81 protein-coding genes, 1 other RNA gene and 3 pseudogenes are annotated in these 99,634 nt (G+C 37.3%); 42 read left to right on the forward strand and 43 right to left on the reverse strand.

The window, feature by feature from the left end:
- Both ABID39_RS03730 and ABID39_RS03735 read right to left on the reverse strand, forming a co-directional pair.
- Positions 1–94, reverse strand: a pseudogene (locus ABID39_RS03730) (helix-turn-helix transcriptional regulator); the annotation flags it as partial.
- 209 nt (positions 95–303) lie between these two features.
- Positions 304–1,470, reverse strand: a complete 1,167-nt coding sequence (locus ABID39_RS03735; RefSeq protein ID WP_354186175.1) for a tyrosine-type recombinase/integrase — start codon at positions 1,468–1,470, stop codon at positions 304–306.
- Positions 1,471–1,929: 459 nt separating this feature from the next.
- On the opposite strand from ABID39_RS03735, the gene ffs reads away from it, so the two are divergent.
- From ffs to truB, 21 genes are all read left to right on the forward strand, one after another.
- An RNA gene (gene ffs, locus ABID39_RS03740) (signal recognition particle sRNA small type) lies at positions 1,930–2,028 on the forward strand.
- A gap of 231 nt (positions 2,029–2,259) precedes the next feature.
- Entirely contained in the window at positions 2,260–4,191 is a 1,932-nt protein-coding gene (locus tag ABID39_RS03745; protein WP_354186177.1) for a DNA polymerase III subunit gamma/tau, read from the forward strand.
- Positions 4,192–4,205: 14 nt separating this feature from the next.
- The gene (locus tag ABID39_RS03750) at positions 4,206–4,529 is read left to right on the forward strand and encodes a YbaB/EbfC family nucleoid-associated protein (RefSeq protein WP_354186179.1); all 324 of its coding nucleotides are present in this window, start codon (positions 4,206–4,208) and stop codon (positions 4,527–4,529) included.
- Positions 4,530–4,565: 36 nt separating this feature from the next.
- Positions 4,566–5,171, forward strand: coding sequence for a recombination mediator RecR (gene recR / locus ABID39_RS03755; protein ID WP_354186181.1), 606 nt, complete (start codon positions 4,566–4,568; stop codon positions 5,169–5,171).
- A gap of 87 nt (positions 5,172–5,258) precedes the next feature.
- Positions 5,259–6,287: a YeiH family protein gene (locus ABID39_RS03760; protein ID WP_354186183.1), complete on the forward strand. Its 1,029-nt coding sequence runs from the start codon at positions 5,259–5,261 to the stop codon at positions 6,285–6,287.
- 475 nt (positions 6,288–6,762) lie between these two features.
- Positions 6,763–7,446 carry a tRNA (adenosine(37)-N6)-threonylcarbamoyltransferase complex dimerization subunit type 1 TsaB gene (gene tsaB / locus ABID39_RS03765; RefSeq protein WP_354186185.1) on the forward strand — a complete coding sequence of 228 codons (684 nt, stop codon included), beginning with the start codon at positions 6,763–6,765 and terminating at the stop codon, positions 7,444–7,446.
- A complete protein-coding gene (gene rimI / locus ABID39_RS03770) occupies positions 7,446–7,937 on the forward strand; it encodes a ribosomal protein S18-alanine N-acetyltransferase (protein ID WP_354186187.1) in 492 nt (163 codons plus the stop codon). Before tsaB ends, rimI begins: the two co-directional genes overlap by 1 nt.
- 31 nt (positions 7,938–7,968) lie before the next feature.
- A complete protein-coding gene (gene miaB / locus ABID39_RS03775) occupies positions 7,969–9,345 on the forward strand; it encodes a tRNA (N6-isopentenyl adenosine(37)-C2)-methylthiotransferase MiaB (protein WP_354186189.1) in 1,377 nt (458 codons plus the stop codon).
- Between the two features lie 164 nt (positions 9,346–9,509).
- Positions 9,510–10,622 carry a PhoH family protein gene (locus ABID39_RS03780; protein WP_354186191.1) on the forward strand — a complete coding sequence of 371 codons (1,113 nt, stop codon included), beginning with the start codon at positions 9,510–9,512 and terminating at the stop codon, positions 10,620–10,622.
- A 12-nt stretch (positions 10,623–10,634) separates the two neighbouring features.
- Entirely contained in the window at positions 10,635–11,111 is a 477-nt protein-coding gene (gene ybeY / locus ABID39_RS03785) for an rRNA maturation RNase YbeY (RefSeq protein WP_354186193.1), read from the forward strand.
- 99 nt (positions 11,112–11,210) lie between these two features.
- Positions 11,211–12,230, forward strand: a complete 1,020-nt coding sequence (locus ABID39_RS03790) for a hemolysin family protein (RefSeq protein ID WP_354186195.1) — start codon at positions 11,211–11,213, stop codon at positions 12,228–12,230.
- Positions 12,193–13,827 (forward strand): apolipoprotein N-acyltransferase, encoded by a 1,635-nt coding sequence (gene lnt / locus ABID39_RS03795; protein WP_354186197.1) that lies wholly within the window; start codon positions 12,193–12,195, stop codon positions 13,825–13,827. Before ABID39_RS03790 ends, lnt begins: the two co-directional genes overlap by 38 nt.
- Positions 13,828–13,973: 146 nt before the next feature.
- Positions 13,974–14,387 carry a helix-turn-helix domain-containing protein gene (locus ABID39_RS03800; RefSeq protein ID WP_354186199.1) on the forward strand — a complete coding sequence of 138 codons (414 nt, stop codon included), beginning with the start codon at positions 13,974–13,976 and terminating at the stop codon, positions 14,385–14,387.
- 120 nt (positions 14,388–14,507) lie between these two features.
- Positions 14,508–15,776, forward strand: a complete 1,269-nt coding sequence (gene metK, locus ABID39_RS03805) for a methionine adenosyltransferase (protein ID WP_354186201.1) — start codon at positions 14,508–14,510, stop codon at positions 15,774–15,776.
- Positions 15,773–16,474, forward strand: a complete 702-nt coding sequence (locus tag ABID39_RS03810; protein ID WP_354186203.1) for a tRNA (guanine(46)-N(7))-methyltransferase TrmB — start codon at positions 15,773–15,775, stop codon at positions 16,472–16,474. Before metK ends, ABID39_RS03810 begins: the two co-directional genes overlap by 4 nt.
- Positions 16,475–16,601: 127 nt before the next feature.
- On the forward strand, positions 16,602–17,252 hold the full coding sequence (gene rimP / locus ABID39_RS03815; protein ID WP_354186204.1) for a ribosome maturation factor RimP: 651 nt from the start codon (positions 16,602–16,604) through the stop codon (positions 17,250–17,252).
- A 47-nt stretch (positions 17,253–17,299) separates the two neighbouring features.
- Positions 17,300–18,913 carry a transcription termination factor NusA gene (gene nusA / locus ABID39_RS03820; RefSeq protein ID WP_354186205.1) on the forward strand — a complete coding sequence of 538 codons (1,614 nt, stop codon included), beginning with the start codon at positions 17,300–17,302 and terminating at the stop codon, positions 18,911–18,913.
- The gene (locus tag ABID39_RS03825) at positions 18,914–19,549 is read left to right on the forward strand and encodes an RNA-binding protein (protein ID WP_354186206.1); all 636 of its coding nucleotides are present in this window, start codon (positions 18,914–18,916) and stop codon (positions 19,547–19,549) included. It abuts the gene before it with no gap.
- Complete coding sequence (infB, locus tag ABID39_RS03830; protein ID WP_354186207.1) at positions 19,546–22,068, forward strand: translation initiation factor IF-2; 2,523 nt, start codon at positions 19,546–19,548, stop codon at positions 22,066–22,068. The genes ABID39_RS03825 and infB overlap by 4 nt, the downstream gene beginning before the upstream one ends.
- 122 nt (positions 22,069–22,190) lie before the next feature.
- On the forward strand, positions 22,191–22,598 hold the full coding sequence (rbfA, locus tag ABID39_RS03835) for a 30S ribosome-binding factor RbfA (protein WP_354186208.1): 408 nt from the start codon (positions 22,191–22,193) through the stop codon (positions 22,596–22,598).
- 4 nt (positions 22,599–22,602) lie between these two features.
- Positions 22,603–23,562, forward strand: a complete 960-nt coding sequence (gene truB / locus ABID39_RS03840; RefSeq protein ID WP_354186209.1) for a tRNA pseudouridine(55) synthase TruB — start codon at positions 22,603–22,605, stop codon at positions 23,560–23,562.
- Positions 23,563–24,080: 518 nt separating this feature from the next.
- Here the strand turns inward: truB and ABID39_RS03845 are convergent.
- From ABID39_RS03845 to ABID39_RS03865, 5 genes and pseudogenes are all read right to left on the reverse strand, one after another.
- The gene (locus ABID39_RS03845; RefSeq protein ID WP_354186210.1) at positions 24,081–24,209 is read right to left on the reverse strand and encodes a hypothetical protein; all 129 of its coding nucleotides are present in this window, start codon (positions 24,207–24,209) and stop codon (positions 24,081–24,083) included.
- Positions 24,210–25,160: 951 nt separating this feature from the next.
- A pseudogene (locus ABID39_RS03850) lies at positions 25,161–26,020 on the reverse strand (C40 family peptidase).
- Positions 26,021–26,400: 380 nt separating this feature from the next.
- Positions 26,401–27,774: a leucyl aminopeptidase family protein gene (locus ABID39_RS03855; protein WP_354186211.1), complete on the reverse strand. Its 1,374-nt coding sequence runs from the start codon at positions 27,772–27,774 to the stop codon at positions 26,401–26,403.
- Positions 27,775–27,787: 13 nt separating this feature from the next.
- Positions 27,788–28,786, reverse strand: a complete 999-nt coding sequence (coaA, locus tag ABID39_RS03860) for a type I pantothenate kinase (RefSeq protein ID WP_354186213.1) — start codon at positions 28,784–28,786, stop codon at positions 27,788–27,790.
- A gap of 125 nt (positions 28,787–28,911) precedes the next feature.
- Positions 28,912–29,901: an asparaginase gene (locus ABID39_RS03865; protein ID WP_354186215.1), complete on the reverse strand. Its 990-nt coding sequence runs from the start codon at positions 29,899–29,901 to the stop codon at positions 28,912–28,914.
- Between the two features lie 222 nt (positions 29,902–30,123).
- Here ABID39_RS03865 and hslV point away from each other — a divergent pair, with 222 nt between their 5' ends.
- Together hslV and hslU are read left to right on the forward strand one after the other, a co-directional pair.
- On the forward strand, positions 30,124–30,705 hold the full coding sequence (hslV, locus tag ABID39_RS03870; RefSeq protein WP_354186217.1) for an ATP-dependent protease subunit HslV: 582 nt from the start codon (positions 30,124–30,126) through the stop codon (positions 30,703–30,705).
- Complete coding sequence (gene hslU / locus ABID39_RS03875) at positions 30,706–32,016, forward strand: ATP-dependent protease ATPase subunit HslU (protein WP_354186220.1); 1,311 nt, start codon at positions 30,706–30,708, stop codon at positions 32,014–32,016. It abuts the gene before it with no gap.
- Between the two features lie 18 nt (positions 32,017–32,034).
- On the opposite strand, the gene ABID39_RS03880 is transcribed toward hslU, so the two are convergent.
- From ABID39_RS03880 to rpsO, 3 genes are all read right to left on the reverse strand, one after another.
- On the reverse strand, positions 32,035–33,033 hold the full coding sequence (locus ABID39_RS03880; protein ID WP_354186222.1) for a class I SAM-dependent methyltransferase: 999 nt from the start codon (positions 33,031–33,033) through the stop codon (positions 32,035–32,037).
- A gap of 71 nt (positions 33,034–33,104) precedes the next feature.
- Positions 33,105–35,300 carry a polyribonucleotide nucleotidyltransferase gene (pnp, locus tag ABID39_RS03885; protein WP_354186224.1) on the reverse strand — a complete coding sequence of 732 codons (2,196 nt, stop codon included), beginning with the start codon at positions 35,298–35,300 and terminating at the stop codon, positions 33,105–33,107.
- Between the two features lie 263 nt (positions 35,301–35,563).
- Entirely contained in the window at positions 35,564–35,833 is a 270-nt protein-coding gene (gene rpsO / locus ABID39_RS03890) for a 30S ribosomal protein S15 (RefSeq protein ID WP_354186226.1), read from the reverse strand.
- Between the two features lie 319 nt (positions 35,834–36,152).
- Here rpsO and ABID39_RS03895 point away from each other — a divergent pair, with 319 nt between their 5' ends.
- On the forward strand, positions 36,153–37,781 hold the full coding sequence (locus tag ABID39_RS03895; protein ID WP_354186228.1) for an MFS transporter: 1,629 nt from the start codon (positions 36,153–36,155) through the stop codon (positions 37,779–37,781).
- A gap of 56 nt (positions 37,782–37,837) precedes the next feature.
- On the opposite strand, the gene ABID39_RS03900 is transcribed toward ABID39_RS03895, so the two are convergent.
- From ABID39_RS03900 to ABID39_RS03915, 4 genes are all read right to left on the reverse strand, one after another.
- Positions 37,838–38,380, reverse strand: coding sequence for a DNA polymerase (locus ABID39_RS03900; RefSeq protein WP_354186230.1), 543 nt, complete (start codon positions 38,378–38,380; stop codon positions 37,838–37,840).
- A gap of 322 nt (positions 38,381–38,702) precedes the next feature.
- On the reverse strand, positions 38,703–39,116 hold the full coding sequence (gene mutT, locus ABID39_RS03905; RefSeq protein ID WP_354186232.1) for an 8-oxo-dGTP diphosphatase MutT: 414 nt from the start codon (positions 39,114–39,116) through the stop codon (positions 38,703–38,705).
- Between the two features lie 139 nt (positions 39,117–39,255).
- A complete protein-coding gene (gene argJ / locus ABID39_RS03910; protein WP_354186234.1) occupies positions 39,256–40,494 on the reverse strand; it encodes a bifunctional glutamate N-acetyltransferase/amino-acid acetyltransferase ArgJ in 1,239 nt (412 codons plus the stop codon).
- A gap of 133 nt (positions 40,495–40,627) precedes the next feature.
- Entirely contained in the window at positions 40,628–41,581 is a 954-nt protein-coding gene (locus ABID39_RS03915) for a peptidylprolyl isomerase (RefSeq protein WP_354186236.1), read from the reverse strand.
- A 432-nt stretch (positions 41,582–42,013) separates the two neighbouring features.
- Here ABID39_RS03915 and secA point away from each other — a divergent pair, with 432 nt between their 5' ends.
- The 4 genes and pseudogenes from secA to prmC all read left to right on the forward strand — a co-directional run bounded on the left by secA (position 42,014) and on the right by prmC (position 47,305).
- Positions 42,014–44,731 carry a preprotein translocase subunit SecA gene (gene secA, locus ABID39_RS03920; protein ID WP_354186238.1) on the forward strand — a complete coding sequence of 906 codons (2,718 nt, stop codon included), beginning with the start codon at positions 42,014–42,016 and terminating at the stop codon, positions 44,729–44,731.
- Positions 44,670–45,168: pseudogene (locus tag ABID39_RS03925) on the forward strand (Fur family transcriptional regulator). The gene secA and the pseudogene ABID39_RS03925 overlap by 62 nt, the downstream one beginning before the upstream one ends.
- Positions 45,169–45,362: 194 nt before the next feature.
- Positions 45,363–46,442, forward strand: a complete 1,080-nt coding sequence (gene prfA / locus ABID39_RS03930) for a peptide chain release factor 1 (RefSeq protein ID WP_354186240.1) — start codon at positions 45,363–45,365, stop codon at positions 46,440–46,442.
- The gene (prmC, locus tag ABID39_RS03935; RefSeq protein ID WP_354186242.1) at positions 46,439–47,305 is read left to right on the forward strand and encodes a peptide chain release factor N(5)-glutamine methyltransferase; all 867 of its coding nucleotides are present in this window, start codon (positions 46,439–46,441) and stop codon (positions 47,303–47,305) included. Before prfA ends, prmC begins: the two co-directional genes overlap by 4 nt.
- On the opposite strand, the gene nrdF is transcribed toward prmC, so the two are convergent.
- The 4 genes from nrdF to nrdH are packed head-to-tail and all read right to left on the reverse strand — an operon-like array spanning position 47,302 to position 51,042.
- Positions 47,302–48,276, reverse strand: coding sequence for a class 1b ribonucleoside-diphosphate reductase subunit beta (gene nrdF / locus ABID39_RS03940; RefSeq protein WP_354186244.1), 975 nt, complete (start codon positions 48,274–48,276; stop codon positions 47,302–47,304). The two genes, prmC and nrdF, sit on opposite strands and share 4 nt — an antisense overlap.
- A gap of 11 nt (positions 48,277–48,287) precedes the next feature.
- The gene (nrdE, locus tag ABID39_RS03945) at positions 48,288–50,438 is read right to left on the reverse strand and encodes a class 1b ribonucleoside-diphosphate reductase subunit alpha (protein WP_354186246.1); all 2,151 of its coding nucleotides are present in this window, start codon (positions 50,436–50,438) and stop codon (positions 48,288–48,290) included.
- Positions 50,420–50,818, reverse strand: coding sequence for a class Ib ribonucleoside-diphosphate reductase assembly flavoprotein NrdI (nrdI, locus tag ABID39_RS03950; RefSeq protein ID WP_354186248.1), 399 nt, complete (start codon positions 50,816–50,818; stop codon positions 50,420–50,422). Before nrdI ends, nrdE begins: the two co-directional genes overlap by 19 nt.
- Positions 50,818–51,042 carry a glutaredoxin-like protein NrdH gene (gene nrdH / locus ABID39_RS03955; protein WP_354186326.1) on the reverse strand — a complete coding sequence of 75 codons (225 nt, stop codon included), beginning with the start codon at positions 51,040–51,042 and terminating at the stop codon, positions 50,818–50,820. Before nrdH ends, nrdI begins: the two co-directional genes overlap by 1 nt.
- 699 nt (positions 51,043–51,741) lie before the next feature.
- Between nrdH and ABID39_RS03960 the strand changes: the two genes are divergently transcribed.
- The 7 genes from ABID39_RS03960 (at position 51,742) to ABID39_RS03990 (ending at position 59,728) form a co-directional block, all read left to right on the forward strand.
- Positions 51,742–52,494: an ABC transporter ATP-binding protein gene (locus ABID39_RS03960; RefSeq protein WP_354186250.1), complete on the forward strand. Its 753-nt coding sequence runs from the start codon at positions 51,742–51,744 to the stop codon at positions 52,492–52,494.
- A gap of 3 nt (positions 52,495–52,497) precedes the next feature.
- A complete protein-coding gene (locus ABID39_RS03965; RefSeq protein WP_354186252.1) occupies positions 52,498–53,379 on the forward strand; it encodes a metal ABC transporter permease in 882 nt (293 codons plus the stop codon).
- 1 nt (position 53,380) lies between these two features.
- Positions 53,381–54,307, forward strand: coding sequence for a metal ABC transporter solute-binding protein, Zn/Mn family (locus ABID39_RS03970; protein WP_354186254.1), 927 nt, complete (start codon positions 53,381–53,383; stop codon positions 54,305–54,307).
- A 1,195-nt stretch (positions 54,308–55,502) separates the two neighbouring features.
- Positions 55,503–56,828: a sn-glycerol-3-phosphate ABC transporter substrate-binding protein UgpB gene (gene ugpB, locus ABID39_RS03975; protein ID WP_354186256.1), complete on the forward strand. Its 1,326-nt coding sequence runs from the start codon at positions 55,503–55,505 to the stop codon at positions 56,826–56,828.
- A gap of 104 nt (positions 56,829–56,932) precedes the next feature.
- Positions 56,933–57,817: a sn-glycerol-3-phosphate ABC transporter permease UgpA gene (ugpA, locus tag ABID39_RS03980; RefSeq protein ID WP_354186258.1), complete on the forward strand. Its 885-nt coding sequence runs from the start codon at positions 56,933–56,935 to the stop codon at positions 57,815–57,817.
- A gap of 10 nt (positions 57,818–57,827) precedes the next feature.
- Complete coding sequence (gene ugpE, locus ABID39_RS03985; RefSeq protein WP_354186260.1) at positions 57,828–58,679, forward strand: sn-glycerol-3-phosphate ABC transporter permease UgpE; 852 nt, start codon at positions 57,828–57,830, stop codon at positions 58,677–58,679.
- A 2-nt stretch (positions 58,680–58,681) separates the two neighbouring features.
- Positions 58,682–59,728: a sn-glycerol-3-phosphate import ATP-binding protein UgpC gene (locus tag ABID39_RS03990; RefSeq protein ID WP_354186262.1), complete on the forward strand. Its 1,047-nt coding sequence runs from the start codon at positions 58,682–58,684 to the stop codon at positions 59,726–59,728.
- A 1,140-nt stretch (positions 59,729–60,868) separates the two neighbouring features.
- Here ABID39_RS03990 and ABID39_RS03995 read toward each other — a convergent pair.
- From ABID39_RS03995 to ABID39_RS04005, 3 genes are all read right to left on the reverse strand, one after another.
- Positions 60,869–61,591 (reverse strand): glycerophosphodiester phosphodiesterase, encoded by a 723-nt coding sequence (locus tag ABID39_RS03995; RefSeq protein ID WP_354186264.1) that lies wholly within the window; start codon positions 61,589–61,591, stop codon positions 60,869–60,871.
- Positions 61,592–61,773: 182 nt separating this feature from the next.
- On the reverse strand, positions 61,774–63,330 hold the full coding sequence (guaA, locus tag ABID39_RS04000; RefSeq protein WP_354186266.1) for a glutamine-hydrolyzing GMP synthase: 1,557 nt from the start codon (positions 63,328–63,330) through the stop codon (positions 61,774–61,776).
- Positions 63,331–63,463: 133 nt separating this feature from the next.
- Positions 63,464–64,750, reverse strand: coding sequence for an RsmB/NOP family class I SAM-dependent RNA methyltransferase (locus ABID39_RS04005; protein WP_354186268.1), 1,287 nt, complete (start codon positions 64,748–64,750; stop codon positions 63,464–63,466).
- A gap of 431 nt (positions 64,751–65,181) precedes the next feature.
- Between ABID39_RS04005 and ABID39_RS04010 the strand changes: the two genes are divergently transcribed.
- The gene (locus ABID39_RS04010; protein ID WP_354186270.1) at positions 65,182–65,331 is read left to right on the forward strand and encodes a hypothetical protein; all 150 of its coding nucleotides are present in this window, start codon (positions 65,182–65,184) and stop codon (positions 65,329–65,331) included.
- 159 nt (positions 65,332–65,490) lie between these two features.
- On the opposite strand, the gene guaB is transcribed toward ABID39_RS04010, so the two are convergent.
- From guaB to ABID39_RS04025, 3 genes are all read right to left on the reverse strand, one after another.
- Complete coding sequence (gene guaB / locus ABID39_RS04015) at positions 65,491–66,990, reverse strand: IMP dehydrogenase (protein WP_354186272.1); 1,500 nt, start codon at positions 66,988–66,990, stop codon at positions 65,491–65,493.
- Between the two features lie 149 nt (positions 66,991–67,139).
- Positions 67,140–68,711, reverse strand: a complete 1,572-nt coding sequence (locus ABID39_RS04020) for a phospholipase D family protein (RefSeq protein ID WP_354186274.1) — start codon at positions 68,709–68,711, stop codon at positions 67,140–67,142.
- A gap of 428 nt (positions 68,712–69,139) precedes the next feature.
- On the reverse strand, positions 69,140–70,525 hold the full coding sequence (locus ABID39_RS04025; protein ID WP_354186276.1) for a sigma-54-dependent transcriptional regulator: 1,386 nt from the start codon (positions 70,523–70,525) through the stop codon (positions 69,140–69,142).
- A 253-nt stretch (positions 70,526–70,778) separates the two neighbouring features.
- On the opposite strand from ABID39_RS04025, the gene omp10 reads away from it, so the two are divergent.
- Positions 70,779–71,138, forward strand: a complete 360-nt coding sequence (gene omp10 / locus ABID39_RS04030) for an outer membrane lipoprotein Omp10 (protein WP_354186278.1) — start codon at positions 70,779–70,781, stop codon at positions 71,136–71,138.
- A gap of 548 nt (positions 71,139–71,686) precedes the next feature.
- Here the strand turns inward: omp10 and ABID39_RS04035 are convergent.
- Positions 71,687–72,679 carry a KpsF/GutQ family sugar-phosphate isomerase gene (locus ABID39_RS04035; RefSeq protein WP_354186280.1) on the reverse strand — a complete coding sequence of 331 codons (993 nt, stop codon included), beginning with the start codon at positions 72,677–72,679 and terminating at the stop codon, positions 71,687–71,689.
- A 38-nt stretch (positions 72,680–72,717) separates the two neighbouring features.
- A complete protein-coding gene (gene galU / locus ABID39_RS04040; RefSeq protein WP_354186282.1) occupies positions 72,718–73,608 on the reverse strand; it encodes a UTP--glucose-1-phosphate uridylyltransferase GalU in 891 nt (296 codons plus the stop codon).
- Positions 73,609–73,871: 263 nt separating this feature from the next.
- On the opposite strand from galU, the gene ABID39_RS04045 reads away from it, so the two are divergent.
- Positions 73,872–75,128, forward strand: coding sequence for a lytic murein transglycosylase (locus ABID39_RS04045; protein WP_354186284.1), 1,257 nt, complete (start codon positions 73,872–73,874; stop codon positions 75,126–75,128).
- 16 nt (positions 75,129–75,144) lie between these two features.
- On the forward strand, positions 75,145–76,203 hold the full coding sequence (locus ABID39_RS04050; RefSeq protein WP_354186328.1) for an SGNH/GDSL hydrolase family protein: 1,059 nt from the start codon (positions 75,145–75,147) through the stop codon (positions 76,201–76,203).
- A gap of 158 nt (positions 76,204–76,361) precedes the next feature.
- On the opposite strand, the gene ABID39_RS04055 is transcribed toward ABID39_RS04050, so the two are convergent.
- The gene (locus ABID39_RS04055) at positions 76,362–78,386 is read right to left on the reverse strand and encodes a M3 family metallopeptidase (protein ID WP_354186286.1); all 2,025 of its coding nucleotides are present in this window, start codon (positions 78,384–78,386) and stop codon (positions 76,362–76,364) included.
- Positions 78,387–78,736: 350 nt separating this feature from the next.
- Between ABID39_RS04055 and mgtE the strand changes: the two genes are divergently transcribed.
- The 3 genes from mgtE (at position 78,737) to ppa (ending at position 83,590) form a co-directional block, all read left to right on the forward strand.
- A complete protein-coding gene (gene mgtE, locus ABID39_RS04060; protein ID WP_354186288.1) occupies positions 78,737–80,113 on the forward strand; it encodes a magnesium transporter in 1,377 nt (458 codons plus the stop codon).
- Positions 80,114–81,163: 1,050 nt separating this feature from the next.
- Positions 81,164–82,990 carry a translational GTPase TypA gene (gene typA / locus ABID39_RS04065; protein WP_354186290.1) on the forward strand — a complete coding sequence of 609 codons (1,827 nt, stop codon included), beginning with the start codon at positions 81,164–81,166 and terminating at the stop codon, positions 82,988–82,990.
- 69 nt (positions 82,991–83,059) lie between these two features.
- A complete protein-coding gene (ppa, locus tag ABID39_RS04070) occupies positions 83,060–83,590 on the forward strand; it encodes an inorganic diphosphatase (RefSeq protein WP_354186292.1) in 531 nt (176 codons plus the stop codon).
- A gap of 277 nt (positions 83,591–83,867) precedes the next feature.
- On the opposite strand, the gene ABID39_RS04075 is transcribed toward ppa, so the two are convergent.
- The 16 genes from ABID39_RS04075 to ABID39_RS04155 form a co-directional block, all read right to left on the reverse strand.
- Positions 83,868–84,185 carry a DUF167 domain-containing protein gene (locus tag ABID39_RS04075; protein ID WP_354186294.1) on the reverse strand — a complete coding sequence of 106 codons (318 nt, stop codon included), beginning with the start codon at positions 84,183–84,185 and terminating at the stop codon, positions 83,868–83,870.
- Positions 84,186–84,208: 23 nt separating this feature from the next.
- Entirely contained in the window at positions 84,209–84,502 is a 294-nt protein-coding gene (locus tag ABID39_RS04080; protein WP_354186296.1) for a YggT family protein, read from the reverse strand.
- Between the two features lie 353 nt (positions 84,503–84,855).
- Entirely contained in the window at positions 84,856–85,416 is a 561-nt protein-coding gene (locus ABID39_RS04085; protein ID WP_354186298.1) for an invasion associated locus B family protein, read from the reverse strand.
- 113 nt (positions 85,417–85,529) lie between these two features.
- Positions 85,530–86,054, reverse strand: coding sequence for an RNA pyrophosphohydrolase (locus tag ABID39_RS04090; protein ID WP_354186300.1), 525 nt, complete (start codon positions 86,052–86,054; stop codon positions 85,530–85,532).
- 41 nt (positions 86,055–86,095) lie between these two features.
- Entirely contained in the window at positions 86,096–87,409 is a 1,314-nt protein-coding gene (locus ABID39_RS04095; protein WP_354186302.1) for a S41 family peptidase, read from the reverse strand.
- Positions 87,399–88,682 carry a murein hydrolase activator EnvC family protein gene (locus ABID39_RS04100; protein WP_354186304.1) on the reverse strand — a complete coding sequence of 428 codons (1,284 nt, stop codon included), beginning with the start codon at positions 88,680–88,682 and terminating at the stop codon, positions 87,399–87,401. The genes ABID39_RS04095 and ABID39_RS04100 overlap by 11 nt, the downstream gene beginning before the upstream one ends.
- A gap of 97 nt (positions 88,683–88,779) precedes the next feature.
- On the reverse strand, positions 88,780–89,262 hold the full coding sequence (gene rlmH / locus ABID39_RS04105; RefSeq protein ID WP_354186306.1) for a 23S rRNA (pseudouridine(1915)-N(3))-methyltransferase RlmH: 483 nt from the start codon (positions 89,260–89,262) through the stop codon (positions 88,780–88,782).
- A gap of 1 nt (position 89,263) precedes the next feature.
- Entirely contained in the window at positions 89,264–89,707 is a 444-nt protein-coding gene (gene rsfS / locus ABID39_RS04110) for a ribosome silencing factor (protein ID WP_354186308.1), read from the reverse strand.
- A 43-nt stretch (positions 89,708–89,750) separates the two neighbouring features.
- Positions 89,751–90,344 carry a nicotinate-nucleotide adenylyltransferase gene (locus tag ABID39_RS04115; RefSeq protein WP_354186310.1) on the reverse strand — a complete coding sequence of 198 codons (594 nt, stop codon included), beginning with the start codon at positions 90,342–90,344 and terminating at the stop codon, positions 89,751–89,753.
- A 29-nt stretch (positions 90,345–90,373) separates the two neighbouring features.
- On the reverse strand, positions 90,374–91,630 hold the full coding sequence (locus ABID39_RS04120; RefSeq protein WP_354186312.1) for a glutamate-5-semialdehyde dehydrogenase: 1,257 nt from the start codon (positions 91,628–91,630) through the stop codon (positions 90,374–90,376).
- A 42-nt stretch (positions 91,631–91,672) separates the two neighbouring features.
- Positions 91,673–92,812, reverse strand: coding sequence for a glutamate 5-kinase (gene proB, locus ABID39_RS04125; protein WP_354186314.1), 1,140 nt, complete (start codon positions 92,810–92,812; stop codon positions 91,673–91,675).
- Between the two features lie 5 nt (positions 92,813–92,817).
- Positions 92,818–93,840, reverse strand: coding sequence for a GTPase ObgE (obgE, locus tag ABID39_RS04130; RefSeq protein ID WP_354186316.1), 1,023 nt, complete (start codon positions 93,838–93,840; stop codon positions 92,818–92,820).
- Between the two features lie 172 nt (positions 93,841–94,012).
- Positions 94,013–94,738, reverse strand: coding sequence for an RlmE family RNA methyltransferase (locus tag ABID39_RS04135; RefSeq protein WP_354186318.1), 726 nt, complete (start codon positions 94,736–94,738; stop codon positions 94,013–94,015).
- Between the two features lie 22 nt (positions 94,739–94,760).
- Complete coding sequence (locus tag ABID39_RS04140) at positions 94,761–96,077, reverse strand: Ppx/GppA phosphatase family protein (RefSeq protein WP_354186320.1); 1,317 nt, start codon at positions 96,075–96,077, stop codon at positions 94,761–94,763.
- An 837-nt stretch (positions 96,078–96,914) separates the two neighbouring features.
- The gene (locus ABID39_RS04145; protein ID WP_354186322.1) at positions 96,915–97,523 is read right to left on the reverse strand and encodes an invasion associated locus B family protein; all 609 of its coding nucleotides are present in this window, start codon (positions 97,521–97,523) and stop codon (positions 96,915–96,917) included.
- A gap of 1,159 nt (positions 97,524–98,682) precedes the next feature.
- Positions 98,683–99,634: YadA-like family protein (locus ABID39_RS04155; RefSeq protein ID WP_354186324.1), on the reverse strand; the 952-nt coding region annotated here is incomplete at its 5' end.

Genomic DNA, 99,634 nt, shown 5'->3' on the forward strand with positions numbered 1-99,634 from the left:
AGCCATTGGTTACATGACGGCGGAATGTTGAGACACTCATATGAAGCAATTTTGCACTTTCACGGTCTGTTAAAAGAATATCATTTTCTGTCATTCTAAAATCCTTTCATTCTCAAAAAATAGAAACAAATCATGCCCATTTATTAAGCACATTTTGGTTTATTTTTGAAGGTATTTTATTTATAGAAAACAGTATTTTATTATATAATTTGTGATGTGATAAATTATGAATCTTATTGAGAGAGAATGAGAGAGAAGAGAGCTAAAGTTATCCACAGATGATGGGGTTATTCACCCCATATCTTAAGATTGACCAGTGACATAAGCGGCCCATTTATCCATATAGATCCGGCGCTGCTCTAAATAGTCAGTACGACGATAGGCACGCTCTACTTGTCCTCCTACTGTATGACTTAGAATAGTTTCAGCAACCTCATAGGGGGCATCGGTTGTTTCGGCGAGCCAATCGCGTAAACTAGAGCGAAATCCATGGGGGCAGGATTCAAGTCCAATTTTTCTCATATATTTTGACATAACCATAGGTGAAATAGGAGCCCGACTAGAAAAAGAAAAGATGAAATTACTTTTAGAGATACAACGGGCTTGTTCTATCACTTTCATTGCCTCTGATGATAAGGGGACGCGAAATTCTGTTGTCGCATCGCGCTTTCCTTTCATATTTTCAGCAGGTATGATCCATATATCTCCATCAATCTGATCTTCACGAATATGACGCAAGGGATTGGTACGAACCCCTGTAAGGATAAGCAAACGCAAAGCCAGTTGTGTGGGGTTTGTTGTTTGGCAAAGCGTTTTATAAAAAGCGGGAACATCTTTCCAATCCATTGCAGGTAAGTTTTTGATTTTATGGCGTTGTTTTCCTAAGAGAGCTTGTGCTTTTGTTACTGCTTGTAAATCAACATCCAAACCCAAAGCAGCCGCATGTTTGAGACAAAGATTAAGACGAATGAGAGCTCTACGCGCTGTAACAGCTTTTGTATGCCAGATAGGGGCAATAGTGTTGCGTATCTCAGTTTGTGTAATCTCAGAAACCGGCAGACAACCTAATTTAGGGAGAATATGAAGGCGTAAAGGTAAAAACCAATCTCCATCTTTACCATCATTCTTGAGTTCAGCTTTACGACTTTCAAAAGCATCTAGTGCAATGTCTTTTAGGTAATGGAGATTACTTATTGCCTCACGCTTTTGTTTCTCACGTTCTTTAATGGGATCACGCCCCTCATGCAAAACAGAACGCCATTGATTTGCACATTCACGAGCTTGTTTTAAAGAGACATCTCGCAACGCTCCCAAGCCCATTTCACGGCGCCGACCATGAATGGTATAACGATAAATCCATTGAGCACCACCATCTTTACGCTTATGAAGAAGCAAGCCGGCACCATCATTATATTTGCCAGCCCCCAATGTTGCAACAGCCCTTGCATTAAGACGGTTCATAAGAGCCATTTTTACTCCTTTCTTTCCTCATTTTTACCCACACACCAGCCCCGCTTTTGACGTGCAAGCAAGTGATTTTAATTGATTCAATATGAGAGGGTTTGTGATGAGAAAATCTTACTATATTCGGAGGTCTAATTCAATATGAATAACGACAAATTATCTATATAAATCAATGTGTTGAATTCCTCATCAAAGATCCCGATGGACATATTATTCGTGTTTGTCCACTGGATTAAAAAGCTTTAGACTTGATCCTTAATTTTACCTTGCGCTTTCTCAACGTTGCAATACTTGGCTCTAATCTAAATTAAATCTTCTTCAATTTGCAACATGAATTAAGCCAAGTTAGATACGCACTTAGCTGCGTCATTTGTAGTACGAGAATAAATGAAAATTCTCCATAGATCTTGCTATATTTTTGTTTCTTAGCTTGATTTTTTATTTGAAATCGGCAATATAAATTTGGGAGGTTTGGTAGTGGACGAACTACTCGCCAACTGGGTCAGGTCTGGAAAGAAGCAGCCCTAACGAGCTCTGGTACGGGTCATTGTACAAGCCTCCTAATTTTCTAGATAAGATCATATCTTTGCCATTTTATACTGGATACATTTTCATTTTCCAAAACGGAATTATGTATATACTGAGGGAATTTGGCTGTTTTTAAGAGAATTATCCTCATCCTTTCAGAAAATAAATTGATTGAGGAGAGGTCCTTTTATATTAAACTATAGTATTGATCTGTGCTTTCATGTTATCGCAATCTATGCATAAAAAATTTCAAAGTTGGAATCATTAATGGAAAATACGCAGGTAGAAACGACTTATCGTGTTCTTGCTCGTAAATATCGACCTCAAAATTTCTCTGACCTTATTGGTCAAGAAGCAATGGTACGCACCCTTACGAATGCCTTTGAAACTGGTCGCATCGCACAAGCGTGGATGCTAACAGGAATTCGCGGAGTGGGGAAAACTACGACAGCGCGTATTTTAGCACGTGCACTCAATTATAAAACAAAAGATATTGACCAACCTACAACCGTATTAAATACACTTGGAGAACATTGTACGCAAATCATCGAAGGACGCCATATCGATGTTATAGAAATGGATGCAGCTTCGCATACGGGTATTGATGATATTCGTGAAATTATCGAACAAATACGTTACCGTCCTGTTTCTGCACGCTATAAGGTTTATATTATTGATGAAGTGCATATGCTTTCAACACAAGCATTTAATGGTTTATTAAAAACACTTGAAGAACCCCCCTCACATGTAAAATTTATTTTTGCAACAACAGAAATTCGTAAAGTTCCTATAACGATCCTTTCACGCTGTCAGCGTTTTGATTTACGGCGAATTGAATCGGCAGTTTTGAGTACGCATTTGCGTCAAATTGCAAAACATGAAAACATAGAAGTAGAAGAACAAGCACTCTCTATGATTGCACGTGCTGCAGAGGGCTCTGCACGTGATGCATTATCTATTTTTGATCAAGCGATCGCCCACAGCAATGGCAATGTCACTGCTGTTGCTGTGCGTACAATGTTAGGATTAGCAGATCAAGCACGTATTATTGATCTCTTTGAGTTTATCATGAAAGGCAATGTTATAGATGCACTGCATGAACTACGAAGTCAATATGATGCAGGTGCTGATCCTCTTACAATACTAACAGAGTTGGCTGATTTCAACCACCTAGTTACACGTCTACATTTTACTCCCAAAATAGCTGAAGATCTCTCACTTACTGAAGATGAACGCTCAAGAAGCCTCAATTTTTCACAAAAACTTTCCATCCCTGTTTTGTCACGAACTTGGCAAATGTTGCTCAAAGGCTTACAGGAAATTAGTCAAACAGCTCTTCCTCTTCAAGCAGCTGAAATGTTGCTGATTCGCCTTGCTTATACTTCTGATCTACCAACTCTTGATGAAGCCTTGAAAAAGCTTACGCAAGAAAAAGCACCATTTACAATTGTCCCGAGCTCTTCTCACCAAGAGCCTACAAATAATACAGCGAAAGTAACAGATGCAGATGTCAATTCTTCCTTAGACGTTGCCAACACACCAAAAAACCAATCAGATTTTGTCTCTCTGAACAATCAATTAAAGCACTCCTCACAACCGAAAAATTTAGTGAACATACAGAAGCTCGAAAAAACAAACTCATCTGCCATAATAAAAACTCTTGAAGCTTCTCAATCTGTTAAACATCCTGACAATATTGTACACTTACCTCTTCCCTCTACACAAACAACAAAGGAAAACATTAGACAGGAAGACATCGTTATAAATTCTTTGCATGATATTATTAAGCTTGCTGAACAGCATAATGATGTTACTTTCAAACTTTTGGTTAAAGAATTTGTTCATCCTGTTTCTTTTGAACCCGGACATATCACGTTGAGAGTGGCTGAAAGTGCTCCACATTCTTTGGCCCGTGATATAGAAAAAATGCTTTTTCAATGGACTGAAAAACGCTGGGCTATAACCTTCGTTAATGAAGGAGGAGGTCCAACTTTACAAGAAGAAAGCGTGGCTGTTCAAAAGACTCTTTTTTCTAATGCACAGGCAGATCCTGATATTATGAAAATCCTCGATTATTTTCCAGAAGCAAAAATTGTCGATATTCGTCTCAATAAACAGGAAAACGACCTTGATTTACTCCCTAATAACTTTAAAAATGCTGATAGTTTTGAAAATGAGAATGATAATTATGATGAATAAGGATACCAATTTATATGCGTGATATGATGAGCATGATGAAAAAAGCCAAAGAAATGCAAGAGAAAATGCAGAAAATTCAAGGGGAAATTGCTAGTTTGCAGGTCACTGGTGTTGCAGGTGGCGGTCTGGTTAGCATCACCCTAAATGGAAAAAATGCCATAACAGCGATTCAAATTGATCCCTCATTACTCAAGCCTGAGGAAGCTGAAATTCTTGAAGATCTGATTATGGCAGCCTATAATGAAGCGAGAACAAAAATTGAAATAGCTATCGAAGAAAAAACCAAAAGTGTAACAGCAGGGCTATCACTCCCATCAGGTTTCAAGCTTCCATTTTAATAAACTGGATTTTATTTAATCCTGTGGGACGAAAATATGTCTAAATACATTGCAGGACCTGAAATTGAGCGTCTTATTCAGCTTTTGGCACGTATACCGGGTCTAGGGCCACGTTCAGCTCGTCGTGCTGCACTTCATCTGATCAAAAAAAAGGAAACATTGCTGGAACCTTTAGGAACAGCAATACAAGCCGCTGTAGACAAAGTCTGCGTTTGTTCTGTTTGTGGAAATGTAGATACAATGGATCCTTGTTCGATTTGTACAGATCCACGCCGCGATGATACAACAATCATTGTTGTGGAGGATATCGCTGATCTCTGGGCCCTTGAACGTGCTAAAACTTTAGCAGCTCGTTATCATGTTCTGGGTGGACGTCTCTCTCCATTAGATGGAATAGGTCCTGATGAACTCAACATTGCTTCCCTAATACAGCGCGTTGTAAAGAATTCAATTGTAGAGATTATTCTAGCCGTTAATGCAACCGTTGAAGGACAAACAACCGCTCACTACATCACCGATCAACTCTCCAATTTTCCAGTTAAAGTTACCCGACTTGCACATGGAGTTCCTGTAGGAGGTGAACTTGATTATCTTGATGACGGAACTTTAGCAGCAGCCTTACAGGCAAGAACGAATCTTTAAAAACTTTTTCCTTATCTGTAATTTCTTTATTATTTACTCTTATTTCTTTTATGGAGAACATATTTCTTTTATGGAGAACATCGTAAAATGTTCAAAAAAAATTTCTCTTTTCTAAACGACTTCGGCCCAGGCATTTTTATATGTCTTCTTATCTCCACTTTAGCTTACGGTTTAGAAACTATAGAAAAACAGTTTTTTACAGAAGCTTGGTTTGAAAGTCTTGTTTTAGCAATTCTCTTAGGATCTATCACCCGTAGTTGTTTTACTTTGCCACAATATTTTCAAAAAGGTATAACTTTTTGTGCAAAAATACTTCTCGAAATTGCTATTGTTCTTCTTGGTGCAAGCATCAGTATTCACGCAGTTCTTTCAGCTGGTTGGGGTTTGCTTGCTGGCATCGTCTTTATTGTCCTTATAACTATTCTTATCGGTTTTGCTATCGGACGGCTTTTGGGGCTCTCTAAAAATTTAGCAATGCTAGTTGCTTGCGGAAATGCCATTTGTGGCAATTCAGCTATTATTGCAACGGCATCTGCTATCAATGCAAAACATGAAGATATCGCCACTTCAATTGCTTTTACTGCTTTTTTAGGAGTTCTTATTATCTTACTTCTTCGCTTTTCACATCCATTACTCAATCTATCATTTAGCCAATACGGTGTGCTCTCCGGCATGGTTGTTTACGCTGTACCGCAAGTTTTGGCAGCAACAGCATCTATCTCTTTTGTAAGTGTTCAAATTGCAACAATTGTCAAATTGATACGAGTTTTACTGCTGGGGCCTATGATTTTTATACTCTCAATCATCTACCAGCGATCTATAAAAACACGCTTGCATTTACACACTCTCATTCCATGGTTTATCATTGGTTTTATTATCATGATGCTTATCCGCTCAAGTGAACTTGTTCCTGCAACAGCTATTGATCTCATCAAATTTATTGCCCAATTACTCACTGTCATTTCAATGGCAGCATTAGGATTAGGTGTTGATATTCGCTCTCTTAAAAAAACAGGGTGGCGCATCATTTCAGCTTCAATCTGCTCTATATTTATTCTCGGTGTTTGCAGTTTTATCATGATAAAATGGATCAATCTGAACCAAATAATCTTTTAAAAAACATTTTAAAAGATTTTCATTTTCTAACCTATTTGAAAGAACCCGCCAGCTTACTGCTTTTTTTACAAAATCAAAACTTCTAAAATTTCCCTATCACTCTAAAAAATAAGGTATTTTTATAGCCGTTTTTGACTCAATTTGTTCTAACCAAAATCAAGTTTTAAAAGCTCATAAAATATGCCACTCTCAAAAAAACAGATGTCATCTCACCCTATCGCTCTTTTAAAGAGCTGTTACACACCCTGTGTGATCACAAAACACGGATGAGTATTAAATCGACACCTATCTCGCACTCGATAGAAAAGAAAGCTACATTTTTGCAAAAAATCCAGTTTTAGTTTTACAATAAAATATTTCAGAAAAAATGATGTTTCTGCTTTTCAATTTTTTTAGAATGTTGCAAATACACTCATAAAAAAATAAAAACACAACAGACTTTTTGTTTATCCTATTATTTAACTGAAATATTTTTATGCTTATCCTTGCCATAGACACTGCTTCAATTTATTGCGCCGTTGCGCTCATTCATCACAAAACTATTATTGCACGTATCAGCGAGCGCATAAATAAAGGACATGCTGAAAGACTTATTGGACATATTGCACAAATAACAGATCAAGCCAATATTACTCTTCATCAAGTTGATCGCATTGCTGTCAATATTGGACCAGGATCATTTACTGGAATACGTGTAGGTATTTCAACAGCACGCGCTTTAGCATTAGCACTCGAAATACCAGCTATCGGCGTCAGTGCGCTTGAAGCGTTAGCAGTACAAACAACAAATAAGAATACAACACCAACTATTAGCGTTGTCATTGAAGCCGGTAGGAACATGTTTTACCATCAAAACTTTAACCAAAACCTCACACCTTCAGGAGCTCCTAGCTTAAAAACAGTTGAAAATATCATTGATGATTTACCACAACAAACAAGACTAACTGGTCCAGCCGCAGATATTATTGCCCTGCACATTAAAAACAATAAGATTAACAAAAAAATTGTAAAAGACCAGACTCTCTGTGAGGCAGCTGATATTGTAAGCTATGCCTATCTTGCTGCGAATAAAAAACCACAAGATCCGCCCCGTCCACTCTATTTACGCAATGCCGACGCAAAACAACAGATCGGTTTTGCTTTACCTCGAAAAAAATAATGTCTAAACTTTCAGCGATAAAAAAGCATTTTGACATTTCTCCATTACAAGTTGATGACAGCGCTTCTCTTTGTCAAATTCATCAGCATTGTTTTATCCCTGCTTGGGGAAAACAAGCTTTTGATGATTTTTTAACAGACCACTCGATCTTCGGATACAAAGCCTCTCTCATTGAACAAGCTGATAAAATTTTAGGCTTTTGTCTCTGTCGTCTCATTATTGATGAAGCAGAAATTATCACAATTGCTGTCCATCCGTATTTTCGTCAACAAGGAATTGGTTCTTTACTTATCGATAGTACACTTCACCATCTTCATCACAAACGCGCTATAAAGCTCTTTCTAGAAGTAGAAGAAACAAATTTTTCTGCTTTGAAGCTTTATCAAAGTTTTGAATTTCAAAAAATTTCTAAACGCCGTGCCTATTACCAAGGAGAAAATAGCCACACAGATGCAATTATCATGCAAAAAACTTTTAAGCAAACAGATTGAGATTTGTGTAAAAAACATTTAGACATGCGCTATGACTAAAATAAGTTCTAAAAATACACCTCCTATGACTCATAAAAAGGTTTTTATTAAAACCTATGGGTGCCAAATGAATGTTTATGACAGCCAACGAATGACTGATAGCCTCAGTGCACAGGGCTATGTCACGACACAAACACCAAATGATGCCGACCTCATTCTTGTTAATACTTGTCATATTCGTGAAAAAGCAGCAGAAAAACTCTACTCTGATCTTGGTCGCTTAAGGGTCATGCGTCAGGAACGTGCACCTGACAAACCCTTTATGGTCGGTGTAACCGGTTGCGTCGCTCAGGCTGAGGGAAATGAAATCTTACGTCGCGCTCCAACAGTGGATCTCGTCATTGGTCCGCAAATGTATCACCGCTTACCAGATTTGTTAGAAAAAGCTAAGCAAGGGAAAAAAATTGTCGAAACAGATTATGCTGTTGAGGATAAATTTGCTCATTTACCACCTCATAATAAACGTGCTGTAAGAAACCGAGGCGTCAGTGCGTTTTTAACAGTACAAGAAGGATGTGATAAATTTTGCACTTTTTGTGTTGTTCCTTACACACGCGGCGCTGAAATCTCCAGATCTGTCGAACAAATTACCGAAGAAGCGCGTCAACTCATTGAAGCTGGTGTCAAAGAAATTACGCTGCTTGGACAAAACGTCAATGGTTGGCATGGACAAAGTGCTAATGGCAAAACTTGGCGCCTTGGCGATCTTCTTTATCATCTTGCTAAATTGGATGGTTTAAAACGTCTCCGTTACACAACCAGTCACCCTCGAGATATGGATGATAGCCTTATTGCTGCACATCGAGATCTTGACATCTTGATGCCTTACTTGCATCTGCCTGTGCAATCAGGTTCGGATCGCATATTAAAAGCAATGAACCGCCAACATAAAAGTATTCATTATCTTCAGCTTATCGAAAAAATTCGCACTGCGCGACCTGATATTGCTTTTTCAGGTGACTTTATTGTAGGATTTCCGGGAGAAACAGATGAAGACTTTGAAGAAACTCTTAAACTTGTTCAGCAAGTGCAATACAGTTCAGCCTATTCTTTCAAGTATTCTCCTCGACCTGGAACTGTTGGTGCAACAATGAAGAATCATGTTGATGAAACTGTAAAAGATGCCCGTCTCCAACACTTACAAGTTCTTCTTCTTGAGCAGCAAAATGCATTTTTGCGCTCTAAAATTGGGAAAACAACCGATGTTCTCATCGAAAAAGCCGGTCGTCACTCTGGGCAAATGGTAGGTCGCTCACCTTGGCTTTTACCCGTTGTAGTGGATACACCTGCTTCTGCAGGGACCATCGTAGCAATTCATATTAAAAATGCACGCTCGAATAGTTTTGTCGGTGAAATAGCAAATGCGTAAGTATACCTCTTACACGTTGTTCATAAAAGAGATTTACTCAAAGCTCTTTATATTTTTGAAGAGAATAATTACATCTAAAGCGTACGCTTTATGAAAGATAGATTGTTTTTTATACAATTTACTGAAGAATATGTGCAACATTTATGTAATTATGGGAGAATGGGTTGAAAGCTTCAACCGAAAAAGTAAAAAACATTAAAGAAAAAACAAGCAGTTGTTCTGAAAATCCTGATATCTCAAAAAAAGCAAGCATATCAGATAAGCATCACGCTGTTTTCATTTTTGAAAACAATAGATATGCGAAAGCAGTATTTGGCAAATTCGATGAAAATCTTGCTTATATCGAACAAGAACTCGGACTTAGCATTCGTCCACGTGGTAATGAAGTTTTAATTCAAGGAAATATTGTTTCTATAAAATGTGCACAACATGTATTACAACAGCTTTATGAGCATGCTAAAACACATCAAGAGCTTACCTTAGCCAATATAGAAGGGGCAATTGCCATGGCAAGTGTGCCACAACAACAGCAAGAAATATCAAAAACAAATCAATCACCTGCAAAAAAACATATACCAACACGATTAAATACCCATAAAAAAGTAATCTATGCTCGAACCCCAATACAAAATGATTACATACATGCGATGGAACATAATGAACTCGTTTTTGGTATAGGACCAGCAGGAACAGGAAAAACATATCTTGCTGTTGCTCACGCTGTCATGCTTCTAGAACGTGGTATTATCGAACGAATTATCCTCTCACGTCCCGCCGTTGAAGCAGGAGAACATCTCGGCTTCCTTCCCGGTGACCTTAAAGAAAAAGTTGATCCATATTTACGCCCACTTTATGATGCCCTCTATGATATGATGCCAGTTGAAAAAGTAGAGCGTATTTTAGCTTCTGGTGTCATAGAAATTGCTCCTCTTGCTTTCATGCGCGGACGGACCCTTACTCATGCAGCTATCATTCTTGATGAAGCACAAAATACCACCCCTATGCAAATGAAAATGTTTCTCACACGTCTTGGAGAAGGAGCACGAATGATCATTACCGGTGATGTAAGCCAAATTGATTTACCTATAGGACAAAAATCAGGTTTAACCGAAGCAATCCGTATTCTTTCAAATATAGAAAATATTGCAATTGTCCATTTTGACGAAAAAGATGTTGTACGTCACCCTCTCGTTGCTGCTATGGTCGCTGCTTATGATCATGACTCTAAAACAGCAAACAAAGAAAACCCACTTTCATACCGTACACCCAAAAAATGAATTTGATTTCTCATGATTACTATTGATATAATTGTTGAAAGCGTTGGGTGGAATGATGAGGAAATGCTTTATAAGATCACCGAAAAAGCATTAACAACGACAATGCATCGACTTTCATTGGAAAATGCTGCAAGCGAAATTAGTCTGCTTTTTACGGATGATGAACATATGACACAGATAAATGCACAATGGCGTGGTAAAAATAAACCCACTAATGTGTTATCCTTTCCTGCTTTTCCGCTTAAAGCTGGTGACCCTCCAGGTCCCATGCTTGGTGATATCATTATTGCGCGAGAAACTGTTATTCTTGAAGCAAGAAAAGAAGGAAAACCATTTCAAGATCACTTAACACATATCATTGTCCACGGTCTCCTTCACCTGCTTGGCTATAACCATGAAACACACGATGAAGCGCTACAAATGGAAGGGCTCGAAAGAGAAATTCTTCAACAGCTCTTCATAAAAGATCCCTATGCCGAATTATCTTAAAATGATAGAGATTAATTTTAAAAATCAATATTACTATCAACTTATTTAAAATATTTTATACCTCTATTACAAAAAGGAAGTTTAGAAGATTTCAAAACCATGGACAACAAATTAAACGCACAGAATATTAAACAAACATCTTCTAATATTAAAGAAAACCCCTCTCAACAGATGAATCATACAGAAAAATACTCTCTGATGAATCATGTGCTTTCATTCTTACGTGGACGCAACCCTACTTCACTGCGCGATGATCTTACCGTTGCACTCACAACTGATAATGAAAATGACACAGCCACCTTTTCGCCTGAAGAACGTACTATGCTGCATAATATTTTATGCTTGCGTGAAGCGCGCGTTGATGATGTTATGATCCCACGTTCTGAAATCGCAGCATTGGAAATAAATACTCCTCTTGGTGAAGCACTTGAATATTTTGCAAAAATTGGACATTCTCGCATACCCGTTTATGCTGAAACCTTAGATGATCCGCGAGGAATGATCCATATCCTTGATATCCTGAATTATATAACGCGTTTTATTATCAACATAACAAAAACCGATCAAACATCCGGTTTACTTCAATTAAGCCATAAGGATTTGCATACCCCAATTGGTGAATTGGATCTCATTCGAACAGTTCTCTTTGTTCCTAGCTCCATGATGGCAAGCAAATTACTTACACGTATGCAAACCACACGAACACAAATGGCCTTAGTTATTGATGAACATGGTGGTACAGATGGCTTAGTTTCGATGGAAGATATTGTCGAATTGGTCGTTGGTGATATCGAAGATGAACACGATAACGTCGACAATGCTATCGTGCGCGAACACAATAATAAATGGCTTGTTGATGCAAGAACAGAATTAGAAGATGTCGAAAAAGCCCTTGGTCCTGATTTTATAATAGGGGAATATGCTGATGAAGTCGACACTATTGGTGGATTGATTGTCTCGATTCTTGATCGCATTCCTGCAAAAGGTGAAGTCATTGAAGCCGTACCCGGTTATCGATTTCGTATTTTAGAAGCCGATAAACGACGGATTAAGCGATTACACATTTTTCGCATTCCCAAAAATGGAAATTCTGAGAACAATGTCACCTCTCAAAAATAATCAGACATTTTCAAACAAATTTATACTTTTCTTATTTTCTGTTACCAGCTGGAAGCGGCAGGCATGCATATTTTTATGCGGTGCATTTACCTCACTTGCACTTCCACCTTTTTATTTAACACCTCTTTGCTTTATTACTTTCCCCATCTTTATTGTTTTACTTGACTCAATACATGCCATCAAAAACAATAAAAAGCGCTTTTTTACCTACGCTTTAAGCTGTGGAACCTTTGGTTTTAGTTATTTTATTTGCAGCCTTTGGTGGCTATGCAATGCTTTGTTGGTCGATCCTCATGCTTTTGGTTGGGCGGTACCATTTGCCATTCTTGGACCTCCCATCTACCTTTCTCTTTATTGGTTTTTTGCCGGTTTCATTGTCGGTTTATTATGGACAAGAGGAATCGCACGCTTCTTTGTCTTAGCCTTTGCATTGGGGTTAGCAGAGTGGTTGCGCGCATTCTTATTAACAGGCTTTCCATGGAATGCTCTTGGTTATACGGCTATGCCCATCCCGATACTTATGCAATCTAATGCAATCGTGGGAATTTATGGAATGAATATTCTTGCTGTTTTAGCTTACAGCTTGCCCACTGTTTTATTCACAAATGAAAAAAAGAAAACTGCACTTTCTCTTTGCTTATTCCTGATATTAGCCCACAGTGGTTTTGGATTTTATCGTCTAAATACCATACCTCATACAGAGGATGATCCCAAAAGTGGTTATTGGGTGCGCATTGTTCAACCTTCTATCCAGCAAAACATAAAATTGAATCATACAACACGAGAAACTATATTTGCAGCTCATATGCGCTTGAGTGCAACACCAACAGAAAATAATAATCCAGAACCTGACTTTATCATATGGCCAGAAGCATCTGTGCCTTACCTTCTCTATGACAATTCCGCCACCACAATGCGAATTGCCTCTCTTCTAAAACCTAAACAATGGGCTATTGTTGGTGCTATACGTGCCAGTGATGATCTCCTCGGAGCGCAAACACAATATTTTAATACAATTGCAGTTATCAACAATAAAGGTCATATTTTAAACATTTCTGATAAACTTCACTTGGTTCCTTTCGGTGAATATCTTCCCTATAAAAATTTATTGGAAAAAATTGGACTGCATATCCTTGCTGATAATATTGGTGGATATAGTGCTGCAAGTGAGCGTAAAACCATTATGATACCAAACGGATTTTCTTATCTTCCACTGATTTGTTATGAAATAATATTTCCCAATGAGATGGGTTTTAAAGGTCCCTCTCCTCAAGCAATCATTAATATTACGAATGATGCATGGTTCGGCATAACACCAGGACCACATCAACATCTTCAACAAGCGCAGCTTCGTGCAGTTGAACTGGGAATTCCCCTCATACGAGCTGCTAATAATGGAATATCAGCCGTTATTGATTCTTATGGACGAATCATTGTAGCTCTCCAGCAAAATGCCATCGGCATTATTGATTCACAAATTCCACCATCCATCCCCCTCATATGGAGCAATAAATACAGAATATTCTCTACTTTCATCTTATTCACTCTTATGCTACTGTGCCGCGTCAGTTTTGGTTCTACCAAACAGCTCAAATAATCAAATATTCGTGTACGGTATTATATTACGCGTATCAGTAACATTGGGAAAAATTATTACATATTATCTTCATTATATGGTAAACAAACCTCACATGAATTTGATGTTGGTTTGGAAGTAAAGTGCTGAAAACAAAGAGTTGCATTATGACCGATACTAGAAAAAAACCCGACCCTATAGATGTCTATGTCGGAAGCCGTATCCGTTTACGTCGTAATATTTTAGGACTAACCCAAGAGAAATTGGGAGAAAAATTGGGTATCACTTTCCAACAAGTCCAAAAATATGAAAAAGGTACAAACCGTATTGGCGCAAGCCGTCTTCAAGCAATTGCAGAGATTATGGATGTTCCTGTTTCCTATTTTTTCGATAAAGGTATTCATACTCAACATCTAGAGGGCTTTGCTGAAAGTGACAATGATTTTATGGATTTTTGCTCTAGTAATGAAGGAATCCAACTCATGCGTGCTTTTACAAACATATCTGATGCTAAAGTGCGTCGAAAAATTATTGACTTGGCAAAAGCACTTTCCGAAGAAGATCTTACAGATAAACTATAAAATAAAATGATATTTTTCATCATAAAGGTGCATTGATGATTTGCCATGAGATTGGCAAAGAAGAGCAGCTATTCATAGACAGTTAATAGAGTGTCGGTTTTCTTTTCTGAAGGAGTTCCTATGCCGCATCAAGATTATTTTTTTACAAGCGAATCGGTATCGGAGGGGCATCCTGACAAAATTTGCGATCGTATTTCCGATGAAATCGTTGATATGGTCTATAAAGAAGCAAAAAAAACCGGTACTGATCCGTGGCTAGTACGAGTTGCTTGTGAAGTTCTCGTCAGTGTAAACCGTGTCGTTATCGCTGGTGAAGTGCGTGTTCCTGATACACTATTAAAAAGAAATAAAAATAAAGAATTTATTTACGATGAAACTGGTTCGCCACTCATTGATCCTACCCGTTTTCGTGCGGTGGCGCGTCGTGCTATTCGTGCAATTGGTTATGAACAAGTAGGTTTCCATTGGAAAACTGTGAAAATTGAGGTTCTTTTACGCCCCCAATCAACTGATATTGCACGAGGAGTTGATAATGCTGTGGATCGTCATGGTGAAGAAGGTGCAGGTGATCAAGGTATTATGTTCGGATATGCTTGCCGTGAAACACCTGATCTCATGCCTGCTCCCATTTATTATGCGCATAAAATTCTCAAACTTCTTGCTACAGCCCGCCACAAAAAAGAAGGAGAAACTGAAAAATTAGGACCAGATGCCAAAAGTCAAATAACAATACGGTATGAGAATGGAAAACCTATAGAGGTTACATCCATCGTTCTTTCAACACAGCATCTAGATGAGAATTGGGATTCAAAGAAAGTCCGTACAGTCGTTGAACCTTATATTCGTCAAGCTTTACATGATATTCCCATTTCTACTCAATGCAGTTGGTATATTAATCCAACAGGGAAGTTTGTTATTGGAGGTCCTCAAAGTGATGCAGGACTTACGGGGCGTAAAATTATTGTTGACACTTATGGAGGAGCAGCCCCCCATGGAGGAGGCGCTTTTTCAGGTAAAGATACGACAAAAGTTGATCGTTCTGCAGCTTATGCAGCACGTTATTTGGCTAAGAATATTGTTGCAGCTGATTTAGCAGAGCGATGCACCATTCAACTCTCCTATGCTATCGGCATTGCACAACCCTTGTCCATTTATCTTAATCTCCATGGAACAGGTAAAGTTGATGAAAAAATTCTTGAAGCAGCTATCCGCAAAATAATGGATCTTTCACCAACGGGTATTCGAAAACATCTCGATCTTAATAAACCTATTTACACAAAAACAGCGGCCTATGGTCATTTTGGACGCACACCCCAAAATGATGGTTCATTTTCATGGGAAAAAACTGATCTGATTGAAACACTTAAAACAATGATTAAAATACCATGATTGATCATAATACATGTATGCATAAAGCTTTTTTTGGACGCCGACAAGGAAAGCGATTACGAAATAACCAGCGTATACGGATAAAAACGCTGCTTCCAATTCTTAATCTTGATGTCGATACCCCATCACCCTTAGACTTAACATCATTATTTCCCAGTAAAATAAGACAAGTTCGGCTTGAAATTGGTTTTGGTGGAGGAGAACATTTACTTCATGAAATGGAACATTTTCCACAAACTGGTTTCATTGGTATAGAGCCCTTCATCAATGGTATGGCAAAAATGTTAATGTCTCTTGAGCAACATGCACAACATCAAAACCATATTCGCCTTTATGATGACGATGCTACACACCTCCTTGATTGGCTTCCAGATGAATCACTCGATGGGATAGACCTCTTTTATCCTGATCCATGGCCGAAGAAGAAGCATTGGAAACGACGTTTCATCAACATCCAAAATCTTAACCGTTTTGCTCGCGTTCTTAAAAAAGGTAAAAAATTTCGCTTTGCCAGCGATATAGATGGTTATATCAATTGGACCCTCTATCATTGTGCGCAACATAATAGTTTTGAATGGAACGCAGAAAATCCTAACGATTGGAAAACCCCTTATCCGTTATGGACAAGCACTCGCTATGAGAAAAAAGCTCTACGTGAAGGACGAACACCTGCCTATCTTACCTTTATCAAGAAATAAATGATGCAATGCTTTGCTTATAAACAACTTGAAAAATTTTGAATTTAAGAGTATCTATGATTAAATTCTTAGTCTTATGATGAGGAGTGGGTTGTAAAACCCGCTCTTTTTTAATGTCATAAAGCTGATGAAAAGAACTTGGATAAAGTGTATGAACGAAACTGAAAAAATAAGCGACCTTTATGAACCACGTCTGTTTGAGGAAGAAGGCATAGAAGCACGTGTTGCCGCTCTCATCATACCATTACTTAAACCTTTGGATTTTCGTTTGGTTCGTGTAAAGCTTCTTGGTTTAAATGGCTTAACGCTTCAGATTATGGTTGAACGCGCTGATGGTTCTATGACTGTAGAAGATTGTGAAACTGTTAGCAAAACTGTTTCCCCCCTTCTTGATGTGCAAAATGTTATTGAACGCAAGTATCATTTAGAGATTTCATCTCCTGGAATTGACCGTCCCTTGGTAAGAAAATCTGATTTTTTTCATTGGCAGGGACATATTGCAAAGATTGAAACAAAAATAGCCATTGATGGACGCAGAAAATTTCGTGGAACACTTACAAATATCACGCAAGATGGATTTACTTTAAATACTGATAAAGCAGCTTATGGAGAAGCCATGTATACCTCTATTTCCTTTTGTGATATCACAAATGCGCATTTAGTACTTACTGATGAACTTATTCGCGACGCGTTGAAAAAAAATAAAAATTTAAGTCAACAATTCATTCCCGAAGATAATCCTAACGTCGTAAAACAGACATCACGTTACAAGAATTAATATCACTGGGCAATGCTCATTATGTGACACAAAGAAGGAGAAAATTGATGACTACAAGCGCTAACAGGCTTGAAATTCTGCAAATTGCAGATGCTGTTGCACGTGAAAAATCAATTGACCGTGAAATTGTCATTTCTGCAATGGCTGATGCTATTCAGAAAGCAGCGCGTTCTCGTTATGGTCAAGAAACGAATATCCGTGCTGAAATCAATTCCAAAACAGGTGAAATTAAATTACAACGCCTGCTAAAAATTGTTGATGTCGTTGAAGATTATACAAGTGAAATTACTTTATCCGATGCACTCAAACGCCAAGCAGATGCAAAAATTGGTGATTTCTTTGCTGATCTTTTACCTCCTATGGACTTTGGACGTATCGCAGCACAATCCGCTAAACAAGTCATTGTACAAAAGGTGCGCGATGCAGAACGTGACCAGCAATATGAAGAATTTAAAAATAAAATTGGTGAAATTATTTCTGGTACAGTAAAACGCGTGGAATATGGCAATGTTATCGTTGATCTTGGACGCGGTGAAGCCATCGTGCGTCGTGATGAACTCATTCCACGTGAATCCTTCCACTATGGAGACCGTATTCGTGCTTTTGTCAATGATGTGCATCGTGAATCACGCGGTCCGCAGATTTTTCTCTCACGTACCCATCCTCAATTTATGGTGAAACTTTTTACTATGGAGGTGCCAGAAATTTATGATGGTATTATAGAAATTAAATCCGTTGCCCGTGATCCAGGTTCACGCGCTAAGATTGCTGTTGTCTCACGCGATGGTTCTATTGATCCTGTTGGAGCTTGTGTAGGAATGCGAGGAAGCCGCGTTCAAGCCGTTGTTACAGAATTACAAGGCGAAAAAATTGATATTATTCCTTGGTCCCCTGATGCTGCAACATTTATTGTGAATGCTTTACAACCTGCTGAAGTCTCCAAAGTTGTCCTTGATGAAGATGCAGAGCGTATTGAAGTCATTGTGCCTGATGACCAACTCAGTCTTGCTATTGGTCGGCGTGGACAAAATGTTCGTTTAGCCTCACAATTAACAGGATGGAACATTGATATCTTAACAGAACAAGAAGAATCTGAAAATCGTCAAAAAGAATTTACTGAACGCAGTAAACTGTTTATGGAATCCCTAGATGTTGACGAAATGATCGGACAAGTTATGGCATCAGAAGGCTTTTCTTCCATTGAAGAAATCGCCTATATTTCTCTTGAAGAAATCGCTTCCATTGATGGCTTTGATCATGAAACTGCTGCTGAAATTCAAAGTCGAGCACGCGAATATCTTGAAAATAAAGAAAAAGAACTTGATGAAAAACGCAAAAAACTTGGTGTTTCTGATGAATTACGGGGACTTCCCGGAATGACAAGCGCTATGTTGGTTGCTGTTGGTGAAGATGGTGTAAAAACGATAGAAGATTTTGCAGGCTATGCAGTCGATGATTTGGTGGGTTGGAGAGAACGTAAAGAGGGGCAAACGCAAAATTTTTCTGGCATCCTAACTCCATTTGATATTACACGTGCTGATGCGGAAGCTATGGTTTTAGCTGCACGTATACAAGCAGGCTGGATAGATCAGGCTGATCTTATTACAGAAAATTCTGCAGAAGATGAAAAAACAGATAATTTGAATGTGGATACCCTTTAAATGAATGAACGGACCTGTATTGTGACAAGAAAAAATGCTTCAGCAGAAACGCTGATCCGTTTTGTTATTGGTCCCAATAATCAAATTGTCCCTGATCTTAAATCTCATTTGCCTGGGCGTGGTGTCTGGGTCTCTGCTCATCATTCTGCCATTGAAGCAGCAGTTAAACAAAAAGCTTTTAAAAGAAGTTTTAAAACAGATGTTGAAGTTGCGTCAAATCTTGCGCATATTGTTGATGCACTGTTGCTAAAAGCTGCTCTTTCAAGTCTTTCCATGGCTAGAAAAGCAGGTGTTATTGTCACGGGAGCAACAAAAGTTGATGCAGCTATTCGCTCTGGTCAAGTTATTCTCGTATTTCATGCCAAAGAAGCTACAGAAGATGGAAAACGAAAAATTGCACAAGCTGTCCATACAATACAACAACAGATAAATCGAGATATAAAAACCATATCTTTATTTACAAGTGATGAAATGCAAATAGCTTTTGGCGCTAATCCTGTAATGCATGCAGCCTTATTGGACACCAAGGCTACCGAAGGATTTCTCAAAACGATACATAAATTGATCGCATATCGTGATGATAAACACAGTAAGCCTGGTGAAGTGACGGCTCAAGCCGTGAAGGAAGTACAATGAGTGAAAATAATAACGACAAAATAACAGCCAAAAGGACACTAACCTTAAAACGGTCAGTTCTGGGAACCAGCACGGTCAAACAAAATTTTAGCCATGGCCGTACAAAAGCTGTGGTTGTCGAAACTAAACGACGCAAAATCACACGTCCTGATGAAAAAATTGAAATACAACAACCAATTACGAAACCACATATAGCTCCAAAGCGCTCTAAGCCACGCTTTGAAGACGTTAAGTCAAATGAAACTGTGACTAAAAGTAATCTCTCATCTACCGAGATGGAAGCAAGACTTCGTGCGTTAGAGGAAGCACATATCCAAGAACAAATAACGCGCGAACAAGCTGAAGAAAAAGCAAAACATGCAAAACAACATGAAGAAATTTTGCAGCAGTCCATTCAAGAAACAGAAATACTTCAACAAGAAGAAGAAAAACCACAAGCACAAACTCCACCTCTTGCCTCAGCTCATTCTCTCACAGAACCGATAATTCCTATCACACCTAAAAATACGACTGTGATTGAAAAACGCAAAGCAGATGAAAATAAAGAAGACGATCGGCATAACCGACGTGCTAATCTTGCAAAATCAGAGGTACGCGCCCCAAAAGTTGTAAAAGGTGCTGATGAACGACGCCGTGGGAAGATAACCCTCAATAGTGCTCTAGACGAAGAAGGAAGTGCACGTGGACGCTCGATGGCTGCAATGCGCCGCAGGCAAGAGAAATTTAAGCGTGCGCAAAACCAAGAGCCAAGAGAAAAAATTTCTCGTGAAGTTGTTCTTCCTGAAACCATTACCATTCAAGAACTTGCGCAGCGTATGACTGAACGCTCTGTTGATGTGATTAAATTTCTTATGAAACAGGGACAAATGATGAAGCCTGGTGATATCATTGATGCAGATGTTGCTGAACTTATCGCCTTTGAATTTGGTCATACCGTCAAACGTGTCTTAGAATCTGATGTAGAAGAAGGCATCTTTAATATTGTTGATAATCCTCAAAAAATGCAGCAACGCCCACCCGTCGTAACAATTATGGGACATGTCGACCATGGAAAAACTTCTCTTCTCGATGCTATTCGAAAAGCTAATGTTGTTTCTGGTGAAGCAGGTGGTATTACGCAGCATATTGGTGCTTATCAAGTAGAGAAAAATGGTCAAAAAATTACCTTTATTGATACGCCTGGACATGCTGCCTTTACAGCTATGCGTGCTCGTGGAGCTCGTGTTACGGATATCGCCGTTTTGGTTGTTGCTGCTGATGACAGTGTCATGCCGCAAACAATTGAATCCATTAATCATGCCAAAGCTGCTGGTGTGCCCATTATTGTTGCTATTAACAAAATTGATAAACCAGCTGCAGATGCACAGAAAGTACGCACAGAGCTTCTACAACACGAAGTTTTTGTTGAAACCATGGGTGGTGAGACTTTAGAAGTCGAAGTTTCTGCTAAAACCGGTCAAAATCTTGATAAACTTCTTGAAGCTATTCTCTTGCAAGCTGAAATTCTTGATCTCAAAGCAGATCCTGAACGCACAGCAGAGGGCGTTGTCATTGAAGCAAAACTGGATCGGGGTCGTGGGTCTGTTGCAACGGTTCTTGTCCAAAAAGGAACATTGCATCCTTCTGATATTATTGTTGCAGGTAATGAATGGGGTCGTGTGCGCGCCTTGATTGATGATCACGGCCGCCATATCAAAGAAGCAGTTCCCTCTACACCCATTGAAATTTTGGGCATGCAAGGAACACCACAAGCTGGAGACCGTTTTGCTGTTGTTACTCATGAGGCAAAAGCACGGGAAATTTCTGAATATCGCCAACGATTAGCACGGGATAAAGCTGTCGCCCGACAAACTGGTTCACGCGGTTCTCTTGAACAGATGATGACGAAATTGCAAACCACGGGCATTAAAGAATTTCCTCTTATTATTAAAGGAGATGTGCAAGGATCAATTGAAGCCATCGCTTCAGCTTTAGAAAAGCTAGGAAATGAAGAAGTACGTGCGCACATTGTACATTCTGGTGCTGGTGGTATTACTGAAAGTGATATCTCTCTTGCTGAAGCTTCCAACTCTGCTGTCATTGGCTTTAATGTCCGCGCCAACAAGCAAGCTCGCGATTCTGCTAAAACACAAGGAATTGAAATCCGTTATTATAACATCATTTATGATCTTGTTGACGATATAAAAGCCGCCATGTCAGGATTACTTTCACCAGAACAACGTGAGACTTTCCTTGGTAATGCTGAAGTTTTGGAAATTTTTAACATTACAAAAATTGGAAAAGTCGCAGGATGCCGCGTGACAGAAGGTAAAATAGAACGCGGAGCCGGTGTTCGACTGGTTCGTGATAATATTGTCATTCATGAAGGAAAACTTAAAACACTCAAACGCTTTAAAGATGAAGTCAATGAAGTACAGAGTGGTCAAGAATGTGGAATGGCATTTGAAAATTATGAAGATATACGTGTAGGAGATATCATTGAAACCTTCCGTATTGAACATATTAATCGTACATTGTGATACAATCTTATAACTTCTCTTTATAAAATAAGAGAAGACTTTGAATATTGTGTGCAATGTTCCTGTTTTTTATCTTTTAAGATGGTCAAAAGAAGAGCAATTATAATAAGGGTAAAACTTCGATGAAAAATGCAGGGCCATCACAACGGCAACTAAGGGTGGGAGAGCAAGTGCGTCACGCAGTCGCACATATACTGCAACGCGGTATTTTACTCGATGACATCTTGAAAAATATTGTAATTTCTATCTCTGAAGTACGCATGTCACCAGATTTGAAAATTGCCACCTGCTTTGTTTCTCCTCTCAGCACTCTCAAAAATGCTCATCATGTTGATATTGTTGATACCCTTAATAAACATAGCCGTTTTATCCGCAAGGAAATCAGTCATGCATTACGACAGATGAAATACATGCCTGAACTGCGTTTCCGACTTGATAACAGCTTTGATAATTTTTCAAAAATTGATGCCCTGCTGCGCTTACCTGAAGTAGCGCGTGATCTACACCATAATGATGAACCTGAAGAGTAAAAACATGGCACGGCAACGTAAAAAAAAAGGTCGTCCTGTTTCTGGCTGGGTGATATTTGACAAACCAAAAGGTATGGGTTCAACAGAAGCTGTTTCACAAATAAAATGGCTTTTTCATGCGCAAAAAGCAGGACATGCGGGTACGCTTGATCCTCTTGCTTCTGGTCTTTTGCCAATTGCATTGGGAGAAGCAACCAAAACCGTACCCTATGTTATGCAAGGAACCAAAACCTATCGTTTTCACATCGTTTGGGGAGAAGAACGTTCAACAGATGATTTAGAAGGTGAAATAACAAAAACATCTCTCAAACGTCCAACACAAGAAGAAATAGTCGCCCTTCTCCCTAAATATACAGGTATTATTTTGCAAACACCTCCGCAATTCTCAGCAATTAAAATTGCTGGTAACAGAGCTTATGATCTAGCGCGTGAAGGTGAAGTTGTTGAAATTCCACCACGCCAAGTGGAAATAGAAACTTTCAAACTCATAGAAATTGTTACTAAAGAGCGTTCTATTTTTGAAATAACTTGTGGAAAAGGAACCTATGTACGCTCCTTAGCACGCGATATGGGGCGTGATCTTAGTTGTTATGGGCATATTGCCGATTTAAGACGGATTGCAGTAGCACCTTTCCATGAAGATGATCTCATCACATGGGATATGCTAAAAGCAGTAGCATTGGATACAAGCACAACAAATGAAAATGATACTTTTCCTAAAAAAAATTTCGTAGCACTTGATAAACTGCTCATTGAAACAAGCGCTGCACTAGAATGCCTCTCTCATTATACCTTGAATGATCCCCAAGCAAAACGAGTTATGACGGGAAATCCAGTACCACTCTATAACCACCTTTCATCTATCGATGAAGATGAAGTTTGTGTCATTTACAAAGACAAGCTTCTTGCTATAGGTTCTCTTAGTAAAGGATTGTTCAAACCAAAGAGAATTTTCACAATTTAATCCGTTCTTTTCTTTCATTATTTCTCGGAAATAAGATATTTCCTTACCTCAATAAAAAAATAAAATTTCTTTTATGATTCTATGCTCACCTCTTTAGGATAGTTCATGTCAGAAATGAACTGTGATATATTCTTTAAAGACGTATCTCTCGTTGCTCAAAAAATACTCCCGACAACATCTGTGAAAAGTATAGGCCAAAATTCATTATGTACCATCACCTTCACCTACACAAAGGACAAACCAACACAATCATACTCTTTGCCAATCTCCCCTTACCGATATACCCTTGCATTGGAATAGCTCATAAGGAGTATCTTTAGTCCTTCACCTTAAGCGCTCTCTCTCCACACCAATCTCACCTATGACATGAAAGCAAATGATTTTGACTAATTCATCATTAGAAAATTTTGCGATATTTTGAACTTTCACTCAACATACAAAACAATCCATGATTATTATAAATCAATATAATGATAATATACAAAAACAAGCTTATTTATAAATACAAATGACTACTTTCATAGCCAGTGTTCATTCCTGGTGTCATACTTTCCTCTTATCTGAAGAAGCAAGCCAGCACCATCATTATATTTGCACCCCCCAATGGTTGCGACAGCCCTCGCATTAAAACGGTTCAGAAGAGCCATTTTTTCCTTTCTTGTATAAATTTTATCCACACACTCATCCCGCTTATAACGTGCAAACGAATGGTTTTGATTGTTTCAAAATAAATTGTTCAGCAACAATTTATAGAAGGATTTGAACATTACTTTAGGATGTAAATGAAGCCATGAAGGAAAAATTATTGCCCGACTTCACTCTTTTTTGTTCAGCTATATGTTTTTCAAAAATACTCAGAGTAATATATTTTAAATCATGAAAATTATGCAATGCCTTATATTTTTGTTTTATGCGCTTTGTGATAAAATTGAAGATCTGTATCCTCAGAGTACTATATTACTTGGATACAGATTTGCTTAAATAGCTTTTTTCTCTTCATCTTCTATCATACCTATAAATATAGAATCCAAAACCTACTGAAGTGCTGTCATGTTTATCTTTATGAGAGGACAAGCCAATTTTATCATATTTTAGTTCATCCCCTTTGCTTACTATTTATTAAACGCATTTATTCATACTATATGTATCTTATTCATTTCAAAACAACTTTTCAGATGAGAGATAAACTCTTTATATGGGTTTGGCTTAAACAATTTATTCTCATCCAAATTAAGAATATTTAAGCTAATGGAACAGAACTGTATTAAGCAAGCAATCTAAAGTTACATAGATTTTATATAAAATCATTCCTTACCTGTAAGCTGTAGCAATTGAATAAATGCCATTCAGTAAATTGATTGTTTCACATTTATTCCTCTCCAAATATGTGAATATTGAAAAAATTTTTAAATAAATACTGAATATAAATTTTAACAAAAAATAGTGCTTAACCTTATGCAATCTAAATAAGTAGCATCTTTGATTCGTATAAAATCAAAAAATAAAGTCTACATCATCTCTTTAGGATTCAAAATAACCTCCTGCAAGCATATAATAACAGAAGTTTTTGTTCTTTGGACTATATTTAAGAGAACATATTATATTTCTTTAATTAGGAGACGTTTTTCTACAGAATATTGATGTTTTTTAGCAATACGCGTAATTGCTTCTTCCAATAGCTCGATTGTAACGTCCATAGAGAAGCCATTTGCATGAATGATATTTTCATGGTCAGTCATAATGACTGCATAACCTTTCCAAAAAATCAAATCTCCTTGTTGAAGTTTATCATCGTTGATAAGCTGTTTGCCTATAGTTTTCTGCTGTATACCAGTATCGCATAAAACTATTTGTCCAGTCATCACCATAGCAAGCTGGATGAGTCCTGAACAATTAACTCCAAAACCACTAACACCACCCAAAAGGTAAGATATATGGATAAAGGTTTCGGCAACTGTAACATAATCTTCATATACACAACCCATGGGACTGAGATGATGGGAAACTATTGCTTTTCCATTTTCAAGAATAGAATATATTGTGTCACGAACTTCAATTTCACCAACAACACTTACTTTGCTTCCCATAGACAAAACACAATTCACTGATCCGTGTAAGTCAGCTTGAAAATACTGAAAAGTACGCGGGACAGAAACGACATGTATTGTTTTACAGTTGATGTACAAAGAATTGTTGTATCAATATAACCAACGTAATCATCTTTGAGTGATTGTCCCCGTGACATAATTTCTCCTTGTTCAAAGATAAGGAGTTCTTCTCCTAACAAACGCTCTGTTTGTCTTTCCCTTTTTTATTATTTTCTTTAAAGAGTCCTGCAATAGCTGTGTTAATACGTCTTTTCACCTTGTACGAAACGCTCAGCTGTAACTTCTGTTTCAAGACACTTATCTTCTAAATCATCTCTAAATGCGTATAACCTCGGATCTTTAGTGATCATCTATTTACCTCGCATTTTTTGGCTTTACACCTTTAAGAAGTGTCATGATAGATCCATTTGTAAAATTTTTATCCATTGTACAAAGCATTTTCATATTGATAAAGGTACGAGTCAATCTGCAATTTTTTACAGCTCTTCCATTGAAACGCTCATGAGAGACATATTTTACTCTTTTCTGAAACGCTTTTTCTTTCATAGCAGAAAAAGTTTGGAATGAACGAAGCTTACGGTATTTATGTACTCATATAATATGCAAATAATAAATTGTTATTATAAATTAATTACTTATATTAAAAATAAAGTATATAATCACACTTTCAAAAATGATAAGAAATCACTTATGATATTGTAAATCTATACATTTTTGTAGATATTTTTTGTCAAATTTGATTTTTAAAAAGATGATAAAGAGCACGAATAATTTGTGCAGTCCCCCCGACAGGATAGCCAGGCTTTTCTTTTGGAACCCACCCAAAAAGATCAAAATGTGCAAAATATTTGGCTTTTTCAACAAAAGAGTTAAGAAACAAAGCAGCGACTATAGAACCAGCAAAACTATTTCCAGTTATATTGTTAAGGTCAGCGATTGGTGATGACAACATTTCTCGGTATGGTTTCCAAAACGGCATTTGCCAAAGAGGATCTGAAACAGAGTGAGCAGATTGAGAAATTTGTTGTGCCCATATTTCATCATTACAATAAAATGCAGGAAGATCTGGTCCTAATGCTATACGCGCAGCTCCTGTTAACGTTGCCATACAAAGCATAAATTGTGGACTTTCTTCATCACCATAAGCGAGCGCATCAGCAAGAACAAGCCGCCCTTCAGCATCTGTATTACCAACTTCAACACTTAAACCTTTCCGGCTGTGGAGAATATCACCTGGTCGGTAAGCATTAGCAGAAATGGCATTTTCCACAGCTGGAATTAAAACACGTAAACGGAAAGGCAACTTAGCATCCATGATAAGTTTAGCCAATCCTAAAACATGAGCACCTCCTCCCATGTCTTTTTTCATGAGTAGCATGTTCTGAGAAGACTTAATATCAAGCCCTCCAGTATCAAAAGTTACACCTTTACCAACCAACGTTATCTTAGGGTGATTTTCTTGCCCCCAGCGCAGATCAATAAGTCGTGGTGCAGAACCGCCTGCACGCCCTACAGCATGAATCATTGGAAAGTTATGTGTTAAAAGTTCATCTCCAAGAATGCTTTCAACATGAGCACTATAAGTTTTTCCTAGTTGATACGCTTCTTTTTCGAGGGCATCGGGATTCATATCATTAGCTGGAGTATTAATGAGATCACGAACAAAAAAGACAGCTTTATAAAGACGTTGAAGTTCATCGAGATCAATGGCATCATTGACATGAAATAATAACGATTTGAGAGACGTGTTTTGACGATAGCGATTGAATTGATAACTTCCAAATGCTAATCCAAGATAAGTATTCATTTCGCAGGAAGAGGTTCCTTCTAAATGCCAATGGCCAGAAGGAAGCTTTTTAGCGAGATGTCCTGTAATAAAAGGCTCATCACCATTGCCAAGTCCAAAGAAAACTTTTTTTAAATACCCTGTTTCATGAGAAAAGAAGAGTACTTGCCCTGCTTTGCCTGTGAAATCATTAACTTTCATCCATGCTACTGTTGATTCATCAAGTGATAAATCAGCAAGATCTTTTTGATTTATCAAAAAGATAGGACAGCTATTATTAGCACGTGTCGAGCTAAAGTGAATATTATGTAAATGCATATTTAAAAAATCCTTATAATCGTCGCAGTGCAACATATTCAACCAAATGATTTTTTCCTTTGCGTAGAATAAGATTAGACCGTGGTCGCGTTGGTAAGATATTTTCCTGTAAATTTTTTAAATTAATTGTTTGCCAGATATTTTCAGCAATTTTTAAGGATTCTTCCTCATGCAGCAGTGCATAACGATGAAAATAAGACTCAGGATTTTGAAAAGCTGTTTTACGTAAACGTTTAAAACGTTCCAAATACCAATGTCGAATAATTTCTGTTTCAGCATCTACATAGATTGAAAAATCAAAAAAATCTGAAACAAAAGGAATAATTTTTCCATCTTTAGGAAGATCGCTAACCTGTAATACATTGACACCTTCAACAATTAAGATATCAGGACGATCAATAATCATTGTTTGATTTTCCAGAACATCATATGTCATGTGCGAATAAAGTGGAGCACTCACATTCCCAATGCCTGTTTTTATAGCAGAGAGAAAGTACAGCAATTTTTTGATGTCATAGGAATCTGGGAATCCTTTACGGTGCATACGATTTTTTTTCTGTAAGACTGCATTAGGGTAGAGAAAACCATCAGTTGTAATCAAGTCAACTTTCAGACTAGAAGTCCAACGTTTCAAGAGCTCTTGAAGAATACGAGCGGTGGTTGACTTTCCCACAGCTACAGAGCCAGCAATTCCAATAATAAAAGGGGTTTTTCTGCTTCCTTTTTGATGTAAAAATTGCTGACGCTTGTGAAAAAGCTCCTGTACTGATTCAACATGGCACGACAACAAACGCGATAAGGAAAGATAGATACGTTGCACTTCTTCAAGGTCAATTGGATCATCAATCGAGCGCAAACGTTTAATTTCATCAAAGGTCAAAGTAAGAGGAGTATCTGCACGAAACTGAGACCACTCTTGTGCAGTAAAGATACGATAGGGTGAATATCGATCAGAAACGGACTTGACCAGGTTATCTTCCTGATCAGTTTTTGAGAGAACTATATCAATCATTTTGTTTGTCAAGACTTTACTTTACTGCGGTGATCGTAACTTAAGGATAGATAGGCAGACTATTTCATATACAAATGAATTTTATTTTGCATGTTTTCTTCTTTTAAATAATAAAGAATTTTTCATTAGCTGATAGTCCAATCATCCCAGTGTGCGCGTATTTGTTCCAATGAGTACCCTTGCGCCAAAAAAGTCCATAAAAGTAAACGTGCTTTTACTGCTGATAAATAACCAGACATAAGGACACCAGAAGAAATCATATCAGTTTCTGAACCTTTATAGCCATAAGTTTTGCGGGTTGTTGAGCCACTGTAGGTACGACTAGCAATAATGATTGGCATTTTTTTTGTATATTGTCGCACAATATCCGATTCTTCAAAACTGCAATGTCCCGATCCGAAACCAGCAATGACAAGTCCAGCATAATATCCACTTTCAAGGCAGAACTTTATTAACTGTGTATCAGAAGATAAAGAAGAGTGTAAGAGTGCAACTTGATGATCTTTCTTTTTAGGAAAATCAAATGTTGTTTGAAAAAAATTTCTATCATTGAAATAAATAGGCTTCCCCTCCAAAATCGTTCCTAAAATACCTGTCAGTCCTGACTGAAATGTTTCAATTTTAATAGTATGGCTTTTCTGAACCCAATAAGGTGAGTGAATGCTATCATTAATAACAACTAAAACACCTCTGTTTCGACTTTGTGGATGGATAGCTACCTGTGTCGCTGCTAAAATATTAGCAGGTCCATCAGCACCCGCTTCAGAAGGTATACGCATAGCACCGGTTACAATGAGTGGTTCCACTTTATTCCAATAGAGGGAAAGAAAAAAAGCTGTTTCTTCCAAGGTATCAGTACCTTGAGTTAAAACAACACCTGCTGCACCAGCCTCTATCTGTTGTGTTGCCCACTCGATTATTTCAAAAAGTATTTTAAAAGACAAAGATCCACTCGGTAATTGTGTGAGTGTTTGTGCGTGAATATTCGCAACTTTATTTAAATCAGGAACACTTTTGATAAGGACATCTGAGGTTAATGTTGGCTGCACTTGTCCAAAACTATCAGCAGCCATCGCAATTGTTCCTCCCAAAGTTCCTATTGCTATTTTTTTCATAATTTTTCCTTTAAAGGGTGCCAAATGTTTATAAAAACTATTTAGCAACAATTTGCATTGATAACAACGATATCATTTTTTTCATTTCAGCAAATTGTTATAGTGCTAAAACATTGTGTTTTGCATTATATGTTCTTAAATAGAGACAATAATGATTGAATTTTACATTTAATTGAAAGAAATCAATATTAAGAATAGAGGTTAATATTAAGGAGTTTCCTTATGGCAGAACATAAACCTGACACAATGTATGGTACAACTATTATTACTGTACGAAAAGGTGGCAAAGTTGTGATGGCTGGTGATGGTCAGGTATCGCTTGGGCAGACGATTATGAAAGGTAATGCACGTAAAGTTCGTCGCCTTGGCAAGAGTGAAACGGTTATAGCTGGTTTTGCAGGTGCTACAGCAGATGCTTTCACTTTGCTGGAAAGATTGGAAACAAAGCTTGAGCAATATCCTGATCAACTTATGCGTGCATGTGTCGAACTCGCAAAAGATTGGCGAACAGACCGCTATTTACGTCGTCTTGAAGCAATGATGCTTGTGGCTGATAAGAAAATAACTTTAGCTCTAACAGGGCTAGGTGATGTCTTAGAACCAGAAGATGGGGTTATGGCAATAGGTTCTGGAGGTAATTTTGCTCTTTCAGCTGCTCGAGCTCTCATGGATGTAGACTTGGATGCCGAAACAATTGCTCGTAAAGCTATGGATATTACCGCTAAAATTTGTGTTTACACCAATGATCATTTTACGATTGAAACATTGGATGCAGAATTATCTTCTTTAGAGAAAGCTATGTAAATGTGTGTTGTATTTTCCCCTCGTGAGACTGTTTCTGAACTTGATCGTTTTATTATTGGTCAAAATGATGCCAAACGTTCTGTTGCTATTGCACTGCGCAATCGGTGGCGTAGACAACAGCTTGATGGTCCGATGCGTGAAGAAGTCATGCCCAAAAATATTCTAATGATAGGGCCAACAGGTGTAGGTAAAACAGGTATCGCGCGTCGATTAGCAAAACTTGCCGGAGCACCTTTTGTCAAAGTAGAAGCGACTAAATTTACTGAAGTTGGTTATGTGGGACGTGATGTCGAGCAGATTATTCGCGATCTTGTTGAAATTGCTATTTCTCTTGTACGTGAAAAAAAACGAGATGAAGTCAAAGTAAAAGCTCACATGAATGCTGAAGAGCGTGTTTTAGATGCTCTTGTTGGTAAGACAGCAAGTCCTAGCACCCGTGATAGTTTTCGCAAAAAATTACGTGACGGTGAACTAGATGAGAAAGAAATTGAAATTGAAGTAACCGATAATAATAGCAATAGCACTTCGACCTTTGATATTCCTGGTATACCGGGTGCGCAAATGGGAATTATGAATTTGTCAGATATTTTTGGCAAAATGGGAAGTCGTACAAAGGTTCGCAAAACGACAGTTAAAGATGCTTTTAAGCCACTTATCGATGATGAATCTGAAAAACTTCTTGACCAAGATCACATTATTCAAGAAGCACTCCGTGTTGCTGAAAATGATGGTATTGTTTTTATCGATGAAATTGATAAAATTGCAACCAGAGATGGTGGTGCAAGTACTGCTGTTTCGCGTGAGGGTGTTCAACGTGATCTTTTGCCTTTGGTTGAAGGAACAACTGTTGCCACAAAATATGGACAAATTAAAACAGATCACATCCTTTTTATTGCTTCAGGTGCATTTCATGTTTCAAAGCCATCTGATTTGCTGCCAGAGCTTCAAGGACGTTTACCCATCCGTGTGGAGCTAAATGCTCTTACAAGAGAAGATTTACGACGCATTTTAACCGAACCTGAAGCAAGCCTGATTAAGCAATATATCGCGTTAATGGCAACCGAAGAGGTGCATTTAGAAATTACTGATGATGCAATCGATGCATTAGCAGATATCGCTGTGGATTTAAATGCAAGGATTGAAAATATAGGAGCACGTCGTTTGCAAACAGTCATGGAGCGCGTTTTAGATGAAATTTCTTTTACAGCGCCGGATAAAGCTGGAACCTCCTTTAAAATTGATGCTGCTTATGTCAAACAATCTATAGGAGACCTTGCAGCAGATATCGATCTTTCACGTTTTATTCTTTAGGGATATTGTTGTTTTCATTTAACGACGTGCTTCGATAACTTTGAAGCCATGGGCTTTTTCATGTATCATGACTGTGCGAAAAACATTTTTTAATACTGTTTCATAAGGCAGGTGGCGGTTGGCAACAAGAAGAAGATTACCACCTGGCTTGAGGTATTTAGCAGAATTTATAATAAAATGCTGTCCCAATGAAACATCTGTAGTTTGGTGCATATGAAACGGTGGATTGGAAATGATGGTGTCATACAGATCTGTGATTGGTTCATGCACAAGATCATGCCAGTAGAAATGTATCGGACAAGAAGTCTTTATGAATCCAAGATGCCGTTTAGCTGCTTCTAAAGCGTTGTAATCAGCTTCATAGAGATCAAGACTTGTTAGCTTGTCACTTCTTTCAAGTGCAGCATAAGAAAGGAACCCCCATCCGGCACCAAAATCTGCAGTTTTTCCACAAATAACCTGAGACATATGCAAAGCAAGTGCAGCAGATCCTGGATCGATACGTCCATGCGAAAACATACCAGAGGCTGTTTGAAAGTTATTTTCAAAAGTAAGCGATGGTGAGCGTAATTGTGCAAGGTTCTGTCTGTCTATTTTTTGTGGAACTTGTAACCAAAATACGATCCCATGTTTTTTAGATAATTTCTCGGTAATGGGAATAATTGCTTTGATCCATTTCATCATTGAAGCGGCACCAGCAGTTTTATTTCCACCGATGATGATCCATCCACCAGGTTTGACACATTCTAATAAATCAAGAAAACAATTTTGATTGAAACCACGATATTTGCTCAATTGCAAAAATGCACCATCATAAAGAAAGGTTTGATTGATTTGAGGAGAACAGCTCAATTGAGCCTTGGAAAATTTTAAAAAATCTGGCCGCCAAGGCGCTATAATTTTTAAATTTTGTGCCCATTCTGAAGCAGGAATTTCTGTTAGACCAAAGCCTACCCAAGATTGATCCGAATTGGGAAACGGCAGGCTGTCATTTTCAAATGGCAAAAACAGTAACACATACAACTCTTTCAAAAAAAAACGCCATCTCATATTAAGATGGCATTTCGTTATATGAAAAGAAAAAAAGATTATCCTTCTTTTCTTTTACTTCTGCGCCTATTATCAGATTTACTGTTTTCATCAGCGCTTTTTTCTTCTTTTATCGATTGATCACCTGTGATTTCCTCACCGGTTTGTTGATCGACAGCTTTCATTGATAAACGAACCTTACCACGTTCATCAAATCCCATGAGCTTCACCCAAACTTTATCACCTTCTTTAACAACATCTGTTGTTTTTGTAACACGTTCAGACGCGAGTTGTGAGATATGAACAAGCCCATCACGGGAGCCAAAGAAATTTACAAATGCTCCAAATTCCGCAGTTTTTACAACTGTTCCTTGATAGATAATACCAACTTCAGGTTCATCAACAATCGAGTGAATCCAGCGCTTTGCTGCTTCGATGGTTTTAGCATCAGCAGAAGCAATCTTAATAGTTCCATCATCTTCAATATTGATTTTTGCCCCAGTTTGTTCAACGATTTCTCGAATAACTTTACCTCCAGAACCGATAACATCGCGAATTTTATCAACAGAAATGTTCATAACTTCGATACGTGGAGAAAATTCACTCAGTTCAGCACGTGCACAGATCAAAGCTTTAGCCATTTCATTAAGGATATGGATCCGACCATTTTTAGCTTGATCAAGTGCAATTTTCATAATTTCTTCGGTAATACCGTCAATTTTGATATCCATCTGCAAAGCAGTAATACCATTTTCTGTCCCAGCCACTTTAAAATCCATATCGCCAAGATGATCTTCATCGCCTAAAATATCAGACAGAACAGCAAAGCGCTCCCCCTCTTTAATCAAACCCATAGCAATACCTGCAACAGGACGTGCCAAAGGAACCCCAGCATCCATGAGAGCAAGCGAAGTCCCACAAACGGTTGCCATGGAAGAAGAACCATTAGATTCAGTAATTTCTGAAACTGCACGAATAGTATAAGGAAAGGATTCCTTCGCTGGTAACATAGGATGAATTGCACGCCACGCTAATTTACCATGTCCAATTTCGCGGCGCCCAGGAGAACCAAGTCGTCCTGTTTCACCCACTGAAAATGGCGGAAAATTGTAATGAAGAAGGAATGTTTCCTTGTACATGCCCGTTAAATAATCGATATATTGTTCATCTTCACCAGTACCCAGTGTTGCCACAACAATCGCTTGTGTCTCTCCACGGGTAAAGAGTGCTGATCCATGCGTACGAGGTAAAATACCAACTTCTGATTGGATAGGACGAACTGTTGAAAGATTACGCCCATCAATACGTTTTTCCGTATTAAGAATATTCCCGCGGACAATTTTTGCTTGCAACTGTTTGAAAACAGTCGCAATTTGGTCTGCACTAAACTGGCAGTCCTCTTCTTTTTCTGGCATAAATTTATTGATGACTTCTGTTTTTATCGCATCAATTGTAGCATAACGCTCTTGTTTATCAGTAATAGTGTAAGCTTTTCGTATATCCTGTTCAACCATTTCCAGCATATTTTTCTCAAGATCAGAGAGATCTTCAGGAACAAAATCACGCGGATCTTTTGCAGCAACTTCAGCAAGTTTAATGATGGCATCCAGAACAGGCTGAAAGCCTTTGTGCCCAAACATAACGGCTCCCAACATGATATCTTCTGGCAATTCTTGTGCTTCTGATTCAACCATCAACACAGCACTTTCTGTTCCGGCAACAACAAGATCCAGTTTTGATTCGGGCATTTCATCGATATGAGGATTGAGAACATATTGTCCATTACAGTAACCAACACGGGCACCTGCAATAGGCCCCATAAAAGGGACACCTGACAGAGTTAGTGCAGCTGAAGATGCAATCATTGCAAGGATATCAGGATTATTTTCAAGATCATGCTGTATAACGGAAACAATAACTTGCGTGTCATTTTTATAACCATTTGCAAAAAGGGGGCGGATCGGACGATCAATCAAACGTGAAACCAAGGTTTCATTTTCACTTGGTCGGCTTTCACGTTTTAAATAACCACCAGGTATTTTACCAACAGCATAGAATTTTTCTTGATAATTGACGGTAAGTGGAAAAAAATCTTGATCCGGTTTTGGACTCTTTGCCGACACAACGGTCGCTAAAACAATCGTTTCTCCGTATGTGGCAATCACCGCACCATCAGCTTGACGTGCGATTTTCCCTGTTTCAATGGTAAGTGGACGACCGGCCCATTCAATTTCTATCTTATGCGTTTTAAACATGTCTTATCCTTAAATGACCAGTGTTCACATCTTTAAATGCTTATATTCTGGTTTTGCATAGCAAATTTTATAGCTGTGGGCAGGATAACAAAATACTTCTGTTTTTTTTGCGAAAAGAAAGAAATCGCTATTGATACACGAAGAACTTAGAAATCCTGCCCCATAAATAATTACTCGTCAGTTTTTAAAGTTTTTAACGAAAAGCAGCAAGTTAAAAAATGGGAGGATTTTTTTCAAAGAATATTACCCACCCACTGTATCTTTTAGCGACGTAAACCTAACTTTTTAATAAGTATCTGATAACGATTTTGGTCAATTCCTTTAAGGTAATCAAGAAGACGACGGCGTTGAGAGACCATTTTCAGAAGACCACGACGAGAATGATTATCTTTTTTGTGAGATTTAAAATGGTTCGTCAAATTAGCAATACGCTCAGAAAGTACGGCAACCTGTACTTCTGGTGATCCTGTATCACCAACTTTATTAGCATACTCTGCAACAAGAGCTTGTTTACGTTCAGCTGTAATCGACATCGCATCATCCTTTCAAAAAACGAAGAAACAAAAGCCACCCATAGCCGAGATGTCGTTCAGCAAGGGTCTACGACAAACAAGAAGAGTTGAAGACTCTTACTTGCTTTTGGCATCTATATAGGAAATAAGGTTAAAATACTAGTCCCTGAAAGCATTTTAAAAACCTTCTTGTAAGGAAAGGATTTTATTTTAAAATATTAATTTCAGCATATTTTATGAGAAATTTTGTATTATTTTGTTACAGGTATTCTTCTTTGCAAAGTAAGAGTATCTGTATAGTAGCAAAAAGTGGTAAAATACCCCACTTTAGAGGAAAAAGATGCAAAATATTCCAACACTAGAACTTTTTCGTAATTCGGTATTTCGAAATTTGTGGTCATCCACTCTTATTTTTAACTTAGGTGGACTCGTACAAGCTGTTGGAGCAGGATGGTTAATGACATTGATTAGTTCTTCACATTCCATGGTTGGGCTGGTTCAAAGTGCTATGACATTACCGCTTGTTATGTTCTCTCTCATGGCAGGGGCATTAGCTGACAATTTTAATCGGCGTCAAATTATGTTGTGCGCCCAAATTATGATGATGGTTATCTCGATGAGTTTAGCTATTTTATCCTATATGGGCTTTCTAACACCTTGGCTTTTATTATGCTTCACATTTTTAATTGGCTGTGGAGCAGCCTTTTATAATCCTTCTTGGCAAGCAACAATAGGGGATATTGTAAGTAGAGAAAATATTCCTGCTGCTGTTAGTTTGAACAGTGTTGGCTTTAATTTGATGCGTAGTGTTGGTCCTGCTATGGGTGGTGCCATTATTGCTACTCTCGGTGCCACCGCAGCTTTTTTATTTAATACGATAAGTTATATTCCTTTAATCGGCGCTTTGTTTTTATGGAAACAAAGCTATGAAAACAGCACTTTGCCACGAGAAAGACTTTTAGGAGCTGTTTCAGATGGTTTACGCTATGTTGCAATGTCATCTAACCTTCTGAATATTATGATTCGGGCGTTTCTTTTTGGTATTGGAGCGATTTCGATTCTAGCACTTTTACCAATTGTTGTGCATAAAATTCTCAATGGAAATGCACTTCTTTACGGTACATTGCTTGGTTGTTTTGGTTTGGGAGCAATAACAGCTGGTATTATTAATTCCTCAGTCCGTCTTTATTTTTATTCAGAAACAATTATTGCAAGTGCATTTATTGGTTTTACTGCTTCTTGCTTTTTTTTAGCGATCAGTCGTTCGTTGATTATAAGCCATATTGCCTTATTTCCTGCAGGTCTATGTTGGGTTTTGGCATTATCGTTGTTTAATACATCTGTGCAACTTTCTACACCACGCTGGGTTGTTGCACGTGCTTTAGCACTGTATCAAACAGCATCTTATGGGGGAATGGCTATCGGAAGTGCAATTTGGGGGTTCTTGGCTGATAGTTATTCTCCAACAATTGCTTTGAGTATTTGTTCTCTTTTCTTAATTGTTGGAGCTCTTGCAGGAATAAAATTTCGGATTCAAGAAATCCCTCAAATAGATCTTGATCCACTTGATCATTTCAGAGAACCAGAGCTTTTACTTGACTTAAAAGCACAAAGTGGTCCGATCATGATTATGATCGATTATCAAATTCATGAAGATGATCTTGAGGAGTTTCTTAAAGTAATGACACGTCGTCGCCATATTCGGTTACGTGATGGTGCTCGTCAATGGGTTCTTTTACGTGATCTTGAAAGACCTGAATATTGGACAGAAGCATATCATATGCCAACATGGGTAGATTATTTGCGCCATAATCACCGTCGTACAAAAGCAGATGCAGAGGTCAATAAACTTTTGCATCGCTTAAATCGCATACCAGATGGTATAAAAATACATCGCATGATTGAGCGACAAACAATACCACATGCCAGTGAGATGCATTTAAAACCCCCTGCAAACCAATTACCTTGATAATTTAAGAGAGCTAAGACAGCTTTCTTGTAAGCTATTTAATATGTGCAATATATTTAAAGTTTCTGTTTTAATTCTGGAAAATTTTTTGCCATTTTATTTGACCAAATTGATTTTGCACCGGATGCTAATGTCATTTCATTATTACCAAATTCGAATCTTTTTTTTATGGCAATTGCTAGACCTACTGAATCATTTAAACAATAATCAACGTCTTTTTTAGTTATTATGACGTCTTCTATAGTTTCATATAGAGGGGTTGTTCCTTTCTCTAAATCAGTAAATGATTTCATTACGTCTTTTAAAGGAGATAAAAATAAAGGATATGAATCCACTAGAGTAATTTTTTTTGATTTAAATGATAGTTGTAATTTTAGTATTTTATCATTGTTAGTGATAAAATCATTGTTAGTGGGGGTTATTTTATTATCAGGATTAAAATGACACCATGATCTAATAATAGCATAATCATATGTTAGATTATGAGCATAGAATCGTGAATTTTTGGGTTGTTTTTTCATAAATTTTAAAAGTAATTCTACAACATTACCCTCATCAATAGTGAATACTTCACTGTAATTTGTATCTTCAATATTCACTATAGATACCATATATGGGGTTACGGGTTCGGTTATATTTGCTTCAAAATCAAAAGTGAAAAATTGATAAAAATAATCATTTTACAAAATCACAATTGAGAAGTTTCAATAACATACACTGTTGTAAATGGGCTTTTTAAGCAATGAAAAATGTTTCTTTAAAGAAAATTCACGAACGCATTGCGCACTGGTAATTCCTTGTGCATGAGAAATGTATCATAATGATGGTTAAGAAGTAGATTCGGAAAAATCCTCTTTATTAACAATACTTCATACAACAAATACCTCTTATTTTAAAAAGGATTTTCTTCTTTAAAGAACATTAAAGAAGGAGGTTTTTTAATGCTTGCACTAACGGCTTATCAGCATCAGGCATTGGATATTGATCAAGATCACCAATAAAAACCCATTTTAAATTTTGCCCCTCTCGTCCCCGTGCTACCCCCTCATAATGGTAACAAAGATACAGTGGCATTAAGAGATGAAATGTCTCATAAGCATGGCTTACAAATGTTAAGGGTAATAAATCACCTTGCTGAACATGAATACCAAGTTCTTCCTCTAACTCACGAATCAATGATACTTCTGGGGTTTCACCTTGCTCAATCTTTCCACCCGGAAACTCCCATAAACCAGCTAGTGATTTGCCCTGAGGGCGCTCTGTCAGCAAAACACAATTATCTTGACCTAATAATGCGCATGCAACAACAACAAGAAGCGAACTTTCTATAGGCATACATCTCTCCACCTACGGGGATAATAAAAATAATGCTTTCTTCTATCATATCCCCCCTCCACAAAAATAAAAAAAAACAGTTCCCATCCTATCTGAAAAAATATCAAAGACATCCAATATCAAATTTATGATATATGCGCTAACTTCTGTAATCACCATTGATCATAACGTATTCTTTCGTCAAATCGCATGACCAAATTGTTGCCTTACCAGTGCCTAAACCGATATCAACACGAATTGTAATGTGTTTTTCTTGCATATAAGTGTTTATTGCCTCTTCACAATACTCAGGGTCTCGTTCACCATTGATAGCCAAGCGATGTTCACCAAACCAAATTTCTAATAGATCACGATCTACTTCAACCCCAGCCTTGCCAACTGCCATAACCACCCGCCCCCAATTAGCATCTTCACCAGCAATGGCTGTTTTTACAAGTGGTGAATTTGCAATTGATAAAGCTATAATCTTAGCAGCATGATCTGTTGTCGCGCCAATCACATTCACCTCGATTAAATGGCGAGCTCCCTCACCATCACAAACAACTTGTATTGCAAGCTCATGCAAAAGCGCCTTCAATTGCTTTGCAAACACCTCATAACGCGGATCAGACTGACTCGTAATACAAGGAATTTTCCCCTTTGCTTTTCCTGTCGCAAACATCATAAGGGTATCTGAGGTGGAAGTATCGCTATCGACAGTAATGGAATTAAAAGACTCCTGAACCGCTTCCGATAACATGGATTGGAGTATATCTGAAGAAATACTCGCATCACTCACAACAAACGAGAGCATTGTTGCCATATCTGGCGCAATCATACCAGCCCCTTTTGCAATCCCGTTAATGGTAACAATCTCTCCCCCACAGTCAAATCTGCGCGTAGCAAGTTTTGGAAATGTATCAGTCGTCATAATAGCTTTTGCAGCTTCCAACCAATTTCCTTCTTCTGCTGTTTTTGCCATACTTGGTAAAAGATTCACCACACCCGATGCATCCATTGGCTCGCCAATAACACCTGTAGAGGCTATAAAAATTTCATTTTCTCTAACCTTCAAAATGCTTGCTGCTGCACGCATTATTGCATTTGTTGTATGTTTTCCTTTACGTCCCGTGAAAGCATTTGCATTCCCAGAATTAACGATAACACCTCTAGCAATCCCATGAAGGAGTGATGCCCGACAGTGCTCAACAGGAGCAGAAGGGCATTTTGAGCGCGTAAAAACACCTGCCACACTCGCTGGTTCATCAAATATGATAAAAAGAAGATCCGTACGCCCCTTATATTTAATGCCAGCTTCAGCTGTTGCTATACGCACACCCGACAATGGTGGAAGCCCCTGTATTTTTGAGGGAGACAAAGGCGATATTTTTAAAACCACTGTGCAATCTTCACTTTCTATCAAATAAATAAAATTTTATCACATGTAATGAGTGCAAATAAACTATACTTCTCGCAAACAACTACTAGGATTTTTGAATAAAACCAATCTCTCAAATCGCCTAGCTCTAATACTATTCCCCTTCTTCCTCATCGGAGTTTTCATCCGAAAGCGGTGTTTCATTTTGATGAAGAGATTGCATCAATTTTATGACATTGGGATCAGGATATTTCACATCTAGTTTATTGTGCAACTCAGTAATTAATTTTTGGTAGTGCTCTTTTATCAGCTGTGTGCGCAAGACCTCCTTCACATCATCAAATACAGGAGGTTCTTTCAAACGGCGATCTTCTACCTTGATAATATGCCAACCAAAAGGGCTTTCAACGGGCTTTTTAGTATATTCGCCAACTTTTAAAGAAAATGCAGCATCTTCGAAAGACTTGACCATTTGACCATGGCTAAAATAACCAAGATCACCACCAACAGCAGCTGAACCATCAGTGGAATTCTTTTTTGCAACCTCTTCAAAGCTCTCCCCCTTATTTAAACGCTTAATGATAGCTTCTGCTTCTTTGCTTGTTTTGACCAAAATATGACGCGCTTTCACTTCATCCTCTTTGGGCAAAGCAGCAACTTCTTTATTGTAAAGAGCTTCCAAATCAGAATCCGAAATTTTATCAACAATTGCCTGTTTAAAATAAAGCTGTTGAAGAACATTATCACGCATAACTGCCATACGTTTATTATACGCTTCACTCTTATCGATTCCCACTTGAATAGCTGCTTTAGCAAGTGCTTGCATATCTAAGTAAGCTTTTAAAACCATTACACGGCGTTGTTCATCAGGAAGACGCGCTAAATTAGGATTTATTTCAAGCGCTAACTCATCCAATTGCCCTGCTGTAATATCCTTCCCATCAATAACTGCCATAACATGTGAGGGAAGAACTGTTTTTTCAGAAGCTTTTTCCAAAGTCTTTAAATCGCTCGACGATGAATTCAAACTTTCTCGGGCAACCACCCCTAAACTCGTACTTGCCAATAAAGTTGATGCCAAAAACAGCGTGATAAAATTGGACTTCATAAATATACTCCTTAAAAATGAAGGCAGATTTAAGATTCTCATTTTCTTTACCATAATATTTTAATTTCTAAACATAGATAAATGAATAATTTTATTTAAAAAAAAACATAAACTTGTCTTTTTATCTCAATTTATCCTTATCTTAGTTCATTCAACCCTCCTTAACACTGCAAAAAACATGACAATACAAAAAATAGCGTATTATATCCTAAATTACTTTGTATTGTATCAAATAAACAGCATCACTAAAGTTGACACGATGCATTTGGCCTCTTATTTCTATTCTCCTGAAGTGAAAAATTGCACTTTGAAAAGTGTAATGGTAATATTTTCTTCGTCCAATTATATTAGAATGCCTTGGAAACGCAAATTATGGGGATAATATATGTCGTATCCAAAAATAATGATAACAATTAAAGGAAAGAACCAGAAATGGTCGGTTTAGGTGTTTTTGCTCGTAAATTTTTTGGCTCAGCTCAAGAGCGACGCCTAAAGGCTCTTCGCCAAAGAGTCGTACAAATTAATGCTTTAGAAGAACAGTTCCTGAAATTAAGCGATGCGCAACTTTGTCAAAAGACTGATGAGTTCCGTAATCGTCTCTTAGAAGGTGAGACTGTTGACTCTCTCCTGCCGGAAGCTTTTGCAACTGTCCGTGAGGCAGCAAAACGTGTCTATGATATGCGTCCTTTCGATGTACAACTCATTGGTGGAATGGTACTTCATGACTGTGGCATCGCTGAAATGCGCACAGGTGAAGGCAAAACACTTATGTCTACTCTGCCAATTTATCTTAATGCATTGGAAGGAAAAGGGGTTCATGTCGTTACGGTAAACGATTACCTTGCTAGTCGTGATGCTGAAACAATGGGAAAAATCTTTAATTTTCTGGGACTCACAACCGGTGTGATCCTTCATGACCTTGATAATAATGCCCGCCGAGAAGCCTATGCATGTGACATCACTTATGCAACAAATAATGAATTGGGTTTTGATTATCTACGTGATAATATGATCTTTGATCCCCATCAAATGGTCCAGCGTGGACATCATTATGCAATTGTCGATGAAGTTGATTCAATCCTCATTGATGAAGCACGTACTCCCCTTATTATTTCTGGTCCTTTAGAAGACCGCACCGACTTTTATAACCTTATTGATACATTTATTCCTGCCTTAACTGCAGAAGACTATGAAATAGATGAAAAGCAAAAAACAACAACTTTTACCGAAGTCGGTACTGAAAAAATTGAAAAAATGCTCGAACAAGCTGGACATCTTAAAGGCGAAAGTCTTTATGACATAGAAAACGTTGCAATCGTTCATCATATCAATAACGCCCTTAAAGCCCATAAGTTGTTTGTCCGTGACAAGGACTACATCGTTCGTAATGACGAAATTGTTATTATCGATGAATTTACAGGCCGTATGATGCCAGGACGGCGTTATTCTGAAGGACTTCATCAAGCCCTAGAAGCCAAAGAGCATGTTGCTATTCAACCAGAAAATCAAACACTCGCTTCTATCACTTTCCAAAATTATTTCCGTATGTATAGAAAACTGTCGGGGATGACTGGAACCGCCACAACCGAAGCTGAAGAATTCAGTAGTATTTATGGTCTTGAGGTTGTAGAAATCCCCACAAACTTACCAATACAGCGTCTTGATGAAGACGATGAAATCTATCGAACAGCAGAGGAAAAATATCGTGCTATCGTGCGTGATATCCGTCAAGCACACGAGAAAGGACAGCCTATTCTTGTTGGAACAACGTCTATTGAAAAGTCAGAACAATTGGCAGAACGTTTACGAAAAGAAGGCATTACTGATTTTAGAGTTTTAAATGCCCGCTATCATGAGCAAGAAGCATATATTATTGCACAAGCAGGAGTTCCTGGTGCTTTAACCATCGCAACCAACATGGCTGGTCGTGGAACGGATATACAACTTGGCGGTAATATTGAAATGCGTATTCGACAAGAATTACAGGATATACCCGATGGAAAAGAACGGACTGTTAAAATTGAAGAAATAAAAAAAGATGTTAAGCAGCTTAAAGAAAAAGCATTAGCTGTTGGTGGACTTTATGTCATCGCTACTGAACGCCATGAGAGCCGTCGTATTGACAACCAGCTGCGTGGACGCTCTGGTCGCCAAGGCGATCCTGGTCGCTCAAAATTCTTTCTCTCTCTTCAAGATGATCTCCTGCGTATCTTCGGCTCTAATCGTATGGATAGTATGCTGCAAAAACTGGGATTGAAAGAAAATGAAGCTATTATCCATCCATGGATCAATAAAGCTCTTGAAAAAGCGCAAAAAAAAGTCGAAGCACGAAATTTTGAAATTCGTAAAAATTTGTTAAAATATGACGATGTCATGAATGATCAACGCAAAGTCATTTTTGAACAGCGTATGGAAATCATGAATGCAGATGATTTAACAGACATGATCATTGAAATGCGTAACGAAGTGGTTGAAGATCTTGTAGATGCCTATATCCCTTCTGGAACATACTCTGAAAAATGGAATGTAAAAGCTCTACAAGAAGACATTCATCAACTTTTCAATCTTGAGCTTCCAGTAGAAGAATGGACAAAAGAAGATGGAATTGCCGAAGAACAAATTTTAGAACGCATATCAGATGCTCTCACTAAACTTGAAAACGAGCGGACTGAACGCTACTCTCCAGAAGTTATGGCTTATTTTCATAAAGCTATATTGCTTGAAACTATTGATATTTTATGGCGTGAACATCTGGTAAGTTTAGACCATTTACGATCTGTTGTTGGTTTTCGTGGTTATGCACAACGAGATCCACTCAACGAGTATAAAACAGAGTCATTTGAACTTTTTCAGACTATGCTCAGAAATTTGCGTAGAATCGTTACTTCTAAACTTATGCGTTTTGAAATTACTCAATCCCCTACAGAACCACTCATTGTTGAGAAAACTGATGCTGATTCTTTTGTCTTTAACGATAAAGGTGAAGAAAGCCATTCAACTTTGTGGAAACTGTCAAAAGAAAATCGATTGGTTAATCCGAAAAACCGTGATCCAAACGATTCAGCCACATGGGGAAAAGTAGGACGTAATGAACGCTGTCCCTGTGGTTCAGAGAAGAAATACAAACATTGTCATGGAGCTTTCGTTTAAAAAACAAATAGATTAAGAAGATGAATAAAAAACGAAACTATGAGCAGGAATTGCGATCTGCAGGTTTAAGAGTAACACGTCAAAGGCGTATTATTCTCGATATTTTGACTGATACAAATGATCATCCAAACGCATTTGAAATTTTTCAGCGTGCCCATAAAGTCGATTCCAGTATTTCGCTCTCAACTGTTTATAGAACTATGAAAATATTAGAAGGAAACGGGAAAATTCATCGCCATACATTTAGTGGCGGACCATCTCGTTTTGAGCAAGCAGACGGGCAACACCATGATCATCTTATTGATGTAGAAACAGGAAAAGTTATTGAATTTCATTCTGATATCATTGAAAATCTACAAGAAGAAATTGCTCAATCCCTTGGCTATGATATCATTCATCACCGTCTTGAACTTTACGGAAAAAAACGTAATGCTTAAAGCAATAATTCCATATGTATAAACAAAAATTCCCCCGTGAAAATCGAATTTTAGATATGTTCATCTTAAAAACTGTAGTTTTCATTGGCAAAAAAATTTTTCTGCTTTATTACCCTCTCTTATTTGATGCTAAAAAGTATTCAATCACCAATATGACAACAAAAAGTGTTATAACAAATTAGGCCAATATTATCATGGTTTCTTTGCCACAAGATCGTATGAAACAGCTTGAAAAGCGCTTTGAAATAATTGAAAGTCAAATGGTTCAAAGTCCAAATGCTGAAACATATATAAAATTATCTTCTGAATATGCAGAATTACAGCCTATTGTTCATTCTATACGAACACTAAATGCTCTTTACATAGAAATCACAGAGCTAGAAACTATCATCAGTGATAAAATAACAGAGACAGAAATGCGCAACCTCGCCCAAGAAGAGCTCTCATTATTATGTCAGAAAATGGAACAACTTGAACAAGAACTCCAGATTCTGCTTTTACCTAAAGATGTTGCTGATGAAAAAAGTGCTATTGTTGAAATTCGAGCAGGAACAGGAGGATCAGAAGCAGCGCTCTTTGCTGGTGATCTTTTTCGCATGTATGAACGTTATGCTGCTTCTCATAACTGGAAAGCTGAAGTAATTTCACTTAATGAGGGAGAAGTTGGTGGATATAAAGAAATTATTGCCACCATTTCAGGTAAAGGTGTTTTTTCTAAACTGAAATTTGAATCAGGTGTTCACCGTGTGCAACGCATCCCTGAAACAGAAACAGGAGGACGTATCCATACCTCTGCAGCTACCGTTGCAGTCCTTCCAGAGGTGGAAGAAATTGATATTGAAATTCGTCCAGAAGATATCCGCATCGATACAATGCGCGCCTCTGGAGCAGGAGGACAACATGTCAATACAACCGATTCAGCAGTTCGTATCACGCATATTCCAACAGGAATTATGGTTGTACAAGCAGAAAAATCACAACACCAAAATCGCGCACGAGCACTCCAAATTTTACGCGCGCGTTTGTTTGACATAGAACGACAAAAAGCAGAAAGTGAGCGTTCAGCATCCCGCAAAAATCAAGTCGGCTCTGGTGACCGATCAGAACGTATTCGCACCTATAATTTCCCTCAAGGACGTGTTACAGATCATCGTATTAATCTTACGCTGTATAAACTTGATCGTATCCTAGAAGGAGATCTTGATGAGCTTATTAATGCACTCATATCTGATCATCAGACAGCACTCCTTGCGGAAATGGACAATAATGGATGAGCCGTCATACTCTCAATGATATTCTTCTAAAAATGCAAAAAAAATTGCGAGATCATGGGATTCCGAATGCAAATCTTGATGCAAAAATACTTGTTGAATGGGTCACAAATACCAATGCATCTGATAGGATTTCCCAACCAACTATGTGCCTATCATTTGAGCAAATCACACAACTAGAACATGCCATACAACGACGTATTGCTGGCGAACCTGTCTATCGGATCATTGGAAAACGAGAATTTTATGGTATATCTTTCGCATTATCTCACGATACATTAGAACCGCGCTCCGATACAGAAACCCTCGTAGATCTTGTTTTACCACTCCTTAAACAACAGGTTAAAAAATCAAAAAAAATAACACTGCTTGATATGGGCACAGGAAGTGGTGCTCTTGCCATTGCCATTCTCAAACAAATTCCCCAATCCTATGCGATAGCTGTCGATATTTCTGAAGACGCTCTTAAAACAGCCACCCAAAACGCAGAAAACGCAGAAGTTGCAAACCGTTTTACACCTCTCCTTAGTAATTGGTTTGACGCTGTCACAGACCAATTTGATCTTATTATTTCTAATCCACCTTATATCCCAGAAAAAGATATCAAAAACCTTGCAAAGGAAGTGCGTTTACATGATCCCTTACGCGCATTAATAGGCGGGAAAGATGGACTTGATTTTTATCGAAAACTCGCTCAAGAAGCAGCAAACTATTTAAAAGCAAAAAGTTATATCGCTGTCGAGATTGGCTATTCTCAAGAAAAAGATGTCTGTGACCTATTTGAAAAGAATGGCTTCCAGCATTTAGAAATGCGCAAAGACCTCAGTGGTATCCCCCGCGCCCTTCTCTTCGCATACCAGCATTAAAACTCCCAATCATCATCCGTTGTCGCCACCGCCTTACCAATGACATAAGAAGACCCTGACCCTGAAAAGAAATCATGATTTTCATCAGAGTTTGGTGACAAAGACGCCAGAATAGCAGGATTAACATGGCAAACTTCTGCTGGGAAAAGAGCTTCAAACCCAAGATTCATTAAAGCCTTATTCGCATTATAATGAAGAAAAACCTTCACTTCTTCTGTCAAGCCAAGTGCATCATAAAGATCTTCAGTATATTTGCATTCAATATTGTAAAGGTCGAAGAGTAAATTAAAAGCAAAATCTTTAATTTCCTTCTTTTTAGATTCATCAAGTTTTGCAAACCCCAATTGAAATTTATAGCCTATATAATAACCATGTACAGCTTCATCACGAATGATAAGCCGAATAAGATCAGCTGTATTTGTTAATTTAGCGCGGCTTGCCCAATACATTGGTAAATAAAAGCCAGAGTAAAACAAAAAGCTTTCTAGCAAAGTCGAAGCAATTTTCTTCTTTAATGGATCATCTGCTTCATAACGCTCAAGCACTAATCTGGCTTTTTTCTGTAAATGAACATTTTCTTCTGACCACCTAAATGCATCATCAACTTCTACTGTTGAGCATAAAGTTGAAAAAATAGAAGAATAAGAACGTGCATGAACCGCTTCCATGAACGCAATATTCGTCAATACCGCCTCCTCATGCTCTGTTATTGCATCAGCCATAAGAGAAACGGCTCCTACAGTATTTTGAATTGTGTCCAAAAGAGTCAAACCTGTAAAAACACGAATTGTTAGTTTTCGCTCTTCTTCCGTCAAACTTGACCATGAAGGAATATCATTAGAAAGTGGAACCTTTTCAGGCAACCAAAAATTTCCGGTTAAGCGGTTCCATACTTCAAGATCTTTCTCATCATGCAATCTATTCCAATTGACAGCGCAAACAACAGGATTCTTTGTTGTAATCTTTGTCATATAATGACCTCCTATAAACTGCACGAAACACAGCCATCTACTTCTGTTCCATTTAACGCTACTTGCCGCAACCGTATATAATAAATGCTCTTTATACCTTTTTTCCAAGCGTAAATTTGTGCTCGGTTAATATCACGCGTAGTAGCAGTATCAGGAAAAAATAATGTTAATGAAAGACCTTGATCAACATGCTGTGTAGCAGCAGCATAAGTATCAATAATTTTTTCGGGTCCAATCTCGTAAGCATCTTGGTAGAAATTCAAATTCGTATTATCCATGTAAGGAGCAGGATAATAAACACGCCCAATTTTTCCCTCTTTGCGAATTTCAATCTTTGAAGCAATTGGATGAATAGAAGATGTTGCATGGTTAATATAGGAAATGGACCCCGTTGGAGGAACAGCCTGTAAATTACGATTATAAAGCCCATACTCAATAACCAAATTCTTAAGTTCCTGCCAATCTTTTTGGTTGGGTATAACGATATTATTACGTGCAAAAAGCTCTTGGACAAGCGCAAATTGCGGCTTCCATTCTCTCTCAATATATTTTGCAAAAAAACTGCCATCTGCATAAGTAGACTTCTCAAACCCTACAAATACTTTCTGACGCTCGCGTGCAATTAAATTGGAGGCACGAATTGCGTGATAGGTTACAATATAAAAATAGATATTCGTGAAATCAATTGCTTCTGGAGATCCATAATAAATCTTCTCACGCGCTAAAAAACCATGCAAATTCATTTGTCCTAAACCAATCGCATGACTTTCAGCATTGCCTTTCGCAATAGAAGGCACACACGCAATATCACTCATATCAGAAACAACCGTAAGAGCACGAACAGCAGCTTCTACTGTCTGCCCGAAATCACTGCTTTCCATTGCTTTTGCAATATTCATTGAACCAAGATTACAAGATATATCAGTTCCAACAGTGCGATAAGTTAAATCTGTCTCCAGTTCACTTGCTTCACTCACCTGCAAAATTTCTGAACATAAATTGCTCATACTTATACGTCCAGCCACAGGATTAGCTCGGTTAGCTGTATCTTCAAATAAAATATAAGGATATCCTGATTCAAATTGAATCTCTGCTAATGTCTGAAAAAAGACACGTGCACTTATTTTCTTTTTACGAATCTTTGCATTATCAACAAAAGATCGATAATGCTCCGTCAAAGAAATATCGCTAAAGGGCTTCCCTGTAACACGCTCAATATCATAAGGTGAGAACAGATACATATCCTCATTATTACGTGCAAGCTCAAAAGTAATATCAGGAATAACGACACCAAGAGAAAGCGTTTTGATTCTGACCTTTTCATCAGCATTCTCGCGCTTTGTATCCAAAAACTTCATAATATCTAAATGATGTGCGTGTAAATAAACAGCACCTGCCCCTTGCCGTGCACCAAGTTGATTGGCATAAGAAAAAGCATCTTCCAAGAGTTTCATCACAGGTAGTACACCTGAAGATTGGTTTTCTATTTGCTTAATTGGTGCCCCTGCCTCCCGCAAATTGGTTAAACAAAGCGCCACACCTCCACCACGTTTCGAAAGCTGTAAAGCTGAATTGACAGAACGACCTATCGATTCCATATTGTCTTCAACACGCAACAAAAAGCATGAGACCAATTCACCACGCTGCCTCTTCCCTGCATTCAAAAATGTTGGTGTCGCAGGTTGAAATCGACCTGTAATAATTTCATCCACAAGAGTTTCAGCGAAGGATTTATTCCCTTGCGCTAAATACAAAGCAACAAGGCAGACACGGTCTTCATAACGTTCAAGATAGCGTTTTCCATCAAAGGTCTTTAAAGTATAGCTCGTATAATACTTAAATGCTCCCACAAATGTAGGGAAACGAAACTTAAATGCATAAGCACGTTTAAAGAGTTTTTTGATAAAAGAAAAATCATAAAGCTCAAATAGAGCTTTTTCATAATAACCTTCCTCTATCAAATAATCTATTTTCTCCTTAAGATTATGAAAAAAAACCGTATTTTGGTTAACATGCTGAAGAAAATATTGCCGTGCAGCTAGACGATCCATATCAAATTGAATATGACCATTTTCATCATAAAGATTAAGCATTGCATTCAATGCATGATAATCCATGATCTGACCTGATTTCTGTGATTGCTCTATACTAGTTGTGTCCAAAATCTTTCCAATCCCTTTTTTACACAAATAACATCTTCATCGGTTCCACGTAGCTCAAAACGATATAAGCAAGGTACAAAACATTTTTCAGAAATGATCTTGCTCGCTAAATTATAATAGCGACCAAAATTACGATTCCCACCACCAATGACACCACGAATTAATTTGCGATTACCTTCTTCATTGAGGAAGCGAATAACGGCTTTTGGTACAGCCCCTCTCCCTTCACCATCTGCATAAGTAGGAACAACTAACACATAAGGCTCATTAACCAACACAGGCGGCTTTTTTTTATCAATTTTGAGGAGCGTTTGCCCCAGTTGAGAGACAAAATATTCTGTATTACCCGTTGCACTCGAATAATAAACAAGAAGTCCCATTAAACACAAAGACCACTAATCATATCTGGTCTAAAACCGGACCAATGATTTTCACCACAAACAACTACAGGGACCTGACGATACCCTAGAGATTGAACAAAACTATATGCTTGTTCATCACGAGAAATATCTACAACACGATAATCAATACCTTTAGCATCAAAGGCACGACGCGTTGCATCGCATTGAACACAAAATGGCTTGCTATAAATAGTGACCGGCATTTTTTTCAACTTTCTAACCTTAAAAAATCAACCCTTAAAGGATACTCATTCTGATAAATTCATTGAGACTCAAGAATAACAAAAAACAAAAATCGTACGCAAACACATATGGCTATATTCTCGTTCAAACAACATATAGTTTTCTGAACATCAAGGAAATTCTCACCAAATAAATTTAAAATTATGATGAGAGTAAACGATTATTCTATAACTTAAATGATAAAGCTCTTCAGTTATAAAACAACTCTTAGCTTGCATTACAATTCCCTCCTACTGTCTAAAAACTAATGCTCTCAGCGAGAGCTCTTCAAGGCTTAGTTCTACCTTATTTATTATGACAAAAACTAACTTACAAAAGCGAAAGGAAATTCCCCCAAGAGAAGACCTCTTAGCAAAAAGCACTCCTCTATCCTTGGTCAATAAAATCTTCGCAATTACATTACGGAAATAATTTAGACGTCAAATAAAACACACTATGCCCTCACTTGTGCCTATTTAGAATCACCAATCGTTTTGGTACTACATATAGTATACACACACTCTCTTTCGTCAAGAAAAATTCAATTATTATTTTGAATTTTCCACGATCTTCCCACTAAAAATCTTAATGCCTAAAACATATGTAATAATATAACATTTTATTGACAAATGTTATATTATTACATAACTTTCCAAGACATAATAAAGGTGGTGTGAATTATGGTGCTGCATTTCGATCATACAACATTAGGCTATATAAATAGAATAGCCATAAAGAGCTTTTCAGCAAACTTAAAGGTTGGCTCATTGATTGCAATAACAGGCAATAATGGTGCTGGAAAATCTACATTGCTGAAATCCATTGCTGGATTGATCAAACCTCTCAAAGGTGAAATTACCAAACCGAAGAAAAGTCGGATTGCCTACCTTGCTCAACAGTGTGATATAGATCAAACATTTCCCATTGATGTCAAAACACTTATAAAAACGGGATTGTGGTCTTTTTGTGGATTATGGAAAAACCAGCGCCCTTATGATTCTAAAATTCAAGATGCACTTGAAATGGTTGGGCTTACAGCACTCGCTACTCGTTCACTGGATACACTTTCGAGTGGACAATTACAACGTGCCCTTTTTGCTCGTATCATTGTACAAGATGCCGATATCATCTTGCTTGATGAACCTTTCAATGGTGTAGATCAAAAGACTCAAAAAGATCTTCTAGCGTTAATCGTGCACTGGCAACAACAAGGGAGGACAGTTCTTGCAGCACTTCATGATTCTCTCATTGTACAAGAATATTTTCCCCAAATGATTCATATTCATAAACAAAATGCCTTTTATGGAGAAACAGCACAATTTTTCCACAACAACATTTATCAGGTTATACAACCTCCCATATCTAACTCTTCGTGTATCAGTGTGCTAAAACAATATTCTCCCCTCAATAATCCTCACTCTATGAGGTTATAATACGTGTACGCATTTTTTCTTGCACCTTTCATGGATTTCCACTTCATGCAAAATGCTCTTATCGGCTCAATTCTCCTGTCGATCAGTGCCTGTCCTATTGGTGTCTTTTTGATGCTACGTGGAATGAGTTTAACAGGAGATGCTATCTCTCACGCCATTCTCCCTGGCGTTGCTGCTGCTTTTCTTTTTTGTGGATTCTCGCTTATATCTATGACACTTGGCGGTATCTTAGCTGGCTTTATTGTTGTTCTAGCAACCGCCTTGATTTCACGAAATAGCTTTCAAAAAGAAGACGCCTCAATGACCGTCTTTTATCTGATTGCCCTCGCAACAGGCGTCATTATTGTTTCGCTTAGAAACTCTACGACAGATCTGCTCCATCTCTTATTTGGTTCGGTTCTTGCACTTGATACACAAGCCCTCTTCCTGATCACCACCATAACGGCGATTACAGTGTGCAGCCTTTACATTTTATGGCGTGCACTCCTCGTAGAAAGCTTCGACCCTTTCTTTTTTAAATCACTCTCTCCCTTGAGCAAATACGTTCATCTATCATTGCTCGGACTTGTTGTATTGAATTTGGTTGGCGGTTTTCAGTCATTAGGAACATTACTTTCTGTCGGCATTATGATGATTCCAGCTATTACAGCGCGTTTTTGGCTTTCGCGTTTGGGCCCTATCTGTATACTTTCCACCCTTTTAGGAATCATTGCTAGCATATGCGGACTACTGCTTTCTTTTCATCTGTCACTCCCCTCCGGTCCTTCTATCATCATTGCTGCTGGATCTATTTATCTTTTTTCCTGCCTCATAAGTCCACGCGGCTTTATCGTGGCATGGTTTCTCCGCCTTTTTTGTACGTCCCTTCCAGACTTAAGGAAATAATGTGTTTAAATTTATTCAAAAACCTGTTTTGCTTGGAACACTCTTCTTGTTTTCCCTTTTTCCATTTTCTGCTTTTGCACATAATAAAATCAGGGTCATCGCGAGCTTTTCTATTCTTGCAGATTTAATCAAAAACGTAGGAGGAAACCATATTTCTCTAACTACTTTTGTCGGACCAAACGCGAGTCCTCACATTTATGAGCCTACCCCCCATGATGTACAAGCTCTTAGAAATGCTCATATTATTTTCATCAATGGACTTCATTTAGAAGGTTTTATTGATCGCCTCATTACAGCAAGTGGCACAAAAGCACATCTTGTCAAAGTAAGCGCTAACATTTCCCCACTTGAAAATAAAGATCATGAACAGAGTACCCAACAATATCATCATCACAGTAATCTTGATCCACATGCTTGGCAAGCAATCCCTAATGTTGAAATTTATGTCAAAAATATTGCCACTGCTTTCTGCGAAATTGATGAAGAATCCTGTGCAAGCTACAATAAAAATGCCGAATCCTACATCCAAAAACTGAAAGCAATGCAAGAAACACTTAAAAGAAAAATTGCTACAATACCCAAAGATAAGCGTACTATTATCACGTCTCATGATGCCTTTGGTTATTTTTCTCAAGAATATGGCTTCACCATACTTGCTCCTCAAAATGCTTCAACAGAAGCTGAAGCTACCGCAGCCGATGTAGCCAAACTTATCAAACAAATTAAAACCAACAAAGCAGCAGCCTTATTTGTTGAAAATATCTCTAATCCTCGTCTTATAAAACAAATCTCAAAAGAAACAGGTTTAAAAATCGGTGGAACGCTCTATTCTGATGCATTATCAAATGAAAATGAACCCGCTGCAACTTATCTTGATATGATGGAACATAATGTTAAAACCATTATCGATGCAATTACAGAACACTAAGATATATCTGTACAAAGATAATAAAATCGTAATCGTTAGAAATTATCATGCTACCAATAATAGTAACATAAATGTTTAAGCTAAGATAATTTATGAGCAGAATATTACATCAATAAGATAAGATTATGGATCGCTTTATTGCCTATCTCATACCTAAAAGAGCTTTAACTATACCAAATTTTTGAAAAAAGTTTATTTTAGAATATTTTTGTCCATAAAACTAATATCATATATACAATAATTTCTCCATTTTTGCACGAAGAAAAATACTTTATCGATCAAAATCTCCTGCTCTTGGTAATAGATTAATTTATGATGATTCATAATATTAAATATGAACCTTGGATGTTGTCAGATTCTCTCATTTTAATCCTGTTCATGATGAATCAATCAACACCATTCATTCCCTCGCATATCATCAGCAGAGTCAAGGTACGGACAAAAATCGCTTAAAATTAAGAACTAAAATGCCTTTCTACAAATCATCTCAATGCAAAAATTATTGTAATACTGGAAGCTGCAAAAAATATAATGATAGCCACAACTTGTGTAAAAACATTTAAAAGCTGTTTTTATTGTAGATCAAAGATACCGTTCATCATCTCTGAAAGGTTTCTTTGCCTTTAAAACAAAGCTTATTAGAAAATTTTAAAAGCTGAATCTAAAGTATGATTTTATTACGTATACACAGAAAATTTGAAAAGCAATATTCTCTCAATGAATCAAATTTTGACTTTAGCAAACGTTATAGTCAGTAGAATATCAAGAACTTCACATGAAGTTATCGTTCAAAAATTACAAAATAAGTAACATGCAAAACAAACAATACTCGTCAAAACTTGCCTTTAATAAACCTTTGAACGTCTATTTAAAATCATAAATGCCAATACTGCAACGCTCTAACTGCGTTTTGATTTCATTAAATGGTATTGACTCTTTATATCCTTAAAATTCCTTTATAATTTGTCCAGTTAAACCTTTACAATCTTTATCAACTATTTATTGATATCTCATCAACATACAATAGCTCTTATAAAGAAAAACTGATAAGCTTAAACAAATTCGTTTGACCTTTTAGTGGTTCCTGTTTAAATGGATCAGTATATTTTTGAAACAAAACTATCATAGCATGTTCATGTGTAATACTATAAATCCATGGGGAATTTATATTCCATCACTTCAGAAAGGGTGAACCATGAATCGTTTTTATCTTTCTATCATCGCTTTTACGATCGCTCTGAGTGAGACAACAGCAAGTTTCGCGCAGACAAAAATTAGCTTTTGGCATTCTATGAGCGGTGAGTTAGGACAACAAACTGAACGTCTCATTAATGATTTTAATGCTAGCCAGTCTGAATACAAAGTTGTTCCCTCATTTCGTGGTGAATATGAAGAAAGTATGATTTCACTCATTTCAGCATTTCGCGGGAAACAACAGCCTGTTCTCGCTCAAATTTATGAAATCGGCACTGGAACCATGATGGCGGCAAAAGGGGCAGTTTATCCCATTTATCAACTCATGGCCGATACAAAGCAAGAATTCGATTCTAAAGATTATTTGCCTGCTATAAGTGGTTATTACTCTGATGTTGAAGGACGAATGTTGTCTATGCCATTCAATGCTTCAACACCGATCCTTTATTATAATAAAGATATTTTTAAAAAAGCGGGGCTTGATCCAGAGCATCCCCCTAAAACGTGGCAAGATATCGAAAAATTTTCCCAAAAAATTCTTGAAACTAAAGCAGCAAGTTGTGGTTTTACAATGTCTTATGCAGCTCAATGGATTGGTATAGAAAATTTTTCAGCATTACACAATCTTCCTTTTGGGACAGAAGAAAATGGCTTTGGTGGACTCAATTCAAAGCTTACCTTTAATGGACCTTTACAAGTACGTCTATGGACTGATCTGAAAAAATGGTCTGATCAAGGCATTTTCCGCTATGGTGGTCCTTCTGGCGCATTAGATGCAGCCCCCCTGTTTATGACACAAAATTGCGCAATCTTTATGCAATCTTCAGGATCTCGTGCAGGAATCCTTTCTGAAGCGCAATTTAATGTTGGATTTGGTATGCTACCTTACTATGATGATGTAGAAGGTGCACCACAAAATTCGATTATCGGTGGTGCTTCCATTTGGGCTTTAACAGGTCGTACTCCTCAAGAATATGCAGGAGCAGCTGCTTTTCTTAAATTTCTCTCAAAAGCTGATAATCAAGCTAAATGGCATCAAATAACAGGTTACCTGCCAACCACAAAAGCTGCTTATGAACTGACAAAAAAACAACGTTTCTATGAAAAAAATGTTGGCGCAGATATCGCCATTAAACAGATTACTCTTAACCCACCAACTGTTAACTCAAAAGGTATAAGATTTGGTAATTTACCGCAAATTCGTTCCATTCTTGACCAAGAACTAGAGGCTGTCCTTAGTGGCTCTAAAACACCTAAAAATGGATTAGATGAAACTGTTAAACGTGGTAATAAACTTTTACGTGAATTTGAGAAAGCCAATCATTAAGGTTTTATTATTGTCTTCAAAGATTAAAAACTCAACTAAACAGTTGAGTTTTTTCAGTGATTTTTTTATCTTTTTAAGTCTCTGTATTTTAAAGAACCCTACAAATGCAAGAAAAGCACGCATATTTCAAAAATAGTTTACTCTCCTACTGGCTGCTTTTTCCTCAGCTCATCGTAACTTTTTTGTTTTTCTTTTGGCCTGCTGCTCAGGCAATAAAGTCATCCTTTGAGCGTGAAGACCCTTTTGGATTCACAACAACCTTTATCGGTTTTGAAAATTATGTGACAATTCTCTCTGATCCTGATTATTTGAAATCGCTTCTCACAACCGCAGTATTTTCCATTTCGGTTACTGTCACTTCAATGACGATAGCGCTTCTTTTTGCTGTCTGTGTTGATCGTGTCATCCGTGCTAAAAAAGCCTATACAACGTTTTTGCTCTGGCCCTATGCCGTTGCTCCAGTACTGGCTGGAATATTATGGTTGTTTATCTTCCATCCAACTATTGGAATTATCCCTTTCCTTCTAGAGAAAATAGGAATTATCTGGAACTATCGGATTAATGGCACTCAGGCAATGATCCTTATTGTCATTGCGGCCAGTTGGAAACAAATCTCCTACAATTTTCTTTTTTTTCTTGCGGGGCTTCAATCTGTTCCACGTTCTCAAATAGAAGCAGCAGCAATTGATGGTGCAGGTCCTTTTAAACGATTTTGGACCGTAGTTTTTCCACAAATTTCACCTACTACATTTTTTCTTCTTATCGTCAATATCCATTATGTTATGTTTGATACATTTGGTATCATTGATAACATAACTTCTGGAGGCCCTGCACGTGCAACAAACACTCTCGTATACAAAGTGTATGACGATGGCTTTAAAAATCAAATAATCGGTGCATCAGCGGCGCAATCAACAATATTGATGTTGATGGTTATTATCTTAACATTTATTCAGTTCCGCTGGATTGAACGACGCGTACAGTATTAGGAAACAAATTATGGTTGAAAATCGCCCTATTTTGAAATTTCTAACCCATATAATCCTCATCGTTGGCATTATCATTATTTGCTTTCCAGTTTATATCGCTATCATTGCATCAACTCATAGTTCTGCAACATTCAGCTCAGGAACGTTGCCTCTTTTACCGGGGAATTATGCTCTAGAAAACTATAAAACTATCTTTGGTGATGGGCTTAAACAACTCGGTTTGCCCAATCTCTGGCCACTCTTAATGAATTCACTCATTATGGCACTTGGTATTAGTATTGGAAAAATTATTATTTCACTTTTTTCTGCTTATGCAATTGTTTACATGCGCTTTCCTTTCCGAAAAATTGCTTTTGCTCTCATCTTTGTCACATTGATGCTCCCAGTGGAAGTTCGTATTATTCCAACATATACAATTGTTGCACAGTTAAACATGATCAATACTTATGGCGGAATGATTATTCCACTTATTGCATCTGCAACTGCTACATTTTTATTTCGTCAGTTTTTTTTGACTGTTCCAGATGAACTCTTAGAAGCAGCTCGTGTTGATGGCGCAGGACCATTTAAATTTTTTAAAGATATCCTTCTTCCTCTTAGCAAAAGTAATATCGCTGCTTTATTTATTATTATGTTTATTTATGGATGGGTACAGTACCTTTGGCCTCTTATTGTTACGACTGATCAAAACCATCAAACTATTCTTATCATTTTAAAACAACTTATTGTTGAATCAATTCAACATGATCCTCAATGGAATATACTCATGGCAGTATCAGTTGTTGCCATGGTGCCGCCTATTCTTGTTGTTATTTGTATGCAGCGGCTTTTTGTCAAAGGTCTTATTGAAACGGAGAAGTGATTGTGGCCATAATCCAGTTATCGCATATAAAAAAACAGTATGACAACGGCATTCTGGTCATCGACGATTTAAACCTCACTGTTGCCGATAAGGAACTTCTTGTCCTTGTTGGTCCCTCAGGATGTGGAAAATCAACTTTGTTACGCATTATTGCAGGACTTGAGCAAATCACCTCAGGTGAACTCTATATTGATAACGAACGTATCAATAATCGTGAACCAGCCGATCGTGATATCGCTATGGTTTTTCAAAATTATGCACTTTATCCCCATATGACAGTGCGTGGAAATTTAGAATATGGTCTCAAAAATCGTAAAACTCCCAAAGATGAAATAAATAGGCGGATCACACAAGCTGCAAAGCTTTTACAAATAGAACCATTTCTTGATCGTAAACCACGACAATTGTCCGGAGGTCAACGTCAACGTGTTGCTATGGGGCGAGTCATCGTGCGTCAACCACGTGTCTTTCTCTTTGATGAGCCCCTCTCAAATCTTGATGCAAAATTGCGTGCGCAGATGTGTATTGAGATTAAGACTCTTCAGCGCTCATTGGGTACAACAAGCCTCTATGTTACCCACGACCAACTAGAAGCCATGACATTAGCTGATAGAATAGTTGTCATGAATAAAGGGGCTATCGAGCAAACTGGAACACCAATGGAAATTTATGATTATCCAGCAACAACATTTGTTGCTGATTTTATTGGTTCTCCTCCTATGAATTTTCTTGATCGCCAAATTTTAGAACAACACTTAGGTCGTTCATTTTCTTGTAGTAAAGAAACTGATCTTTTAGCATTTAGACCAGAAGTAATCTTGTTGGGAGAATATCCAGATAAAGGACCGACTTTCCACACACAAATTGAGCTTATCAAACCTATCGGAACAGGGTGTCATGTTTTAACACGTTGGAATAACGTCATCTTTACCATTGAAATCAAAGAACGCCTCACAAACGACTATGGTCAAGCATTAAGTTTTACTGTTCCTCATCAAAATTTCCATACTTTTAACAAAACCACAGGAAAACGCACAAGTAATAATTAAATCAAGTAAAAATGTAGATTGTAAACGGGATTTTATGTCTCTCAAAAACCTTGAAATAAATACGGATAAGCCTTCATTTTAAAATAATTCAATACATTATCATGAAAAAGTCCTATACCGATAATAAAGGATTTACAGAAAACTTACCGGTTTATTGAGAAATGATTTCTGGAGTTTTCTTGATAACTAAAAGTCTTACTCATTGTTTTATTAAGAGAATCTTTTTGTTGTGAATAAAAGTAGCTTAATATCCCCCTTTTCTTTAAGAAAGTAACATGACACCCCCACTATCATATATCTTGGTATGAAATGAAGATTCTTATATCGAATTTTTGAAAAACTTACTAAGAATTATGATGGTGAAGACTCTTTTGTTTTGTGTTTATCTCTGCACAGAAAAATATAAATAAAACCAGTATAAGAAGTAAAATTTGAAAAAACAGAAATGATTTACCATACAAGTTAATTCTGTATCAACATATTGATTTATAACAACAATTCACCTTTTTCTTCTTAAATGTGCAATACTAAAAATAGTAAGATCCTTTTATTTTAAATCCTTTTCATGATGAATCAATCAAAACTATTCACACGTCACTGTGGAATTTGTGTATGCATAAAATCACTTGAGAAAAGACTAAAAACATCTCTTGTGAACTATCTCAGTGCAAGAGCTATCATATCAATACATGAAAAGTAAGCAAATAAATTAGAAGCTAATAAATAAAATGATAGTGCCCAACTTATATTATAATATTGTAAGAAAAATCTTGCTTTTTTTCTCACATATAGGCATTGAAATGTGATTGTAAACATCTATGCTTCTTTAAGTCTTTTTAAAAATATAAGCTGTTTTTGATAAAGATTATGTCTAGATACATTCCCCCAAAATATGAAGAGCAAAAACAGCATCTTTATCTTTCTTTCTTACCCAAAAAGGAAAAGACTGCATAACTATGATCAACATCTTTACAATAAATGCTACATAATTGAAAGATTTCTTCTTTTATGGAACTTAAGCACTTCAAATTCAAGCTTTCTCTAATTTAAAATATTAAACACATGATGCCTACAGAAGAAAATACTTTTCATCAATCTTACTTTTATTAAGGAATGTTGCTTTACTCTTATAGATGAATTTTATCTTTGTTCCCGTAATTGTAAAGCAAGATCAGGTTGATCTGTTGTAATATAATGTACAGGCATATCAAGCCAATGTGATAACCGCGCCCTCCCATTGATTGTCCATACTCCTACAGTAAAACCAGCGTCAAGTGCAGCGTCAATAAAGTTTCGTGTGACAATGGAACCATCTAAACTCAGATCAGAATAGCCCAATTTCTTCCATTCACAAAAATGATGGTACATATCACCTTCAAAACTATCAATACATGGACCAGATGCTATTCCCGCTTCAATAAAAGGATGAAGACTCACAGGATCAAAACTAATTGCAGAAACCCGTTCTGCCAAATTTCGACTTTTTATTAACTCAAGTGCTTTTTGGGATAAAATTTTCTCACGCTCAACTTCACCACATGTTTTAATTTCAAGATGCAGTGCAACATTGGTTGGTCCCAAAAGATCAAGAACTTCTTCTAGTAAAGGAGGAGCTTCAGCACTTCCTCTTACACAGAGTTGTTTGCGTGTTTCATTATCAATATCATGAATATATCCTGTTTTTCCAACCAATTGTTCTAAACCGAAATCATGAAATACTACCACTTCACCGCTTTTAAGGAGATGCACATCACATTCAATTTCATCAACTCCCAATGCAATCGCATGACGAAATGCCGAAAGTGTATTTTCAGGATGAAGATGAGCTCCACCACGATGTGCAACAATTTTTTTCTCGGACATGCAAAACTCCAAACTTCTTCATTTCCAACGATATTAGATAACACATAATCAGGTTATGATTTTGAGACATCATAACCTGATAAATAATAATCTTTTTAAGAAACTGTCTTCTCCTGTTTACCGGCTCAAATATCCAATTTTGAATAAGACTCTCTTCTTAAAAGATTTTTATTCCATTTAAATTATTCCCACTCAATGGTACCTGGAGGTTTTGAAGTTACATCATACACAACACGATTAATCCCCCTGACTTCGTTAATAATGCGTGCTGCTGTTTTGCTTAAAAAATCCATATTATAAGGATAAAAATCAGCGGTCATTCCATCTACAGATGTCACTGCACGAAGAGCACATACAAACTCATAAGTGCGTCCATCACCCATCACACCGACAGTTTGAACAGGAAGAAGAACAGTAAAAGCCTGCCAAATTTCATCATAAAGACCAGCTTTACGAATTTCATCAAGGTAAATAGCATCTGCTTCACGTAAAATTTCTAATTTTTCACGTGTAACTGCTCCTGGACACCGAATTGCAAGACCTGGACCCGGAAAAGGATGGCGACCAATAAACTTCTCAGGCAATCCTAACTCTCGCCCTAGCGAGCGAACCTCATCCTTAAACAACTCACGCAGCGGCTCTACAAGTTTCATTTTCATCCGCTCCGGTAACCCCCCTACATTATGATGGCTTTTAATTGTTACCCCGTCACCAATGGCTGAAACACTTTCAATAACATCTGGATAAAGCGTGCCCTGTGCTAAAAATTCCGCACCTCCGATTTTTTTAGTTTCTTCTTCAAAAACCTCAATAAAAAGGCGACCTATCGTTTTGCGCTTTTTCTCTGGATCTGTTTCACCTTTTAAGGCATTAAGAAACATATTGGCAGCATTAACGTGAATAAGTTTAATATTATAATGGTCACGGAATAGTGTAAGAACTTCTTCAGCTTCATTCTTGCGCATAAACCCATGATCTACCAAAATACATGTCAGTTGGTCTCCTATTGCTTCATGGAGAAGCACAGCCACAACTGATGAATCCACACCACCTGAAAGACCACAAATAACACGACTGTTCCCAACTCGTTGTCGTATCGTAGCAATTGCCTGCTCACGATAAGAAGCCATTGACCAACTGCTTTTAAGACCAGAAATTTTATGAACAAAATTCTGCAAAAGTTTTGCACCATCCGGTGTATGCACAACTTCAGGATGAAACTGCAATGCGTAAAAGCGCCTTTTCTCATCAGCAATAACAGCATAGGGAGCACCTTTTGACGTTCCTATGACACGAAACCCCTCTGGTAAAGCCGTCACACGATCACCGTGGCTCATCCAGACTTGATAACAAGAACCTTTTTCCCATACATCATCAAAAAGGGCACTCTCTTCTTGCACCTCCAAAAAAGTGCGTCCAAATTCACGTTCATGTCCTGCTTCAACTTTCCCTCCAAGCTGAACACACATAACTTGTTCACCATAACAAATACCAAGAACAGGAACACCAATTTCAAAAACTTCCATCGGGGCACGCGGCGAATCATTATCAAGAACTGAATAAGAACTTCCTGATAAAATAATAGCTTTAGGTCTTATTCGCTTGATGCTTTCTAAAGCGATTTGAAAAGGAATAATTTCACAATAAACACCCATTGCCCGCACCCGCCGAGCAATAAGTTGTGTCACTTGTGAACCAAAATCAATAATAAGGACAGTGTCTGGATGTGATATGCTCATAAAAAACCAATCAATCATTATAAAAAGCGAACCAATAAGACTTATTATTCAATCTTTCTCTTTTCACAAGTCTGTTTATCTGAGAAAAAGGTTCTCATTGCAAAATTTAAGATAAAAAATGTGAAAATATGTATCAATGCTTTTTTTGCAACACAGACAAAAAGAAACCATCGGTTTTTGTTGTTGCTGGTGATAAAGTAAGTCCATAATTTGAAAAAATTGGTTGCACAGATGCACAACTAAAATGTTTCTGCCAAAGTGCGCGCATATTTATTGGATGAAAATGAGAATGTTTTTGAAGAAAATGAGAAATTTGTGCCTCATTTTCATCCACAAAAAGAGAGCATGTAATATAAACTAAACGCCCGTTCGGTTTAAGATAATCTATAGCTTTGTTCAAAATATCCCTCTGTTCTGTTTGGCGTTGTTTTACCTGCTCTAATGTTAAACGCCATTTCGTATCTGGACGCCTACGCCATGTACCTGTTCCACTACATGGTGCATCCAACAAAACTATATCCATCTGACCTACTAACGGCTTTAATTCCTCCCCATGCTCCCGTATCTGTACATTACGAACACCAGCACGTCGAAGACGATCAAAAATGGGAAACAAACGGAATTTATTTGAATCATAAGCATATATTTGTCCTTGATTCTTCATACTAGCAGCTAAAGCTAAAGTTTTTCCACCAGATCCAGCACAATAATCTAATATCTGCATACTTGCTTTTGCTTCTACAAGATAGGCAACAATCTGAGATCCTAAATCTTGTATTTCAAAGTGTCCCATTTGAAAAGCACGTTCCATTTGAACGTTGGGATGACGATCAAACTTTTCAATCGGTGCAATTCTTAAAGCTTGCGGAAACCAATTTAACAGTTGGGCTTTGGTTTTTACTAACTCTTGAAGTACCTTCTCTGGTATTGCTTTCAAGCTATTCACGCGTAAATCTAAAGAGGGACGTGTTGCTAATGCAGCGGTTTCAATAACCAAATTATCGGCAAATAAAGGACCTAGATGTGTTTTACACCATTGAGGAATATCACCACGAATATAATCTGGAGCATTAACCAATTGCTGTTTTTGCCATGATTGACGCTGCCTAGCTTCTAATAGCTGTGGTGCAAATCGATCTCCTTCTAATTCATGATCGATTTTCTCAATTGTCATTTTCCCTGTATCTAATAAAGCACCGAAAGCGATATCCCTGATATCATCACTCTCCATACGCCATTGTAAAGAATAATATCGTCTTAAAACATCATAAACGATTGTACCAATTGCTGCACGATCACTGGCTCCCGCAAAACGATGAGCCACCCCCCAAGCTTTTAAAGCTTCACCTGCAGGAGTATGATGCATTTCTATTTCTTTTAGAATATCTATTGCTGCACGCAAACGCCCACCTAAGCGCATTCATTTCTCCCATTCGAATTTTAACAAAAACAAAATTATCTTTCTTTACGTCAATAGATTTTTTTGAAACTATACAAAAATTTATATTGGAAGCTGAATGTTTCTGATCACACTTTTATAGCATTTTAAACGCTTCATCTCACGCGCTACCTGTTTGCATTCCTATTATTTAAAAACATATACCCAATCTTAATACTGAAAAACAGGCTATATATTTAAAATCTCTCTTTCAAAATATATGCAAAAATCATCAAACTTTGAAATACTCTCTTTCTGAAAAGTAGCAAAAAGTTTCTACCAAAGTTAGACACAACTCTTCTTAATTATTCTTAACAAAATATTAACTTTTTAAAAAACACTTGGAACCACTATCTGATATGTCCGTTTTTGCTATACTGGCTGTAAGCCAGATAATTTAAAAGGAGAATATAATGAATACTCACAATAATGGCAAAACAACTTCACCTAAAAGCCGTCATAATACAACACCCTCAAACAATGGAAAGAAATCCATCTCAAGTGATCAAGCTAACACTCGCCAACGCGCGTCAAAATCAGAGCGGAAGACGACAAAAAGTTAATTCTTTTAACTTCATATAACCCATGGGAAGAATTGGAATATCAACCTCCAATTCTTTCTATTTTAGAACTTTAAATTACAAAGAGTAAAAAATACTAACCTTCTTACACTTTCTCAAAAGATTTTTACGCTACGGAATGTAGCTCTCAGATCTTATATGTCAAACAGGCCCTCGATAATTTGGACTCTCTCGTGTGATAGCAACATCATGTGTATGGCTTTCATGGAGTCCAGCATTAGTGATACGAACGAATGTCGCTTTTTCACGAAATTCTGCTAAATCCCTCGCACCAACATATCCCATCGAAGCACGCAATCCACCAGCGAGCTGGTGTAAAACTGATGCTATAGGCCCTTTATAAGCCACTTGACCTTCCACACCTTCAGGAACCAATTTAAGCTCATCACGCACTTCATCCTGAAAATAGCGATCTGCCGACCCCCTTGCCATAGCACCAACGGATCCCATACCGCGATAAGCTTTAAAAGACCGCCCTTGATAAAGATAAACTTCACCAGGGCTCTCATCTGTACCTGCTAAAAGAGAACCGATCATAGCAGCACAAGCCCCACCTGCTAGAGCTTTAGCAAAATCACCCGAAGCTTTGATCCCACCATCAGCAATAACAGGAATACCTGCCTTTTCAGCAGCTTCTGCAGCACTCATAATAGCTGCAAGTTGAGGGACACCAACACCTGCTACAATCCGTGTTGTACAAATAGAACCAGGACCAATACCAACCTTTACTGCATCTGCACCACTATCAATGAGCGCCTGTGTTGCCTGAGAAGTTGCTACATTACCAGCAATAACAGCCGGAGAACACGCCATTTTCTTAATTCGCTCAACAGTTTCTAATACACGTTGAGAATGCCCATGCGCTGTATCAATCACCAGTACATCAACACCTGCTTCAATGAGTCGTTCAGCCCGCTCAATCCCATCATTGCCCACACTACTGGCAGCTGCAACACGCAAGCGACCTTGAGAATCCTTGGCAGCATTTGGATTTAATTGTGCCTTTTCAATATCCTTAACTGTTATCAAGCCAACACAGCGATTTTGTTCATCCACAACCAATAATTTTTCAATACGATGATGATGTAACAAATACTTCGCTTCGCTAAGTTGAACATTTTCATGCACCGTAATCAAATTTTCATGCGTCATTAATTCATAAATTTTTTGTTTTGGATCCGAAGCAAAACGCACATCCCTATTCGTCAAAATACCTACAAGCCGCCCAGCAGTCTTACTTTTATCACCATTTTCAACAACCGGAATACCCGAAATACCATATGAACGCATCAAAGCTTTTGCTTCTTCAAGTGTTGCATCTGGTCCAATTGTAACTGGATTAACAACCATGCCAGATTCAAATTTTTTCACCTGACGAACTTCTTCGGCCTGCTCTGTAGGAGACATATTACGATGAATAACACCAAGACCACCAGCTTGCGCCATAGCAATAGCTAAACGCGACTCTGTCACAGTATCCATTGCAGCAGAAAGCAACGGCAAATTGAGCTTAATATCAGCTGCAATACGCGTTCTAAGATCTACTTGGCCAGGCATAACAAGAGAATGACCAGGCTGTAAAAGCACATCATCAAAAGTCAATGCCAATGCACCTGTCCCCGTTTCAACAATTTTTGCCATAGCCAAATTCCTTTACAACAAAACACCGCAAGGTTCTTTCGATAAAATTGCGGTTCTCATACCTTTGTGGATTGGCAAAAAATTATGCCACGCTACAAAAAAAATGAAAAGAAAAATTAAAATAATTTTTTGATTATAGTTTATAAAATCTATAATTGTGTTTCAATGGGTAACCAACTTATTATTTTTGCAAATGCACGACGCCAAAAATTGCTTTCTGGTTCATAGTCAATACTATGCTGTTTTTCATTTTCAATAAAATCCCAATAAATACGGTTGTTATCACCAAGACGAAGATGATAACTCATTTCACCTGTTGTTTCTTCAGAAAAAAGCAGATCTAATCTTGCTGCAATTGGTGCACATTCAAAAAGAATACCCATTTCCGTATTGAGTGCTGCTGATCTAGGATCAAAGTTTAAAGACCCAATAAAAGCAGTTTTATGATCAACTAAAAAAGCTTTAGCATGTAAACTTGCCTTACTTGATCGAAATAATCGCAACCCATGCATATTTCCATCTGGTTTTAATTCATAAAGCTTAACACCGCTTTTCAGTAATGCCTTGCGATACGGCACATAACCACCATGCACAAGCGCTACATCGGTAGCAGCTAAAGAGTTCGTAAGAATTTTGACATCAACACCTTTTGAAACCAAATTACTAAAATTTTGAGTACCTACCTTACCAGGGACAAAATAAGGAGATATAATTTGAACAGTTTTTTGAGCATCCTCAATAACCTTAGCGAGTGCTTTCATAAGCCAATTTTCTGCTCTTTTGCGTAATGCTTTTTCCGGTGGATCAGAAAGAATAGTAACTTTGTCTGCTAAAAATAATCGCTTTCCTGTCTGAATAAAGTAATCAAAATTAATATGCTCTTTGATATATTTTAAATAAACTTTTGCAACCTCGGAATTACGAAATTTTTGTAACTTATCCTTCCAATATCCAAGGTCGCTTACATTTTTAGAAACAACCAAAGTATGAATCGGTAAAACGACAGCACTATTCCAAAAGTCATCAAAGACGGTTTCTACCTTTTTAACTGAGGGACCAATTAACATCAAATCTAAATCTCGAAAATGCGATTCTTCACCGGCATCAAAATAAGAATCTGCAAGATTGCGTCCTCCTACAAAAGCTACACGGCCATCCACAATAAAAGCTTTATTATGCATTCTACGCGTTACAGTAATTGCCCGCAATATAATTTCTAAACCACGACGTAAACCACCTTTACGGGACCAACTTGGGTTAAACATTCTTACCTCAATATGAGGATGTTTATCCAACGCAATGTAAGCTGGATCACGCGCTTGGGCATTAATATCATCTAAAAGAAGGCGAACCCGAACACCACGATCAGCTGCTTCTACTATTTCACTTAATAATAAACGTCCCGTTAAATCATCATCCCAAATATAATACATAAGATCAAGGCTGCGCCCAGCCTCTGCTGCTCCTATCGCGCGAACATAAAACGCATCCAAATTGCTGATGATAAGTGAAAGAGCATCCTTATCAACCCCTAATCCATTTGCTTTCTCTGCTAACTGACTCACTATACGATCAAGCTTTGTTTCATCTTTCTTAACAGTTAACGCATAAGAACACTCTCCCCTAGCACTTTTAATGAAGCGTCCATATGTATAAATCGCCAATATAGACGCAACCCAAAACAATATGATAAAATAGATAACAGCTTGGAACAGAGACAAAGAGGAACAACTTTCTATTTTTTAATCACCATACAAACATTGATACGAATGACAGCATTCAAATCAGGCATGTTATATTCATCATGCTACAGACAGAATGCCATTTCTTGCTTAAAAGAATATAAACTCAATATTTGATGCTTCTAGAACTTTAGTTTAAGTATTCAAAAGTGTAAAAACTATCCTCTCACTTTACACGTGAAGTGCACTAAAATCATAAAAATCAAAATGAAATAAATAAAGTTCAAAAGGATTACACACAATAAAATCTAAACCCATTGTGTTTACAAAGTCACTCTCAATATTTAAATTCTACGATAAGTAACATTAATTTTTTAAAAACCAAAACCCCTCCCTTAATTTTCAAAAAAGCTATTATGCTTTTTTTGAAAATGAGATCTCTAGAAGAAAGAAACTTATCATAGACTTTATTTACGTTCTTGACTCTTTATGGCTCTCAACTCTTCCATTTTGCGATAAAGTGTAGAGCGCCCTATATGAAGACGCCGAGCAATCTCACTCATATGTCCCTTATAATGTTTAACCGCTTTCTCAATAATATCACGTTCCATCTCTGCAAAAGTACGCACATGCCCATCACCATCCAAAAATTGTATTAATTCTTGTTCATGGTTTTCTTGTATATTACTCTCAATGATACTTGGAACACTCTTCAATGAATTTCCCATTAATTGAGGAAAATCTCGGACAGTTAACAATGGCCCCTCACTGAGTAAAATTGCACGAAATAAAAAATTTTCAAGTTCATGCCGGTTACCAGGCCAATCATACTGCATAAGCAATGAAAGCGCCGACCCTGCTAATCCATGGACATGCGATCTCCCTGTTTCCGTAATAATGCGGTCAATCAAATTTTGCGTAAGTTCTGGAAAATCATCTCTCAATTCTCGCAAAGCAGGAACACTGATAGATAATTGGGAAAACTTTTCAAACAAACTACGCAGAAATAATCCTTCTGCAACCAAATCTTTCAACCGAGAAGTTGAGATAGCAATGATGCGAAAAGAAAAAAGGTTATCCCTTGTATGTTTTTCTCTTTCTTTAAGATAATAGGCTAAGCGCTTTTGCTGGATAGACTCGAGTCGATCAACATCACAAAGGCAAAGCGTTCCTTTTTCAAGAGAAGAAACCAGTGGTAAAAACTCTTGAAACCAATGGTGACTTTCTTGTTCTGGATCGTCAATAGCTGAACATTGGAAACGAATAAAAGCTCCCTCAGATAACAAACCCTCATGATGAATAATGCGAGCTAATGTTTCGCGACCAGTCCCAGTTTCACCTTCTATCAAAAGATTCTGTAAAGAAGCTGCTGCTTTTCTCGATTGCTCTATAACCACCTGCATTGCTCGGCTTTTTGTGCAAAGGTCAGAAAATCGCAAATGATTCTCATTTCTTCGCCGAATATAACGAACCTCACGCTCCAATGCAGAAATGAGAGCAAGCGTATCCAACGTAACTCTCAACCGCAGTAAAGTAACAGGATGAATCCAGTAATCAATAGCTCCAGCTGTTAAAGCTTTCTGCAGTAAATCTTGATTCTCTTGTTGTGCTATCACAACAATAGGAACAACAACACCAGCGACTCTAATCATTTTAATCAAATCACTCACACTCAAATCACTCATGATGACATCAAGGAGTGCAAGCACAATATTTTTACGCCTGTGTAAAAGATCAATCGTCCGGAGACCATTTTCTGCTTCAATGACACGGTAACCAAAACCTCGAAGCATGGCAGAAAGCTCTACGCGCTTTCCATAGTCTTCACTTGCAACAAGAATGGGACCAACCATAATCTTAATAATCTCCTCTGAGACTACTAAATGGCTTAATGTAAAAATCGTTGTAAAGCATAAGAAATATTTTACCTCTTGTGTTTCACTTACAAACTTCATCAAGCTGTTTATTAAATAAAAATTAAGGCATTTTTTTCCATTTTTTTTGCTTTTTCATTGATTTTTATTAAATTTTTCATATTGACTCATAGAGCAATTTAATAATGTTATAGAAACCAGAGAGTAAATCAACATAAATTAGAGTGACAAAATGAAGCATCCCTACCGTATTTTATATCTCACAATCACCACTTTGGTACTATGTGCTTGTGGCTTTTCGCAATATTATGGACAAAATATGCCAAATGGAATTGATGGTAAATGGGTGGATGAGAACGGTATTATCTCCTCTTTTCACGAAGGCGTTTTTGAAACACGCGCAGCAGATACACAAGAAAAACTCTCAGAAGGTACATATAATTATGTCAGTGCTCAACAGATAGAAATGGAAATACGCTCTATCCTCCGTGGAACAATATCTAGAGTTAATTGCATACTCTCACGTCAAGCAACGCAGCTTTTCTGTACATCATATACAGGGACACAATTTTCTCTTAAGCGACAATTTTAAATAAAATAAAAACCACAGCGTCTTGGTAGAGACATGAAAGACTCATATGTGGGAGATTCATATAGGGATTCATATAATGACTAGAAATAATAAATTGTTGTTTTCATACTGAATGAGAATTCTCAATATCATAAAATTTTACCATTTCAACTTCTTTGCATGAAACAATCAATCAAAACCATTGTTTTGCACGTTACAAATGGAGTTTGCATATAAGTAAAATCACTTTGGAAAATGTATAAAATGCTTCTTATAAACCATTTCAATGCACAAAACTGTTATAGCATGAAAGGCTGTCTTAAAAGCTAACAAATATGATGATAGAATAAACTTGTGATGCCATAAGAATCAGGAAAAATAAATTTTTCCTAAAAAACTCAAAATAGGCGAATATATTGATATAATCCTCTGCTTATAGAACTCACAAACACTGTAAAATGGACAAACAATCATTTTTTTAAAAAGGCATCAACCACACTGCTGCATTGAAATTTTCTATTGTTAGACTTGCCTTATACTACAATAAATATTTTATATGAAGACTCAATTTACACAGCACCAATGCGCAAAAGATCGTGGAAATGAACAATCCCCACTGGTCTCTTATCCTCAACCACAAAAAAAGCACCAATATGGTGATCATTAATAAAAGCTGTGGCCGCACCAACCAACATATTTGGCTCAACAATTTTGGGATCTTTTGTCATTACCTCATCAACATTAAATTTTGATAAGTTAAAGTGAATGTTGCGTGCAAGATCACCGTCAGTCACAATCCCAATTAATTCACCTTTTTGATTGACAACACCAACACAACCAAAATGTTTTTCAACCAAAACATTCATCGCTTCAGTCATTGTTGTCCCCTGTTCAACTAAAGGAATACGGTCGCCACCATGCATAATATCACGCACGTATTTAAGACTTGCGCCAAGAGAACCACCAGGATGATAAATTTTAAAATCCCTTGCAGTAAAGCCATGCATTTCTAAAAGAGCAACGGCTAATGCATCTCCCATCGCCAGCTGCATAACTGTTGAAGTTGTAGGAGCAAGCCCATGGGGACAAGCTTCTTCACTCTTTGGCAATAAAAGTACAATATCAGCCTGTCGTCCTAATACAGAATTCTCACCCGATGTCATGGCAATAAGTGGAATACGAAAACGCGCGGCATGATTGATAATACCACTTAGCTCCAAGGTTTCACCTGACCATGATAAAGCCAAAATAACATCATTAGGTCCAATCATACCAAGATCGCCGTGATTGGCTTCTGCAGCATGAACAAAAAAAGCAGGTGTCCCCGTCGACGCTAAAGTTGCAGCAATTTTCGTACCTATATGACCACTCTTTCCAAGACCAGTAATCACCACATGACCATGAGCATTTCTGATCGTTTGAACAGCAGCTTCAAAAGAAGAAGAAAGACTTCCAAGAAGAGAATTTTCAAGGGCTTCAAGTCCTTGTTTCTCACTCGCAAGTGTTTTAAGTGCCGATATAACGGCACCCTGTAAAACTATATGAGAAGACTGTGTTGTCATAAACAAATTGATAAATGAAATTAAATGAGAGATCTATATTATTTTTCAACTTTAATGGTTTCTAGTAAATTTTTCAATAATGTAGAAACTTGGCTATACATATCAGAACGTGCTAAGGAAAATGCAACATTAGCTTCAATAAAGCCAACTTTAGAGCCACAATCAAAAGTGATCCCCTCTAACTGGAAACCAAAAAAATCCTGCTCCTTTGAGAGCCGTACCATCGCATCTGTTAACTGAATTTCATTTCCTGCACCTTGTTTTTGATTAGAGAGAATATTAAAAATTTCTGGTTGCAAAATATAACGTCCATTGATGTATAGATTTGACGGAGCGGTTCCTTTTGTTGGCTTTTCTACCATTTTTGTAATTTTAAAACCGTTTGCAATCTGCTGGCCTTTTCCAACAATACCATATTTGTGTGCTTCTCTAGGATCGCACTCTTGGACCGAGATAATATTCCCTCCACCGGTTTTCTCATAAAGATTCATCATCTCAGAAAGACACCCCTTTTGGGCTTGTATCAGCATATCAGGTAATAACAACGCAAAAGGCTCATCTCCAACTAATTCACGTGCACACCAAATAGCATGTCCTAGACCTAAAGGCCTCTGTTGCCGTGTAAAAGATGTTGTACCTGGTGGAGGCTGCAAACCGTGTAAATGCTCAAGCTCTTCTCTTTTCCCACGCTCAGAAAGGGTGGTATATAACTCAACTTGCGTATCAAAATAATCCTCAATGACTGCCTTATTGCGTCCCGTAACAAAAATAAAATGCTCAATACCAGCTTCACGCGCCTCATCTACAACATATTGAATAACGGGCTTGTCAACAATCGTCAGCATTTCCTTAGGAATTGTCTTTGTTGCAGGCAGAAAACGTGTACCAAGACCAGCCACGGGAAATACTGCTTTTCGAATCTTACGCACTCTCATACTCCTGATTAATTGTATAACTTTCTGATTTTATTTCACATATGTTTTTACAAAAAGATAAAAAAGATATCTTATTGTTTTGAATGCTCTTATAATGGATAGGAAAGAGATACAAATAATATGATGATTTATTGAGAATATTTCTGCACAACAAATAATTAGTTTCAATATTCATTATTTTCTTGATAACATTATTGCTAATACCAAATACAATATAAAATTCTTGCACATCATAATATTTTGAGGGGAATTTAAAAATGCAAAAAGCAGAATCTAAAAATTTTCTTTCTTCAAAGAAATCAATAAATCAAAAAACGCTTATCGTAGGTTTAACTGTTCTTCTTTCTACTTTTTTAATGTTTTTTGCATCATCTTTATATGCTGATAACAGTTTTAAACACTGGATTAAAGAATTTAGGAAAATAGCTCTTGCCAACAATATTTTACCCTCTACATTTGACATAGCTTTTAAAACCATTCATTCAATAGATCCTGAAGTTTTAAAAAAAGCTGCATACCAACCAGAATTTATTAGTCCTTCGTGGAGCTATTTCGATAATCGTATTCATGATATTGCGATTGTGGAAGGACAGCGTCAAGCTAAAAAGTGGGATAATTGGCTTCCTTTAATCGAAAAACGTTTTGGTGTTGACCGCAACATCTTACTCGCTATTTGGTCAATGGAAAGCAATTATGGACAAATTTTAACAAATAACAATGTGATGCGTGACACTATTCGCTCACTTGCAACTTTAGCTTATGCTGATCCAAAACGTGCAAAATACGCGCAGGAGCAACTCATTGCTGCCATGAAAATTCTTCAAAGTGGTGAAATTACACGTACACAACTGACTGGATCTTGGGCTGGAGCAATGGGGCATACGCAATTCATTCCAAGCAGTTATCTTGCTTATGCCATTGACATGGATGGAAATGGAAAAAGTGATATTTGGAACTCTGTTCCAGATGCCCTTGCAACTGCTGCTAATCTTCTCCACATGAATGGTTGGAAATCTGATCGACCTTGGGGTGTAGAAGTTAAACTGCCGCAAAAGAAAAACCTTCCCAGTGATTGGCGTTCTTTTGAACAATGGGCAAAGCTGGGTGTAACAAATGCGAATGGTCACCCTCTTCCTGCATCATCTGAACAAGCCATATTGAAATATCCAGATGAACCCAAAGGACCTATATTCCTAGTAACAAAAAATTTCTTTGTTCTTAAGCGTTATAATAATGCAGATCGATATGCTTTTGCTGTTGCTCTTCTTGCTAACCGCATTGCTGGACATCCTGGATTGGTTCAAGATTGGCAACGACCATTTCAACCTCTTACTTTCCATGAATACAAAGAACTGCAATCTCGTTTAATTGCACTTGGCTATTATGAAGGAGAAGTTGATGGCAAAATCGGTACAGCCTCTCAAAACGCTATTAAAGCTTTTCAAAAGCACCATCATTTAAAGGTCGATGGATATCCAAGTTCTGAACTTCTCTTTCTTCTTCGAAAACAATAATGAGGAGTTAAAGTGTTTGTTCTACTTCCGCTCAATATACTCCATTTTCCTGCTTGTCTCTATATCTGCATTAAGTGTTATACAACCATCTTCAAGTGAAGCAACAAACTTTTTTAAATGGTTGTCGCAACATAACAAGCAGCCACGACAGCTACAAATTATAGAACAAAAAATAGACAAAGCACAGAAAAAGACTGTCCCACAAAAACCTGCACAAAAATTAAAAGAAGAAAATGCAAAACGCATTCTTATCTTAGGGGATTTTGTCGCTTCTGCTGTTGCCGATGCACTGAACAGGCTTTTTATTGATAATAGAAATATTATCATCATAAATAATACGATGCCAAATTCTGGCTTGGTAAGAACTGACTACTATTCTTGGAAAAGTAATATTTCTACACTCATTGATAAAAATAAGCCCGATATTATTGTCATGGTGATAGGTGCCAATGATAATCAACCAATTCAAATGTCTCATGGTATATTTAATACAAATGAACCAGAATGGATGAACATCTACAAACAAAGAATTACTGAAATTGCTGAAAGTCTTCATGCTTCAGAAAAACCATGGATATGGATGGGGCAACCTGCTTTTGGAAATGATAATTTAACACAAAAAGTAAAAATTTTTAACAAACTCTACAAACAAGAAATAGAAAGTGCCAAAGGACATTTCATCGATATCTGGGATGGTTTCATCGACGAACAAAATCAATTTTCTTTTTCAGGTTATGATACAAATGGGAAGGTCGTTAAATTACGTACCCCTGATGGTCTTAACTTTACCTCTGAAGGAAAAAGAAAACTTGCCTCTTATTTAGAAAAAAAATTGCAAGATATTTTAAATTTTCACATATTTTCCAATGAAACCATACTCTTGAACACTGTTAATTCTATAGAACTTATGCAAAAATTACAAAAAATTGAATACCAATCTCCAATGAGTCTTGATGACATAGCACAACAAAATATTGGCTTACTCAACAGAAGAAATCAAAACTTTATAAAAAGACCATGGTTTCCACTGAATGGTTATCAGAAAGACCGAGCTGATGACTTTTCTTTCCCATAATCTTCTTTCAAAACGCAAAATCTTATTCTCTTCACAAATGAAAAGCCAATAAAATAAAAAATCTTTTTTCATAAAGTCGTGATAAGATTTATACTTAAATAAATCTTGACAACAGAAACAAGATAATACGGTATGGCTTACACCATACCGTATTATCTTTACAGTCCACGTTTTTGAATCATCGCTTCTGATGAAGGCAACCGCCCACGAAAAGCTTTATAGAGCTCCTCTGGGTCACGGCTCCCTCCAGCAGAATAGATAAAACGTTTTAAGCGATCAGCAAGTTCTGGATTAAAGACATCATCTGTTTCTTCAAAAGCCTGAAAAGCGTCAGCATCCAGCACCTCTGACCACATATAGGAATAATAACCAGCAGCATAACCGTCTCCTGAAAATACATGCGTGAAATGTGGAGGACGGTGACGCATAATGATTGCATCAGGCATCTGCAATTTTTCCAATTCTTGGGTTTCAAATATTGTTGGATCAGTTATAGGTTTTCCTTGGTGAAAAGCCATGTCTACCAACGCCGATGAGATAAATTCAACCGCAGAAAAGCCCGCATTAAATGTCTGTGCCAATAAAACCTTATCTATCAATTCTTGTGGCATAGGAAGTCCTGTTTTTTTGTGTGTAGCATAAGATTTTAAGACTTCTGGCACAGTTAACCAATGTTCGTAAAGTTGTGAAGGAAGTTCAACAAAATCACGCGAAACAGATGTTCCTGCTACAGATGTCCATTTTACATCAGAAAGCAAACCATGCAATGCATGCCCAAACTCGTGAAAAAGTGTACGCGCATCATCAAGTGACAAAAGTGCAACTTCCCCTTTAGATGGTTTAGCAAAATTACAAATATTGTAGATAATAGGTTTTTGTCCACCATCTAATTTATGTTGTGATTGCAACCTACTCATCCATGCACCAGATCGTTTTGAAGAGCGTGCAAAATAATCACCAATAAAATGCCCAAGCAGACTTCCATCGGCTTTCTTTACTTCCCATAAACGTGCATCAGGATGCCAAAGTGCAATAGATTTTTTTTCTTCAAATGAGATTCCAAAGAGTTTACCTGCAACTCCAAAAGCCGCTTCAATCATACGATCAAGTTGCAAATAATATTTAATTTCAGCGCTGTCGAAAGAAAATTTTTCAGCGCGAAGTTTTTCAGTATAATAGCGCCAATCCCAAGCTGCTAAAGCTTCATTACTCCCTTGATTATTTGCAAAATTTTGTAATTCGATCTGTTCACTCATAGCTTTCGCTCTTGCCCTCTCCCATACAGGAGCCAGCAAATCCATAACGGCATCAACAGTTTTCGCCATAGTATTATCAAGTTTCAAATCTGCAAAGGACTTATATCCTAGTAACTTTGCTTGCTCATCTCGAAGTGCAATAATCTCTACAATAATCGCTCGATTATCATTGTCATTGCTATTTTCACCGCGCTTGGACCAAGCCTGAAATGCAATCTCACGCAAATCACGACGATGAGAGAATTTCAAAAAGGGCTCAATAATTGAGCGTGCCAATGTTAATGCATAAGCTCCCTCATTTCCTCTTTCACATGCAATTTCCTTCATTGATGCAATAAGATCATCAGGCAAACCAGATAAATCTGTTTGTTCTAATAATAAAATCCATTCCGCTTCATCTTTTAAAACATTCTGACCAAAAGTAGCATTTAAAAAAGCAAGCTTTTCATTAATTTCTACAAGCCGCTTTTTCCCTTTTTCATCAAGTTTTGCACCATTACAAACGAATTTCTTCCACCATAATTCAAGTACACGTGTTGTTTCACTGTCATATATGCCCTGCTGCGACTGTTTATAGAGCATATCCATTTTTGCAAATATCCGTGCATCCATCATAATTTTCGAAGAATAATGAGAAAGTTTTATGACAAACTCTTGTTCTAATTTCTGAATCAAAGCATTACTATGCGCACTTGAACGCAAGAAGAATATGGAACAAACACGATCAAGTGCTTTGCCGGAAAGCTCAAAAGGTTGCAAAAAATTTTCAAGTGTTGGGGACTCATGCCCTTTCGCAATCATCTCTAATTCTTCTTCTGCTTCTTGCAGAGCATGCTCAAAAGCGGGTTTAAAATCTTCATCATTTATTGAAGAAAAATCAGGAAGCCCTGCATATCCGTTCCAGTCCAGCACTGATGATTTTGCCATAATATTCTCTGTCTCCTTGATATAAACTTGAAATCTCACAATCACATTTACGATACAAATTGATCATATACTAAAATCATTTGGTATAATTTAAAAATATCATTTAATCTCTCTTCCAGTAGAAAAAATAAAAAATGTCTTTATCATAAGGTGATAAATAAAAATAAGAACCTATGTGTTTGATTTAGAAAGTTGTTTATAACCTAGAAGTTATCGTTAATTTTATTTTAAATATAAACAGTTGTAAGTACAGTTAAGATGGGCTTTTTTTTAAATCTTCTATAATTTTTTGTTATCTTATCCATCAATATGAACCTATAATTTCCCAACCTTGTAGAAGGTATTTTGTCATGACTGAAATTAAAACAACCTTCGACTTCAAAAATTCTTCTCCTGAAGTACTCGCTGAAGAATTAAAAAATCACCATTTTGCAGACTCCATTGATATCATCAATGATCTTGATATTATGGAACGCGTAGCTATTCTTAGCCTTCTACCTCTTGATTATGCTATTGAGCTCTTTGATAAACCAGAACTTGAGCAACCAGCGGCTATTCTCGAACTTCTTCCTGTAACGCGTTCAGTTGAAATTCTTGATGGCATGTCTGCTGATGCCGCAGCTGACGTCTTTCAGGAAATGGATAAAGAAACCCGCACGCGGCTTTATGCATTGCTCAAACCCTTAACGCGTGCTGAAATAAAAAAACTCACGAGTTATCCTGATCACACAGCTGGCGCACTCATGACAACAGAGTTTATAGTAGTCCCAGCAAACTGGACTGTAAAAAGAACTCTTGATTACATCCGCGATGTCGAACGAACACGTGAAACAGTTTACACTAGCTACGTTATTGAACCGAAAACAGGCACCCTTCTCAAAGCTGTTTCACTGCGTAACCTTATCCTTGCTTCACCTGATGAACCAATTCTAAACGTCTCTACACATGACACTCCTATTACAATATCTCCTTTTACACATCATGAAGATATTGCTCGTCTTTTTCAACGCCATGACCTGCTCTCTGTGCCTGTTATTGATGAAGGGAATCATGTCATTGGTATTGTAACAGTTGATGACGTGCTTGATACAATGGTTGATGAAATGAGTGAAGATGCCTACAAATTCGGAGGTATGGAAGCTCTTGATAAACCCTACATGCAAATAAACTTTCTCGGAATGATGAAAAAACGTGGGGGGTGGCTTGCTCTCCTTTTTCTTGGCGAAATGTTGACAGCAAGTGCTATGCAATATTTTGAAACAGAGCTTGAAAAAGTCATCACTCTTACATTGTTTATTCCTCTTATTATGAGTTCAGGAGGAAACTCCGGATCGCAAGCAACATCACTTATTATCCGTGCTTTAGCGTTACGTGAACTCACCCTAAAAGACTGGTGGAAAATTATCCTACGTGAAATCCCAACAGGGATATCTCTTGGCGTTTTACTCGGAGTTATTGGAGTGATGCGTATTGCTCTTTGGCAAGAACTCGGTATCTACAACTATGGTGAACACTGGATTTTCATTGCTATGACAGTGGGAACAGCTCTCATTGGTATTGTCACCTTTGGTTCTTTATTCGGATCCATGTTGCCCTTTATCCTTAAAGGCTTCGGTTTTGACCCCGCAAGTGCTTCAGCTCCCCTTGTCGCAACCTTAGTAGATGTTATGGGAATTGTGATCTACTTTTCTGTTGCTTCCCTTATCTTATCTGGAACTTTACTCTAGCATGAAAAATAAAAACGTACCTCATGTAACTTCAATTTTTTCTATTAGCTAATTACTAGAAAGTATATTGATTGTTTTAAAATATAAAACAACATTATGAATCCTAAATAAAATCCCTTGATGCTATTGTCATTCATTATTTGAAATGCTCTCATTAAAATAATAAAAAACATTCAATAACAAAACGAAATGAATGTATTTATGAAGCAATTTTCAAGGGATCTTATGTTACATTAATGCACCCTTCAAATACAATAACATATGCAGTTATATGGGAAATAAGTAAGCTCCAACGTCATACTTACACTCTCCCAAAAACAAAAAAGCTTTCCTATTTGGACAGAAGAGAATGTTGAATAATATTATCAAAAATGATCTTTAGAAATTCATGAGTGCATTTGAATTGATCTCCTTTATATACAGGCTTATGCTGTGGTGATGCCATTTGCATTAGCTAGAAAAACGTAAAGAACAATACCATTCATCTCAAACTAAAAAAGTAAATTTAAAATAAATGTCTTTCTTCCTATTTTACCGGAATTAATCGTAATACTTGAAATTAAACCGTCTAAAAATAAAGCACTTATTTGTGGTAAACGCGAAAACAATACCTAAAGAAAGTTTTAATATAATATTTCATCAAGCATATAACTAAGAAGATATCCTCAAATCAGAACATAATTTGAGAAAGTTAGCAGCAACATAAAATGTTAATTCTGAAATAACAGTATTACAATTGAAAACACCTTTTTGACTAAGATAATAAATAATAAAATGGCATCTCTTCGCATAAAGAGACTACAGATCGTAAAAAAAATCTCACTCTTGAAGGGATAAAAAAGCTTCCAAAAATTAGGGATACGAGAAAAAATGTAATAAAATCAGAACTCATCCTCCCCTTATTATTACAACAATTTATTGGTTTAATTATTCAATATTTCTCCTCTTCCAAAATTATAAAAAAACATGTAAAAGATTTTTTGATCGTAAGGTAAGGGATGTAAAAGTTTTACCTCAAATGAAATTTCACAAAAGAAAAGAAGAAAATTTATGCAATTGCGTAATATCGCCATTATTGCTCACGTAGACCATGGCAAAACAACACTTGTAGACGAACTTCTCAAACAATCAGGAAACTTCCGCGATAATCAGCGCACCAGCGAGCGTATGATGGATTCAAATGATATTGAAAAAGAACGTGGAATTACAATTTTAGCAAAAGTAACATCCGTTGTTTGGAAAGATACCCGTATTAACATTGTTGATACACCAGGTCACGCTGACTTTGGTGGAGAAGTTGAACGTATTTTAAATATGGTAGATGGAGCAATTGTCCTTGTTGATGCTGCTGAAGGTCCAATGCCGCAAACAAAATTTGTTGTTGGGAAAGCATTAAAAGTAGGATTACGCCCTATCGTTGCTATCAATAAAATTGATCGTACTGATGCACGTGCCGATGAAGTTATCAATGAAGTCTTTGACCTCTTTGCTGCTCTTGATGCAACCGATGAACAACTTGACTTTCCTATTCTTTACGGATCAGGTCGCGATGGATGGATGGCTGAGTCCCCAGAAGGACCAAAAGATCAGGGACTTGGTCCTTTGTTTGATCTTATAACCCGACATGTCCCTTCTCCTAGTGTAGCAGAAGGACCATTTCGTATGATTGGAACTATTCTTGAAGCCGATCCATTTTTGGGACGAATTATTACAGGTCGTATTCATTCGGGCTCTATAAAATCCAATCAAAATGTTAAGGTTCTCGGACAAGATGGAAAACTTTTGGAAACTGGACGCATCTCAAAAATTTTGGCATTTCGTGGGCTGGAACGTCAACCTATTGAAGAAAGTGTTGCTGGTGATATTGTAGCAATTGCCGGTCTACAAAAAGGTACTGTTGCTGATACTTTTTGTGATCTTGCCGTCAATGAACCTCTCGCTGCTCAACCAATTGATCCGCCCACTGTTACAATGAGCTTTCTCGTCAATGATAGCCCCCTTGCAGGAACTGAAGGAGATAAAGTAACAAGCCGTGTTATTCGTGATCGTTTGTTTAAAGAAGCAGAAGGTAATGTAGCCCTAAAAATTGAAGAATCAGAAGATAAGGATTCTTTCTACGTTTCAGGACGGGGAGAATTACAACTTGCTGTTCTCATTGAAAATATGCGCCGTGAAGGATTTGAACTTAGTGTTTCACGTCCACGTGTTGTGATGCAAAAAGATGAAAATGGAGTAACTCTTGAACCAATCGAGGAAGTTGTCATCGATGTTGATGAAGAGTATTCTGGAACTGTCGTGCAAAAAATGTCTGAGCGTAAAGGTGAAATGGTTGAATTGCGCCCTTCTGGAGGCAACCGTGTTCGTCTCGTCTTTTACGCTCCAACGCGAGGACTTATTGGCTACCAATCCGAGCTTTTAACCGATACGCGTGGTACAGCCATTATGAATCGTCTTTTTCATAGCTATGAACCTTACAAAGGGGATATTAATGGTCGTGTCAATGGTGTTATGATCTCAAATGATAGTGGTGAAGCTGTCGCCTATGCTCTTTTTAATCTTGAAGATCGTGGACCTATGGTGATCGATGCTGGTGTTAAAGTCTATCAGGGTATGATTATTGGTATCCACTCACGTGATAATGACTTAGAAGTTAATGTTTTAAAAGGGAAAAAACTTACTAATATGCGCGCTGCTGGAAAAGATGAAGCCGTAAAGCTAACCCCTCCCATTAAAATGACCTTAGAGCGTGCCTTATCGTGGATACAAGATGATGAACTTGTAGAAGTAACTCCTAAAAATATTCGTCTACGCAAACTTTATCTAGATCCCAATGAACGCAAGCGTTTTGAAAAAACACGTTCATCAATTTCAACCTAGTTCCATGACTTTCCGCAGTTCAATATTTTATTGAATCCAGCTTCATTATATTCGCGAAAGGACCTTTATATGAATATTAAAGAAATACCCGTTGGTAAAAATCCACCAGAAGATATTAATGTTATTGTAGAAGTCTCTCTTGGTGGACAACCAATAAAGTATGAGATGGATAAAAAATCAGAAGCCTTATTTGTTGATCGTTTTCTTCATACCTCAATGGTTTATCCTGGAAATTACGGTTTTGTACCACATACTCTTTCAGATGATGGAGATCCCATTGATGTTCTTATCTGCAATACGCGCCCACTTATTCCTGGCTGTGTTATCAATGTTTGCCCTATCGGCGCTCTTGTTATGGAAGATGACGGTGGTAAAGATGAAAAAATTATTGCCATCCCTGCTCCCAAATTAACGAAACGCTATATTAATATTCATAATTATACGGATCTTCCCGAAATTACATTAAAGCAAATTGAGCATTTCTTCGAACATTATAAAGATCTTGAACCTGGAAAATGGGCTAAAATTGAAGGTTGGCAGGATAAAGATTTTGCACGTGAGTTGATTAAGCAGGCTATTGAACGTAATCAAGCAGTATAGTTATTTTAGAAAAATAAAGCCTGTTTTTTAATAGGCTTTTATTATATTTGCCAGCCCCCAATGTGCGATAGCCCTTACATTAAGGCGGTTCATAAGTGCTATTTTAGTCCTTTCTTATAAAAATTTTATCTACACATTCATCCAGCTTATAACGTGTAAGGATTTATTTGATTCAATATAAACAGGTTTGAAATGAGAGAATCTTACGTTATTCAGGTCTCTCATTTAACATACAAAACAGTAAATTATATTTATAACTCAATGTATTGCAATTATTTTATAGAGAAATACAATCTCCTAATAATTGCCATATCTCTTTTAACTCTTCCAAATGTGTTGAAAAGTAAACTTGTTTATAGCGAGATGTAGCACCACTTTTCAAAGAAATACAAGAAGATGGAATTTTCCATTGCTTCGCTAAAAATTTAATGAGAGCTTTGTTTGCCTTTCCATCTTCAGGAACAGCACGAAGACGTACAACAAGATACTGCTTTCCATCATCCCTATATTCAACCCCTATGATTTGATCAACTGAAGACTTTGGAATAAGTCGTACAAACAGGATCAAACCATCCGTATAAACTTGGTAAAACATCTTCACTCATCTCATACAATATCTCATAGATACATGCTTTCATAAGCACGCCACATGAAAACACGAATGAAATAAATAATGATGAATACGACAACAGGAGAAATATCAATTGCTCCCAAATTTGGCAAAATCTGCCGAATACGACTGAGAACTGGCTCCGTAAGGCGATACAAAAAGCCCCCAATTAAAACAACAAAGCGATTGCGTGTATTTATGATATTAAAGGTATAAAGCCAAGAAAAAATGACATTTGCGATTAAAATATCAATATAAATATTGAAAATCAGATCAATCGCTTGAAATAATGTATAAACCACGCTTTATCTCTCTTCCAATTAATAAAGACATAAATATCGTATATAGAGCATTTATCAAAATAAGCCTCTTTATTCAAAAATGGCTTAATTTTATAGATATAGCTAAATGTCTCTTTTTGAATGAATAGAAAATACAAACATCTAAGTTTACTATCTCAATATTACAATGATAATAAAACCTGACAAACAAATATCGGAATGAAAATACTTAGCCAACCCAGATAATAATAAATACCTTCAAAAAACTTTGAATACTCTCTCTGATGACCTAACCATTTTAATCATTAAGAGTGTTATAAGAATGCTTAAACTAAAAACGGCCTTAAAAGGCCGCCTTTATTATAGTTTTCAGATTATTTTTGTAAAACTGCCAAACGATTAAGCGCATTGCTAAAACCACTTAGCTGAATGAATAAATCATTCAAAGCTGGCTCACCTGGAGCAGCAATTGTCATAGCCAACTTCAAATTCTTTCCAGAACGTAAAGCTGCGACATGAGTTTTATCAAAAATAACTGGAACAATGCAACCTGCGGGAACACAAGTCCGAATACCCGTTTCAATAACAGCTTTTCCCTCATCAACCTGCAAACGAACAGGCTTAGAAACCAAAATACCAAAAGGAACGATGAGATTACCAGACACAACACCATCAGCCTTGAGATCAACATTCATAGCTACAACCATACGGCCCTGATCATTCACCTCTTGACGATGTATCAAACAAACTTTTTTTCCTTCTTGTAGCGAGCAGTTAAGACTCCACAAATCATACGTTTCAGACAAAGAAGAAGCACCATTTGGCAAAGTAGCTGCTGTTGATTTTGCCTCATCAGCCTTTGAAGCTGATACAAATGCTACAGAAGAAACACTCAAAAAAGTAAAAAATACAATTAAATTAAATAACTTTTTCATTTTATATCCTAGTTCTTTACATAAAAGAGAAATACGCTTACTATCTTTTAAATTATACATAATACAAAGCATCTTAAATAGAAAAAGAGCCCTCTATATAAATTATATAGCCTTTATGATTGTTTAAGGCTACCTCGAAATTCACTCACAACTTTCATATAAACATGCTTTTTAAAAGAAATAACAATCGAAGGAAGTATTTCTAGATCAACCCATTTCCACTGATCAAACTCTGCTTCATTACCATCCGGCGGCGGATTAGTAGTAATTTCAGAAATATCTCCCGTAAACTGAAAAGCAAACCATTTCTGTATTTGTCCACGATATTTACTGCTTAACATATGCCCAACAAATTCTTGTGGAAAATCATAATGGAACCAATCTTGTGTTTCCTTAATCAACTTTACAGACCGGATACCTGTTTCTTCGTAAAGTTCACGACGAGCCGCCTCTAATGGTTCTTCATTTTCATTGATTCCCCCTTGAGGGAGCTGCCAACGCTGCGAAGTTTCAGCATTGGCATGAATGTTTGTCATCAAACGACGCCCAACCCAAACTTTACCGTCATGATTAAAGACAACAATCCCAACACATTTCCGATAAGGAAGATCCTTCAAATTAACCACCGCATCGTCCATTCAATTATCCTTAAAAGCATGAGTTTTACACACACGCCTTTTTACTTTTTTAGAATATCCTTATTGGGATCCGGTGGAAATGCTGAATTTGCCGTTTCACCTCGTAGTAACTTATAAGCCTTATTCAATTGAACATCATCCTTAGGATCTTTCGGAACAAAAGCTGCTGAACCAGATCCTTTATTGTTTTCCCGCTTACCTTTAATATGCCCTTTCAATGCAGATTCACCAACCTTGACATCATAACCTTTATATTTATCAGGCAATGGTTGCTCTACAAGGATATCAGGCGTAATCCCTGTTCCTTGAATTGAAGTACCTGATGGTGTGTAATAGAGTGCTGTCGTTAAACGTAAAGCACCATTTTCACCCAAGGGGATAATTGTTTGAACAGATCCCTTCCCAAAAGACTGTGTTCCTAAAATTGTCGCACGACGATGATCTTGTAGCGCACCAGCAACAATTTCAGAAGCGCTTGCAGAACCACCATTAATGAGCACAATGAGAGGCTTTCCATTGATAATATCACCTGGTTTAGCATCAAATCTCGTCACGTCACTCTTTTTACGCCCGCGGGTCGATACGATCTCACCTTTATTCAGGAAAGCACTCGAAACACTCACTGCCTGATCTAAAAGACCACCAGGATTAAGCCGTAAATCAAGAACATATCCCTTCAACTTACCTTGAGGAATTTGAGACTGAATATCTTTAATAGCAGCCTGAAGATTGCCAAAAGTCTGTTCAGAAAACTGAATAACTCTTAAGTAACCGATATCACCGTCAACACGATATTTCACCGCCTTCACCTTGATGATATCACGAACAACTTTAATTTCGAGTGGCTTATCAACACCAGAACGAATAATTGTTAACATAATTGGTGTCCCAGGAGCGCCACGCATCTTACTAACAGATTCGTTCAATGTATGACCATTCGTCTGTACACCATCAATTTTTGAAATAAGATCCCCAGCCAAAATACCTGCTTTTGAAGCAGGTGTATCATCCATAGGAGAAACAACTTTAATTAAGCCTTTCTCCATAGTAACCTCAATACCAAGACCTCCAAACTCTCCCTTTGTAGAATCTTTCATCTCCTTAGCTTCTTCAGCATTCATATAAGAAGAATGCGGATCAAGTGATGTAAGCATTCCATTGACAGCATTTTCAATGAGCTTTCTATCATCTGGAACCGTCACGTATTGCATACGTATGCGCTCAAAGATATCGCCAAATAGGGCAAGCTCTTTATACGCATCGCCTTCATTATTAGCAGCAACAGAGTGCACCATAATCATTGAACTGGCGCCGAGCAATACCCCAGCGACCAAAAGAATAACTTTACGAATCATTTTGGTTCCTTTTTGTTTTTTCAGTCCGCCACCAAGGAGTTGGATTTACAGGCTTCCCCTGCTTTCTAAACTCAATGTAAAGCATTGGAGCACTTTTTCCTATATCCAATGCAATGCTATTCGCAACAAATTGCATCCCCATCATACCAAGAGGCTCACCTGCAAGGACAAACTGCCCTTGAGTCACATTAATCCTCGACATCCCAATGAGAATAATATGATAACCATTTCCAACATTGAGAATAATGATCTGCCCATAAGAACGAAATGGTCCAGCAAAAGCAACCAGAGCATCAGCAGGTGATATAATAACAGCTTCTGTTTCTGTTTCAATCATTTCACCAAAACGTATAAGGTGTGAACCATTATGAGAATGTTGAATTCTTTTCCCCAAAACAGGAAAAAGTAAAGAGCCTTTTTGACTTTCAAAATGCGATTTTTTCAATAATTGTAAATTTTTTTGCATCTGTATTGATCCATCAGAACTCTGTTCTGATGGACGATCAAGTTCTAAAATTAACTCTTCCAACGATTGCACTTTTTGAGCAAGAATACTATTTTTTTGTTTCTGTTCTGTAAGTTCTTCTTCCGATTTTTTTTGTAATTTAGCTTTCTGATCTAATAAAAGCTCTAAATGCTTTCTCTGCTCTGCTTGATTTTGTATTTTAATCTTTAGTGCCCTGTATTCCGCAGCAATTGAATTGCTCAAATTTGTCAATGCCTTTAAGCTTTTTGCTAAAGCATGTGTTTTTTCTTGCATCTGAGGAATAACAGCCCCTAATAAAATAGAACTGCGTATAGAAGCCAATGCATCCTCAGGCCGCACCATAAGAGCAGGAGGAGGATTTAACCCCATGCGTTCTAAAATGGCAAGAACCTCCGCAAACTCAGCGCGACGATCTTTCAAATTTTGATGAACTTGTGCACGCTTTTCTATCATTTTTTTTAGTTTTTCTCCCCTCTCAACAATATCATTTGCTACTGCACGCTCCTCTTTAGCTGCCTTTATAAGTGCATCACTCAAAACACGCTGATCTTTTTTTAAACGCTCAACTTGGCGCATAAGAAAAGCAACGCGCTCACGCGAGATAGAAATATTTTGGCGAATTTCTACCAACGCTTTTTGTGCTTCTGCCGTACTACTTACTGTATCTTCAGCATGCGATATTGAAAAGCAAAAAATTATACTGAAGAACAACACGACAAATAGCACAAATTCCTCATATAAACATCGCATCTTTCTATGAAGAAGCTTTCTCACTTGCTTAACCATTCAGCATTATCGCATAAACTAGAAATGCTTTAAATGGTGTCAACTAAAACAATATTAACAAATTACCTAAATAAGTGCTAAAATTTACACAAAAATATCAAAAACGATGATAGGGGTGATGACTTGCTATCATCACTGCCCGATAAAGTTGTTCTGTAAGTAATATACGCGCAATTTGATGCGGCCACGTCATAAAACCAAACGACAAAAGAAAATCAGCGCGATTTCTTACTCGGTCATTATGACCATCAGGCCCCCCCAAAGCAATGATAAGATCACGGACACCTTCATCACGATAAAATCCTAACTTTTCAGCAAAAGCAAATGATGAAATCGACCTTCCACGCTCATCCAAAACAATTAACCGACATTTTTCAGGTAAAAAATCGATGAGCTTTTTTCCTTCTTCTTCCATGCGCTGACATGCTGTTTGAGCCCGACTTTCTGATATTTCCTGTAGTGTTTTAAAATAAAATCCAACAGAGCCAGAACTTTTAGAAAAACGATCCAAATAATGATCAACTAATTTATGCTCTGCCCCTTTCTTCATGCGACCAACAGCAAAAATAGAAATTTGCATATTAATGATCTCCAAAAAGAACTGGCTTTGTATTGTTTAAATCCGGCGTAAGCCACATTTTTTCTAAATTGTAAAAGAGACGAATTTCCGGACGAAAAAGATGAATGATAATATCACCTGTATCAATCAATACCCAATCGCCCACAGGAAGCCCTTCTACACTTGCTCTACCACACCGGTTGTCTTTCAAAGTACATAGTAAATGATCAGCAATAGCAGATACATGTCTCTGTGAATGTCCGGAAGCTATAACCATATAATCAGCTAAAGATGATTTAACCTGAATATCAATAGAGACAATATCTTCTGCTTTTGTATCTTCTAAACTATCGAGAATAATTTTAAGATGATCCGTTACAGAAAAGACTTTTTTTTCTGTAGAAGATGCAAGATTATAAGAATGTTTTTGTAAAATATTTTTCAGACTCATACCCTTTCTTATCATTTAGAATATAAAATAAAAAGAGAAACAGAAACTTATAAAATATTCAAGAAAAATCATTCTCCTCTAAACGAAGATCCGTTGAAGACTGAAAAGATAAAGCCCCATGCAAATAAGTCCAAGCCGGTGGTTTCATAAAAGGTAACCTTATACTTTCTCTTTCATCTAAACGAAAAGCACGGTAAATTTGCGCCATAGGAGAAGAAAGCGCTGGCACCTGCGCAAGAGGACGGTCAATAACGGCAATAGGAAGCATAGATATAATATCATGCCATCGGAACCAATGATGAATTGTTGCAAGACTATCTGCACCTATAACCCATACAAAACGCACTCCACGACAATGTGCAAGGATATAAGAAATCGTATCGACAGACATTGTACTGCCTAACGCCTGCTCGAAACCCGTTATGCGAATCTTTGGATGATCAATAAGCTCAAAACTTAATCGCATTCTCTCATCTAAAGATGGAAGATTCGTATGGTCTTTTAAAGGGTTTCCAGGTGTTACCATCCACCATAGCTGATCAAGACGTAAACGCTGAATGGCAATCTTTGCAACAAGAAGGTGACCATCGTGCGGAGGATTAAAAGACCCACCAAAAAGACCCACAACATTGGACTTTTCCACATATGGCATACGATCTTTCCATGGAAAAAATGGCTTCATCAAGGCCTAACCTGTCCATTTCCCCTAATGTGATACTGAAATGATGTTAGCTGTTCAACACCTATAGGACCACGCGCATGCATTTTTCCTGTTGCAATACCAATTTCTGCTCCAAAACCAAACTCACCTCCATCAGCAAATTGTGTAGACGCATTATGAAGCAAAATAGCTGAATCTAAACGACTAAAAAACGTTCTTACCACATTCATATCCTCAGCAATAATCGATTCTGTATGTCCTGATGAATAACGTTGAACATGCGCAATAGCTCCTTCAATACCCTCAACCGTTTTTACAGAAAGAATTGCATCGAGATATTCATGTGACCAATCCTCTTCAGAAGCTAATTTGATATTTGGCATAAGAAAAACAATATCTTCTGTTGCACGAATTTCACACCCCTTCTCCTGTAAAGCCATTAAGATAGGAAGAAATCTTTTTAATGCTTGGCGGTCAATGAGAACAGTCTCTACAGCACCACATATACCTGTACGCCGCAATTTGGCATTTAAGACAATATCACGCGCCATCTCTAAATTTGCCGATTGATCAATATAAATATGACAGAGTCCCTCCAAATGTGCAAAAATCGGAACGCGAGCATCAGACTGAACGCGCGCAACAAGACTTTTCCCACCACGAGGTATAATAACATCAATCATACCATCCAATCCCTTAAGCATTTCTCCAACAGCAGCGCGATCTATCGTTCCAACCATTTGAACAGCATCTTGAGGAAAACCCGCTTTTTCTAATCCCTTCACCAACGCAAAATGAAGCGCATATGCAGAATAAAAACTGTCCGAACCACCACGTAAAATTGCAGCATTTCCAGCCTTCAAGCACAAAGCACTTGCATCAATTGTAACATTTGGTCGACTTTCATAAATAATGCCAATAACACCAAGGGGTGTACGGACACGGCTAATATGGAGTCCATTGGGACGCGTCCACTCACTCATCACTTGTCCAACAGGATCAGGTAAACAAGCAATTTGACGGACGCTGTCTATAATTGCACGCAAACGTTGTTTATCCAACTTGAGTCGATCAATCATCGCAGCTTTCAAATTATTACGCGTAGCATTTTCTAAATCCTGACAATTAGCCCGTAAGATTTCAGCCGATTGATCCTCTAGACTCAAGGCTATCATTTCTAATGCTTTGTTCTTTTGTTCAGAAGACATAACTGCCAATACTGTAGCGGCATAACGCGCTTTTCTTCCCATATCCTTCATTTGTTCTTTTAAAGCCATAAAACCATTCATTCTATCAAAACAATAAACAAAGATAACTTTTTAAGCAGAATCAGTTAAGCTGCATAAAACCATATCATTACGATGCACCATAGCAGAACGTGCTTCATACCCAAGAATAGATGCAATTTCTTCGCTTTTACACCCTATAATGCGAACAGCTTCATCCTTATCATAATTGACAAGTCCGCGAGCAATCTCAACTCCATTTGCATCAACAATTGCAACGGTATCTCCACGATGAAACTTTCCTTCAACCGCTACAATCCCTGCTGCCAATAATGATTTTCCAGCTCCAAGAGCCTTGACAGCTCCTTGATCAATCATCAAAATACCAGAAGGATCGAGATGACCAGAAATCCACGTTTTCCAAGCATTGACAGGCTTTTCACTAGCAGCAAAAAAACTTCTGCGCCCTCCCCTATCGATTGCCGCAAGAGGATTCATGCATTTACCTGAAGCAATAATCATCGCCGTTCCAGCGGAATTCGCTATTTTCCCAGCATCAAGCTTGGTCTTCATTCCTCCACGAGAAAATTCCGAAGCTGCAACATCAGCCATTTTTTCAATATCACTCGTGATTGATGCAATAAAAGGAATAAATTCAGCCGTTGGATCACGATGAGGAGACTTCGTATAAAGTCCATCAATATCTGATAGAAGAATTAAAAGATCTGCCCCCATCATGGTTGCCACCCGTGCCGCTAAACGATCGTTATCACCATAACGAATTTCACTTGTTGCAACGGTATCATTTTCATTAATAACAGGCACCGCTCCAAAATGTAACAGCACATTAATCGTCGCACGTGCATTGAGATAACGTCGTCGCTCTTCCGTATCAAATAGAGTGAGCAAAATTTGACCCGTTTTTAATCCATATTGTGCAAGCGCATCACCATATGTCTTTGCTAATTCAATTTGCCCCAAAGCAGCACATGCTTGACTCTCTTCTAATTTCAAAGCTCTCTTGGGAAGCTGTAACAATGTCCTTCCTAAAGCGATAGCACCCGAAGATACTAATAAAATCTCAACACCGCTTTGATGCAATTTAGCAACATCACTTACCAAACTGTTAAGCCATTTAGAACGCAAACCTGTCTGAGGATCAACCAAAAGTGCAGATCCAACTTTGACTACAATACGTTTATAATGCGTGAGTTTTTGTAATCCGACTGCCATCTTCATTAACCCTGATATTCGTCACCCTCGTCCTCTTTGCGTGCCTTTTCAATAATATGTGCAACAGCACGTAGAACATTTTCTAAACCTTCACGACTGACTGCAGAAAATAGCATAACAGATTTCCCTGTTACTCTTTGCAAAATTTCTTGTTTGGCTTTACGCTCTTCAATAGTGAGAGTATCTATCTGACTTAAAGCTACAATTTCAGTCTTATCACTGAGATCATTTCCGTATGCCCCTAATTCATGACGGACAACTTGGTATGCTTTTGCAACATCTTCTTCTTGAGCAGAAATCAAATGAAGTAAAACGCGACAGCGTTCTACATGCCCTAAAAAACGATCCCCAATCCCTACACCTTCATGCGCCCCTTCAATTAAGCCTGGAATATCAGCCAAAACAAACTCACGAGCATCAATGCGTGCAACACCAAGATGAGGATGCAAAGTGGTAAAAGGATAATCTGCAATTTTTGGTTTTGCAGCCGTCACGGAAGCTAAAAAAGTTGACTTTCCAGCATTTGGCAAACCAATAAGTCCGCCATCAGCAATTAATTTCAAACGAAGCCACAATGTGCGCTCTTCTCCAGACAATCCCGGATTTGCACGGCGAGGAGCTCGATTCGTAGATGTAGTAAAATGAAGATTTCCAAAACCACCATTCCCTCCTTTTGCAAGACGATAACGCTGCCCAACGACTGTTAAATCACAGATTAATGTCTTATTATCCTCTTCAAAAATTTGTGTGCCAACCGGTACCTTAAGGATGATATCATCACCCTTTTCACCAGTCATATTGCGTCCCTTACCATGCCCCCCTGTTTTTGCCCTAAAATGCTGCTGATAACGATAATCGATCAGCGTATTGAGCCCATCAACAACAAGAGCCCAAACATCACCCCCCCGTCCTCCATTACCTCCATCAGGTCCTCCAAATTCAATAAATTTTTCACGGCGGAATGATACAGCACCTGCTCCCCCATTACCAGAACGAATATAAACTTTAGCTTGATCAAGAAATTTCATTGGAAGTGCTCACTGAGGAATCAATCTCTTTACCTCTATAGGCAATGTATTAATTTTACTAGTTTTTCATTAATTAATAATGAGAAAAATTCTTGACAATATCATTGCAAACCGTTTGGGAATACTTTTACATTATAAATAAGTGAACTTAAACCTTTAAAGAAAGAGCTCTTTATTGCACTTCTGTTTTTTTCTTAAATCCAAGTGCTAGAAGATAAAGCTCCACCGATTCTGATCTACTTGCAGGCGGCTTAACATGATGAACCGTTTTAAAATTCTGTTTCAATGTTGTAAGAAGAGAATTTTCTGCCCCACCTTGAAATGCCTTTGCTAAAAAATGTCCCCCAGGCTTAAGAACTGAAAGAGCAAAATCAGCAGCAACTTCACATAAATGAATTGTTCTTAAATGATCCGTCTGACGGTGACCTGTGGTTGGCGCAGCCATATCAGAAAGAACCACATCCGGTTTTGTCCCTAAAGCATCAATTAATTTTTGTGGTGCGTCTGCATGCAAGAAATCCATTTCCAGCATTACAACCCCAGACAATGGGACAACATGCAAATAATCAATACCAACTACGCTAGGCTTTTGATCACTTGATCCTACTATACTTACAGCAACCTGACACCACCCTCCTGGTGCTGCTCCTAAATCAATGATCTTTTGACCTTTTTTGAGGAATTTATAGCGTTCATTCATTTCGATTAGCTTATAAGCTGAACGCGAACGATAACCATCTATTTTCGACTGATGAACGTATGGATCATTCAGATGCCTCTCTAACCATCGGCGTGACGACGCTTTAATGGTTCCTGCTTTCTTCTTTACACGCTGATATAATTCGTGCGATCCTGAACCTCCATATCCGCCAGTCGGTGTTTTTGTCGTTTTTTTCATCGTTATTCACTGTCTCCGTACTCTAATAACTTATAGCACTTGAAATTTTTCCTTTTCTATATCGCTCCCATACGCCATCGCGTAACATCAGATCTATCAAAATTCCTTCTTTTAACCCACGATCAGCAACTCTTAATCGTTGACTTGGCCAAAACTCTCGAATAACATCTAAAATTGCACAACCCGCCAAAATTAAATCTGCTCTTCCTCGCCCAATACAAGGGTTATTTACGCGTTTTTTTATATCCCATGACAATAAGCGTTTCATCAGAAGAGTAATGTCTGCATCATTCATCCAAATGCCATCAACTTGTCTTCGATCATAACGCTCTAAATTAAGGTGTATTCCTGCTAAAGTCGTAATTGTTCCAGAAGTTCCCAAAAGATGAAACTTCGAACCCCGAGCCAAAGTACCTAATTTATGACGACCTGAAAAATTATTTAAAAAGCTCCGTACATAGTTTTTCATTTTTTCAAAATCACCAAAACTAATATTATCTCCCCCAAAACGTTCGGCAAGCGTAACAACACCAACGGGAAGAGAAGTCCAAGCCGTAATTTGTTCAGTTAAACGTAAAGAACGCTTCTTAGAAACATCAAGCAAAACAATTTCTGATGACCCTCCTCCAATATCAAAAAGTACAATGGCATTAGTATTCGGTTCAACAAGCGTACCACATCCTGAAACAGCAAAACGCGCTTCTGTTTTTTTATCAACAATTTCCAATTCAAGACCAGTTTCATCCAAAACGCGTTGAATAAAATGTTGACTATTTTTCGATGAACGGCAAGCTTCCGTTGCAACTAAGCGATAACGCTTAATATGCCTTTGTCTTAGCTTTGAATGACAAATCTTTAATGCTTCAATTGCACGATCCATAGCTTGTGTATTCAGAAAACCGTTATTTACTAAGCCTTCTCCCAATCGTATAATACGTGAAAAAGCATCAACAACTCGAAAACACCCAGGTGTACTAGGAGATGCTATAAGAAGACGACAACTGTTCGTTCCCAAATCAAGTGCTGCATAAAGAGGCGGGAACTTTGATTGAGATAACCGTGGAAGAAAAGGTATTTTATTTTTTTTTGCTTTTTTAACACCTACAGTTGTCCGATCACGGAATTCAAAAGCTGTATCTAATTGAATGAGCTGTGACTTCTGTTTCAACCGTCTTTTTTTTTGTTTTTTCTTTATTTCAATAGAAAGAGAGCACCTCTCTGTCTTTAATAATGCAGAACGATTATTTTGATTGTTGCTACGAGCACGTAATTTCTCTGCTCTAATATCAAAGATTCTTCCTCGCTTTGTCTCTTCTGAACAACAACTTAACGGAGCCATTTTTCTTATCCTTTAAGCATTTTCCCGAATAAAAAACACGAGAATTCTTTATGTTTGTTACTAAAACTAAAGTAACAATGTGGCATTAAATTACAATTATCAAGCAAACATTCCCTATTTTTCTATCATAAAAATTTACTACACTCTTATCATTCAGTTTTTTTGATAGTTTTTTGACTGTTTCTATAAAATCACACCTCTCTTTATGAACTTGAAATTATAAATTAATTGTTTACATTTGCATTCACTTTTGTAACTTACTAGCTACTCTTACTGTAATTCATATGGTATATCTCATTGCAAAATGATACATTTATACTTCTAACTCATTGAAAACTATCATCTTTAATTTGCATTCATGAGATAACAGTATTGTAATTATTACTTTGCAGTAAAAACTAAGATCTTATATATAAACTAACATAAAATTGCTATAATATCTCAATTTGAAGTTATTGATGACAAATAAAATTACTTTAAAAATTTGTAAGAAGCTTTTACAGAAATGTATTATCACCCCTCTTGTTCAATAAGGCTTTATTTCTCTTTGCTGTAATCTTTTTCAAACTAGCTATTTCTTATGATTTTTTGCTGTTAGTAACAAACGTAATTCACTCTATAAGCTTTACAAAATTCTCATCTAATTTTTTATCTATAACCGTTTTCTATGATTTTTTTATTTATAAAATGCATCATATCCTGAAGCAATCATTCCGATAATTATGTCATTCAGAACTTCTTACTCATGACTCTTCATTTAAATCTAAATATGCAACTGAATCTGAAATATAACACAAACAATTATGGAAAATTTCCACGCAAAGCACTCTATACAGTCTATCTTTGTAAAGAATAAATTGCCGCACTCAATCCTTTAAATGGCGCTGTAAAAGAAAATATCTTTCCTTCTTTAACCTTATAGGAAATACGTACTTCTTTGTTCTGTTCTATTTGTTTATTTAAAACGGGTCCTACAGATAACTGTGCCAAACAGATCGTTTCATTACATTGCGTATAATGAATCAGGAGAGGCTTTTGAACACCTTCCAAAAACATTTGAATAGGAACATTTGTATCAGCATTTGGCAATGTTCGAAAAAGCATTACTGCTTGACCGTTTTTCGTAGAAACAAGAGACCAACTGAAAATATTATTATCCTCCTGATCATGAACACTCTGCGTCACATTACAGACGCCTTGCTTAAGTTTCTGTTTTTTATCCTGTTTCTCATCACAAATTAAAGTCCAATTATAAAATTGCATAATAATTCGACGCGTTTCACCGGGTTCTCCCTTGGGAATAGATAATTGTGGCGGATGTATCGTATAAACACTATCGTCTTGCCCAGCCAGACTCTCACCCTTACCTATTAAAGTAAGGATGAATAAGATACTTATTAAAAGACTTTGTTTTTTTATAATAATATCAGTTTTTTTTATTATCATCGCAACCTCATAGTAATTCCAGCACTTACACTAAAGTAACCTCCAGCATTCATCGCAGATATATTAGAGCAGATATTTCCATCTTCAAATATATAACCAGCACCAATAGCAAATGCGGATTAACTACGCTATATACCAATACCAAATGAAAAACTTCACTTTCAAGGGGTTTCATCATAACTCAAATTAGCCACCGCCAAACTAATAGACTCTGCTTGTCTTGCTTCCTTTTGGATATTCTTAAAGCATAATTCAATGTTTCAAACTTCATATCTGTGTAGGATTTTGCTTCATCAATACCATTTTTACAATGCCATTAAGGTAATCATCAGTAATATTACTTCGCATCGTCAAGAACTATCTTCAGTAATTTAAATTTTCACGAAGAGTGAACATTATCTTAAGTCTCAATAAATTCAGAATTTAAATTAATCTTTCTTGAAAATATTAGCATTGTATTTTTTGTATCTGCAGTAAGTACGCTTTTTATTATCATGAAATCTAGATACGAAAATACATTAAATTGCTAATAGAAAACAGATACTGTTTACGGTTAATTTATAAGTTTAAGAGTTGGTTGTTTTCTATTGTCTTATATATTGAAAATGCTCCATTTAATAAGTCTTAAATTGTTTAACAAAAGTTTTAAAAGTTAAAAGTAGAATATTTTCAATATAGTGGTAATATTTCTTTGAGAAAAAACATCCTTCTTAAAAAACAAAGAGAGTTACTTTCATAATATAAGGGAATTTTCCACTTCTGTTTCTTTCAGTTATAATGTCCTTCTGCTAAAAGTAACTGATGTTATAAATGTATTTTTTTCAGGTATAATTGATTTAAAGCGCACTTTTTCTCCCCCGTTTGACTTTTTACTACTATGTTTCTTTCAACCGAAATGAGTCTTGCATGTATACCTTTCATACTTTTATAAGGCCTCAAATAAAATAACAAAAAACAGCCTTTTTAGAAATCTTTAGAAAAACACAGCATTATTGATCTTGGCGTACTTTTTTACAAAAAAAACTGTAGCATATTTCTAAGTTTATAGTGGGGTTAGAGACTACACTAATCTCTATGAAATACTATTTTATCTGTAAAACTTTCGCCCTTATCAAATAAGGGCGAAAGAAGCTTTTATTAAAAGATTTATTTTCTATCATCAATTCAGCGTTATTCTAAATCCAGCACCTATACCAAAGTGACCGCCAGCACTCGTTGCAGATATATTAGAGAAGATATTTCCATCTTCAGATCTATAACCAGCACCAATAGCAAATGCAGACTGACTACGCCATAGACCACTACCAAATGAAAGACTTAATTTTCCAGGAGTATCATCATAACTCAAATTAGCTACCGCTAAACCAATAGCTGCTGCCTGTCTTGCCTCCTTACGGACATCCTCAACTGCATAATTTAACGCTTCAAACTTCAGATCTGTGTAAAACTTAGCATTATCAAGAACACCCTCAATGGCGTTATCCGTGTACTTCTTCGCATCATCAAGAACAATATCCATCTGCTCTTTCGTGTAGGCATGTAACTGACCACCATTAATCGCTTGCTTAGAACCTTCTTCAATCTTTCCATCCGCTACATTCTCTATCAATACAGGATCGCTTTCACTGCCACCTTTCAAAGTGATTGTATTCGTCTTGTCCCCATTAGCATCCTTGTCATAACTAACAGCTCCATCTGGAGAAGATAATTCTAAATCCTTTATCTTATTCTCAACATCGGTAACCCTCTCATTCGTCTCCCAAAGCTGTCCTCCATTCACAACATCCTTTGAGCCTGATTCTATCTTACCATCCGCTACATGCGTAATCTTACTCTCTTCACCATCATGACGAGCATCATACGCTCCTTCCGAAGAATTCCAATTTAAACCATCACCATTAGGCGTACCCGAATTAACTTTTTCTTCAACCTCATTAATACGATCATTCATATTTGTCATATTGTCATTAATGCCTTTAAATGCATCCGCAACATTATCATAGCTTTGTTTCTTATCTACTGTTCCATCAGCCTTAAATTGAGTAATTTGGAATTCTGGCGCTGTCCAGAGACCATTATTATAGCCAGCTCCACCTCCAAAATAAACTGCA

Source organism: Bartonella japonica (genome assembly GCF_040545385.1).
Classification (GTDB): domain Bacteria; phylum Pseudomonadota; class Alphaproteobacteria; order Rhizobiales; family Rhizobiaceae; genus Bartonella; species Bartonella japonica.

Coding starts and splice junctions, on each gene's coding strand:
- ABID39_RS03735 (WP_354186175.1), bottom strand. CDS start 1,470: ATGGCTCTTATGAACCGTCTTAATGCAAGGGCTGTTGCAACATTGGGG.
- ABID39_RS03745 (WP_354186177.1), top strand. CDS start 2,260: ATGGAAAATACGCAGGTAGAAACGACTTATCGTGTTCTTGCTCGTAAA.
- ABID39_RS03750 (WP_354186179.1), top strand. CDS start 4,206: ATGCGTGATATGATGAGCATGATGAAAAAAGCCAAAGAAATGCAAGAG.
- recR (WP_354186181.1), top strand. CDS start 4,566: ATGTCTAAATACATTGCAGGACCTGAAATTGAGCGTCTTATTCAGCTT.
- ABID39_RS03760 (WP_354186183.1), top strand. CDS start 5,259: ATGTTCAAAAAAAATTTCTCTTTTCTAAACGACTTCGGCCCAGGCATT.
- tsaB (WP_354186185.1), top strand. CDS start 6,763: ATGCTTATCCTTGCCATAGACACTGCTTCAATTTATTGCGCCGTTGCG.
- rimI (WP_354186187.1), top strand. CDS start 7,446: ATGTCTAAACTTTCAGCGATAAAAAAGCATTTTGACATTTCTCCATTA.
- miaB (WP_354186189.1), top strand. CDS start 7,969: ATGACTAAAATAAGTTCTAAAAATACACCTCCTATGACTCATAAAAAG.
- ybeY (WP_354186193.1), top strand. CDS start 10,635: ATGATTACTATTGATATAATTGTTGAAAGCGTTGGGTGGAATGATGAG.
- ABID39_RS03790 (WP_354186195.1), top strand. CDS start 11,211: ATGGACAACAAATTAAACGCACAGAATATTAAACAAACATCTTCTAAT.
- lnt (WP_354186197.1), top strand. CDS start 12,193: ATGGAAATTCTGAGAACAATGTCACCTCTCAAAAATAATCAGACATTT.
- ABID39_RS03800 (WP_354186199.1), top strand. CDS start 13,974: ATGACCGATACTAGAAAAAAACCCGACCCTATAGATGTCTATGTCGGA.
- metK (WP_354186201.1), top strand. CDS start 14,508: ATGCCGCATCAAGATTATTTTTTTACAAGCGAATCGGTATCGGAGGGG.
- ABID39_RS03810 (WP_354186203.1), top strand. CDS start 15,773: ATGATTGATCATAATACATGTATGCATAAAGCTTTTTTTGGACGCCGA.
- rimP (WP_354186204.1), top strand. CDS start 16,602: ATGAAAAGAACTTGGATAAAGTGTATGAACGAAACTGAAAAAATAAGC.
- nusA (WP_354186205.1), top strand. CDS start 17,300: ATGACTACAAGCGCTAACAGGCTTGAAATTCTGCAAATTGCAGATGCT.
- ABID39_RS03825 (WP_354186206.1), top strand. CDS start 18,914: ATGAATGAACGGACCTGTATTGTGACAAGAAAAAATGCTTCAGCAGAA.
- infB (WP_354186207.1), top strand. CDS start 19,546: ATGAGTGAAAATAATAACGACAAAATAACAGCCAAAAGGACACTAACC.
- rbfA (WP_354186208.1), top strand. CDS start 22,191: ATGAAAAATGCAGGGCCATCACAACGGCAACTAAGGGTGGGAGAGCAA.
- truB (WP_354186209.1), top strand. CDS start 22,603: ATGGCACGGCAACGTAAAAAAAAAGGTCGTCCTGTTTCTGGCTGGGTG.
- ABID39_RS03845 (WP_354186210.1), bottom strand. CDS start 24,209: ATGGCTCTTCTGAACCGTTTTAATGCGAGGGCTGTCGCAACCATTGGG.
- ABID39_RS03855 (WP_354186211.1), bottom strand. CDS start 27,774: ATGCATTTACATAATATTCACTTTAGCTCGACACGTGCTAATAATAGC.
- coaA (WP_354186213.1), bottom strand. CDS start 28,786: ATGATTGATATAGTTCTCTCAAAAACTGATCAGGAAGATAACCTGGTC.
- ABID39_RS03865 (WP_354186215.1), bottom strand. CDS start 29,901: ATGAAAAAAATAGCAATAGGAACTTTGGGAGGAACAATTGCGATGGCT.
- hslV (WP_354186217.1), top strand. CDS start 30,124: ATGGCAGAACATAAACCTGACACAATGTATGGTACAACTATTATTACT.
- hslU (WP_354186220.1), top strand. CDS start 30,706: ATGTGTGTTGTATTTTCCCCTCGTGAGACTGTTTCTGAACTTGATCGT.
- pnp (WP_354186224.1), bottom strand. CDS start 35,300: ATGTTTAAAACGCATAAGATAGAAATTGAATGGGCCGGTCGTCCACTT.
- rpsO (WP_354186226.1), bottom strand. CDS start 35,833: ATGTCGATTACAGCTGAACGTAAACAAGCTCTTGTTGCAGAGTATGCT.
- ABID39_RS03895 (WP_354186228.1), top strand. CDS start 36,153: ATGCAAAATATTCCAACACTAGAACTTTTTCGTAATTCGGTATTTCGA.
- mutT (WP_354186232.1), bottom strand. CDS start 39,116: ATGCCTATAGAAAGTTCGCTTCTTGTTGTTGTTGCATGCGCATTATTA.
- ABID39_RS03915 (WP_354186236.1), bottom strand. CDS start 41,581: ATGAAGTCCAATTTTATCACGCTGTTTTTGGCATCAACTTTATTGGCA.
- secA (WP_354186238.1), top strand. CDS start 42,014: ATGGTCGGTTTAGGTGTTTTTGCTCGTAAATTTTTTGGCTCAGCTCAA.
- prfA (WP_354186240.1), top strand. CDS start 45,363: ATGGTTTCTTTGCCACAAGATCGTATGAAACAGCTTGAAAAGCGCTTT.
- prmC (WP_354186242.1), top strand. CDS start 46,439: ATGAGCCGTCATACTCTCAATGATATTCTTCTAAAAATGCAAAAAAAA.
- nrdF (WP_354186244.1), bottom strand. CDS start 48,276: ATGACAAAGATTACAACAAAGAATCCTGTTGTTTGCGCTGTCAATTGG.
- nrdI (WP_354186248.1), bottom strand. CDS start 50,818: ATGGGACTTCTTGTTTATTATTCGAGTGCAACGGGTAATACAGAATAT.
- nrdH (WP_354186326.1), bottom strand. CDS start 51,042: ATGCCGGTCACTATTTATAGCAAGCCATTTTGTGTTCAATGCGATGCA.
- ABID39_RS03960 (WP_354186250.1), top strand. CDS start 51,742: ATGGTGCTGCATTTCGATCATACAACATTAGGCTATATAAATAGAATA.
- ugpB (WP_354186256.1), top strand. CDS start 55,503: ATGAATCGTTTTTATCTTTCTATCATCGCTTTTACGATCGCTCTGAGT.
- ugpA (WP_354186258.1), top strand. CDS start 56,933: ATGCAAGAAAAGCACGCATATTTCAAAAATAGTTTACTCTCCTACTGG.
- ugpE (WP_354186260.1), top strand. CDS start 57,828: ATGGTTGAAAATCGCCCTATTTTGAAATTTCTAACCCATATAATCCTC.
- ABID39_RS03995 (WP_354186264.1), bottom strand. CDS start 61,591: ATGTCCGAGAAAAAAATTGTTGCACATCGTGGTGGAGCTCATCTTCAT.
- guaA (WP_354186266.1), bottom strand. CDS start 63,330: ATGAGCATATCACATCCAGACACTGTCCTTATTATTGATTTTGGTTCA.
- ABID39_RS04005 (WP_354186268.1), bottom strand. CDS start 64,750: ATGCGCTTAGGTGGGCGTTTGCGTGCAGCAATAGATATTCTAAAAGAA.
- ABID39_RS04010 (WP_354186270.1), top strand. CDS start 65,182: ATGAATACTCACAATAATGGCAAAACAACTTCACCTAAAAGCCGTCAT.
- guaB (WP_354186272.1), bottom strand. CDS start 66,990: ATGGCAAAAATTGTTGAAACGGGGACAGGTGCATTGGCATTGACTTTT.
- ABID39_RS04025 (WP_354186276.1), bottom strand. CDS start 70,525: ATGGTTGGTCCCATTCTTGTTGCAAGTGAAGACTATGGAAAGCGCGTA.
- omp10 (WP_354186278.1), top strand. CDS start 70,779: ATGAAGCATCCCTACCGTATTTTATATCTCACAATCACCACTTTGGTA.
- ABID39_RS04035 (WP_354186280.1), bottom strand. CDS start 72,679: ATGACAACACAGTCTTCTCATATAGTTTTACAGGGTGCCGTTATATCG.
- ABID39_RS04045 (WP_354186284.1), top strand. CDS start 73,872: ATGCAAAAAGCAGAATCTAAAAATTTTCTTTCTTCAAAGAAATCAATA.
- ABID39_RS04055 (WP_354186286.1), bottom strand. CDS start 78,386: ATGGCAAAATCATCAGTGCTGGACTGGAACGGATATGCAGGGCTTCCT.
- mgtE (WP_354186288.1), top strand. CDS start 78,737: ATGACTGAAATTAAAACAACCTTCGACTTCAAAAATTCTTCTCCTGAA.
- typA (WP_354186290.1), top strand. CDS start 81,164: ATGCAATTGCGTAATATCGCCATTATTGCTCACGTAGACCATGGCAAA.
- ppa (WP_354186292.1), top strand. CDS start 83,060: ATGAATATTAAAGAAATACCCGTTGGTAAAAATCCACCAGAAGATATT.
- ABID39_RS04075 (WP_354186294.1), bottom strand. CDS start 84,185: ATGTTTTACCAAGTTTATACGGATGGTTTGATCCTGTTTGTACGACTT.
- ABID39_RS04085 (WP_354186298.1), bottom strand. CDS start 85,416: ATGAAAAAGTTATTTAATTTAATTGTATTTTTTACTTTTTTGAGTGTT.
- ABID39_RS04090 (WP_354186300.1), bottom strand. CDS start 86,054: ATGGACGATGCGGTGGTTAATTTGAAGGATCTTCCTTATCGGAAATGT.
- ABID39_RS04095 (WP_354186302.1), bottom strand. CDS start 87,409: ATGATTCGTAAAGTTATTCTTTTGGTCGCTGGGGTATTGCTCGGCGCC.
- ABID39_RS04100 (WP_354186304.1), bottom strand. CDS start 88,682: ATGGTTAAGCAAGTGAGAAAGCTTCTTCATAGAAAGATGCGATGTTTA.
- rlmH (WP_354186306.1), bottom strand. CDS start 89,262: ATGCAAATTTCTATTTTTGCTGTTGGTCGCATGAAGAAAGGGGCAGAG.
- rsfS (WP_354186308.1), bottom strand. CDS start 89,707: ATGATAAGAAAGGGTATGAGTCTGAAAAATATTTTACAAAAACATTCT.
- ABID39_RS04115 (WP_354186310.1), bottom strand. CDS start 90,344: ATGCCATATGTGGAAAAGTCCAATGTTGTGGGTCTTTTTGGTGGGTCT.
- ABID39_RS04120 (WP_354186312.1), bottom strand. CDS start 91,630: ATGGCTTTAAAAGAACAAATGAAGGATATGGGAAGAAAAGCGCGTTAT.
- proB (WP_354186314.1), bottom strand. CDS start 92,812: ATGGCAGTCGGATTACAAAAACTCACGCATTATAAACGTATTGTAGTC.
- obgE (WP_354186316.1), bottom strand. CDS start 93,840: ATGAAATTTCTTGATCAAGCTAAAGTTTATATTCGTTCTGGTAATGGG.
- ABID39_RS04135 (WP_354186318.1), bottom strand. CDS start 94,738: ATGAAAAAAACGACAAAAACACCGACTGGCGGATATGGAGGTTCAGGA.
- ABID39_RS04140 (WP_354186320.1), bottom strand. CDS start 96,077: ATGGCTCCGTTAAGTTGTTGTTCAGAAGAGACAAAGCGAGGAAGAATC.
- ABID39_RS04145 (WP_354186322.1), bottom strand. CDS start 97,523: ATGATAATAAAAAAAACTGATATTATTATAAAAAAACAAAGTCTTTTA.